General features: G+C 60.2%; 96 protein-coding genes and 3 pseudogenes (1 of these 99 cut by a window edge). 51 read left to right on the top strand and 48 right to left on the bottom strand.

The genetic code is table 11. From position 1 onward, the window contains the following. Positions 1-125 precede the first annotated feature (125 nt). The gene (locus ACWTU7_RS02090; protein WP_455837537.1) at positions 126-1277 is read left to right on the top strand and encodes a glycosyltransferase family 4 protein; all 1152 of its coding nucleotides are present in this window, start codon (positions 126-128) and stop codon (positions 1275-1277) included. 11 nt (positions 1278-1288) lie between these two features. Here the strand turns inward: ACWTU7_RS02090 and ACWTU7_RS02085 are convergent. The 4 genes and pseudogenes from ACWTU7_RS02085 to ACWTU7_RS02070 form a co-directional block, all read right to left on the bottom strand. Beyond that, a pseudogene (locus tag ACWTU7_RS02085) lies at positions 1289-1594 on the bottom strand (hypothetical protein); the annotation flags it as partial. Between the two features lie 238 nt (positions 1595-1832). After that, the gene (locus ACWTU7_RS02080) at positions 1833-2798 is read right to left on the bottom strand and encodes a glycosyltransferase family 2 protein (protein ID WP_455837536.1); all 966 of its coding nucleotides are present in this window, start codon (positions 2796-2798) and stop codon (positions 1833-1835) included. Beyond that, positions 2795-4075, bottom strand: coding sequence for an O-antigen ligase family protein (locus ACWTU7_RS02075; protein ID WP_455837535.1), 1281 nt, complete (start codon positions 4073-4075; stop codon positions 2795-2797). Before ACWTU7_RS02075 ends, ACWTU7_RS02080 begins: the two co-directional genes overlap by 4 nt. A 277-nt stretch (positions 4076-4352) precedes the next feature. After that, positions 4353-6407, bottom strand: coding sequence for a hypothetical protein (locus ACWTU7_RS02070; RefSeq protein WP_455837534.1), 2055 nt, complete (start codon positions 6405-6407; stop codon positions 4353-4355). Between the two features lie 169 nt (positions 6408-6576). Between ACWTU7_RS02070 and ACWTU7_RS02065 the strand changes: the two genes are divergently transcribed. Continuing rightward, positions 6577-7428 carry a sulfotransferase gene (locus tag ACWTU7_RS02065; RefSeq protein WP_455837533.1) on the top strand — a complete coding sequence of 284 codons (852 nt, stop codon included), beginning with the start codon at positions 6577-6579 and terminating at the stop codon, positions 7426-7428. A 301-nt stretch (positions 7429-7729) separates the two neighbouring features. Here the strand turns inward: ACWTU7_RS02065 and ACWTU7_RS02060 are convergent, their stop codons facing one another. Beyond that, positions 7730-9226, bottom strand: a complete 1497-nt coding sequence (locus ACWTU7_RS02060) for a lipopolysaccharide biosynthesis protein (RefSeq protein WP_455837532.1) — start codon at positions 9224-9226, stop codon at positions 7730-7732. A gap of 114 nt (positions 9227-9340) precedes the next feature. Beyond that, complete coding sequence (locus tag ACWTU7_RS02055; protein WP_455837531.1) at positions 9341-9679, bottom strand: oligosaccharide flippase family protein; 339 nt, start codon at positions 9677-9679, stop codon at positions 9341-9343. Between the two features lie 342 nt (positions 9680-10021). On the opposite strand from ACWTU7_RS02055, the pseudogene ACWTU7_RS02050 reads away from it, so the two are divergent. Both ACWTU7_RS02050 and ACWTU7_RS02045 read left to right on the top strand, forming a co-directional pair. Beyond that, positions 10022-10687 (top strand): annotated as a pseudogene (locus tag ACWTU7_RS02050) (IS6 family transposase). Positions 10688-10888: 201 nt separating this feature from the next. Then, complete coding sequence (locus tag ACWTU7_RS02045; RefSeq protein WP_455837530.1) at positions 10889-11125, top strand: hypothetical protein; 237 nt, start codon at positions 10889-10891, stop codon at positions 11123-11125. 61 nt (positions 11126-11186) lie between these two features. Here ACWTU7_RS02045 and ACWTU7_RS02040 read toward each other — a convergent pair whose 3' ends face one another. Beyond that, positions 11187-11942, bottom strand: coding sequence for an FkbM family methyltransferase (locus ACWTU7_RS02040; protein WP_455837529.1), 756 nt, complete (start codon positions 11940-11942; stop codon positions 11187-11189). Between the two features lie 416 nt (positions 11943-12358). Here ACWTU7_RS02040 and ACWTU7_RS02035 point away from each other — a divergent pair, with 416 nt between their 5' ends. Next, positions 12359-12727: a hypothetical protein gene (locus tag ACWTU7_RS02035; protein WP_455837528.1), complete on the top strand. Its 369-nt coding sequence runs from the start codon at positions 12359-12361 to the stop codon at positions 12725-12727. A gap of 197 nt (positions 12728-12924) precedes the next feature. On the opposite strand, the pseudogene ACWTU7_RS02030 reads toward ACWTU7_RS02035, so the two are convergent. Together ACWTU7_RS02030 and ACWTU7_RS02025 are read right to left on the bottom strand one after the other, a co-directional pair. Continuing rightward, positions 12925-13340, bottom strand: a pseudogene (locus ACWTU7_RS02030) (transposase); the annotation flags it as partial. Further along, entirely contained in the window at positions 13271-13684 is a 414-nt protein-coding gene (locus ACWTU7_RS02025; protein ID WP_455837527.1) for a cytidylyltransferase domain-containing protein, read from the bottom strand. The pseudogene ACWTU7_RS02030 and the gene ACWTU7_RS02025, both read right to left, overlap by 70 nt. Before the next feature lie 144 nt (positions 13685-13828). Between ACWTU7_RS02025 and ACWTU7_RS02020 the strand changes: the two genes are divergently transcribed. Both ACWTU7_RS02020 and ACWTU7_RS02015 read left to right on the top strand, forming a co-directional pair. Then, complete coding sequence (locus ACWTU7_RS02020) at positions 13829-14509, top strand: class I SAM-dependent methyltransferase (protein WP_455837526.1); 681 nt, start codon at positions 13829-13831, stop codon at positions 14507-14509. Then, entirely contained in the window at positions 14509-15378 is an 870-nt protein-coding gene (locus ACWTU7_RS02015; protein ID WP_455837525.1) for a hypothetical protein, read from the top strand. The genes ACWTU7_RS02020 and ACWTU7_RS02015 overlap by 1 nt, the downstream gene beginning before the upstream one ends. A gap of 281 nt (positions 15379-15659) precedes the next feature. Here the strand turns inward: ACWTU7_RS02015 and ACWTU7_RS02010 are convergent, their stop codons facing one another. Genes ACWTU7_RS02010 through ACWTU7_RS01990 form a run of 5 tightly spaced genes read right to left on the bottom strand, consistent with a single transcriptional unit; the run spans position 15660 to position 19694 of the window. Further along, a complete protein-coding gene (locus tag ACWTU7_RS02010) occupies positions 15660-16385 on the bottom strand; it encodes a hypothetical protein (protein WP_455837524.1) in 726 nt (241 codons plus the stop codon). A 36-nt stretch (positions 16386-16421) separates the two neighbouring features. Next, a complete protein-coding gene (locus ACWTU7_RS02005) occupies positions 16422-16979 on the bottom strand; it encodes a hypothetical protein (RefSeq protein ID WP_455837523.1) in 558 nt (185 codons plus the stop codon). Continuing rightward, positions 16976-18214, bottom strand: a complete 1239-nt coding sequence (locus ACWTU7_RS02000) for a glycosyltransferase (protein ID WP_455837522.1) — start codon at positions 18212-18214, stop codon at positions 16976-16978. The genes ACWTU7_RS02005 and ACWTU7_RS02000 overlap by 4 nt, the downstream gene beginning before the upstream one ends. After that, on the bottom strand, positions 18211-18447 hold the full coding sequence (locus tag ACWTU7_RS01995; RefSeq protein ID WP_455837521.1) for a hypothetical protein: 237 nt from the start codon (positions 18445-18447) through the stop codon (positions 18211-18213). The genes ACWTU7_RS02000 and ACWTU7_RS01995 overlap by 4 nt, the downstream gene beginning before the upstream one ends. Then, positions 18444-19694, bottom strand: coding sequence for a glycosyltransferase (locus tag ACWTU7_RS01990; protein ID WP_455837520.1), 1251 nt, complete (start codon positions 19692-19694; stop codon positions 18444-18446). The genes ACWTU7_RS01995 and ACWTU7_RS01990 overlap by 4 nt, the downstream gene beginning before the upstream one ends. Before the next feature lie 1114 nt (positions 19695-20808). Here ACWTU7_RS01990 and ACWTU7_RS01985 point away from each other — a divergent pair. After that, a complete protein-coding gene (locus ACWTU7_RS01985; RefSeq protein WP_455837519.1) occupies positions 20809-21546 on the top strand; it encodes a class I SAM-dependent methyltransferase in 738 nt (245 codons plus the stop codon). A 461-nt stretch (positions 21547-22007) separates the two neighbouring features. On the opposite strand, the gene ACWTU7_RS01980 is transcribed toward ACWTU7_RS01985, so the two are convergent. Next, on the bottom strand, positions 22008-22493 hold the full coding sequence (locus ACWTU7_RS01980) for a glycosyltransferase (RefSeq protein ID WP_455837518.1): 486 nt from the start codon (positions 22491-22493) through the stop codon (positions 22008-22010). Between the two features lie 130 nt (positions 22494-22623). Between ACWTU7_RS01980 and ACWTU7_RS01975 the strand changes: the two genes are divergently transcribed. The 5 genes from ACWTU7_RS01975 (at position 22624) to ACWTU7_RS01955 (ending at position 29589) form a co-directional block, all read left to right on the top strand. After that, a complete protein-coding gene (locus tag ACWTU7_RS01975) occupies positions 22624-25200 on the top strand; it encodes a hypothetical protein (protein ID WP_455837517.1) in 2577 nt (858 codons plus the stop codon). Further along, the gene (locus ACWTU7_RS01970; RefSeq protein ID WP_455837516.1) at positions 25197-25457 is read left to right on the top strand and encodes an acyl carrier protein; all 261 of its coding nucleotides are present in this window, start codon (positions 25197-25199) and stop codon (positions 25455-25457) included. Before ACWTU7_RS01975 ends, ACWTU7_RS01970 begins: the two co-directional genes overlap by 4 nt. 8 nt (positions 25458-25465) lie before the next feature. Further along, complete coding sequence (locus tag ACWTU7_RS01965; RefSeq protein WP_455837515.1) at positions 25466-27028, top strand: amino acid adenylation domain-containing protein; 1563 nt, start codon at positions 25466-25468, stop codon at positions 27026-27028. Continuing rightward, positions 27028-28176 (top strand): acyl-CoA dehydrogenase family protein, encoded by a 1149-nt coding sequence (locus ACWTU7_RS01960; protein WP_455837514.1) that lies wholly within the window; start codon positions 27028-27030, stop codon positions 28174-28176. The genes ACWTU7_RS01965 and ACWTU7_RS01960 overlap by 1 nt, the downstream gene beginning before the upstream one ends. A 261-nt stretch (positions 28177-28437) precedes the next feature. After that, the gene (locus ACWTU7_RS01955; protein WP_455837513.1) at positions 28438-29589 is read left to right on the top strand and encodes a glycosyltransferase; all 1152 of its coding nucleotides are present in this window, start codon (positions 28438-28440) and stop codon (positions 29587-29589) included. 351 nt (positions 29590-29940) lie between these two features. Here the strand turns inward: ACWTU7_RS01955 and ACWTU7_RS01950 are convergent, their stop codons facing one another. Next, positions 29941-31308 (bottom strand): exopolysaccharide biosynthesis polyprenyl glycosylphosphotransferase, encoded by a 1368-nt coding sequence (locus ACWTU7_RS01950; protein ID WP_455837512.1) that lies wholly within the window; start codon positions 31306-31308, stop codon positions 29941-29943. Positions 31309-31698: 390 nt separating this feature from the next. On the opposite strand from ACWTU7_RS01950, the gene ACWTU7_RS01945 reads away from it, so the two are divergent. Beyond that, positions 31699-32421, top strand: a complete 723-nt coding sequence (locus tag ACWTU7_RS01945; protein ID WP_455837511.1) for a Crp/Fnr family transcriptional regulator — start codon at positions 31699-31701, stop codon at positions 32419-32421. A gap of 326 nt (positions 32422-32747) precedes the next feature. On the opposite strand, the gene ACWTU7_RS01940 is transcribed toward ACWTU7_RS01945, so the two are convergent. Continuing rightward, positions 32748-32936 (bottom strand): hypothetical protein, encoded by a 189-nt coding sequence (locus ACWTU7_RS01940; protein ID WP_455837510.1) that lies wholly within the window; start codon positions 32934-32936, stop codon positions 32748-32750. Positions 32937-33140: 204 nt separating this feature from the next. Here ACWTU7_RS01940 and ACWTU7_RS01935 point away from each other — a divergent pair, with 204 nt between their 5' ends. Then, positions 33141-33434: a hypothetical protein gene (locus tag ACWTU7_RS01935; protein WP_127313671.1), complete on the top strand. Its 294-nt coding sequence runs from the start codon at positions 33141-33143 to the stop codon at positions 33432-33434. A gap of 266 nt (positions 33435-33700) precedes the next feature. Then, positions 33701-35044 carry an SGNH/GDSL hydrolase family protein gene (locus ACWTU7_RS01930; protein ID WP_455837509.1) on the top strand — a complete coding sequence of 448 codons (1344 nt, stop codon included), beginning with the start codon at positions 33701-33703 and terminating at the stop codon, positions 35042-35044. Between the two features lie 61 nt (positions 35045-35105). On the opposite strand, the gene ACWTU7_RS01925 is transcribed toward ACWTU7_RS01930, so the two are convergent. Then, the gene (locus tag ACWTU7_RS01925; protein WP_455837508.1) at positions 35106-36146 is read right to left on the bottom strand and encodes an EscU/YscU/HrcU family type III secretion system export apparatus switch protein; all 1041 of its coding nucleotides are present in this window, start codon (positions 36144-36146) and stop codon (positions 35106-35108) included. An 84-nt stretch (positions 36147-36230) separates the two neighbouring features. Here ACWTU7_RS01925 and ACWTU7_RS01920 point away from each other — a divergent pair, with 84 nt between their 5' ends. Beyond that, positions 36231-37034, top strand: coding sequence for a tetratricopeptide repeat protein (locus ACWTU7_RS01920; protein ID WP_455837507.1), 804 nt, complete (start codon positions 36231-36233; stop codon positions 37032-37034). Positions 37035-37128: 94 nt separating this feature from the next. Here ACWTU7_RS01920 and ACWTU7_RS01915 read toward each other — a convergent pair whose 3' ends face one another. The 7 genes from ACWTU7_RS01915 to ACWTU7_RS01885 form a co-directional block, all read right to left on the bottom strand. Then, positions 37129-37575, bottom strand: coding sequence for a hypothetical protein (locus ACWTU7_RS01915; RefSeq protein ID WP_455837506.1), 447 nt, complete (start codon positions 37573-37575; stop codon positions 37129-37131). A 13-nt stretch (positions 37576-37588) separates the two neighbouring features. Next, positions 37589-38947 carry a type II and III secretion system protein family protein gene (locus ACWTU7_RS01910; RefSeq protein WP_455837505.1) on the bottom strand — a complete coding sequence of 453 codons (1359 nt, stop codon included), beginning with the start codon at positions 38945-38947 and terminating at the stop codon, positions 37589-37591. A 57-nt stretch (positions 38948-39004) separates the two neighbouring features. Beyond that, positions 39005-41167: a type III secretion system export apparatus subunit SctV gene (sctV, locus tag ACWTU7_RS01905; protein ID WP_455837504.1), complete on the bottom strand. Its 2163-nt coding sequence runs from the start codon at positions 41165-41167 to the stop codon at positions 39005-39007. Beyond that, entirely contained in the window at positions 41164-41475 is a 312-nt protein-coding gene (locus tag ACWTU7_RS01900) for a tetratricopeptide repeat protein (RefSeq protein ID WP_023799520.1), read from the bottom strand. The genes sctV and ACWTU7_RS01900 overlap by 4 nt, the downstream gene beginning before the upstream one ends. 17 nt (positions 41476-41492) lie before the next feature. Further along, positions 41493-41933, bottom strand: coding sequence for a hypothetical protein (locus tag ACWTU7_RS01895; protein WP_455837503.1), 441 nt, complete (start codon positions 41931-41933; stop codon positions 41493-41495). Next, on the bottom strand, positions 41930-42931 hold the full coding sequence (locus ACWTU7_RS01890; protein WP_455837502.1) for a SctD/MshK family protein: 1002 nt from the start codon (positions 42929-42931) through the stop codon (positions 41930-41932). The genes ACWTU7_RS01895 and ACWTU7_RS01890 overlap by 4 nt, the downstream gene beginning before the upstream one ends. A gap of 120 nt (positions 42932-43051) precedes the next feature. Next, positions 43052-43237 carry a hypothetical protein gene (locus ACWTU7_RS01885; protein WP_065006916.1) on the bottom strand — a complete coding sequence of 62 codons (186 nt, stop codon included), beginning with the start codon at positions 43235-43237 and terminating at the stop codon, positions 43052-43054. Positions 43238-43448: 211 nt separating this feature from the next. Here ACWTU7_RS01885 and ACWTU7_RS01880 point away from each other — a divergent pair, with 211 nt between their 5' ends. Together ACWTU7_RS01880 and ACWTU7_RS01875 are read left to right on the top strand one after the other, a co-directional pair. Next, on the top strand, positions 43449-44309 hold the full coding sequence (locus tag ACWTU7_RS01880; protein WP_455846486.1) for a MurR/RpiR family transcriptional regulator: 861 nt from the start codon (positions 43449-43451) through the stop codon (positions 44307-44309). An 89-nt stretch (positions 44310-44398) separates the two neighbouring features. Beyond that, positions 44399-55771: a LysM peptidoglycan-binding domain-containing protein gene (locus ACWTU7_RS01875; protein WP_455837500.1), complete on the top strand. Its 11373-nt coding sequence runs from the start codon at positions 44399-44401 to the stop codon at positions 55769-55771. On the opposite strand, the gene ACWTU7_RS01870 is transcribed toward ACWTU7_RS01875, so the two are convergent. Beyond that, positions 55744-56697 carry a LysR family transcriptional regulator gene (locus tag ACWTU7_RS01870; RefSeq protein WP_455837499.1) on the bottom strand — a complete coding sequence of 318 codons (954 nt, stop codon included), beginning with the start codon at positions 56695-56697 and terminating at the stop codon, positions 55744-55746. The two genes, ACWTU7_RS01875 and ACWTU7_RS01870, sit on opposite strands and share 28 nt — an antisense overlap. 51 nt (positions 56698-56748) lie before the next feature. Beyond that, positions 56749-57459, bottom strand: coding sequence for a L,D-transpeptidase (locus tag ACWTU7_RS01865; RefSeq protein WP_455837498.1), 711 nt, complete (start codon positions 57457-57459; stop codon positions 56749-56751). A gap of 235 nt (positions 57460-57694) precedes the next feature. On the opposite strand from ACWTU7_RS01865, the gene ACWTU7_RS01860 reads away from it, so the two are divergent. The 18 genes from ACWTU7_RS01860 (at position 57695) to ACWTU7_RS01775 (ending at position 75549) form a co-directional block, all read left to right on the top strand. Next, positions 57695-58345: a type III secretion protein gene (locus ACWTU7_RS01860; RefSeq protein ID WP_455846485.1), complete on the top strand. Its 651-nt coding sequence runs from the start codon at positions 57695-57697 to the stop codon at positions 58343-58345. Between the two features lie 20 nt (positions 58346-58365). Beyond that, positions 58366-58998, top strand: a complete 633-nt coding sequence (locus ACWTU7_RS01855) for a hypothetical protein (protein WP_455837496.1) — start codon at positions 58366-58368, stop codon at positions 58996-58998. Between the two features lie 9 nt (positions 58999-59007). After that, positions 59008-59847, top strand: a complete 840-nt coding sequence (sctJ, locus tag ACWTU7_RS01850; RefSeq protein ID WP_455837495.1) for a type III secretion system inner membrane ring lipoprotein SctJ — start codon at positions 59008-59010, stop codon at positions 59845-59847. Further along, the gene (locus tag ACWTU7_RS01845; RefSeq protein WP_455837494.1) at positions 59844-60467 is read left to right on the top strand and encodes a SctK family type III secretion system sorting platform protein; all 624 of its coding nucleotides are present in this window, start codon (positions 59844-59846) and stop codon (positions 60465-60467) included. Before sctJ ends, ACWTU7_RS01845 begins: the two co-directional genes overlap by 4 nt. 5 nt (positions 60468-60472) lie before the next feature. Continuing rightward, entirely contained in the window at positions 60473-61093 is a 621-nt protein-coding gene (sctL, locus tag ACWTU7_RS01840) for a type III secretion system stator protein SctL (RefSeq protein WP_455837493.1), read from the top strand. Continuing rightward, complete coding sequence (locus tag ACWTU7_RS01835) at positions 61090-62448, top strand: FliI/YscN family ATPase (RefSeq protein ID WP_455837492.1); 1359 nt, start codon at positions 61090-61092, stop codon at positions 62446-62448. The genes sctL and ACWTU7_RS01835 overlap by 4 nt, the downstream gene beginning before the upstream one ends. A gap of 13 nt (positions 62449-62461) precedes the next feature. After that, complete coding sequence (locus ACWTU7_RS01830; RefSeq protein WP_455846484.1) at positions 62462-62923, top strand: hypothetical protein; 462 nt, start codon at positions 62462-62464, stop codon at positions 62921-62923. A gap of 151 nt (positions 62924-63074) precedes the next feature. Then, positions 63075-64049, top strand: a complete 975-nt coding sequence (gene sctQ / locus ACWTU7_RS01825) for a type III secretion system cytoplasmic ring protein SctQ (protein ID WP_455837490.1) — start codon at positions 63075-63077, stop codon at positions 64047-64049. Continuing rightward, on the top strand, positions 64042-64695 hold the full coding sequence (sctR, locus tag ACWTU7_RS01820; RefSeq protein WP_065006906.1) for a type III secretion system export apparatus subunit SctR: 654 nt from the start codon (positions 64042-64044) through the stop codon (positions 64693-64695). The genes sctQ and sctR overlap by 8 nt, the downstream gene beginning before the upstream one ends. A gap of 18 nt (positions 64696-64713) precedes the next feature. Beyond that, positions 64714-64983 (top strand): EscS/YscS/HrcS family type III secretion system export apparatus protein, encoded by a 270-nt coding sequence (locus ACWTU7_RS01815; RefSeq protein WP_455837489.1) that lies wholly within the window; start codon positions 64714-64716, stop codon positions 64981-64983. Between the two features lie 9 nt (positions 64984-64992). After that, positions 64993-65808: a type III secretion system export apparatus subunit SctT gene (gene sctT / locus ACWTU7_RS01810; RefSeq protein WP_455837488.1), complete on the top strand. Its 816-nt coding sequence runs from the start codon at positions 64993-64995 to the stop codon at positions 65806-65808. A gap of 172 nt (positions 65809-65980) precedes the next feature. Then, positions 65981-66808 carry a D-glutamate cyclase family protein gene (locus ACWTU7_RS01805; RefSeq protein WP_455837487.1) on the top strand — a complete coding sequence of 276 codons (828 nt, stop codon included), beginning with the start codon at positions 65981-65983 and terminating at the stop codon, positions 66806-66808. 151 nt (positions 66809-66959) lie between these two features. Beyond that, a complete protein-coding gene (gene eglC, locus ACWTU7_RS01800) occupies positions 66960-68351 on the top strand; it encodes an endo-1,3-1,4-beta-glycanase EglC (RefSeq protein ID WP_455837486.1) in 1392 nt (463 codons plus the stop codon). Between the two features lie 105 nt (positions 68352-68456). Beyond that, the gene (locus ACWTU7_RS01795) at positions 68457-70199 is read left to right on the top strand and encodes a type I secretion system permease/ATPase (protein ID WP_455837634.1); all 1743 of its coding nucleotides are present in this window, start codon (positions 68457-68459) and stop codon (positions 70197-70199) included. Beyond that, positions 70199-71509, top strand: a complete 1311-nt coding sequence (locus ACWTU7_RS01790) for an HlyD family type I secretion periplasmic adaptor subunit (RefSeq protein ID WP_455837485.1) — start codon at positions 70199-70201, stop codon at positions 71507-71509. Before ACWTU7_RS01795 ends, ACWTU7_RS01790 begins: the two co-directional genes overlap by 1 nt. Positions 71510-71561: 52 nt before the next feature. Beyond that, the gene (locus ACWTU7_RS01785; RefSeq protein WP_455837484.1) at positions 71562-71891 is read left to right on the top strand and encodes a hypothetical protein; all 330 of its coding nucleotides are present in this window, start codon (positions 71562-71564) and stop codon (positions 71889-71891) included. 320 nt (positions 71892-72211) lie between these two features. Further along, positions 72212-72877, top strand: coding sequence for a dienelactone hydrolase family protein (locus tag ACWTU7_RS01780; RefSeq protein WP_455837483.1), 666 nt, complete (start codon positions 72212-72214; stop codon positions 72875-72877). A 128-nt stretch (positions 72878-73005) separates the two neighbouring features. After that, positions 73006-75549: an NAD-dependent epimerase/dehydratase family protein gene (locus ACWTU7_RS01775; protein ID WP_455837482.1), complete on the top strand. Its 2544-nt coding sequence runs from the start codon at positions 73006-73008 to the stop codon at positions 75547-75549. Between the two features lie 92 nt (positions 75550-75641). Here the strand turns inward: ACWTU7_RS01775 and ACWTU7_RS01770 are convergent, their stop codons facing one another. After that, positions 75642-75896 carry a DUF982 domain-containing protein gene (locus ACWTU7_RS01770; protein ID WP_455837481.1) on the bottom strand — a complete coding sequence of 85 codons (255 nt, stop codon included), beginning with the start codon at positions 75894-75896 and terminating at the stop codon, positions 75642-75644. A gap of 30 nt (positions 75897-75926) precedes the next feature. On the opposite strand from ACWTU7_RS01770, the gene ACWTU7_RS01765 reads away from it, so the two are divergent. Beyond that, positions 75927-76082 carry a hypothetical protein gene (locus tag ACWTU7_RS01765; protein WP_455837480.1) on the top strand — a complete coding sequence of 52 codons (156 nt, stop codon included), beginning with the start codon at positions 75927-75929 and terminating at the stop codon, positions 76080-76082. Between the two features lie 19 nt (positions 76083-76101). Here the strand turns inward: ACWTU7_RS01765 and ACWTU7_RS01760 are convergent, their stop codons facing one another. Beyond that, on the bottom strand, positions 76102-77313 hold the full coding sequence (locus ACWTU7_RS01760) for a serine hydrolase domain-containing protein (protein ID WP_455837479.1): 1212 nt from the start codon (positions 77311-77313) through the stop codon (positions 76102-76104). A gap of 572 nt (positions 77314-77885) precedes the next feature. Between ACWTU7_RS01760 and ACWTU7_RS01755 the strand changes: the two genes are divergently transcribed. Continuing rightward, a complete protein-coding gene (locus ACWTU7_RS01755; RefSeq protein WP_455837478.1) occupies positions 77886-78410 on the top strand; it encodes a metallophosphoesterase family protein in 525 nt (174 codons plus the stop codon). Here ACWTU7_RS01755 and ACWTU7_RS01750 read toward each other — a convergent pair. Next, positions 78398-79468, bottom strand: coding sequence for a ribonuclease Z (locus ACWTU7_RS01750; RefSeq protein WP_455837477.1), 1071 nt, complete (start codon positions 79466-79468; stop codon positions 78398-78400). The genes ACWTU7_RS01755 and ACWTU7_RS01750 overlap by 13 nt on opposite strands. Before the next feature lie 266 nt (positions 79469-79734). Between ACWTU7_RS01750 and ACWTU7_RS01745 the strand changes: the two genes are divergently transcribed. The 5 genes from ACWTU7_RS01745 (at position 79735) to ACWTU7_RS01725 (ending at position 82899) form a co-directional block, all read left to right on the top strand. Then, positions 79735-80883 carry a DUF3182 family protein gene (locus tag ACWTU7_RS01745; RefSeq protein WP_455837476.1) on the top strand — a complete coding sequence of 383 codons (1149 nt, stop codon included), beginning with the start codon at positions 79735-79737 and terminating at the stop codon, positions 80881-80883. A 168-nt stretch (positions 80884-81051) separates the two neighbouring features. Continuing rightward, positions 81052-81423, top strand: a complete 372-nt coding sequence (locus tag ACWTU7_RS01740) for an STAS/SEC14 domain-containing protein (RefSeq protein WP_455837475.1) — start codon at positions 81052-81054, stop codon at positions 81421-81423. A gap of 19 nt (positions 81424-81442) precedes the next feature. Beyond that, a complete protein-coding gene (locus tag ACWTU7_RS01735; protein ID WP_029356137.1) occupies positions 81443-81664 on the top strand; it encodes a hypothetical protein in 222 nt (73 codons plus the stop codon). A gap of 270 nt (positions 81665-81934) precedes the next feature. Then, positions 81935-82153 (top strand): hypothetical protein, encoded by a 219-nt coding sequence (locus tag ACWTU7_RS01730; RefSeq protein WP_455837474.1) that lies wholly within the window; start codon positions 81935-81937, stop codon positions 82151-82153. A 218-nt stretch (positions 82154-82371) separates the two neighbouring features. Next, positions 82372-82899: a YciE/YciF ferroxidase family protein gene (locus tag ACWTU7_RS01725; protein WP_455837473.1), complete on the top strand. Its 528-nt coding sequence runs from the start codon at positions 82372-82374 to the stop codon at positions 82897-82899. A 635-nt stretch (positions 82900-83534) separates the two neighbouring features. Here ACWTU7_RS01725 and ACWTU7_RS01720 read toward each other — a convergent pair. After that, the gene (locus ACWTU7_RS01720) at positions 83535-83846 is read right to left on the bottom strand and encodes a hypothetical protein (protein WP_095519798.1); all 312 of its coding nucleotides are present in this window, start codon (positions 83844-83846) and stop codon (positions 83535-83537) included. Between the two features lie 267 nt (positions 83847-84113). On the opposite strand from ACWTU7_RS01720, the gene ACWTU7_RS01715 reads away from it, so the two are divergent. The 6 genes from ACWTU7_RS01715 (at position 84114) to ACWTU7_RS01690 (ending at position 97960) form a co-directional block, all read left to right on the top strand. After that, on the top strand, positions 84114-84911 hold the full coding sequence (locus ACWTU7_RS01715; RefSeq protein ID WP_455837472.1) for a 4'-phosphopantetheinyl transferase family protein: 798 nt from the start codon (positions 84114-84116) through the stop codon (positions 84909-84911). Between the two features lie 227 nt (positions 84912-85138). Beyond that, the gene (locus ACWTU7_RS01710) at positions 85139-94309 is read left to right on the top strand and encodes an SDR family NAD(P)-dependent oxidoreductase (RefSeq protein ID WP_455837471.1); all 9171 of its coding nucleotides are present in this window, start codon (positions 85139-85141) and stop codon (positions 94307-94309) included. Positions 94310-94364: 55 nt separating this feature from the next. Next, positions 94365-95501 (top strand): efflux RND transporter periplasmic adaptor subunit, encoded by a 1137-nt coding sequence (locus ACWTU7_RS01705; protein ID WP_455837470.1) that lies wholly within the window; start codon positions 94365-94367, stop codon positions 95499-95501. Then, positions 95498-96646 (top strand): ABC transporter permease, encoded by a 1149-nt coding sequence (locus ACWTU7_RS01700; protein ID WP_455837469.1) that lies wholly within the window; start codon positions 95498-95500, stop codon positions 96644-96646. The genes ACWTU7_RS01705 and ACWTU7_RS01700 overlap by 4 nt, the downstream gene beginning before the upstream one ends. Continuing rightward, a complete protein-coding gene (locus ACWTU7_RS01695; protein ID WP_455837468.1) occupies positions 96646-97338 on the top strand; it encodes an ABC transporter ATP-binding protein in 693 nt (230 codons plus the stop codon). Before ACWTU7_RS01700 ends, ACWTU7_RS01695 begins: the two co-directional genes overlap by 1 nt. 127 nt (positions 97339-97465) lie before the next feature. Continuing rightward, positions 97466-97960 carry a hypothetical protein gene (locus tag ACWTU7_RS01690; protein WP_455837467.1) on the top strand — a complete coding sequence of 165 codons (495 nt, stop codon included), beginning with the start codon at positions 97466-97468 and terminating at the stop codon, positions 97958-97960. Between the two features lie 92 nt (positions 97961-98052). Here the strand turns inward: ACWTU7_RS01690 and katE are convergent, their stop codons facing one another. Then, positions 98053-100164: a catalase gene (katE, locus tag ACWTU7_RS01685; protein ID WP_455837466.1), complete on the bottom strand. Its 2112-nt coding sequence runs from the start codon at positions 100162-100164 to the stop codon at positions 98053-98055. 350 nt (positions 100165-100514) lie between these two features. Here katE and ACWTU7_RS01680 point away from each other — a divergent pair, with 350 nt between their 5' ends. Then, positions 100515-101078, top strand: a complete 564-nt coding sequence (locus tag ACWTU7_RS01680) for a sigma-70 family RNA polymerase sigma factor (protein WP_029356161.1) — start codon at positions 100515-100517, stop codon at positions 101076-101078. On the opposite strand, the gene ACWTU7_RS01675 is transcribed toward ACWTU7_RS01680, so the two are convergent. The 16 genes from ACWTU7_RS01675 to ACWTU7_RS01600 form a co-directional block, all read right to left on the bottom strand. Continuing rightward, positions 101079-101261, bottom strand: coding sequence for a hypothetical protein (locus ACWTU7_RS01675; RefSeq protein ID WP_029356162.1), 183 nt, complete (start codon positions 101259-101261; stop codon positions 101079-101081). A 500-nt stretch (positions 101262-101761) separates the two neighbouring features. Continuing rightward, a complete protein-coding gene (locus tag ACWTU7_RS01670; RefSeq protein WP_455837465.1) occupies positions 101762-102718 on the bottom strand; it encodes a class I SAM-dependent methyltransferase in 957 nt (318 codons plus the stop codon). After that, on the bottom strand, positions 102715-103704 hold the full coding sequence (locus ACWTU7_RS01665; RefSeq protein WP_455837464.1) for a GNAT family N-acetyltransferase: 990 nt from the start codon (positions 103702-103704) through the stop codon (positions 102715-102717). The genes ACWTU7_RS01670 and ACWTU7_RS01665 overlap by 4 nt, the downstream gene beginning before the upstream one ends. 9 nt (positions 103705-103713) lie before the next feature. Next, entirely contained in the window at positions 103714-104778 is a 1065-nt protein-coding gene (locus tag ACWTU7_RS01660; protein WP_455837463.1) for a glycosyltransferase, read from the bottom strand. After that, on the bottom strand, positions 104775-105626 hold the full coding sequence (locus ACWTU7_RS01655) for a PIG-L deacetylase family protein (protein ID WP_455837462.1): 852 nt from the start codon (positions 105624-105626) through the stop codon (positions 104775-104777). Before ACWTU7_RS01655 ends, ACWTU7_RS01660 begins: the two co-directional genes overlap by 4 nt. A gap of 7 nt (positions 105627-105633) precedes the next feature. After that, entirely contained in the window at positions 105634-106566 is a 933-nt protein-coding gene (locus tag ACWTU7_RS01650; RefSeq protein ID WP_065006875.1) for a glycoside hydrolase 5 family protein, read from the bottom strand. After that, a complete protein-coding gene (locus tag ACWTU7_RS01645) occupies positions 106559-107320 on the bottom strand; it encodes a TIGR04290 family methyltransferase (protein ID WP_455837461.1) in 762 nt (253 codons plus the stop codon). The genes ACWTU7_RS01650 and ACWTU7_RS01645 overlap by 8 nt, the downstream gene beginning before the upstream one ends. A 2-nt stretch (positions 107321-107322) precedes the next feature. Then, entirely contained in the window at positions 107323-108129 is an 807-nt protein-coding gene (locus ACWTU7_RS01640) for a sugar phosphate nucleotidyltransferase (protein WP_455837460.1), read from the bottom strand. Beyond that, complete coding sequence (locus ACWTU7_RS01635) at positions 108129-109232, bottom strand: CgeB family protein (RefSeq protein ID WP_029356178.1); 1104 nt, start codon at positions 109230-109232, stop codon at positions 108129-108131. Before ACWTU7_RS01635 ends, ACWTU7_RS01640 begins: the two co-directional genes overlap by 1 nt. Before the next feature lie 13 nt (positions 109233-109245). Beyond that, positions 109246-109842: a histidine phosphatase family protein gene (locus ACWTU7_RS01630; RefSeq protein ID WP_455837459.1), complete on the bottom strand. Its 597-nt coding sequence runs from the start codon at positions 109840-109842 to the stop codon at positions 109246-109248. Further along, entirely contained in the window at positions 109839-110942 is a 1104-nt protein-coding gene (locus tag ACWTU7_RS01625) for an inositol-3-phosphate synthase (protein WP_455837633.1), read from the bottom strand. The genes ACWTU7_RS01630 and ACWTU7_RS01625 overlap by 4 nt, the downstream gene beginning before the upstream one ends. Before the next feature lie 151 nt (positions 110943-111093). Then, complete coding sequence (locus tag ACWTU7_RS01620) at positions 111094-111279, bottom strand: hypothetical protein (RefSeq protein ID WP_127210156.1); 186 nt, start codon at positions 111277-111279, stop codon at positions 111094-111096. Positions 111280-111413: 134 nt separating this feature from the next. Then, on the bottom strand, positions 111414-112460 hold the full coding sequence (locus ACWTU7_RS01615) for a UDP-glucuronic acid decarboxylase family protein (protein WP_029356186.1): 1047 nt from the start codon (positions 112458-112460) through the stop codon (positions 111414-111416). 30 nt (positions 112461-112490) lie between these two features. Further along, entirely contained in the window at positions 112491-113600 is a 1110-nt protein-coding gene (locus ACWTU7_RS01610) for a CgeB family protein (protein WP_287093889.1), read from the bottom strand. After that, the gene (locus ACWTU7_RS01605) at positions 113597-114691 is read right to left on the bottom strand and encodes a CgeB family protein (protein ID WP_455837458.1); all 1095 of its coding nucleotides are present in this window, start codon (positions 114689-114691) and stop codon (positions 113597-113599) included. Before ACWTU7_RS01605 ends, ACWTU7_RS01610 begins: the two co-directional genes overlap by 4 nt. Continuing rightward, a protein-coding gene (locus tag ACWTU7_RS01600; RefSeq protein ID WP_455837457.1) for a CgeB family protein crosses the window boundary here: on the bottom strand, positions 114688-115343 show its 3' portion. Its footprint extends 475 nt past the window's final position; 656 of the gene's 1131 nt are visible here — the last part of the coding sequence; its start codon lies beyond the right edge, outside the window; its stop codon occupies positions 114688-114690. The genes ACWTU7_RS01605 and ACWTU7_RS01600 overlap by 4 nt, the downstream gene beginning before the upstream one ends.

Raw genomic sequence — 115343 nt, 5'->3', positions numbered from 1 at the left:
GTTGAACGCGTGCAATTGCAGAGCATGGCATCGCTGATCATCGCGGGACTGTTCTCTCGGCCCGCCTACAGTATCCCTTCATATCGGCTAAAGGCGAGGCGGGCGGCATTGGGAGTTCTTGACCCATGATATCTCAGCCTCCGCGCGGCATCATCCTGATGACGTACGAATATCATCCATTTCCTGGTGGCATCGGAACATACGCCGCACGGTTGGTCGACATCGTTCGTGCTGGTGGCCACGCTGCGACCGTCATAGCGCCTGCCTATCCTGATCTTCCTGCCGTTCCCCAGGAGCCGGATACCCATCGCATTCTGCGGCATCATCAAATTTCTCCATTCGGGGTGCTGCGGGCGCTTTCTATTCTGCGCAACGTTCCTAAGGACAGGTTGTTGTTGGCCGCCGACATACGCAGTGTACTTGTGACATTTGTGCTACGACCGTTCCATCGCAGAGGGTATCGAGCGATGATTCATGGCAGCGAAGTCAGCAAATTCAGGACCGATTCCATCCTTTTTCGGTTTGTACGCCGCGCCTACGAAGGAGCAGAGGTCGTTTTCGCCAACTCACATGCGACGCTGCGGATCTTTTCCGAAAGTTTTGGAATGCCCCGGAAGGGTGTCGTCACGTATCTCGGCGTGGATCCCATGTGGTTTCAGCCAATCCATGGGAATTTTGAACACCCGCAACTTGCAGCTGTACCACAAGCTGCAAGCGTCATTTGCGCAGTCGGACGTATCGAGCCTCGGAAGGGCCAGTTGGAAACTGTCCGGGCTATCGCGAGCGCGCGCGATGAATACGGATTAGACAATCCGATCTTTGTGATGGCTGGACGGGCCGAAGATCAGGCCTATGCCTCAAAGATATTGGATGAAGCGGCACGAACTCGTGTTCCAGTGATCGCTACCGGTAGGCTGTCCGACGACGACTTAAAGCGTTTATACCGCCGTGCGGCGTGCCACACATTGTTCGCACGAGAGCTACAGGGAAAGATCGAGGGCTTCGGGCTAGTGTTGGTTGAGGCCGGTGCGCAAGGATGTCCTTCGATAGCGACGGCCGTCGGCGGCATACCCGAGGTCATGGGCTCCACTGGTGTGCTGGTGCCCCCGGAGGACGTGAACGCGATGGCCCGCGCGATAGCAACCTACGTGGCCAATGCAGAACTGCGTGAGCGCGACGGTGCTCTTGCCAAATCACGGGCACGCACCTTCGACTGGGCAACCTGTGCAGGCGCGACGTTTCCGGAGCTGAATGGGCTGAGCCCGAGGCCAAAGTAGCTGCTCAGCTTTTCCGGAGTCGGGAACCAATGAATATCGCCAAACGATGAAAGGATTGTTGAAGCAGCCACGGAAGTCCGCCCGGTATCGTCATCAACCGGAGAGCTCGTGATCCTTGAGCGATTGTTTGGCGAGAGTTTTATCAAGCTCGGCGAGCTGCACCGATACACGTTCGAGCTCGTTGACGCCTTTGTTAACAATGCCGCCGAGCGCGCTCCTTGCGGTATCGCTCTGGGGCGTACAGATCGAATATACTGGCCTGGATGGTGCGTTCTTGGCCCGCCTCCGGGGACGGGACGCAGCGACCGATGCTGCATCGACAACGTGGCTTCAACGCCGTTGGCTTGCAGAACGCGGTGGAATCAAACCCGGCGAGTGCTGCCGCCTTCATCGCGCGAACCGGGAAGCAAAACCGGATAGTGGTCGTTTGCGCATCGGAGAGCTCTGATTTCGCCTCCGTTATGATCCTGCCGTCGCGGTACAGAATAATCGCTACGGAAGGATTCCAGGGCTGCCGCCTGAGATGCTCGAACTCTCGCCATTCCGCCAGCATCTTTAAGAGCTGTCAGCAAAGTCTTTGCGCAAGGCGCGGTAGAACAATAGCTTGGCTGCACGGCGCACCTGCGGATCCATGCCCCTCGGCAGGGCGCAAAGAAAAAAGTAAACGTACACCCGCCATGACAATGGATCGTGCCACATCGCGCGAATGAGCAAGCGCGCTCCGCGTTTCGTTTCGCCTTGAGCCACGCAATCATTGCCCGCCTTTGCGTACAAACGCGCGTTGCGCCGACGCGCGAGGTGCGCAAGTTCCGGCCGTCGGATGGCCCATTCTCGCGTGAGGCCTTCGCCTATCGGCAGAAGCGCGTCGAGTCTGCGGGTTATGTTCGAGCCATGGCGCCGTTTATAGACGAGTGCTCCGGCCACATGTTGAAATGTCCAACGCTCGGCTGCGCGCAGACAAAACTCTGTATCCTCTCCAGCCCTGAATGCCTCGTTGAATACGCCGATATCTTCGACCATCTCCCGCCGCATAACCATACTGGAAGGAATAATCGGCCCATCAAGCAGAAAATATGTCGGCAGCGTATCGCACTGGTCCGCGCGATAGCGGCGCACGGCGACGTGTAGAGCATCGGACAGATCCGGAGCGGAAAAATCGACAAAATCGCCATAGACAAGACCTGCCTTGCAGCCATTGCCCAAGACGGCTAATTGACGTTCAAGCTTGTCCTCGGCCCAGAAGTCATCGCCGTCGAGAATTGCAATAAGATCGCCAGCAGCATGTCTGATGGCAAGATTCCTCGCCGATGGAAGCCCGATCCCCGCCGTCGTCAGGACATGTGCGCGCGGTTCCCTGCGACCCAGCGATGCAATCACTTCCGACGAGCCGTCCTTCGAGCCATCATTGACAATGATGATCTCTTTGATGTGGCTCGACGCCGTCTGATTAATCACGCTTTCCACTGCCTGCGCGATGAAGCGTTCTTCATTGTGACATGTCATGATAACCGAAACACTCATCTCGTGTTTCCTGGCAAGGGGCTCGCGAGAAATCGAGGATGTCTCATGCCCCTGGGATGGCTCCTCCGCATCCTGTGCAATGATAGGCAAAGCCCGTGCCGCGTCAATTCAGGCAGGAGCGAGACAAGACTCAGCGTAACGAAAGCTCGTGTGCCGGAGGCTTCTGTTCCAACGTAAAAGGCGCAGGGAACAAGGAGCACGAGGGGCAGAAGCCGTGCCTGGACCGCTCCGATCAATCCGAGAGAAAGCGCCCGGCTTAGAGTACGGCTTAAGCGAAACCATGCAGCAATCCATATGGGAACATAGAGGCTGAGCCCAATGATGCCGTTCTCGGTGAGGATACGTTGAAACTCGCCATGTATCCCAAGCTGCAACTCGTCAGGAAGTTCGCTGAAATCTCTCTCGATAATATTCTTGAATTGGTTCGTACCCACGCCCATCAGTGGATATTCGGAGATGAGTTGTCTGGACAGGGTAAAAGCAAACGCGCGCTGTACATTGCTCGGGGTGTCTCCGGGGGCATATTTCCCCTTCGCGGCCAGATATTCGTATTGCCCCATGCTCAGCGGATCGAGAATGGTCTGCATTTGCTTCTCGACATAGGCGTTATTGATCGTGGTCGACAGCACGAAAAGTGCCACGAAGCCAGCGGCGATCGCTGGCACCATCGCAGCGAGCCGGCCGCGCATCAGAAGCGCGGCGGTCAGAAAGAGGTAGATCAAAAACGCCTTGCGTTCCCCGGATAGCAGGAGCAGGGGAAGTATCCCTACCCATACCAACCAAAGGGTGCGCCGCTTGCCCCGGTTGACGAAGAGGAGGAGCCCTGCGAGCGCAATTGGAAGGAAGGTGAACGCGAGCCTCGGATCGACCAGATGCTTCCAACCGACCAAGTAGCCATGGGCGACATGCCAGGTGATCGTATAGGCGAGAATCAGCATCATGCCGAAAAGCAAGATGTTGACGGCCTTCTGCGTCTCGAGCCATCTAGCCTCCTGTGCGATGGCGAACGCAAAAGCGCCCACGGTGGACATCTGCAACAGCTCGCGCAGGCCGTTCTCTGGGTCCACGCTGAAGGCCGAGACCATGTGCCAGCCCAAGAAGGGCAGGAGCAGTAGAAAACCGGCTGAAAAAGCCAAATTTCGCCAACGCCCCGTCGCCAGGCCAAAAAAAAGCATCAGCAATGCGATCAGCTCGAACGGACGCAGCAATACAAGACCCGTCTCGAGCCTGATTGGCAGGAAGAGACTCAGTATCGCGAATGTGAGGAGATAACGCATCACAGCCCCCTCGCGGCGCGATATTCTTTTAGCACGTTCTCTTTCCCGGAAACAGAACTTGTTGGATGTATCAATGCCAGCCCGCGGAGAAACACTTCACGCTGCTCCAGCCGACGACCCCATCGTTCCGCCCGCTGTGGCAATCGCATATCGAAGAGGTTTCCGCCTGTTGGGAAAACTCACCCTCCTCGGCTGCGGGGAGGCTTACTGGTGGCAGAGCTCGTTAGCAGCCCGACGAGAGTGATGACGCATCCTGGTGTCGCGCAGTCGATACGTTCTAGCCGACGGTCTCGCTCTCCGGGGTCCAGGCTTCTGGCTGGTCGAGCACAGAAACCGCGCGAACATGGCAGCGAATCTTATGCCCGACATCCCGCGAGCTGAGCTCATAACTTGTGCCGGTTTCGCCCACGATCGGAACGCCGTCACGATACCATAGACATTCTATTTGCGACGCAATAACGTTCGGTACGACGGTCAGCGCCTGGCCCGGTGAAGCCCGGCCCGAGAAGGCCGGCAATGCGCTGAAGCCCGTCGGGACCCTAGCCAGTTCCGTTTCCGTCTGCCGGACCCTTATATAGTCAATCACCATGTCATACGTCTGCGACGGGTCCGGTTGAGCGCGCCCCTTTTTTTTATCGTAAGCGAAATCCACGACGATGTATTTTTTTACTGCGAGCTCCGGTGTCGTCGGAACGCGCGCCACTTCATAGCCGTCGATCACGAAATAAGTATAATCATCTTCGATCTGCGCATACCACGTATGAAATTCGCCATCGTATACGTCGATCGTGCTAGGAAAACCACTTGATGGATCGACTTGATAGCCGGCGATTTTCCGGCGCACGTCACGTGGCGTGATATGTGGATCTGCATAGCCGAGTCTGGGTTTGTGCACGTGCTGGCTGATGTTGATATAGGCCCCATTGAGACCGTCATATTCCCAAAAGTCCGTCTCAAGACGATTGCGCGTCCGCCAGAATAGATGCTCCTTCCCATACGCCCAGAAAGCAGGGAAAAATCCAGGGCGGGGCGCGAGTATCTTCGGCAGTCTGGCGCGGATCTCAAAGATCCCCTTTCCCCAACACCGCCCTTGGCCATTGTTGTTCACGGAAGAGAACGCACCTGTTCTCCAACGGCCCTTATGCAAGAGCCGGAGCGCCAGCGTGTGGCTGGTGGCGTCGTGCACATAGGAGGAGGGCGACGCCGAGATCGGCGGGGTAGCGGCGTCAACACCAACGGTCGTCAGATGGGTCGGCGCATACCAGATGCTGCTTTGCGCGCCTGTGAAATCATCGACAACCGAGTTGGATTCGAAGTCGTCAAAAAAAACCGTTGTGTAAGCGCGGATCGGGGGCGCCGCCTCACCACGATGAGCATATCGCTCATCGCCGATGGCTGCCCAGGACGCCCACGAGGCTGAATCGAACGCATAACGTTCCGGTTTGTCGTTCGCATCCACAGCTGAAGGAGGGCTCTGGCGATAGGGATGATCGCCGGGCAGGGCGGATTGCCGGCCGACGCGCCACATGCCCCATCCCATTAGCCTGTCGATCTGGGAGTCATTTAGTTCGCTTTGTCCGATGATGACGCAGTCGATCGCGACATCTGCCCTCATCGGATTGTTCACATCGCCCATGAAGCTCTGCGATTTCACCCGGTTGGGTGCCAATGCATAAATCGTCTGGCCGGCCGTCTTGATCCCATTCACCACAGCCTGCATCACGAATCCGCGGCGGTACCCGACCATGACATTCCAGTCGCCAAAATCCGTCGAGCATAGCCCTTCCTCGCTCTTGAGCTTGCCGTCATGGAGCCGCGAAACGAATGTGCCGGCCGAGGGCTTGAAACAGACCTGGGGCTGGCGATGCACCGGGCCACCCTCCGCGCCATTGACGCAAAGAACGGAAACGTTATTCGCGTCGGCGTTGACTGCCGAATTGCACCGGGCGATCACCAACCACCAGCGGTGAAGATAGGGGGCATCGTTATCGGCGGGCCAAGTCAATGCCTGTTTCGTGCCCTTCTTGAAGAGAACGCCGCCGTTATTCGGAAGCTTTGTCGGGCGCAGGGAGGGCTCGGCTTGCATCGCAGCCACCGGCTTCACGCCGCCCGATTGCCACGAGGAGACTTCGCCTTCGGCCAGATCCTCCTGAAACCAGGATTTCACAATCATTTCCGGGAACAGACCAGGATGCCAGGAGTGAGCGTTCGGCTGCGAGCCTTGCGCCGGACCGGCGGCGCAAGCATCGCGTCCTGGCCGACCGGCGGCCGCCAGCACAAGGGCGGCGCATGCGGCCCGCGCCAGGTCCCGGCGAGAAAGGCGGTTGGTCATTGTCGTGTGCCAATAAATGCTGGTTTCGGGATGAGACTCCGCATGGACACCCGTTACTTACTATCGCGCTTCTCCTCACAAGCTCCGCAGCATATCATAGGTTCCAGTTTAGCCTTTCAACGACAGCCAGGGAAGTGGGTCGCGCCTGATGCGATAACGGAGAAAGCAGATGCAGACCGCTGACAGGATCGGTGCTTCGCCTCCCACCAGGCCGGGCAAAGCTCTTCCGCCCAATGCGCTTCTATTGAACTGCTTTGGCCGAGGTGGGTCAAACATTGTCTGGAATATCATCGGCAGCTCGCCGGATGTGTTGAAGCCAAACTGCGAGTGGCATCAGGGCGTATTCGGACGCTTCTACAAGCTGCGCAAAGCAGCGTGCCATGTTGGCGGGGCCGTCAACTGGGCGTCTGTCCCCTTCCTTTGGCGGCATATGCTCGCAGCGACTGCCAAAACGATCCCCGCCGGGGAGCGCAACGAAAAGTCCCAAGCACGCTACGTCGTTTTGAAGGTAATGGATTACCACATTGCATTCGACGACGCGATCGCGCGCGGCTTTATGGAAGCGCGGAACCTTGTGCTTACGCGGCATCCATTGCCGATGTGCGAAGGGCTGATACGCAGCGGTCTCAGCGAGGCGCGCGCGATCAAATGGTACAATGATGTGACTAGCCTGATGTTCAGAGCCTCGAGGAAGCGTGATGCGCTATCGCTTCGATTCGAGGACTTGATCCAATCACCGGATACCTTTGCTAAGAGCCTTTACGACGCGCTCGGCATAGCGGCAGCGGAAGACGGAAAGATCTGGTTTAAGGTTAAATCATTTGGGACGGAGCGGATGACGAACACAAACGCCGCAACTGGCGAAAAGCTGCGGATAAAATTGGATGAAGCACCCGATCACATCGCACCAGACGTCAACACCCGAGCGGTTGCCCGCCTCGATCATTCAGCACGACAGCGGATTTGGACAGGCACCCGCGCAACTGCGGAATTGTTCGATTATGGAGGTGACAATTTCTGACTTTGTGCGGTTAACGGCGTTTGCCGCCTGGCCCCCGAACAGGCACGGGATAGGTATAGACAAGTTTCACGGTACCCAGTGCGTAGTGCCCGTTCGAGCACAGAGGAGCAGCCGTTCACTGAACCCGGTTTGCCGCGCGCAAGGTCGAATTCCGATGAGAGAAAACGGCAATCGCCTCCTCGTCAAGAAGGCCTACCGTCTCAAGGCCGGCGACTGTGTCTCCAATCCCCGTACTTATATGATGTGATTGCGGACCCCGGAGGGGCAGTCGGAGAGGCGCCGAGTGTGCAGGTACCGTGGGTTAGACAAATCTAATCCATTTCGTTTTCTTAGATGACAGAGTTTGCAAGACTTCCGCACCATGTTTTCCGAAGAGTAGCGACGCTCTCAGATAGACAGTGACAACGGACAATGTACCTATAACGAGAAGCCCGGTCGCTAACACAAGATAGTCGGGCGATCCGGCAAGCAACATTTTGACCGCAGAGCCGGTGGCGAACACCACAGCAGCGAATGCGACAGGCGGCATATGGACGAGCGCGAAATCCAGAGCTGATAATCCCGTCATCCGACAAGTCATCGCCGCATAAAGGAAGAAACTCGTCGCAATGGCGCCGGACACTGAAAAGGCAACTGCGTTCACGCCGTAGGGCGCCGAGAAGAACGCGAATGAACCGACAAGGGCCATGTAAATGATCTGCATGGAGGCCGTTCGGTAACTTTGGCCCGTCGCAAGCGTCACGGCTGCGCACACTCTGTAACCCACGCGGAAATAAATTACTGCAGAGAATATGATAATGGGAGCGACGGCATCCGTCCATTTCTGGCCGAGGATTGTCAGAACAATCTCTTTTGCGAAACAGCATAGAAATGCGCTAGTCGGTAGAGCAAGCGCCGCCGTCAAAGCATACCCCTTGAGCTGAGCGCTGCATAACCTAGCCTTGTCCTGATGAACCTTCGACAGGAGCGGGAAAATCACGCTCTTGTTCAGATTGCCGAACAGATTTGCTGGCATAGCAATCAGATAATACGCTCGCGAGTAAATGCCCAGCTCTGCAGTGCCGATCAACCGCGCGACAATAACATTATCGATATATTTGGCGGTGACGGCTGAAATACCAGCCAGCGAATAGCCCAAGCTCTGTCTGCGGATATCGCGATAGGACTGCATGTCGAAACTGGGCCTCACGAGATAGTCCCTCGCGATGAAGAAATAGATGCTGGCCAGGATCGATGCCTCAGCCATATACGCGATCACCAATGCCCAATAGCTGAGTCCAAAATAGGCAAGCGGAATGGCTAGGCCGACATGGGAAGCAATCCAAGCGACCAGACTCGCTGTGGAGGATATTCTGAATTTCAGGTGCCGCGACAAAATAGCCTCGGCTGTCAGATTGAACGCGTTCGCGACCATCATCACCGCAAGGAGGCGCGAAATGAGGACCAATTCAGGCACATGAAGGAAATCGGCAATCTGCGGTGCAAACACCCATTGAAGCAAGCCGAGAATGGCAGCGATTATCATGGACAAGAAAACTACGGTTCCGATATGGCGCTCGTCGACGTCCCGTCGCTGGACGAGGACTTGCGACATGCCGAGATTGGCAATGTTATTGCCGACGGCTGCGATGATCAGCGCAACGCCGGCAACGCCGTACTCCTGTGGGGAAAGCAGGCGCGCGAGAACGGCCGTGACCAGGACATTCAAAAAGGTTCGGGCCAGCAATGTGGCACCCGACCACGAGAGGCCGTTGGCTGCCCTTCGTGTCAGGTTTTTATGTCCAGTTACTTCGTCCAAGTTGACCTGCTCCAGCCTGTCCAATTGGTCTGCGGCGCTTCAGTGCATGCAACCGTGCTCCAATATCATGAGCTATTTTTCTCGCCTGTTCGTACACATTAGCCAAATCTTACATTATCGCGCCCAAAAAATGATCGGCGAATCGGCAGTTGACTTCGCAACGACAGCGCTGCCTCCAATGTCCCGTCGCTGGATCACCACTTGCGACATGCCAAGATTCGCGATCGAACTTCCTAGGGCACCGACGATCATGGCAGCGCCAACAACACCATATTCTTGAGGCGAAATCAGGCGTGCGAGCACGGCGGTACAGGCCACATTCAAAAGAGTCCGGACGAGCAACATGCCGCCGGACCAGGAAAGGCCGCGCATCGCCTTGTGAGTTAGATTTCTGCTTTCACTCATATCGCTTGGCTCGAGGGCCATTGGCTCCCCCAGGACGTTGTAACTCACTGGACAATCCTGCTGGATAACGAGACGTCCAGGGACGCTCACGCCCTACGAGGCGCGTTGCGAAGTCTGTGGCCGGCCTCAAGCTCGCTGCGAGCTCGTCAATGACGACTGGAAACATGTGCCGCTGCGGAGGTATCACCTTTTCCCGCATACTGTTCACGCCGATTTTGTGCCGCCTGCGGGGGCGGCGTGTAGAGCTCCCGATCCAGATCCAGAAACGACTGAAGCATGGCATAGGTCGAGGTTCTGTTGCAAACTTTTTGGTTACGCGTTGTCTGGCAGTGACCTCTGACGCTTTTCGGAGGATTGTGACGTTCAGGCCGGCACTTCGACCGATCGGTCATCCTGCTGTGCGTTCGCTGGTATCTGGCGTACGGACTGAGCCTGCGCGATTTGAAAGAAATGATGGTCGAGCGTGGCATCAGCGCCGATCAATCGACGATCAATCGCTGGGTTGTTCACTTCTCGCCCTTGCTGCTGGAGCGCTTCAACCGGCGCAAGCGAGAAGTGACGGGCAAATGGCATGTTGATGAGACTTACATCAAGGTCCGCGGGACATTGGATGTACCTCTACCGCGCCATCGACAGCGTCGGCGATGCGGTCGAGTTCTGGTTCAGTGAGCATCGGGATTTGCTGGCAGCCAAGCGCTTCTTCAGGAAAGCGCCCAAGCGTCATGGCCGACCCGATTGCATCGTCATTGACGGTAGCCAGACCAACCGGGAGGCCATCGTTTCCTGCGATACGACATCGAGTGCAGGACCGCTCCAGTGGCCGGTTGAAACCGGTTCCGGATCCGCCAAAGCCAATACCTGATCAACCGGATTGAGCAGGATCATCGGCGGAGCAAGCGTCGAATTGGACCGATGCTCGGATTCAAATCACCGATCACCGCCAGCATAACAGTGTCCGGCATCGAAATGTTTCACATGATGCGGAAACGACAGGCGAGGTTGGCCTTCAACGCAAATCCGTTATTGGGCGAGCAATTCAAAATCCTCGCCGCATAGACCAGGGCTCCCAACCGAATACGGCTAACTCTGCGAGAGTTTGCAACAGGACCCACGACACTGGTACACGCGCGCGGCCTTGTTCGGCATGCGGCGAATGACCGTCTCGTGATGGCCTCCCGAATCCAGTGAGGTATGCGGTCGCTCTCGAGCAGCTTGATGCCGAAGCCCTGCGCCAGCTGCGCGGGGCTGCGGGCCACTGTGACGAAGCCGCGCGAGCGCGACGAGCTCCTGGCTTTTACCAGCCTCAATAGAGCGACGTCGGGTGGCGGAACCTACTACGACACCATCCTCAGCTTCGACCCGCTCACCGAAGCGGCGCCAACGACACTGACCTCGGTGCTCGATAAGGCGCAGGACGACTTTGCTCTCGGCCTGAGAGACACGGACATAATCATCTTCCCCTGGCTCCCGGCCGGCGTGGCCGACAAACCGTGACCTCGCAGCGCCGTTACGGTGCGTTCGCACCACCGGACACTTACGAAATGAAAGAAGCGGCCTAGTGCGACAGGTAGACCTGAGACTGACCGTAGCCGTCGAATAGGGACATTGGCTTGAGCGCGCCATCCTTTGTCGGGGAGACGACCTGACGTTTCGGGAAACGGTTCATCTGGCCGCGTGCGTGGATCAGTCTGGATGCGAGGGTCGCCACAAGCATCGGGTTGCGCGCCAACGCCGCCTTACTGGGGAAGTCGACTGCCTTGTGTGGATGGGTGGAGAGCAGCACAGCCGCTCGGTGATCTAGCGCGATGTCAGCAATCGCCTCAATGATCCCGTACTCCGATCCCTCTATATCGATCTTGATCAAGGTGGCGCCTGGCTCACACAGCCGCGCGATAAAGTCCGGGGTGACGCATTCGACCTCCACCGCGGTTGCCGCTTTCGCTCGGCGCACCAGCGATGAACTGGGCGAGCCCTTCTTGGGAACCGCGAGGCTAGCCGAGCCGCTGACCGCCGAGACGGCGTAGGGGAACACGGTCACGTTGTCGCGAAAGTCGTTGAGGGCGACGGACTCCTCAAGGGCCTTGCGGCTGTCAGGATTGGGTTCGAAGGCGAAGACTTTGGCGCCGAGCGCGGCCGCTGTAAGTGTTGTCGGACCCTGCCAGCCTCCGAGATCGATAAAGGTCATCCCGAGCCGGACTTGGCTCTCTAGAAACGCAATAGTCTCAGGTTCCCATTTGCCGCGTTCGAAGCGGTCCCAAAAATCGGGACTGTGGTCCGCGACCTTGAACGAAAACCGTTGCTTCTCGATCAACCGCATCTGCTTGGAGCCCCTCGAAAAGAAAGGGGGAATGATTTGCAGTCGGTCACGTAAACCGCAAGAAGAATAGACGACAGCCACGCGCACCCACCCACACCGTCATCACATGTGTGCTCTGTTAGAGATGCGGACGCAGACATAGGCGTGGTCCCGGCCGTCTTGTGCTCTTCAAGTGTGGTCAGGATTTGCTCACCAGCTGACCGACACAGTTCCTCGGTCTGGAACCTCTTGATTGGCTCAGCCGAGAGTCCGACGATGAGGATGAGAGCCCACAACATCCGCAATTCCCTTTACGGCGGTGTACCCAAACGACCTTAGCAGATTAGGGCACAACATGCTGAAAGTCATCTCCCTCTGGGCTGGCCCCGGAGCGGGCAAGTCCTACGACCGCCGCCGCCCTCTTCAACCTGATGAAGCGCGAACGCTTCGAGGTGGAACTGGTGACGGAGGTGGCCAAGAACTGGACTTACGAGCGCAACCTCCGACTCGGCGACCAACTCTCTGTCCTCGCCGAGCAGCACTGGCGGCTGGAGCGCCTCAAGGGCCAAGTCGAGTGGGTGGTGACGGACAGCTCCATCCCCCTCTCGCTTATCTACGCCAAGCCCGAGGACGCGGAGTGGCTGGAGGAGGTGGTCCAGGTCCTCTGGGATCGTTTCGACAACTACCCGATGCGCCTTCGTGGGCAGCGCCGTCCACGGTCTGGCTGTTCCTCGGCCGTCGCGGCATCACGTTCAAAAACGTATGGCCCGCCCCGTCTGCAAGAGGGTTCGAAGGCGTGAGAGGTCTGCTCAAACGTATCCGGTCTCGCGAGGTCGTGCTCGCGGCCCGCGCATCCCGGTCTTCATAAAAGGGCCGGCATCGAAGTGCCATTTTTTTGAACCAAGTTCCGGGACGCCGGTCGACCGTCATGCCATCTCCTTTTCCTTCCAGCAGTTCGTGCATCCGCCGCTCCCGGCAGGAGTTGCGGAAGTGTCCGTTAGGCCATCGCAACACTGTGGTTCGGTTCGAAGGCCGTGTTCCGCCGCAGGCTCGCCCAGGCGATGCGCACCAGCCTGGCGGCGAGCGCCATGACCGCGACATTCCGGTGAGCGCGTGACAAGAGCCCGCGCAGCCACTGGCCGAGAGGCGTTGCGCTCATGGCCAGCGACGGCAGCGCGGCTCGCGCGCCGTGGATAAACAGCATGCGCAGATATTTGTTGCCGCGCTTGGTGATCCCAAGCAGCTTCGATCTACCGCCAGTGGTTACCTGTCTGGGCACCAGACCCAGCCATGCGGCAAGGTCGCGCCGCGTCCGAAGGCGCCGCGGTCTCCGATCGCTGCCGTTAGCGCTGTGGCGTTGAGCACGCCGATGCCGGGGATGGTGACCAGGCGCCGGACCGCCTCGTGCTCACGAACATGTCAGCGGTCGATGATCGGCCCGTCGATGTAGACCGTATTGCCGAGCAACAGCACGATGGTCTCCAGATTCGCGACGCACGGGTCAACGTACTCAACCACGACGCCGTGGTTGAGTACGGCGCCGAACTCGTCGGGACGCGGATGGTCTTCGCACCACCCGCGCGCGAGGCCGCGGCGATGCCATCGCCGTCCGTGGATACGCAGACCTCTGCGATCCGCTTCGTCGCCTGCGCGGCGTGGATCGGGTACTGGACCATCGGCTTGCCACGCAGCGGCAAGATGTGCTTGTCGATGATCGACTTGGAGCCGGCTCGGGCGGTAACGATGGCGACCTTCATGCGCGGGTCGGCGTTATATCCCATTAGTTGCCGACGAGAATCTGAGCGTTATCGTCGCATGAACGGATGCGGTGACGCACAACATCGTATAGGATGCGCTCTGTCCTAGACGTAACGTCGAGATTTCAACCAGCTGAGCTAGCCATGGATTTCGACAAACTCGCAGATCGCTACCTCGGCGCGACCGCGCGTCAGTACAACACCAATCGGGATCACACCGAGAAGTGGGACCGCGAGCAGGCAGCGATCGGCGGCATCCTCGCGACCTTGGCCCGGGGCTCGACGCTCGTCGACATCCCGGTCGGCACCGGACGGTTCTTCGAGCTCTATGCGCGGCACGGTCTGCGCGCGACGGGTCTCGACATCTCGCCCGACATGCTCGAGGAAGCGCGCGGAAGCGCGAAGTCCGCCGGCCTCGCGATCGAATTGCGCAAGAGCGACATCCGCAGGATCGACGCCGGCGACGGCGCCTTCGACACCGCGCTGTGCGTTCGGTTCATGAACTGGGTCGACATCGCGGGCCTCGACGTCGCGCTCAGCGAGCTGGCGCGCGTATCGCGCCGGGACCTCGTGTGCACGATCCGTCACTACGCGCCGGTGCGTGATCTCGAGCTGCCGACGCTGCGCGGTGCCCGTCGCCTCGCGGGCCAGCTCTACACGCGCGTCAAGAAGCGCGTCACCGCGAAGGACCTCGTCTATCACGAGAAGCGCGAGGTCCACGACCTATTCGCGAAGCACGCGCTCGACATCGTGACTGCGACCTGCATCGAGCAGCGTCACGACGGCACGAACTACTTCACCTATCACTTGCGTAAGCGCCGGTGATGAATCGCCTCGCCCATCGCATGCTGCGGCTGGTGCGCCGCTTCGTACCCGATCGTCCGCAGCCCTCGAGGATCGCGTGGCCGGATGGAATCGAGCTCGCGGACCTCGTGCCGGTCAAGTCCGCACTGGGCGGTGACGTCACGAACAAGACCGGCCGTGTCGTGCTGCGCGGCACGCATGCCGGCGTCGCAATCAAACTCTACGAGGCGTTCTCCGCCGAGCACGCCACGTTCCTCGCCGCTGTCGCGGCGCTGCCCGCACTCGCCGAGCTGTTCCCCGAGGTCCGCGCCCTCCACGGCCGCTTCGTGGTCGCGCGGTGGATCGACGGCGAGCCGCCTCCCGACGACGTCGATCCGGCGAACATCGCCGCGTTGCAGATCCGCTTTCACGCCATCGCGGCGGATCGACTGCCGGCGCCGGGCTTTGACTTCTGGCGCGACTTCTTGCGCCCGCGCTTCGTCCGCGCTGCGGACAGCATCGGTGCTTCAATCGAAGATGTCCTCGCGCGTGTGGACGGCGCGAGCGGCCCGCGCGTGCTCGTACATCCCGACCTGCGCCCGGCGAACTTGATCCGCGACGCGTCGGGACACTTGAAGTCGATCGACAACGAATGCCTGGCCACCAGCACGGTTCCGTTGCTCGACGTTTGCCAGACGGCGAGGGCGTGCGGCGACCGCGGGACCGACTACTGGCGTGCCTATCTCGCACGCACGCCGCAGCGGCCGTCGCAGGCCGACCTCGACGTGCTGCGCGCGCTCTGGCTCGCGCGCGTCGCCGGCGCCGCCTTCGTCGCCGGTCAGCTTGGCCGCGCCGCCACGGTGCTGCGCGACTACCGCAGCGGCGCGAACCTCCTGCCGTTCGATCCGTAGAACGCGAGCAGGATGGCGTGCATCGGCGAGGATCTGTGGAATCGCGCCTTCGAGGTTGCCCTTGTCAGAAATCCATGGGATTTGATGATCTCCAGCTATAGTTGTCGGTGGCTTCAGAAAGCGCTGAGCTACCCGCATTTCAGCGGCCTGGTCGCGCAGGACCAGGCGCTCTGGGAAGCTGCAAGAGCTTCGTCGCCTCCGATTTCGAATCGAGCATGATCAACGAGGGGACCGGCTCGTGGAAGATTGGTTTCAGGGCTCCGGGCGCGATATATCGTGCACTATGTGGGCAAGGTCGAGACGGAGGAATTCTGCTGGAGCAATCGGGTACAGGTTCTGAGGTTTAGCGCAGCGTCGATTTGAGCTTCTTGGAGTGCCATGCTTTGCAGGACTTCCGCGCCATATTTCCCGAAGAGGAGTGAGGCTCTCAAACAGAGAGTGACACCGGACAATGTACCGATAACGAGAAGCCCGGTCGCGAGCTCAAGATAGTCGGGCCATTCGGCAAGCAGCATTTTGACCCCAGAGCCGGTGAAGAAGACCACAGCGGCAAATGCGACAGGCGGCACATGGACGAGCGCAAAATCCAGAGCTGATAATCCAGTCATCCGACAACTGATTGCCGCATAAATCATGAGACTCGTCGCAATGGCGCCGGACACTGCGAAGGCCACCGCGTTCACGCCGTAGGGCGCCGAGAAGAATGCGAGTGAAGCGACAAGGGCCATGTAAGTGATTTGCATGAACGCCGTCCGGTAACTGCGGCCTGTCGCAAGCGTCACGGCTCCGCACACTCTGTAACCCACGCGGAAATAAATTACTGCAGAGAATACGATAATAGGAGCGAGGCCATCCATCCATTGTTGGCCGAGGACTGTCAGGACAAGCTCTTTCGCAAAACAGCATAGAAACGCGCTGGTCGGCAGGGCAAGCCCCGCCGTCAAAGCATAACCCTTAAACTTGGCGATGAAGAAATACATGCTGGCCAGGATCAACGCCTCGGCCATCTACGCTAGCAGCAAGGCCCATTCCTTAGCGCGCGTTCAAGCACAGAGGCAGCAGCCGTTCACTGAAATCGGCTTATTGCCTCCAGCAGCAATCTGCGTATTCCGCTGCCGCGCGCAAAATCGAGAAACCATGAGAGAAATGGCAGCCGCCTGCGTCAACGACGACGCCCGTATGACAAGGCGTTCCAGACGGAAGCCGACCTGGCGTTGTACGGCGTTGGAGTGGAATTCGATCTCTCGCCTCATTTCGAGCGAAAGTCCCGGATAAGGCTGCCACGACGCCCTGGCCGAGTCAAGGTTGAACCGCGGAAAGGGCGGCAGAGTGAATTCCGTTCGCAGCCGCTCCATGGAGGGTCGGAACTTGCGATGATCGTGTGCGCTCCTCCCGTTCGGCCCCCTCTCACAGGAAGAAAGCCCGGAATTATCCAGTCCGGTCAACAATTGCGTATTGGGAACGCTGTTGAAATTGAACTCGTGTGGAGGCGTGGCATAGTGAATGCCGTGCTCGCGGAGCTTCTTTGCATTCGCGCAGAGGAATTGCTGTAGCGCTGTGGTGCCCGTCTTACCAGTGCCGATATGAAGGATGAGCTTCATGTGCGATTCACACTCTGGACGCGGAGTGAAGAGGTCCCTTCCTTGAGAAGAGCCGCGTAGAGCTTCATTTGCTCTTGGGCAGCCCTCTCCATGCTGAAGCGCATTGCGATGGTGTTCACTGCTTGCTCTCCCATCTCATCGCGCTCGGCTTCCGATAGGCCGAGCGCGTGACGAAGGAGTCCGCAATACTCCACATGCGAGCGAGCCACAAAGCCGCTGCACTCATGCTCCACAATGTCGGACGCACCGCTGACATCGGTGACGATCGGCACCACGCCGCAGCTCATGGCCTCGAGCAGTGCGTTTGACATGCCTTCCGACACCGAGGTGGAAAGATAGAAATCTGCGTCCCACAGAAAGGGAAAGACATCTTCGACCGCGCCGGCGAATGTGACCCTGCCGGAAAGGCCCAACCGGGCCGCCTGTTCCTCGAGCGCGGCGCGGCACTGGCCATCGCCCAGGATGGTGAGTTGCGCCTTTGCGTCGGCGGGAAGTGCCGCGAACGCATCGATCATGTGCTCGAGGCATTTTTCCGGATCGAGGCGGCCAAGGCAGATAAAACGTCGGTTGCCATCGGCGTTCGGCTCGCGGCGCGGCTTGCGGGGCAGATCGATCCCATTCGGAATCATATGAATGTGATCCGCGCCGATGCCATGTCTCTTCAGATCACCAGCGATTTGGCGGCTATTGGCGATGAAGGCCGTGACGTGACGTTTAATCAAGGCGGACGCCCAGCGACCGATGATTTTCTTCTCGCGCACAACGTCGAGATCGAAACACCGTCCGCCCCGGCCCAATTTTGCGAGAACCGGTTTGCGCAGGAGGGCTCCTGCCAATGCCGCCGGAACAGCGTGCAGTCGGGCATGGATGATATGTACGACATCGAATTCGTCGCGGCGGCGCAGCATCCAGATCACAACCTGGACACACCACGACAGGAACGACAGCATATGGCGCCCGCCCAAATACGGAGCCGCGCGCAAACGAAGGCGATGGATAGGGACCCCGTCGATGGCGGACCGTTTCGGGGTCGAGTGCGACAGTCTGGGTGCCAAAATGGTTGCGGAAACGCCGCTCTCAACCAGCGCCCGAGCAAATCGCCGCGCCTGTTGTTCGCCGCCGCCATATGACTCAGGAAAATAGGTTGGGAGCACGAGCAGAACACGTATGCTGGGAAGAGCTTCGGCTCGCGGGGTCTTCGTCGGATAACCGGAGGCAACTTCTGCTTCAATCATATCAATCCGCCGGATAGCGTTCCTGGAGCCAAGGCGGCCACCAAGATTACAACCCCGTCCCATGTGCAAAAAAGAAGATGCCTCTTTGGCATCTCACTGCCTTTCAGCGCATCGATCCCCTTGTCGTCCAGATCGACGCACTCCACCTCATCTCCGAAATCGGCAAAGTTTGCACCGCTAACCAATCCGGCAAGCTGCCCGATCACCGTCAAACCATAGGCTGCACCGTTCACCGCGGAAGCGCCACATTTCGGACAGGAGGTGTTGTTGATACGCCCTTGCTTGCCCGATGCTGGCCAAGAGCCTCCCGGTAAATGGCATCGGTCCGCTTGCCCACCAGCTTGACGTCCCAATTCGAAAGATCCGTCGCCGCGGCGGCACCTTGGGCGAGGCAGGCCAGTCTTGCACGATCCTCCAGGAGGGCGGCAATGGCGTCGGCCATGGCTGCCAAATCATCCGCGGGTGTAATGACACCGTTGATACCAGGGCGGAGCACTTCGCGAAGACCTGGCAGATCGCAAGCGACGCAAGGCTTGCCACCGGCGAGATATTGCATGACCACGCGGGGCAATCCCTCCCGCATGGAACAGAGCAGGCAGAGATCCGCGAGCGCGATCAGCCGCTCGGGGTCGTCCCGATAACCGGTAAAGACCACTTGCCGCTCGAGCCCAAGCTGCTTGGCCCGCGATTCCACGGTCGAGCGAAGCGGCCCGTCGCCCGCGAGCACAAGCACCGCGTCGTGGAACCGGGCGGCGACTTTGTTGAAAGCGTCCAGAAATTCCGTGTGTCGCTTGCGTGGCTCGAAAGCCGCGATCATCAAGAGCACGGACGGGCGCGGCGCGTCCGGGGTCAAGCGCAACAAATTGCGCCAACCGTCGGGCGGACCGGCGTTGCGAAAACGATCGAGATCGAATCCGGATTGGACGACATAATGTTTGTCTGGATGTCCCACTCCTGCGCTCAAGCATAAGTCGCGGATGCCCTCGCTCACACTGATGAACGCGCTGGTGATCGGCGCTGCCAGCCTTTCCAAGGCGAGATAAGCAAACCGCTCGGCGACGCCGACATTGACAAAAGGCACGATATGCACGCCATGAACGATCGCTGGAACGCCCGCCGCCCATGCGGCGAGACGCCCGAGAATGCCTGCCTTGCTGGTATGCGTATGCACGATGTCGGCATTCAAGGCGCGGAATCTCCGGGTGAGCGCCAACAATGCCCGCAGGTCGGAGACAGGCGAAATGGAGCGAGTCAGGCCCGGGACGCCAATGAGTTCCACCCGCGGGTCCACTTTAGCTATGATTTCCGGCTGGACCGTCTCGCCATGCAGCAGGACAACATCATGCCCCCTTTGCGCGGCCCAATTGCAGGAATGGACAGTATTCTCATCAGCACCGCCATTGATGAGACGGGTGATGACATGAGCGATACGCAGTCGACGCCCCAACTCAATCTTGCCTTCCGCGTCCTGTACTTTCATATCGCCGCACCGATCGCGCTGAATTTATCCGTTGGGTGCGTTCCCACGCCCAGCCGCGCTTTTGGTCCATGTGTCCCGATATCGGTGCTACTGCATTGGAGTAACATGCCACGCCTCGGTGGGTGCATGCCGTATGGAGATGAACCCCGAATCCTAAGTGTGCCCGTCCTTCTTGGGCCATGGCACTTGCATTCCGTAAGGAGGGTTATTCCAACGGCTTCCAGTCGATCAGATCTAACTTGTTGGATCTAAACGTCTCAGAGAACTGCCGCTGTTACCCTAGGCACAGCAGAGTGATTATTTTGTGGTATACCTTGTACCAATACTTCGGCCCTATCGCGTGTGCGCGAAATTCGGATCGGAACCAGACTCGTTCAAAAAAGTAGTCGCTCCCCGTTCGCGCATAAGCCCGAGCGCCGAGCACTTCAGAGGAGCGCAGCATGACGCCGGTTCTCCGGGTCGGGATATTTGGCTCTTACAGCTATCAGAATCTCGGCGACAATGTCATGGCCTATCTTTTCTCCAAGTGTGTAAAAGATGATGGGCATGATCCAATAGTTTATGCGAAGCGGTGCTCCGACAAAAATGGATTTGGGCTTTAAGATATGCTCTGATGTCAAAGAATTTGTCGAGTCGGTAGATGTAGTTATATTTGGAGGAGGCGGCTTACTTATCCAGAGGCAGCAACCTTCCGAAGTTGTATAAAATGCGATGCAACACTACACACGACTGTCACGGTCGCTTGAAGGGGTACTCGGAGCTTCTTCCCGGTCGGTGCATCATCTGCAATAAGGCTCTTTGCCTCGATCGCATCGATCTGTTGCTCGGATCGAGGCGGCCAAGGCAGATAGAGCGTCGGCTGCCATCGGCGTTCGGTTCGCGGCGCGGCTTGTGGGGCAGATCGATCCCATTCGGAATCGGCTTCCAATCTTAGAGACGGGGTCGCTGTTACCCCGGGCACAGCGGAGCGATTTATTTCTGATACGCTTATGTACTGGTACTTCTGCGTTTGCGCGGAACCGGACTCGTTGCGCGGCGAAGGTCCAACCGATCGCCAGTTTAAACGATCGTAGCGGTGTGACTACACGATCAGCTTTGGTGAGGAAGGACAAAAATGGACGTCCTCTCATATCTTAGAGCAACCCAGGAGCGGACCCAATCGTGCGGTGAGGCGGCCATTGCAGCCCTGCAATTGGTTCGGCTGTACGACGCAGCGGCTGCGCGACCGAATGGCACATTTCTAGAACTTGGGACGGATCGGGGGCAGGCCACTAAAATGATTCTTGCTGCCTGCGAGAAGAACGGCGGGAACCTGGTCTCGGTCGATATCCGGGATTGCTCAAGTGCTGCAGTTAGCTGTCGCTGGACCTTTGTTCAGGCAGACTCCACAGATCGCAAGACCATCTTAAACAAAGCGCCCATTCTGCAGGATGGGATCGATTTAGTCTATGTCGATAGTCTGCACACGCCAGAACACGTGTTGAATGAAGTGTATACGTGGTTCAGCCTGGTTCGAAAAGGAGGCACAATCTGCTTCGATGACATTGATCCGAACCCATATATGCGAGGACGAAGAAAGGACAATCCCCAAATTGAGATTGCTAACCGAAGGATTTTTTATGTAGTTCAGAGCGTTTTCTACGACAACTTAGACCAGCTTCAGATGACGGTAGACTTCGGTAGTACCGGCCTTGCGATGCTCAGGAAAACATCTGAGATTGGATCGGAACTCAAGCCGTTCAACCATTTGCCTGCAGAACGCAATAGTACGTTTCTGGCGAAGCTCAGGGTGCGGTTTGGAGAAAGATACTACGCGCACAAAGGCGATGGATCGGACTTTTTGACAGCGTGAAGTGTACCCGGATGCCGTGAGGTATTTTGATCCTGAGCACTCCATTTCGCCTTGGCGTTCATGACGCAGCTCATCATTATTATCGGTATACGAAGTATGGCCTGAAAATGGCTGCTTAACGATCGACGAATGTGCCGAGCTTGCTGGCTTTGCGAATGAGGTCATGATCGCGATACAGCACGGAGCTCCCTGTCCAGAGGTCAAGCAGATCCAACAGAGCCCGCGCACGGGGTGGCGGACGCCCCCCGCTGATGCCCACGGCTAAAAACGCGCGCGGCGTTCCCTGTGGCGCGGTGAGCCTTTGGCTCAAAAGACAGACTCAAAAGACAGATTCCAGCGTTTCTCGGGACAGGCGGTTCAAGATCGACAGGGCTCGCTTGGTCTCGATTGGCTCGCATCGGCGAAACGGTTCCTGTGCGGATGCATCAGACTCGCATGCCCGTTCGCCAAAGCGAATCCATTCAACGATCCCCAAGGAAGAGAGGCTGGTTGCAGGGCGTTTGACATGCCTTCCGACACCGAGGTCGAAAGATAGAAATCAGCCTCCCGCAGAAGGGAAAGACATCTTCGACCGCGCCGGCGAATGTGACCCTGCTGGAAAGGCCCAACCGGGCTGCCTGTTCCTCGAAAGTGGCGCGGCATTGGCCATCGCCCAGGATGGTGAGTTGCGCCTTTGCCTCGGCGGGAAGTGCCGCGAACTCGTCGATTATGTGCTCGAGCGTTCCCGGATTAAGATGGCCAAGACAGATAGAGCGTCGGCTGCCATCGGCGTTCGGCTCGCGGCGCGGCTTGTGAGGCAGATCGATCCCATTCGGAATCGGCTTCCAATCTGGAGACGGGTCGCTGTTACCCCGGGCACAGCGGAGCGATTTATTTCTGATACACTTATGTACTTCTGCGTTTGCGCGGAACCGGACTCGTTCAAAGAAGTCAAGGCAACGCTCCAAGGACCGGGCGCTTTACCCGTCAGGGATGGGAGCCATGGGAGGGGGGACCAGCAGCTTGCGGATCTTTCGCGTGCCCCAAAGCGACTTCTTGTCGATGTCCTCCGCCGGCAGCTGGTTGAGGCGCGCGAGCGTGCATTCGATCAAGACATTGTCTCTTCCCTGGTCGGCGGATCCTACGGGGACTGAGTCGAGAAGCATCCTGGCTTGGTTCGCCATAGCCGGCGAGCTGGCCCTCTTCATCGCGCTGGTCTATCTCCTCAGGCTCGAGACTACTGCGCTTGTCCGCGTCCTGCTCGTTGCCCTCGCCGGCTGGTGCGTGCACTACTTCCTGCCACGGCGTTACCGGCTGCCGTTTTTCGTGCTGCTCTCGTTCGCGGCTATCGCCGCAGTTTTCGCGAACCTTGGGCCCAACTGGCACCACTGGAGATTTGAGGGCCTCATCGATGCCGCCTGGATCGTCGCCATTGGGCTCGTACTGATCGGAATTGTCCACCTACCGATCGCTTTTGGATGGAGAGTGCTGGCGCTGGTTGGCGCCGGCTGCGGGCTCGCCGCCGCACGAATGGACTGGATTGCGATCCCGTGGACGCGCGCCGTCTGGCCCGTGCTCGCTTCAATGTTCATGTTCCGTCTCATTGTCTATGTGTACGAAATGCGGCGTGACCAGAGGATGGCGACGGTTTCGGAACGTCTCGCGTATTTTTTCATGTTGCCGAACGTGTGCTTCCCGCTCTTTCCGGTCGTAGATTTTAGGACTTTCCGTAGCAGCTACTACAATGCTGACCGGCATTATATTTATCAAACAGGTGTTCAGTGGATGTTTCGCGGCGCTATCCATTTAATATGCTACCGTATCGTGTACCAGCGGTTTGTGATCGATGCTGCGGACGTACACAATCAGATTGAGCTTTTGCAATTTGTGATATGGCCGTTTTTACTTTATCTGAAGGTTTCAGGTACTTTTCACATAATCACCGGGATTTTGCATTTATTTGGATTCAACCTTCCAGAAACCCACAATCTGTACTTTCTCTCCTCAAGTTTCACAGATTTCTGGCGTCGAATAAACATATACTGGAAGGATTTCATAATGAAAATTGTATACTACCCGTTGTATTTTCGTTTTCGACGCTGGGGAGAGAGCGTAGCGCTGGTCAGCGCGACCCTCCTCGCGTTCCTCGCGACTTGGCTGCTGCACAACTATCAGTGGTTCTGGTTACGTGGCACCTGGGTGTTCACCTGGAACGACTTCCTCTTCTGGATGATCCTGGCGGTGCTTGTGACGATCAACGCCCACTATGAAATGCGGCACGGTCGCACGCGGCGGCTGCGTGGCGGGGCACTAAGCTGGAACGGTGCGCTGCAAACTGCGAGCCGGACCATTGGGGTATTCGTCGTCATCTGCCTCCTTTGGTCGTTTTGGAGCGCGAGCTCGGTCCCGCAATGGTTGTCGGTCTTCGATACTGTGGGCGTGGAAGCCCCTGGCAAAATGACGCCCGCCCTCGTACTGGTCGCGGTGGCAGCTATCATTGGCATTCCTGCGCTTGCGCTCGCGCGCGGCGGCGCCGACCGCCAGTACAGTTTCCGACGGTCGGTTGCGTCGGTCGGTGTATGCGGGTTGATCGCGGTTTGCATCTCGCTCCCGGTGGTTCACGATCGCCTCGGCGAGACTGTGAGTACCGCAATGGCCGACATTAGAGCGCCGAACCTCAATAGCCGCGACAACGAGAACCTGGAGCGCGGCTACTACGAGAACCTCGTCAATGTCAGCGCTTTTAACCCTGAACTGTGGATTGTCTACGGCCAACGACGAGACGAGGGATGGGTCAATTTAGACAAGACGCCGCTGAGTGAGATTACGGGTGCGCTTCCCACGATCTATCTGCGTCCACTCTCCCAAGCAGACTATAAGGGAAAGCGGGTCCATATCAACCGCTGGGGCATGCGAGATCAGGACTACGAGAAGATTCCTTATCCCGGCACCCTACGAATTGCAATCGTCGGCTCTTCGCACGTCTTCGGCGAGGGCGTCGCGGATGAAGAGATTTTCGAGGGCTTGTTGGAGCGGCGGCTGAATGCGCAGGCGGCCGACAGCGGGTATCGAGATTACGAGGTGCTGAACTTCGCCGTCGGGGGCTATGTTCCCCTGGACGTTCTGGCCATCACCGAGGATCGGGTGCTCGCATTCAAACCACAGTACATTTTTTACTTCGAGCACACCGCGCTTATTCCACGAATGCTAAAGCGTCTCGCGACAGCAATCCAGAATGGCTCCGCATATCGCTACGACTTCGTGCGCGACATTGTACGCGAGAGCGGGATCGATCCCAGCGCCGACCGCGAGGTGCTTCAAAGAAAGCTCACGCCCTACGGAGAGAGACTTCTGCGTGCAATCTATTCTCGAATCGTGGAAGCTGCGAAGCGAGAAGGTGTCGGGGTCTTTTGGATCTATCTACCCAGACCAGACGAGAGGACCAGTCCCGAGCTGGAGAGGCGCCTCGCTGCCGAGGCTGGATTCACCGTTCTCGATCTTTCCAACGTGTATGACGGGCACGACTGGCGGACCCTTCTTGTAGCGCCTTGGGACGATCACCCAAACGCCGCCGGCCATCGGCTCATCGCCGACAAGCTTTACGAGGTGCTGCAGCAACACCGGGATCTAATTCCCCTGAATCTTGCGGTTGCTCCGCACAAGGAGGAACAATGAACGCGATCCAGATCAGGACGATGGCCAGGGATTTCATACTGAAGGAATTCCTGCCTGGTGAAATGCCGGAGAATCTGACGGATTCAACGGAGCTGATAACTGACGGCATTCTCGACTCGTTGGCGACGCTTAAGCTCGTTGCCTACCTGGAAAAATCCTGCGGTATCGAAATCGCCCCTGACGAACTCGTGCCGGAGAACCTGAACTCCATCACCCAGATTGCCAATTTCGTCCAGTCGAAGCAGGCGTCCACATAGAGCTCGCCATGACGGTCGCTGCCTTACACGAGTATCTGGAACAGAGCGCGAGGCGGTATCCCCAGAGGTGCGCCGCTGTCGAGGCGAGCTCTGGGCGGCAGATCACCTACGGCGAGCTCGACGCGCTGTCGGACCAAGTCCGCGACCATCTGCGTCGGATCGGCGTCCGGCCGGCGGACCGCGTCGGCATTTGCCTTCCAAAATCGATCGCCTCGCTCGCTGTTCTGTTCGGCATCTTGAAGGTGGGCGCAGCCTATGTGCCCGTCGACTCTCTGGCACCGCCTGCGCGTAACGCGTTCATATTTAACGACTGCGGCGTGCGCGCGATTTTCGTGGAGGCGTCCCGAGCCGAAACTTTGCGCTGTGAGTTGGCGCGCTTGGCTGCGGAACCTTGTCTCTTACCGCTCGACTGGTCCGACGGTCCCTCGCCGCTCGCGACGTACCTGGCTCGCGTGGAGGCCGACGGCTTGGCGGTGGTGGACGAATCGGCGCGGCCGGGGCCGGACAACCTCGCTTACGTGCTTTACACTTCGGGCTCGACCGGCCAGCCGAAGGGCGTGATGCTGACGCATCGCAATGGCTCGAGCTACGTGGACTGGTGTTCCGATATCCTCGCCCCTGACGAGAACGACCGCTTCTCCTCCCATGCGCCTTTCCACTTCGACCTGTCTATTCTCGACATCTTCGTACCGCTGAAGCACGGCGCGACCGTATTTCTCATCGGTGAGGAGCTCGGCAAGAATCCGACTCGGATGGCGTCGGTGATCGCCGAGCGGCGGTTGACCGTCTGGTATTCCACGCCCTCCGTACTCACGCTTCTGGTCGAGCACGGCAGCCTTGATGCTCGCGACGACCAGGCTCTTCGGTTCATTCTATTTGCCGGCGAGGTTTTTCCGGTCAAGCATCTGCGCAGGCTAAAGGCTGTGGTCCCACGCGCACGCTACCTGAATCTCTATGGCCCAACCGAGACCAACGTCTGTACCTACTACGAAATCCCGCAGACGATCGCCGAAGACCGCTCGGCGCCGTTTCCGATCGGGCGCGCCTGCTCGCATGTTAAGGCACGCGTGATCGATGCGAATGGTCGCGACGTGCCGCGAGGCCAGGAAGGCGAGCTCGCAATCAGCGGTGCTCCCGTGATGCTGGGCTATTGGAACATGCCTGAGCGAACAAGCGCCGCTTTTCATGTCGATTCAAGCGGTCGCTGGTACCGTACCGGCGATGTAGTGATCGAAGGCGATGGCGGAGTCTACACCTTCCGCGGTCGACGCGACCGGATGGTGAAGAGACGGGGATATCGGATCGAACTCGGCGAGATCGAGACGGCGCTCTATCGCCATCCAGCGATCTCCGAGGTGGCGGCGATCGCTCGCTCGGAGGAGTCGGGCGTCTCCATTAAGGTGTTCTATGCCTCGCGCGACGGCCATGCGCTGTCGCTCATCGAGCTGAAGCGGTTCTGCGCCCACAACTTGCCGGCCTACATGGCCCCGGACTGGTTCTCGCATCAGCAGTTACTTCCCAAGACTTCGACAGATAAAATCGACTACCAGCATCTGATGAGGATGGAGTAGTGGATTTCGCGCTGAACGAGGAGCAGCGTATCCTGCGTGGCCAGATCCTTCGCTTCGCGCAAGATAAGCTCAATAAAGATGTCAGGCAGCGCGACCGAGACCAAGTATTCCAGCGCGAGTTGTGGGGGGCTTGCGCGCAGATGGGCCTGACCGGCCTGCCAGTCCCCCATGCCTACGGGGGACCCGGTCTCGATTCCCTGTCCACGGCCATTGCAATCGATGCGCTTGGCTACGGCTGCGAGGATTCCGGCTTGGTCTTCTCGATCTGCGCCCACCTTCTGGCCTGCGTGGTGCCGATTTGGAAGTTCGGCACTGAAGAGCAGAAGAATCGATATCTTCCGGGGCTCTGTGATGGCACTTTGATCGCAGCCAATGCGATGAGCGAACCGGAGTCGGGCTCCGATGCATTTGCGATGCAAACCCGGGCGGAGCCTCATGGCGATGGCTTTCTAATCAACGGCACGAAGACCTTCGTGAGCAACGGGCCGGTGGCAGATGTTGCCGTCGTCTTTGCTGTCACTGACCGCGCCAAGGGGTATTTCGGCGGCATCACGAGCTTCCTCGTGGACCGCTCGCTGCCCGGCTATCTGGTCGCGCAAAAGTTCGAAAAAATGGGACTGCGGACGTCTCCGATCGGGGAGCTTGTCTTCGAGGACGTATTTGTTTCGAAGAACGCTGTTCTCGGTGGAGTGGGCGGCGGCTCCAGGCTGTTTGCTCATAGCATGGACTGGGAGCGGGCGTGCCTATTCGCCAGTCATATAGGCACTATGGAGCGGCTTCTGGAAAAGGCAGTGGCCTATACGCGCACCCGACGTCAGTCCGGCCAGGCCATCTCCAAGCACCAGGCGGTCGCCCATAAGATTGCCGACATGAAGATGCAGGTGGAGGCGGCCCGATTGCTCGTCTACAAGGCGGCGTGGGGCCTTGAGCGCTCCCAGTCCGTATCCCTCGACGCCGCCGTTTCGAAGCTCTTTGTGAGCGAATCGCTAGTTCGCACCACGCTCGATGTCGTCCAGGTCTTCGGCGGCTATGGTTTCTTGAGCGAATTCGACGTCGAACGTGCCGTGCGTGATGCCATCGGCAGCAAACTCTATTCCGGAACTTCTGAGATACAGCGCAACATTATTGCTGGCTGGCTGGGGCTTTGATGACGGCTGTGGTCAGAACCTGTCCGTGAAGGGGCGGCGTGTGCTGTCGCTGGGCCTGCCCTCAGTTCGCGAAAAAAGGGCGACGCTCGATTTTGGTGAGGCAACCGGAGAGTGGTACTATCACAACCCATCGAGCTACCGGGGCGGAGGGCGCATTTGTCGTTCGACTTGGGTGCGTCTGCCCAGCCCGTGGTCTCCGAACTTGCGGCTCAGAGGCGAAGAACCAGACCAGCCGCGACGCGTGAAAGATAGGCTTTGTGGATGCGGCTTCTCTATATACATTCTGCGCACGTCCCGGCGCCGGCCGCCAATGCGGTACAAGTCGCAAAGATGTGCCATGCATTTCGAGTTGCCGGAGCGGAGGTCCTACTAGCGCTTCCACGCGCCTCCATGAATATACGGGATCATTATGAGAAGATCGCGCGCGAATACGGATTCGATACCGAGTTCCCATTCCGCGTTCTCCCTGTACCCTTTTGGCCTGTGCCCGGCCGGGAGCTTTTTTTTGCTGTGTTGGCGCTTCTTGCTGCGGTCTGGCTGCGGCCGCATGTCGTCTTTACACGGTCGGCTACTGTAGCGCTTGTTTCCGCCGGACTTTTCGGGTTCACGACCGTTTTTGAGCTTCACGACCCGATTGGCAGTTTGAGCAGACGTCAGCGTCAGCGCCTTGCCAAACTGATAGGCCTAGAGACATTCCGTATGCTGGTCGTCACGTCGCAACGTCTGCGGGACGACAGCATCCGCCTCTTTCCTCAACATGCGGGAAAATTTCTGATCGCGCCCAATGGCGCGGATCCTGTTCCGCCGAATGTCGAGCCATGCAGCCTCAGCGGCACGTTCAAGGTTGGTTATGTCGGACATCTGTATAAGGGAAAAGGCATGGAGATAATAAGCGCTATTGCGCCTCGATGCGGCTGGGCGACATTTCACATCGTCGGGGGAACACCAGGCGATATAGAGTATTGGACATCGAAGCTGGCCAAATGCCCGAACACAGTGTTTCACGGCTACGTTCCTCACGCCGCGACATGTGCCTACTTGGCCGAAATGGACGTTGTACTCGCGCCCTATCTTAGAGATGTAGAGGGCCAGGGCGGCGGTCGAAATATCGCTGAGGGAATGTCGCCGCTCAAGCTCTTCGAATATATGGCGCATGGCAAACCCATAGTGTCCTCCGACCTGTCAGTTATACGAGAAGTTTTGAGGGATAGCGTCAACAGCATTCTGGTGTCGCCAGACAACCCGTCCGACTGGGTCAAAGCTCTTCAGCGCCTGCGCGCAAACAAGGCGCTTCGGGATCAGATTGGTCAGCAGGCGAAGGCAGACTTTCTGGCCAGGTACAGCCGCATCGCACGCGCAACCAACATTCTAGACGAAATCAAGAGCCGGATGCCGTCGAGCGGAAGCTCGTAGGACTGCATAGCTTCTCTTGTTGAGGGCGGCTGCGCCGCCAGCAAGCCTGCTTTCCGTTCGCCGCAATGAGCCCGTGGTCCGTCCTGAACCGTTAAATGGCAAGATCCGACTGCCCCGGCTTTTTGCTGAGGTTCCGTCATGCGTTGCTCCGACCATCTCCCCGCGTCGCGTTGATTTTCGCATTGAGCTAAATTTAGCCGGCGACTGAACCGGCGCGAACCCGATTATGAGGCTCGATATACTCGCAGGCGGCGGGATCGCCCGAAGCATCAGAATCAAAATTATCCGTTCAATCGGTCGGAGGATGGACTACATACATCAGTTAGCTTCCCTGAGAAGCTGCTATATACATCAGTAGACATTACGATCCGAAAAGATCAGTAGTGCAGTTTTCCAAATTATCTTAATGTCGAGAAGCATGCTCCAGGATTTTATATACCAGAGGTCGTGCTCAACGCGTTTTTCCATCCTCCAGAGTTCCTTCGTTTCCCCTCGAAAGCCATTGATCTGAGCCCAGCCTGTCAAACCGGGCTTTACATGATGACGATAAGCATAGCTCGCAATGGCCAAAGTATAGGTGTCGTCGTGAGCGACGGCGTGAGGCCGTGGCCCCACCAGGGACATCTCCCCCCGAAGCACGTTGAATAACTGCGGCAGCTCGTCGATGCTTGACCGGCGCAATATTCGGCCGAGTCGGGTAACCCGCGCATCATTATGCTGAGCCTGGCGAATTTGTGTACCGTTCTCCTGCACCGTCATCGATCGGAATTTGTAAATATTGAACGGCTTACCACCAAAACCTCGTCGCGTCTGCCGGAACAGCACAGGGCGACCGTTCTCAAGCGCTATGGCACATGCGACCAACGCCATCAACGGACATAGGAACAGCAGTAGCAGGGATGCAACAGCAATGTCGAACAACCGCTTGAGCAGGCGTTCGGCAGGCCTCAACGGGATACGCTGGACTTCGAAGGCTCGCTGCCAGCCGGTGTGCAGCGGGCTTCCAGCCAGAATTCTATCTATGTAGGCGTCGGCGAAAAGATAGATCGGCAGCGGGAGGCGGGACATTTCCTCCAGGATGCGGTCGATCAACTTCCGCTGGTCCCAAGAGCAAAAGAGATAAACTGCCCCATACGAGCCATTACGGAACGCAGCCTGTGCAGCTGCGACGGCGGCATGCACCGATCGTGCTGCGATCGTGCCATCATCGTTCTCGATGTTCGAAACACCACAAACCGCGATGCCCTGTTGCCTAAGCTTGCTGATTATCCCCTGTTCCTTTCCAGGAACGCCAGAGTAAAACAGATAAACTGTGCGCAACACGAGTTTCTCAGCCGCCAGAAGCCGTTTCAGCCCACGCGCTAGAACCGCGTGGGCAGGCAGCAGGGTTGGGAATCCGACCGCAAACGCCAGCGTCAAGGAGCCGCGCGAGAACGTCGACGTCGTCTTCGTGAGAAAGGCGAGCCAGAGAATTGAAAAGAAAACAAACAGCCAGCCGCTGATGAGTGTTTTGATCCTGCAGTGATCGTCCAGGATGCCACTAACCGTGTAGGCGCCCCTGGCGGTCATGAATGCGACCAGCAACAGACCGGCGGTAACACTTAGGCAGATCGAATCCCAGATATCTGGCGGCCTCACGCCGAAGGCCCTATGGTAGAGCTCAATTGACGCAAGAAGTATTGTCTGTCCAAGGAGGAAATCAGCAGTTGCGAGAAACACGCAAACTGCTCCCACAGGAAGCCGTAGCGGCTCTACTTTTCGATTCCAGAGCGCACGCGACGCCTCGGTTGGTGCATGCCGCATAGAGACGACCCCCCCGAATCCTGTTGCATCCCTTCTCCTTCCTGGCTCATGGCACACGCCATCCCATAAGGAGGGGAGTTATCCCAACGGCTTCCAGTCGGTTAGATTTGATTTAAATGTCTCAGAGAAATGCCGCTGTTACCCCGGGCACAGATGAGTCGCTATTTTATCGTATCCTAATGTGTTAATATTTTCTACCTTAACGCGTCTGCGCGAGAACGGACCGGAAATCGGACTCGTTCAAAGAGGTGGTCAAGGCAACGCTTTAGGGGACCGGGGCGCTTACCCTATCAGGGAGAGAGAGCCATGGCAGAAAATGGCGCTGAGGTTCGGGTCAAACAGCTGAACAAAATACGCCTATTTCGGCAATTTGGGCAAGATACTCTTAGTGAAATGGCGAAAGCAGCCATCCTAAGGAGGGTTCCAAAGAATAAAGTCTTAACTCGGCTTGGGGACATACCCCGTTATATTTACTACGTAATTCACGGAAAAGTTCGTCTTAGTGTTCCCCTCTCAGACGGCCGAGAGTTCATCTTTTCCGATCTTGGTCCCGGTGACACTTTCGACTTGACTAGATTGTTCATCGCGCGACACAGTAACATGAACGCTGCGTCAGTCGTGGACAGCGACTTGCTCCAAATCGAAGCAGCTTTCATGGCTAGTGTCTTCGACAAGCACCCAGATCTCGCACTGAAGGTGATCCCGTACTTATGCCAAGCAACGCACGACGCGCAAGAGCGAGTGATCCACAGTGCGTCCAATGCACTATCCATTCGATTGGCGAGCACGCTCTTGCGATTGACTGAGACCCCGCACAGCACGGCTACCGTGAATGGAGCTCTGCGCATCCACATTTCGCAGACCGACCTCGCGGCAATGATCCCGGCGTCTCGCGCGAAAGTGAATCGTTGCCTGAGAGAATGGGAACGGCGGTATCTGACCCAATACGACCACGGCTCGCTGACAATTCTCAATCGCACCGCATTAGAGTCTGTTGCTCTTGGCTACTCGCGTTTGACCGTTCAATGATGCCTTCCTGTGTGCTCGGGCATCTCCACGCCATTCTCCGGGAAGTTAATGAACCGGAAGTGGTGCCGGTCGTGCTCGGATCGCTCGGTAAAGTCCTTACGTCGGCGTCGTCTCGCCGCACCGGACATGTGCGTCTTTGTAGGTAACGAGACACCGCTCACTGCCGTGGGACGGGCGGTTCGGGAGGTTCCTCACTCACCTACACAATCGGAGGTTCCTAAATATCCAGCGAAAGTCCGGAGGCCGCTACTTTATCGCTTCCAGGAGTGCTGAGTGGAACTCGCTGGGGGCCCCTATTTGTGGTGAATGGCCAAGCTCTGGGAATTCTACGAGCGTCGCGCTCGGAATGGCCGCGGCTGCGGCGCGTCCGAGTTTTGGACGTGGCCGAGCGTCTTCGCGACCTCGGCGCTGGCGCGATTGCCGTCCGGGGCTGTACGGTCCTTGCCCCCGATGATCAGCGTTGTCGGCACGGAGATATTGCCAAACTCGTGGATCACAGGTTGGGTGAAGATCATGTCCGAGGTTTGAGCCTGGTTCCACGCTACCTCTCCTCATCACCATGTCGGTACAGAGATAACGATCAGTTGATCGTTGGGAGTCTTGATTGTGAGCCAATGGCACGCAGAGAGCACCGCCATTTTTGCTGTGCGCGATGCGACTTTGCTGTTGGGGAATCCGGGATTATTATCGGCCGCCCATGTATATCACGTCGGTGGAAAATGGATCTGCAAGCCTTCAGAGATTCGATTGCGAAATCACAGCCGCCCGCTGGCTTGAACGCTGCCCTGCAAGCGCTGTGGTGGGATGCAAAGGGCGATTGGGATAAGGCGCACGAGCGCGCGCAGGCGCGCGACGATACGGCGGGAATGCGCGTGCATGCCTACCTCCATCGCAAGGAAGGCGATCAATCGAATGCGGAATATTGGTATCGTCGCTGCGACGCCGCGCCGTCGACCTTGACGCTTGATGAGGAATGGCAAGAGTTAGCGCGTGCACTTTTGGGGCATAGCTGACGCCTTCAGCACGCCAAGTCTGGTTCTGGGGGCCTTCACTCGAACGCAGCGATGACCTTTTATATAGTACCGCGGTCACGGTCGAACGGCCTGCTCCAGTCCGCCGCTCGCCGAAACAGGCGGGCGGCATCCCTCTGCCACAGTCGGACATCTTGACCCTGGCGCTGGTCCAAGATCGCAACGGAAGTTCAATTTCATTCCCTGTGCAGCCGGTCATAATAGGGGCGGCGGCGGCAGTACCAGCATGTCTCGAGGAGGAGATGAAAATGCGGATCACCAGGTGTTTCAATTTTGCGGGTAAGGTTTCATCGGCGCTTTCTCCCGCAGCAGGGAGGAAACGGCGTCTGCGTCAGATTATCCTGATATGTGCAGCTGTGGCGGCCGGCTCCGCGACCGCTGGTTTGGGGGCACAAGGCGCGGAAAAGGGGGCCTGGATCACCACTTGGGCTGCCACACCTGCTCCGCGCTGGTCGGATGATCTTCCTGCGCCTTTCGGAGTGCCGGAAGTGCTGGAGAATCAGACCGTCCGCCAAGTTGCCCGCATCAGCGTCGGCGGCAATACCGTCCGGGTCGTCCTATCCAATGCTTTCGGCGCCAAGCCACTGACCATCGGTGCAGGCAGCGTCGGAATAGCAGGCAAGGACGGCGACGTCGATCAGGCGACCCTGAAGCCCCTGACCTGGGGCGGCAAGAGTTCTGTGGTCGTTCCGCCGGGAGCCCCGATCCTCAGCGACCCCGTCGCCCTCCCGGCAGCAGCGCTTTCCGAAATCTCGGTCAGCATCTTCCTCCCGAAGAAGACGGCGCTGTCGTCGGTGCATTGGGATGGTGTGCAAACCGCCTACATCTCCGGCCCGGGAAATTTCACAAACGACGCGACGTTCAAGGCTGACAGCACACTCAAATCACGCCTTTTTCTGAGCGATATATGGGTTGACGCCGCGCCGGAATCCCAGGCGATCGTGTTTTTCGGGGATTCCATCACGGATGGGAATTGCTCGACCCCCGACGCCAACAATCGCTGGCCAGACCTTGTCGCCAAGCGATTGCAGGAGACCGCCCGCAAGGTCGCGGTGGTTAACGAAGCTTTTTCGGGCAATCGCGTGTTGACCGACGGTATGGGCGTCAATGCTCTGGCGCGTTTCGATTCTGATATCCTGAGCCATCCCAAAGTCTCGACCGTCGTCGTAATGATGGGCATCAACGATATCGGCTGGCCCGGCGAAAATGCAATCACGCCGGACGACAAGGAACCTACCGCCGAAGACATCATCACCGGATACAAACAGCTCATCGACCGCGCGCATGCCCATGGTATACGCATTGTAGGCGCGACGTTGACCCCTTTCGCCGACACCTTCAAAGGGCTTCCTACCGAAGGTTACTACACACCCGAGAAGGACAAGATACGCGTCGCTGTGAACGAATGGATACGCGCCGGTGGTGGCTTCGATGGCGTGATCGATTTCGACAAGGTGATGGAAGACCCGGCCAAACCGGGATATCTGCGCGACGACTACGACTGCGGCGATAACCTTCATCCCAACGACGCGGGATACAAGGCGATGGCAGACGCGGTCGATCTCGACGTCCTATTGGGTTCAGCTAAATAGGTCGCTGCTGACCTTGCCGCGCTGCTCAGGTATTGCGCGGCAAGGTCGGTTCGACCATGCCTCAAGTGAGCCCGAGCCGGACGAGATGGCGCACGACCGGTGAGAACATCTCCTGACCGATGTAAGCTCCGGTATTTGCATTTTCGAAGAGTGGGCTGGCGACGGCCGCATCCTCGACCACGGGAATACCTGCCTTGCGTGCTTGAGCCATCATCTCGTCGGCCGCTCGGCCCTGGCCCTTGCCGACGACCGTCGGCACCGGCGTTTCACCCTTGACGTAACGCAACGCCACTGCGCGGTCGCCAGACACGAAGACGATGACCGCGTTTTTTACGCCCAGCCTCGCAGGTTGCATCACGGCCTCACGCCGCTGTCGCTGCTGTTCATGCCGGATCAAGGGGTCTCCTTCGAGATCCTTGTGTTCGCGCTTGTATTCAGTTGTCGTCATGCGCATGTCGCGCAGGAACAGCCAGCGCTGAATAGGAACATCGATCACGCCGATGACGACAAAGGCCAGAGCGGCGGCTATTCCAAGTGGTGTCAGCACCGCTTTGACAATTGGCTCTAGGCATGACGGAGCGCATCCCGGAGCATCGAAGAGCGGCTGCAGCCACGCGATCAAAAGGAATGTGAAAAGGCTGGCCAGCAACACCACCTTGGCCAGGCCTTTGGTGAACTCGATGACGTTGCGTAGCGACAGGATCTTTTGAAGGCCCTTCGCCGGGTTTATGTGATCGAATTGCGGCTTGAGCGGCTCAAACGAGAAGACCGGCCCGAACGTTCCCAGCATGCCGAAGGCCACCGCGAGAACGACAACGATTCCGACGAGTGGTAATGTGGCAAGCATCAGCAATGACAACGAATGGCGGATGGCCCGCAGGCTGACTTCCCCGAACGAATCGCCGGGGGCCGTCACGGTCTGCACGAGTTCCGAAAAGTGCTCGATGAGCATCGGCCAGGCAAAATAGAGATAGCCAAGCGCTGCGAAAAGCGTGAAGCCGGAGACCAGGTCGCGGCTTTGCGAAACCTGGCCTTTCCGGCGGGCGTCACGAAGTTTCTTTTCGGACGCCGGTAGTGTTTTTTCCTCAGCTTCTTCGGCCATGTTGCAATCTTATCGCACTGTTGTGGTTCCAGTCGGCCAAGGCCGTGTGTAAGGTGCGGCGGGCTTGAATACGGAGAGGTGGATATGCGGCTGCATGTCGTGTTCTTGCCCGTCGTCGCCATGCTGGCGATGGCCGGTTGTCAGACGACCAAAACCGACGCCGAGCAGGCAAAGGCGCAAGGCCCGTCGTCGCAATCGGAGCGTCTGATCAAGCTTGCGGACGATATAGATGCGCAGGGAGATAGCGACACCGCAATCGCGCTCTACCAGCGCGCGGCAGCGATGCCGGACGCCAAGCCGAGCGCCTTCGTCAAGGCAGGCGAGGCCTATATGCGAGCGGGCTATCCCGCCGAGGCCGCCAGGGCCTATCAGGCCGCGCTCGCAAAAGCACCCAATGACGGGGGGGCTATGCTCGGGCTTGGCTCGGCGATGATAGAAACGGGCGATATCGATGCCGGCATGCGCGCGCTCGCGCAGGCAGCGCCGCTGGTCAATACTAGCAGCGCCTACAATCGGTTGGGCGTGGCGCAGACATTCGCGGGTCAGACGGCGGAGGCGCAGACTACTTTTGCTCAGGCGTTGAAACTCGCGCCGGGGGATCTCGACGTCGAGAGCAACATGGCGCTGGCCGCAGCGCTCGAAGGCAATTCCACCACAGCACTCCCGCTGGTCCAGAAGATCTCCGCCGCAACCAATGCGCAGTTGCATCACAAGCGCAACGTCGTGGTGGTCTACGGACTTCTTGGCCAGGCCGATCAGGTCAAGGCCTCGCCGCCGATTGGCCTGGCGACCAAGGAGGTGGATACCTTGCTTGCTCGTGCCAGAACGATCCGGTCGAAGGGTAGCACACAGGCCAGGGCGAAAGCGCTTGGCTCTATCCTCGGCTAGCGCATAGGACCGGAAAGCGCGAAGCCGATTTGGGTCGAGTTCGACGGGCGAACAACCGGACAAAGTAGTGCTACGCGGGCAAGGCCGCATCGGTTCACTCGACCGGGAGCGTTGTTTGCGGCGTCAGCGGCCCGCTATTGGCTCCACCCATGGGAGCCTCTTCGCCATTGAGGTAGCGCCGGGCGGCATTTGCAGTCGGCGCGGCCGCCGCCGCCCCCATGCGCCGACCCTCGACGAGGTCACGCTGGCTTTCGGCCATGCGTTGAAGATTGTAGGCGTTGGCGCAGCCGGACGGCAGGTGCGAGCCGACGCCGGAGACGATCGTCAGATCGGTCGCAGCGGCAGAACGGTCGTCATCGGCCGGTTCGTTCAGACATGCATTGGGAGCAAGGACGGAACCGCCGACGCCCTTCTCGGAGCCGCCGGTGTCGGTCGAAACATAGCTGTAGCCGGGAGAATATTCCCGCGGCTGTTGCGGGCTGGTCACGCAGCCGGCCAGAAGCAGCATCGGAACAGAGCACAAAGCGATGCGAAATGTCATGTTCGGTTCCCCGCTACTTGATGATCAGGCCCATCGCCGCCGCGTCATTGGCGCGCTTCCGGCTGTGGCGTTTGGCTGCCGGACGATCGAGCGGCGTGGCAAGGCTGTCGCGCACCGGCTCGACCAGATAAGGCGTGATCAGGATCACCAGTTCCGTCTCTTCGCGCTGGAAACGCTGTGACTGAAAAAGCGGGCCAAGGACCGGCACATCACCGAGAACCGGAAACTTTTCCAGATTACGCGAGGTCCGCTGCTGGAAAAGACCGGCGATCGCAAAGGTCTGGCCGCTCGCCACTTCGACCGTGGTGTCGGCCCTGCGCACGACGAAACTCGGCATGGCGAAGCCATTGGCGCTTACTGAGCCTGCTTCCGACAAGGAACTGACTTCCGGCTGGACATGGAGCGCAATACGATTGCGGCCGATCAGCGTTGGGGTGAACCCGAGGGAAACGCCGAAGGGCTTGTATTGAACGGTAACGACGTCAGTTCCTTGCGGAATCGGAACCGGAATTTCGCCGCCGGCGAGAAAGCTTGCGGTCTGACCGGTCATCGCCGTCAGGTTCGGTTCGGCCAGTATCTTGACGATGCCGTTGCGTTGCAGCGCTTCGATAAGAATGTCGAAGTTGATGCCATGCGTCTGGTCCATGTTCAAACCGAAATTCCCGGTGCCGGAGGGCACACCATTGTCCTGGAACATGTTGAATTCGAAGCCGCCGCTCCTGTATCCGACAGACCAATCGACGCCATATGATTGCAACTCAGTGCGTGAGACTTCGGCGAAACGGACCCGGATGTTGACCTGCTGCGACCCCTGCACGGTCATGTCGTTCAGCGGCGGCTGATCCGGCGGCGAGAACGTGCGGGCGATGTTGTCGACATCCGTTGCCTCCTCGACACCTCGTGCTTCGCCCGTCGAAACAATGCGGGTTCCGAAAATCGAGAGATTTGTCGCCGAGTTCGGTTGCATTGCGTATTTCGCTTCATTGGCAGGCGTGACATCGGGGGTGACGCGGAACTGGGCCGTTGCCTCGACCCGCTCATCGGCTGTGATTGCAATGAGGTTGGTCAGGCCGGGCTTCAGGCCGAAGACATAGACCATCCCCGGCGACACGACCTGAAGATCCGCGATCGTGGTGTCCGCGATCAGGACGGATTCGACGGGTTCATTGAACCGCAGCAGGCGTCCTTGCCCGACCGGCAGGTCGACCGTTGGCTTGCTCGGCAATGGCGATATGTTTTGTGCCATCGTGTCGGCAAGTGTGAACAACAACGCCAGCAAGACGCCAACCGTCGCGATAGCGAGCCAGCGCATAGCCGTCCGCCCGGCGAAAGTGGCGGATCGAACGCCTGCTGCGGTATCGTGGATTGTCATGCCGTTCCCCTCTTGAGCATGTAGAGACCCCAACTGTCCCAATCCGCCCGGCTGGCGTCATGAGGCTGCCTCTTGTCCGGCTTTGGCCTCAGCCGCTGGCAGCGACTGAGAGACATTGCGTGCTATGCCCGAGCGGCCGGTTATCGTCGCCAGTGGCTGGACGTTGAATTCTTGTGCGAGTTCCTGAAAGGACAGAACCGGAAGTTCAATGGCATTGTGCGTGAGCAGGCTTCGCATATGACGGCGTACATCCATCGCCGCGAGGACGACCGGCGAGACATCGGTGGTGTTCTGCGACAAGGCTCGTTCGATTTCGGCGATCAAAGCCTGTGCATCGTCATCCGAAAGGTTCAGGAACGTGCCGGTCGATGTGCTTTGCACCGCGTTTCGCAGGATATCCTCGGCCGAGCGCTGCAGAACATAGGCTGCGATGATGTTGTTACGACCAGCGAAGCGGAAGCTGATCTGGCGTTTTAAGGACGTGCGGATATATTCCGTAAGCAGAACCACGTCCTGTTCGCGTTGTCCCCATTCGATCAGCGCTTCGAGGATCAGGCGCAGGTTGCTGATCGGCACGTTTTCGCCGACAAGTCGCCGAAGCACCTCCGCGATTTTCTGCAGCGGCACGATCTCCTGCGCCTGTCTGACCAGATCCGCATAGTCCGGCTCCATGTCCGACAGGAGCCTGCGCGTCTCCTGGATCCCGACGAAATGGCCGGCATAGAGCCGAAGTGCATTTCCGGTCCACTTCGCCGCTGTTTGCGCCGGTGTGGAGAAGACAAAGCCGGCTTCCTTCAATGCAGAAATGTGGCGGTCATCGACCCACACGAATTTGCGCTGACCGGCAATCGGAGAACCTTTTTCGTAAGTCACATCGAGCAGATCGAGATTCATTGTGTCCGCTTCGACAAGAACGCGGTCGGCGGGGACTTCGGTATCCAGGATGGGTGCGCCCTCCAGTTCGACGCGCATGCTTCTCGCTGAAAGCTTCTCGTCGACCTGCAGGCCGATAGCCGGAACGTCGACACCGAGATCGCCGAAAAGCTCGCGGCGCACGCCATCAGCGAGCGTGGCGAATTCGGGTTCCGGGACCGACCGTCCGAGTTCGGTTCCGAAGCGTACGACGATACGGGATGAAGAAGGCAGTGTTCCGACGCGCGTTGATGAAAGCGACGCCGGTTTTCCCGGTTGTTCGGCCATGGCGATCTGGCCGATCTCTTTGAGCTCGGATTCCCGGGCGGTGCGCCGATTGATTGCATAGGCGCCCGCGCCGAAGCAGGCGCCAAGGATCAGGAACACAATGGACGGAAAGCCCGGCACTACGGCAAGGCCGACCATGATCACTGCGGCGAGTGCGAGCGCACGGGAGTCCCGTAGTAGCTGGCTGGTTATTTGCCGGCCAAGGTCGCTCGTGCCGTCCGAGCTGCCGACGCGCGTCACCATCGTACCGGCGGCCACAGCGACCAGCAGTGCCGGTATCTGCGCGACCAGCCCGTCACCCACCGTGAGCAGTGAGTAGGTCACGGCGGCGTCCCCTAGCGCCATATCGTGCTGCAGCGTTCCGATCGCGAAACCACCGATCAGGTTGACCAGAATGATGACAATGCCGGCGATGACGTCGCCTTTGACGAATTTCATGGCACCGTCCATCGCGCCGAACAGCTGGCTCTCACGCTCAAGCTGCTGGCGCAGCCGGCGTGCCTCCGCCTGATCGATGTCTCCGTTGCGCAACTCCGCATCGATGCTCATCTGCTTGCCTGGCAGCGCATCGAGCGTAAAGCGCGCGGCAACCTCGGCAACGCGTTCCGCACCCCGCGCAACCACGATGAACTGCGCAACGGTTATGATCAGGAAGATGACGAGGCCCACCGCAATACTGCCGCCGACGACGAAAGTACCGAAGGCGGAAACGATCTCGCCTGCGTCGGCCTGAAGCAGGATCAGTCGCGTGGTCGTGATCGTGATCGCCAGCCGGAATAAGGTAGCGATGAGGATGACCGATGGCAGCGACGAGAACTGGAGCGGATGAGAAACATAAAACGAAGCCAGCAGGATAAGCACGCTGACGGCGATATTGGCGGTGATGAGAATGTCGACCAGGAAGGTCGGCAATGGAATGAGCATCATCACCACAGCGACGAGCATCAGGACGGCAATGACCAGATCGCTGCGGCGTGACAGCTTGGCAAGGAAGTGCAGAAGTCGCTCCGACACCGTCATTCGGCGGCTCGATGCGATAGGAAGCTTCGCAAGGCATTGTGCGCCTCGGCCTTGCGGCCGGCCACAAGCAACGCGCGGCTCTTCAGTAACGCTAGCGTCGGGTGGTCCATTCCCTCCAACGTCTCCAGCCTGGCAATCGTGGCAAGCGCTTTGTCCGCTTCGCCATCGAGTATGAGCAGATGCGCCAAAGTCCGCAGGACGCCGGCATTTCCCGGCGACAGCTGTGCAGCGATAAGCAGGTATGCCGCGCCCCGCTTTGCCTGCCCGTGACACCCGTAGAGATAGCCCAAGACATGCAGCAGATGCACTGTGTCACGCGGATCGGTCAGGTTTCGATTCCTTCCTGTATCCGGCCAAGCAGATCGCGATGACGCTCGATTTCATCCTCCATCAGCGTTCTGGCAAGTGTCTTGAGTTGCTCGCCACCCTCAAGGCCGGGAACCAGATGGGTTACCAAATGCCGGAGAATAGGTACTGAGCGACGCAGGATGGCTGGCTCGGGAATACCCGGCATGACGAAGTTGATGAGTGCCTCATCAAGCGATTCGCTATTTGTGCCTCGAGACGGCTGGAATTCCGCGTTTTGCGGCTTTTCCGTACCAGCGGCCGATGTCGTCCCCTGAGCACGGCTGGCGGCTTTGTCGACGCCGTTCATCCGCCGCCGGTTGATTGCCTGACCGCGCACACCCTCCGCCTGCCGCACTTCGCGGCCGGTTGTATCGATCCTTGCCGTATCGAATCGCGGCCCTTCAAGCCGGCGGTTCACAGATATTTCAGCGCGACCGTGGCGCCGCCCTTCGTCAGAAGAAGTTCCGTCTCGCCAATGTGCTTGATGGTCCAGCCGTCATTCGTGAATGCACCTTCATGATAGCGTGCGCCATCGGCGGCGATGACGTAGGGCCGCTCGCCATACCAGATCGCCTGCAGCCTCAGGCGCGGAGCCTGCTCGGCGTTGCCGATCATGACATTGGAGACGAGGGGAATGTGCGCGCCGAACGTCTGGTCGAACCAGGATTGCGTTTCGGTCCAGGCACCATCCTTGTCATTGGGGATCATACCCGAGACCACGAGCCGTCCAGGTGATCGCTGAACAGCCAAAGTGCTGATGCCAGATTGATCGAGGCGCAGCCTGAGTTGGCTTTCCGCTTCGGCAGCACTGGGTATTTGCGTTGACGATGAATCGTTCAGGACACTTTGCCCGGCCTCGCCAGCAAAGGCCACTCTGATCGGGTCACGGTCTTGAGCGGATATCTTTTTGCCAATGTCGGGCTTGGCGAAAGAGAACCCATTCGCAGCGACGGAAACAGCGAACACGGCAAAGAGCACGCTGCCTGCAACCAGGAAGGGGCGATCAGAAACGGACCAGCGATTCGGCAGGCGTTCTGGGTTGACCAGCCGGATATGGGCATCGCCGATACTTATCGTGAGCGGCAGCTTGCAGCGGCTGCCTTGGCCTTCATGGATGATCTCGCCGGTGGCGAGTGTGACGTCGCCGCCGACGGCTTCGATTTCAATTTGGCTGCCCTTGCGCCGCAACCTTGCGTGGACCGGCGCGATGCCGGCATCCCTGAGGACAATGTCGGACTCCGTGCTGGAGCCAACAGTATACAGAGGCTCGACCAGACTGAGTTGGGCGCCCGCGTGAAATCCGTGCGTTACGCTCAGCGCAATGGAACGTCCGGATCTTGGGGCGTGGGTGATAATCGATCGGAGCCGGCGCCCGGGCTCCGCATCCCAATATTTGCCGATAGAATTAGCGGTCATGCCACTTCATCTCCCGCCGATGACAATTCAGACGCAGCCTGACAACGGCGTCGAAGCATTCTTGCCGTGCACTTGCGCCGCCGGTGCTTGCGGCGGCGCATGGGTTCGAAAATCCCCGCCTTAGGCCTTTTCAGCCGACTGGCCGAGCGTCCTTGCGGTGCTCATCAGCATGTCATGTTGGGATTTCGCGATCTCTTTTGTGATCTCGAGGCTAAACATGCGCTCCTGATGCTTGATCATCTTGTCCAGGTTCTGTTCCGGCGACCCGGCAGAGCCGGACGTAATGGGAGGGGTAGCAGCCATCATTGTCTCCTTGAGGGGCCGTTCAAGTTACAAACTCCGGAATCACGTCGAAGCGATCCGGCAGGTTGCAAAAGCAGCTTAAGGCAGGGTGATCGAAAATGAAAGTCCACTTGGAATATATGAACCACATCAGTTCCAACTGTTGCATTGCCGCCATTCGGGGAGTAACCTGCCATCGGGGTGAATGGGGTATTTTAGAATGGAACAAGGTCCTTTGGCGGAGCTGTTGGTCGAACGCTTCGAGAATATGCCGCCGCAGTTGCGGGTCGCCGCGCGTTTCGTGCTGGATCATCCTAAGGACGTCGCACTGATGTCGATGCGCGAGCAGGCGCACCAGGCCGGCGTTTCGCACAGCACGATGATGCGTTTGGCGCGATGGCTTGGCCTTGAAGGCTACGAGGATATGCGCAGCCTTTATGCGCGCGCGCTGCGTGAGACAGGCGCCGGTGAGCCGGCGCGACAGGGTATAGGGCAGGACGGCGATCCGGGATATTCGATTGCGGGGGTCGTCGCCGACACGCTCGCGGCCCAGATTTCAAGTCTAGGTGAATACGGCAATGCCTCACAATTCGTTGCCGCTGCCGAGCTCCTTGCACGATCGCGCAATCTGTTCGGTCTCGGCTCGCGCTCCGGTTATCCGGTCGCGAACCACTTCGTTCACATCATGTCGTTTCTAGCTGGCGGTGACCGCAAGGTGACGCTTGTCGGCGAGATGGGCGGACATGGTCTGGATGCCTTGCAGGGTGCGGGACGGGACGACGTCCTCCTTGCTGTGGGCATGTCTCCTTATGAACGCACGACGATCGACGTGGCGCGCCAGTCGGCTCGGCAGGGTGTCAGCGTGGTGGCAATCACCGATAGCAGCGTGTCGCCGCTGGCCCGGATCGCGCGGGAAACAATCATCGTTACGTCAAATTCGCAGTCGTTCTTTCGCAGCATGGCGCCGGCGTTCGCTGCCGTCGAAATTCTGGCGGCACTGACGGCTGTGCAGTCTGAAGTGAATGCTGCAGAACGAGTAAAACGGTCGGAAGAGCAACTCGCTGCTTTCGGCATTTATTGGAAGCCGCCCCGGTAAGCGGCCGGGGCATCCACTGTCGGGCGCGGGGGCGTTGACGGCAGGCAGACTGCCTGAACCAGGACTGGACCGGCTCCGGAGGTTGTTTGATGATCCGCCCGATTAACACCCTCAAGCCCCCGCCGCCGCCCAGGGTCGACCCAAAGGCCAGTGCCGAGCAGATTACGCGGCTGCAAACCGAAGTCACAAAGTTGCACAATGAAATCCGGCTCGCCAACAAGATGGGCGAGGCCGACGCGGCCGCGAGCGCTCGCCAGCGGCTGACGCAGGTCAATGCGGAACTGACGACGGCGCAGCCGACTGCCCCGGCGGCGGCGCAGCCAGGACCGGCGCCGCCTGCCGCAGTCACCGCAGCAAACGGCACCGGCGGCACCACAGCCGCGCCTGCGCTCTTCACGACGCAGAATTTCGGCGGTACGCCAAACCTTCTGCTGACCAGTGGTGAGCCCGACGCCGGCGGTGTTTCACCGGAAGTCGCCACGGCCAATGACATTTTCAAGGCGATCGAGGGCGGCAAAAGTATCGACAACATCGCCCACGAGCGGAACATGTCTCCCGAGCAGGTGGTGGCTGCTCTGAACGTCGACAAAATGACGGCGAGAGCGACTGAACATGCCAACGGCGACACCCGTACGGTGGTGATCGAAGACGGCAGCGGCCGCACGATCACCGAAAACCAAGATTATCACCACGGCGGCTATTACACCGAAGTGACGGGTCCCGACGGACATGCGACCTCCTCGCCGATCCGTGACGATCTCGGACGCAAGGAAACCACTAGCGTCGACCCGGGGACAGGCGCGATCACGACCAAGTTCGTCGACGATCTCGGCGACGGCTCAGTCACCGAACGCACGACGAATCCCCAAACCCGTATAACCACAACTACCGAAACGAACGGCGACGGTGCCGTCACCGTCACCAAGAACCTGCCGAATGGGTCGACGGTGGAGACGGTGACGCCCGCTGTCGGCCCCGCATTGCCGGTAACCACGGTCACGGGTCCGGGCGGCGAGGAAACCATCCTGGCGCATTCGCAGGCAGCAGACGGCTCGGGCGCGCCTTCGATCCAGGAACAGCTTGCCGAAGGCAAGAGCATCGAGGAGATCGCCGAGGAGCGCAATCTCACGCCGGAGCAGGTGATCGCCGAGCTGAACGCCGCCGGCCTCGAGGTGACGCAGGGCGGTGACGAAGGCGAGACCCTCCAGATCGTCGTCACTGATCCGGATACCGGCAAGACGGTCACCTACAACAACGACTACCAGCATGGTTCGCGTTCGGTGACCACCATCGAGGGAAATACCGAGACGACCGACATGGTCGACGGTAGCGGCAAGACCACCCACATCGAGCGCAACACCGAGACCGGCGAGCAGACCACCACCATCGTTGACCCCAAGAACAACACCGAAACGACGATCGTCTTCGACAAGGACGGCCGACGCACCGAAACCATCGTCGAGACGCTGAACGACGGCGAGCCGATCGATTACGAGGTCCAACCCGGTGACAATCTGAGCGACATCGCCGAGGCGCATGGTGTGACGCTGGAGGATCTCGCCGAGAGCAATCCGGAACTGTTCACCTCTCCGCGCGATCCCGACCTTATTCATCCGGGAGAGACCGTGGTGATCGAGGGTGCCACCAAGACCACCGTCAATGTGACGTTTAACGGCTACACGCTGACCACGTCGCCAGACGGCAACATAACGCTGACCAACGATACGACCGGCGCCGTTACGGATATCGCGGCCGGCACCGCACAACAGGCGCTGGCCGAGCTGCTGCTTTCCATCAATCCGAACAGCAGTGACCCGGAGCAGGCCAAGGAGGATTTAGTCGTCAAGACGACGCTGGACGGCATATTCGGCGGGGCGACGCCAGAGCTGACCACGGAGGCGCTTGAAAAGCAGCAGGCCGTGGTCGCTGCAATGGAATTATATGGTCCGGCACAAGACGCAACCGGCGCGACTCTCGACGGTGGTCCCACGTCGGTTGGTCCGTACGGGAACCCACCATCACCCACCGCTCCTTCAGGCGGAAAGTGGGTGCCGTTGCTGGTCGACGGGAGCTGGAAATGGTACGACCCGGAGGTGGCCAAGGCGATCGCAGCCGAGAATGTGGCGATTGCGAACTTCGGTGAGGCAGAAGCAAAGGCTGCGCAGAGCGCCGCACAGCTCGACGTCTATGCGCTGGACCCTGAATTCAAGAACGCCATGGAGGGTGCCGAGTCGACGCTCGACGAGGCGTTGGCGCCTTATGGACTGGATTGGAAGCCGCCCGAGCCGAAGGGCACGCTGGCAGATGCGCAAAACCGGTTGACCCTCGCCAACAACGCGCTTGAAAGCGCCAGCACTGCCCGGGCCGAATACGAGCAGGCGCAGCAGAGTCTTCTCGAAGCGATCGAAAAACAGGCAGACCTGCCGACGCTCAGCGATCCTAACCAGACGGCTGTCAGCAGCCCGGGTGGTCCCAGTGCCAAGGAAAGCAACCAACAAGGAAAGGCCGCGCACGCGGAGGTCGCCGAGCTCTTTACAAACGTTTCGCCACACACCGCCAACGGCAACAAGGCCACGGTCGACCAAATGATCAGCTCGACCGAGCTGGAGCTGAAGCTTACCGATGCCAAGCCTGGAAGCCCCGAATACACGGCCATCGAAGAGCGGCTTGAAGGTCTGCAAACGCTCCAGGGGGCCGCGGCCAATCAGGTGACCCTGGCCGAGGCATATCAGGAGTACGGGGTTGCACAGGCAGAGGCGGCGGATCTTGCCGTAACCATGGAGCCTCTCAAGCAGCAACTGCTTGCGCAGGCGCAGGAAAGAAACCCGCACCATTTCGATTGGGAAGGGTATACCAATGGACGTGGTGAGTTTACCGGCAAGATAAAATCGCAGGACATAGTCGAGGAGAACGGTCAGCTCTATGTCGTTACCACCTATGAGAACGACACTTTCACCGACGAGAACGGTGATGACACCAATGTGCATAAATCTGCCCTGACATACGCTCTCGACGACGAGAATATCAGGGAAGACTTCCGCAACGATCCACTCAACAAGCAGTGGCAGGAGATGCTGGCGTCGACGCGAGAGACATCGTCGGCCACGGTGTGCACAGCCAACGGTACGGGATCGCAATCGGCGCTGGACGCGGCCAAGTCGAAGATTGTCGGCGTGCAGGTCGACCAGCTTGATGCCGGGCTGAGAGATGCGAAGACTGTGCTCGTCGAGGCAACGACGGCACGCGACCAGGCGATCATCGACTACGGGCCGGGAACCGTAGAGGCGCCTGCCGGCACGCTTCAGCCAGGCGAAACGGCGGTGAAAATCAAGGTGAACGGCCGCGATCTCTGGGTCGCGCCAGAGGTTGCCGTTGCATTCGACAAGGAAGGGCCGGGCGCGATCGGCGACAGCGGCAAGTGGGTCCAGATCGAGATGGACGGCAAGATGCTGTGGGTGCACCCCGAAGTCGCGGCCGCGGAAATCGATCGAGGCCAGGCGGAGACCGAAAAGAACCAATTGGAGGACTGGGAAGAAAACGTGCGGCCGGCGATGGTGGCGGGGCGTGACTGGTACGCTTTTTCCGCAAGCCACCCCAAGCTCCTCGAATACGGTTCCGCCGAGCATGAGGCGAAACTCAAGTACGAGTATTTTGAAGAACACAAGGACCAGGCGCTGGCCAGCTATCAGGTGCAGTTCGAGAACCTCTACGAGGCCGGTTTCACTGGCGAATACGAGACATATTCGCCGGCCGAACTCAGCACTGCCGTTGGTCAGACCCTCGGCCTCGACCCATCGAACGAAGATGTCGAGAAGGTCACCGAAGAAATCACCGACCGCGCCGGCGACAACGCCGAGGTCAAGATCGTGCCGATTTTCTCCCTCGACGGCGGGACGGAATCGTCGACGGCATTGTTCGCCATCAAGAGCGGCGGCGACGAAATCGGCTATGTCGACAGCTCGGGCAAATATTACAGCAGCTTTGACGAATTCCAGCACGAGAATCGCATCTTCGGCGAGAAGGGCAATCTGGTCATGGCCAAGGGCGGCGACATGTCGCTCGGCAAGGGAGGTTTTTCGCTCGACGAACTGGAAGTGGCCGACGCACGCAAGGTGGATTTCTGGGACAAGGCTACCGACATTGGCCTTGGCATCGTGGCGGGCGTCTCAACCATTGTCTCGTTCGTGCCGGGCGGCCAATGGGCCATTCCCATCGCGATCGGCTCCGGTTCACTCCTTGGCGGCAAGGCTCTGATCAGAGAGGGTGATCACCTCCTGCAGGGCGGCGACTTCGACAGCCAGTCGGCCTGGAATGTCGCGACCGGCGTAACCGCATTCCTGCCCGTAGGCGCGGGTGCCTTGCGCACGTTCGGCTTGGCAAAGACAAGCCTGTCCAGGTCCCAGGCTTTCGCGGGCGGCTTTGGGATGACCCGCATGAAGGATGCCAGCTGGGGCATCGGCAGATTCCAGGTGAACGTAAAGGAGGCCTCTTATGCTGGTGAGGTCTCGGAGTTTATGCAAAGCGGCAACAAGCTGACGAACGCTGCGTGGACTCTCGATGCCGGCGCCGTGGTTACCGGCCTTCCGTTGCTCGGCAAATCGGTTGAGGATCTGGCGGCGCATGGCGGTGAGATGTCCCTGCTCGAGCTCGCGAACGCAGTCATGGGCATAGGCGTCGGCACTGTCGGCACGGGCTTGGGCGGCCGCTCGCTGTTGTCCAACATGCCTGGAGCGGGCGGCACTCGGAGCGGAACTCATACGTCGGCCAGTTTTCCTGGCGGACCGGATTCGGGGCCGCAACCGCGGGCCGTCTACGAGATGGGCCCTGACGGTGTCTACAGGCCCACCGGCGAACAGGTCGTGCCAGATCCAGATGAGATCATCATCGATGGCGACGTGGTCGGCGAAACGTCCGGCCAGCAGGGGCCTGGTTTCGGTGCCCCAGAAGGTTCGCGCAACGGGGCGGAGGCCGGAAATCCCGGTCAGCGCGCGCTGCCGGCCGGCGAGTCCGATGGTCCGAACCCGCCGCCACCCACGGGTGGCAAGGATGATCCATCAGGCGACGTCCAGCCGTCGCGGCCGATGGTCGTGCATGAGCAAGGCCCCGACGGCGTCTATCGCCCGACCGACAAACTGGTCTTCCACGATCCCAGCCACCCCGTCGTCGAGGGGACGGTTGTCAACGTCCACGATGAAGGGCCGAGCGCCCCGGGCGAGCGCGGCGATCCCGAGAATGCCAGCGACCGAGGCGCCCAGGGAGCGCGTGAGCAGAATGTGCGCGTCCCCGCCGACGGCGATCCGATCGTGGTTCCGCCGGTCCGCGGCGACGGAACGACGCGCCCGGCCGAGAGCGGCTTCCGGCTCGTCTGGGACCCGGCGACCAAGACGTTCACCGGCATGCCGAGGCCCAATCCCGCGGAATACGTCTACACCAGCGGCAAGGATCCGCAGCAGACGGGCTATCTCGACGGCGCACGCCCTTCCGACCCCGCCGTGCTGGCCACCCCGGACGAGCTCCTGCTCCAGTCCGAAACGGAAACACGCGGGGCGGAAGGCACCCGCCCGTTGATGCGCTACACTCTCGGCAACCGCCATACCGGCGAGATGCTCGTCGATTTCAACCTACCGGAAGCGCAGAGATTTGTCGCCATACCCGAACCCAAGGCGATCACGGCCGCGCCGGAGCCGGTGCCGCCTCCTGTCGAGCTCGACCCTTCCTTGCCGGTGCTTTATCTCGGCGCCGATGGCCGCTGGACAACCGATCCGAACGCCCGCACGCAGCCACCGGCCTTGACGGACACCGGGCACCCTAGCCCGGTTCGACCCGACGGCACGCCGGTCATCAACAATTTCTCGTCAAACCCATACAGCTTCGGCCAGACGTTCAATGCCGTCAAAGCCGGCCTGCGGCGCATCGGCACGCGTTACCTGAATACCGAACCGCGTTATGACTATCCGAAGCTCGGCGAACTGGTCGACAGCATCTATCATCGGCCGGTTCCGCAGGACGGAGTCACCGCCGGACAGGACATCTATGTTGAGGCCGGCGGCGAATACCTGCCGGCCAAGGTCATCGTGGCCGGCCCGCAGGCGAGCATGACCCGCGACATCGTCTTGCCGGGCGAGCATGCGACGGATGCCGGCTACCTCAGTTCCGGCCCGACCGTCGAACGCGCCAAGCGCGGCTCGATAACCACGCCGAACGGCCAGCTCAGGGTCAACACCCCGGCACGGGAAGTCCATACGTTCGATCCTGCCGACAATCCGGAAGTCAGCCATCGCTCGGCGCTCGGCGAGACCCTGGCCGCGACCTTGCCGGCGCTTCCCGACGATACGGCGACGCCCGCGCCGACGTGGGCGCCCGAGCAGGTGGAACTCGTCGGCGACTACCTCCATTCCCTCGAACGTTCCAGCGATCCGGTCGTGCGCGATGCGGTGACCATGACTAGAGTGCAACTCGGGGGCAGGGGCTTGCCTCAGTCTGGCACGGAGATGACGCAGGCTCAGCATGATGCGCTTGTCGAAATGCTCAGCGCCGACCGGAACAGCCCGTTCACCGGCTCCAAGCCGGTCGGCCAGCTTTCGATGAACGGCTTGACGACCCTCCAGGTGTTCAGCGCTCAGGGCAAGCTGCCGCATCTCTCGCCGGGAGAAGTGATCGACCAACTCGGCCTGTCGACCGACGCCAGGCTGCCTCGCGGCGAGCAGTTCTTTACCGCCGGGGCGCTGCCAGGAGAAGCCGGCTGGACCGATGCCGGCCGTGGCATCGTCGGCGATTACCTCAAGGCTGCGTCAGGCTCCACCGATCCGAACCTTGCCGCCGCGGCAGATGCCGCCTCGCCGTTTTTCAAGGGGCGCGCCACGAAGCCCGGCAAGGCCGTGACCGCCGCGCAGCAGGATGCGCTCATGCAAGTCCTGGAGGCCGACAGTGGCAGCACGTGGGTCTACGGTCCGAAGCTTCAGCCGGAGTCTTCGTTCAACCCCGCCGGCAAGCTTTCGCCGGAAGGCCGCTACAATGCGAAGGTTCTGTCCGGCCACGACACCTGGACCCCGTATCTTTGGCGAGAGATGCGCGGTTACGCCGCCAACCAGCAGAAATCCGCGGACCCCGCGGTCCAGTCGCTCGCGCACGCCTTGGAGAACGCGCTGCCCGCAAGCAAGCCCAAGGCCGGAACCGAAATCAACAGCGACGTGCCCATCCTGCTGGAGCGGTTGCTGGATGCCGACAAGGCGAGTTCGTGGCGCGCCCCGACATTCTTCACGGATGCACAAGGGGTCTGGCGGTCCGACCGCGCGACCGTTTCCTGGTTCTTGCAGGAACACGAAGCCAATGTCTTGGGTGGGCCGATGCTGAACGACCTAGCCGCCCGCACAGTCGGCCTCGGCGGATCGATGCTCGGCATTAAGGTGCCGCTGCCCAGCCGGCAGGTCTATGGGGAACTCAGTCTGAAGAACAACGGCCCGGACGGCACGGGCTTTCTGCTCCCGGTCCATCCCAACGACGCGAAGGGCCAGAAACTTTTCGTCAATGGATACCGGCCGAATTTCGCTTATGACGAGGCTGCGGCTCCATCCGCCCGGTGGGTCGCATCGGCCCCGATGATGTCGAAGAACACGTTCCAGAAAGAAAACGCCGTTGGCGCTTCGATATCCTTCGCTGGCTTCTCCCTGGGTGGGGCCTACGTCAAACGCACGCTGCTCTATCTCGGTGGCGAAGGCGGCCGGCCGGGGTATACGCGTAGAGAATCTGGCCCGCTCAGCCAAATGGCAGCCTCCTTTTGGGAAGAAGCTGCGAGAGGTGGTGCCAGCCACTATAGCTCCGAAGGCAAGGTGCCCGGTTTCGAGGATCGTGTCCTCTACCGGAACTACAACGTCATTCCGCCCTTCGGAGGCGGCAAGGAACCCTGGCGCGGTAGCCCTGCCTTCGAAGGCGTTCCGCGCGAGGCGGGCGCCGGGCCACTTAACCGCCTGGACCGCACGGACCACGGCGTCGGTTTGGCCGCAAACCTTGGGCAATGGCCGCTAACGACGGTAGAAGTCGGTTCGGTGAGGAAGGACCTGGTGCCGCATACCCGTACCGCCCGCGCACACCCCGGATCCTCCGAAGGCGCGCAAAAGGTTTTCTCCGCGCTGGAGACTTCGCATGGGCGACTGACGCCGGGCGTCCTGCAGCATCTCGACGCTTATCTCGCCGAGGTTGCGGCATCGCCGCACGGCGATTTAAGGTTCGCTGGTCAGCGCGTGTTGGATGTATTCCCGGAATTGGGCGTGGCACCATATCCGGACCAACTCGCCACCACCGGCGGACGGCCCGACGGGATGGGCAAGCCAGCGTGGAAAGCGTTGCGGCAACAGCTGGATCAGCAGGCCCGCAGCGAACTGACGCCCACGCAGGCCCATTACCTCAACCGGCTGCTTGAGCAGGATGTGCTGCACAATTCGCCGCCGGTAAATGGCTTGCCGCCGGCTGGCGAGGGCCCGATCGCTCCCCGCAGTCCGGCGCCCAGGCCAGCGCCGAACGGGCAGGGTTTTGCAGCAGAGGGGTCATTGGGCCCGTCATTCGCCAAGCCGCTGACGCAGGCCGAAATCGCGACCAACCGCCAGGAGGCGGCGAGCCTGCTCGACGACATGCTCCATCAGAACCTCGGCATGCCGGAAGTCAGCAAGGCCAATCTTATAGATCAGCTCAGCCGGTCGCCGACGCTGATCGAACTTCTGCGCGGCGCTCACGCGAAAGGCGTACGCATCGTCAACCCGGCGCGGCACGACCTCCGGATTTTCGACGCCAACTCCGGCGACGATCTGACGGCGACTGGATCACAATACGTCCGCGAGGTGGGAGTAGTCTTTGTCGATGCCGAGACATTCCGCGCAGCCGATGCGGACAGCGACACCGTACTTGCCGAATTCGTCGACACGCTCGGCCACGAGTTGTCCCATGTTGCGGACGCTCCGATCGAGCTTCATCCCGACAATTTTCCAGATCGGCAGGCATATAAGAATGCCGTGGTCTCTGCCTATTTGAACGTCGAGGGCGAAGCGACATTTGTTCAATATGCTGCTGCCGACGAGCTGGCGGTCAATAGCGGCAAGCCAGCTGCTATCCTTGGCGCCGAGTGGAATTCGGCCCAGGCCGATATATTCGCCCGATACAAGGCTGGCGAGATTGATCGATCGCAAGCCGTTGAGGAAATGGCGACGCTATTCACGGACAAGCAGTCGAGCACTGCGGACGGAACCTACGGGGAGTTTTATGGCCGGCTCGCGGATGAGCGATACGACTACCACGCGTCCACTGGTTCCCACTCTCCGGCTGAAACTCGCCATCCCGCACCAGCAAACAAGGGCCAATCCGCTCCGAACAATGGACCGCTCACCCGAGATGGCGTCAGAGCGACCCCGCTTGACCAGGTGCCAGATCTCGTCATGGGCGATTTCCAGCCGACCCAGATTCCATGGCTTAAGCGCGAGCAGGTGGCCGAGCTGACGGAACAGCAGTTCCGCGACATGGATCAGGCCCGCTTGCTGCCCTATCTGACCAAGAGCCAATTGCGCGGTATCCCGAAGGCAAAGATAGGCCAGGTCAACATCGCGGGCCTCGGCGGTAAACAGATTCCTTGGCTGACCGGGGGCCACATCCGGAATGCGACCGACCAGCAGTTCCGGGATCTCGGTAAAACCGGTTTGACGCCTCACCTGACGAAACCACAGTTGCGGGCGATAAAAGGAGACATGGTCGAGTTCGTTGACATGTCGAAGCTGGAAGCGCGCCAGGTTCCATGGTTCAAGCCCAGCCAGGTCGCGAAGTTCACATCACAGCAATTCAAGGATCTGGGCGAGGCCGGATTGCTGAAGAACCTCACCGAGCCCCAGGTTCCGGCGATCCCCGAGACCATGATCGATTCCGTGGACGTGGCGAAGCTCGATCCCAAGCAGGTGCCGTGGCTGAGCGAGAAGCAGATTCCGGTGCTGAACCGTGATCAGTGGGGTGCCTTCACGATCCACCACACCGAAGCTCTGACCCAGCCGCAGATCGAAGCGGTGACACCAAAACAGTACGGGGAAATGAGCCCCGGCCAGTTCCGCAAGTTCACGCTTGAGCAGTTCGAGTGGATGAGTGGGGATCAGACGAACGCCCTCTCCGTGCTGCAACTGACCACCTATCGGGCGACCCATAAAAAGGCGATGACGCCGGATCAGGCCACCAGCGTCGATCTGGCCCTCAGCCATGCCAGGACGCGGGAAAACACTCAGGCACTCGCCACCTTTGGCGGCATGTCGACCACCTCCGTCATGTTGTGGAGCTCGTTGCCGCCAACCTGGACCGCCACCGCCGGAGCGGTGGCATTTGGCGTGCGAGGCGTCGTTTTCGGTGCGCAGGCGCTCTTCCCCAATGCAACCGCAAATCACAAGCCGTTCGGGCGGTTCCTCAACGCGCTCGGCGGAGCCACATTCATTGCCGCAGCGCCAGGTGCCGCGACCGGGATGATCCAGGGTAAGGATCTTGTCGTCAACAGCACGTTCACGCTCGGCAACATCGTCTATGGCACGAAGTCGATGCTGCAGTCGTTCACCGGCAGACCGGTGATCCGAAACCTGGCCGAATATCTGGCTGGACCCGGCTATGTGCTTGGCTGCGCCTTCTATACGGTGCACTCCTGGCCGGCGCCGATCGCCACAGTCGCCGGCACCATGTTCACCTTCGGCTGCGCGGAATTCTGGGCGTCGGCCATAAGGACGGACCGGATGAATCGCCGTTCAGTACCGCGAACCGATGCTGATATCGCGGCGGCGGAAAAGTCCGACAAAAGATGGGCTGCATGGGACCGGTGGACTCTGGGCATCACCTTCGGCGTTGGGATGCTTCTTTTCTCACTGGACGCCCTGCTCGCGGAGCCTTGGGAGGGCGCGAAGCCGACCCCTCCACCCGATCCGAAAAAACCGGATGGCGATGCCTCGTCCCAGCAACCCGATGATCCTTCGGATGTGCCAGATGCGCCGCAGATCCCGGAGGAGGATTTCCCGCAACTTGTCGTGGTCGCCGATGACGGCCTGAATTTGCGGACCCAGCCTGATGAGGATTCGACTGTGGTGACGGTTCTGCAACCCGGGACATTCGTCGAGCAGACCGCGAAGCCCTCGACCGATCAGTCAGGGGAGGCCTGGATACCCGTCGAAGGTTTCGGGCCGGACGGCAATTTGCATAGCGGCTGGGTTTCTGGCGACCAAGTCAAGGTTCATCCCGACGGCAGCAGCAATCCTGAGGGCCGCACGAATCCAACGCTAGAGAAAGACGGCTACCAGTGGGTCGAGGTCCAGAACGGCGACAGCATTCGCCTGATCGCCAAGACCCATTCTGCGGATGTGGCGGAGACGGTGGTGCTCAATATGGATCATATCCTGAGTCCGGATATGATCTTCTCAGGCGACCGCATCTACCTGCCGGCCACCTTGGTCGGCTGAGAAACCGCGGGCCTAGTTCTCGCAGCATATGCATGCGCAACGCAGGCGGCCAGCTTTGCCGCCCGCTCCGCTATCGGATTGGATGGTTCGGAAGAGTAGGAGGCGGTAAATTGCAAGTCGGACGGGTGCCATTCGCATTCGACGACGCGCAGTTTACCGCTTGCGATATAGTCTTGGACGACTCCCTCAGGCAGGGAGGCTATTCCGATTCCGTTGAGTGTCATCTTGATGGAAGCGGCCAGCGAATTGGCCGGAAAGATGCGCGGCGTCTCTTCGAATTCGTCGGTGAGCTTGCGGTAGAGTTCGCTATAGGGTCGCGTGGTGCGCGCGTAGCTGATGATTGGAAACTGCATCAGGTCGTTCAGCGTCACCTCGCGCCGGTTGGGCAAATCCAATTGCGGCGAGCAGACCCAGACAAAAGGAAAGGACGGCATCTCGATATTCTCGATGCTGTACTCCAGGATAGGGCCCATCAACACCGCAAGATCGAGCCGGTGTGACATGAGTTCGTTGCGAAGGGTCGTCGTCGAATCGACGACGATATCCGTGTCGACAAGCGGATAGTTTGCTTTCAGTGCCTTGAGGAAATCCGGAAGCCAAGTGTGCACGATCGTTTCGGCAACGCCAAGCCTCAGCACCCTCGTCGTCTCTGATGTCTCTGAAAGAGAGCTGGCCATCAGTTGCAGCCGCTCCGCTACGCGCAGAACCCGTTGAGCAGGTATTAGCAACCGTTGCCCCTCGGCGGTCAGCCTGACTGTGCTGCTCTGCCGCTCGAACAGCCTGGTACCAAGCGCTTCCTCCAACCCGGCAATTCGGGTGGACACCGCCGGCTGCGTGGTGTTCAGGCGTTCCGCCGCCTTTCGAAAGCTTCCGAAGGTCGCCACCAGGAGAAAGGTTTCGAGCTGCTTGATGTTGAAAGGTATCACGACGGTAAGTCCCTCATATTGCAGCTTTCGGAGGAAGGGGGCGTCGGACCATCAATGCCGTACAATGATCTGGGTACCGATCCTCACGCGGTCATAAAGATCGATGACATCTTCGTTGGTCATGCGAATGCAACCGGAGGAATTGGCCTGTCCGACGGTCCATGGCTGGTTAGTGCCGTGGACGCGATAAAGCGTGTTGCCGATATACAATGCGCGCGCGCCCAATGGATTGTTCGGCCCTCCCTTGACATGTGCGGGCAGGAAGCGGCCTTTCGAGGCTTCCCTGGATCGCATTTCGGCCGGCGGCCGCCAGTCTGGCCAGTTCTTTTTGTCCGAAATCGTATCGCGGCCGGACCATTCCAATCCCTCCTTTCCAACGCCCACCGCGTAACGCAGTGCTCTGCCGTTCCCCAAGATGTAGTAAAGGCGCCGCTCCGTAGTGTTGATCACGATCGATCCCTTCGGTTGAGCCTCGCTGAAATGTACGATCTCCCTAAGGATTGCTGACCACTCGGGCCGGATTTCTCCATCCGAAGTCTGGTCGGGAGCGGAAGGGGAGACCAGCACATTTCTTGCCGGATCGTAAGTCCAGCTTCGTGGGTCATAACCGCTATTCGATTGGGCCTGCGCCGGCGCCATGGTGGCAACCGACGTGGCAGCAACCAGAACTGATGCACACAATCTCTGGATGAAGCGCGGGCTGATCAGGATTTTGCTTCCCGCAACGCTGACGCCAACAGGCAAGTTCGCAAGCAGGATCATGATTGCCGCCACCAAGACCGATCCCTTCTGCATCCAGGCGTTCGGTCGGCGATCACCTGATTCCAGCGCGCACCATATCGCTTTGCTGGCGGTTCGCAACATTTGGCACCAAATGCTCAGGCGCAATCCAATTGGACTTCCAATTCTGCGATGTGCACGATAGAGTGAATCGGCGGGTAAACCATGAGACAAGCGACGCGGGCCATCGCTCGTGCGTCCCTTTGCGGTAGGACCAATGTTGACGGGACGCGATACCTGCCATGCCGATCGGTTCTCGGAAGCCAGGGCTGCTTTCGTCGCCTGCGCTCTTGCGACGATCCTCGTGTTCGGCCTTGCCTCGTCGCCGGCCAATGCCGCCGAACCGCGCTGGCCTGCCGGCCCGTACAAATACATCACCGTCGATCAATCGGTGGCCGACGCGCTGGTCGAGCTAGGCCGCAACATGCGGGCGCCCATGCGTGTCAGCAAGCTGGTAAAGGGGCGTTTAAGCGCCGGCATGCCGGTTGGAACGGCCCGCGAGTTTCTGCAAGAAATTTGCAATCGATACGGGTTGGTCTGGCATTTCGACGGCATCGTCATGAACGTCGCGACCGAAGCTGAAGTCCGGACGGAAATGATCCCGCTTGATGCCAATACGGCTGCCAGTGCGGAAGATCGGCTTTCGCGGCTCGGGGTTATCGACCCGAAGTTTCCTATAAAGGTGTCCAAGCAAGACGATGTTGTCTCGGTATCGGGGCCGCCGTCCTACGTTGAACTTGTCAGGAAAACACTGGGAGTTCCTGCGGCGCCGAGCACGAAGCAGGATGATGGCAAAGTTGTTCCGGTCCGCGTTTTCCGCGGAAGGCAGGCGGAGGCGCAGAATGTTCCCTCCGGCAAACCGAACTAAGAAAGCAGGAGGGCAGGTTCATGCAAATCGCGCCGATTGGAGCCCTGGAAGCTACACTGGCAAACTTGACCACCAGCATAGCTTCCCAGCAGCAGATCACCGCCGGCACGGCAGCGCAGCCGGGTAACCGAATGGTGGGTGCCAATCAGGAAAAGCACGATGCCGCAAAGGTTACGATGCCTGAGCGCGGTGATGTCGCCACACGGGCAGGCCAGCAGGTGGCGCAGGCATCTTCGGGAGCCAATCCGGCAATGGCCGGACAATCCTCCAAACTGGAAAGGACCGAGCCGGTCGTCGAACACAAACTCTTCGACTATCTGGCCGAGGTGGAAAAGGCAGGGGGCGGGGCGTTTACGGATCCGTCGGCATTGTTCGGTTCTGCGGTTCAGTCGCTGGAAGGAACCATGCAGCAGGTCCAGAAGGCCCTTGGCCAGGCAAATGCCCCCGTGAATGCTGAAACGGCCGCCATGCAGGATGGCGCCGGCAAGACCGCCCCGTCAGCCAAGGAAGGCGAAAACGCCACTGCAAGGAATGCCGAGCAACTCCTCGAACGATCCATTTCGGTGATGTGGGCAGCCGCCAATCTCGAGGTCGTCACGAGCAGCGTGACAGCCGTTACGTCGTCCACCAGCACGCTAATCAAGCAACAGTAAGCCTACGGAGTGTTCGTGCACACGCTATCCTTGCCGCGGCGGTCAACACTATTGAATCGATGCGGCGTCCGGTGCCGCGTCGCGCTCGTTGTGGTGAGCATGCTTGTGCTCCAGGCGTGCTCGGTTGAGCTGTATTCCAATCTCAACCAGCGGCAGGCCAACGAGATCGTGGCCACGCTGATGCGTCACGGGATTCCGGCCCAACGCGAGGCCGGCAAGGACGGCAAAATGACGGTTTCGGTGCAGAAGGACCGTTTCGCCGAAGCCATGGCGATTCTCGACGAAAGCGGCTTGCCCAAACAGGAATTCCAGACGCTCGGCGACGTGTTCAAGCGAGACGGGCTTGTATCCTCGCCGGTCGAAGAGCGGGCGACGATGATCTATGGCCTGAGCCAGGAGCTGTCGCAGACGATTTCGGACATCGACGGCGTGCTTTCCGCGCGCGTTCATCTCGTCCTGCCCGAAAATGATCCGCTGAGACAGCGGCTGGTGCCATCGTCCGCCTCCGTCTTCATCCGGCACCGCGCATCCGTTCCGATGAATGAGCTGATCCCGCAGGTCAAGATGCTGGTGGCCAAAGGCATCGCCGGGCTGACCTACGACAATGTATCCGTCACGCTCATTCCGGTGACCGCGGCAGTGCCCGAGCTCGCAACCGGCGAGGCAGGTTTCACAACATTCCTCGGCCTCTGGCTGCATCCCGACAGCGTCGCCGCCGCGATGTGGCTGTTTTACGGCATGACGGCGGCCATACTCGCGCTGGCTGCCCGGCTAGCCTACGTCCAATGGTATAGACGGCCCGGTGTCTATGCGCTCGATGCTTCGGCAATGCCTGTGAAGAAGACATGATCCAGACCGGCTCGAAGCAGACTGCCAGCCCGGAATGGCGGACATTCATGTCCAATCCCGCAGGCTATGCTGATGCGGCCCGGCTAGCGGAATGCTTTGACGGCACGATCGGCGAGGCTGCCTGCGAGCGCATGTTGCGGTCGCAACGCCTGCATGAGCGATTATCGCAGCTTCTGCTCGACCATTATGGACTCACTTGCGCAATTTCCGACGAGCCCCCCGACGCGGTGGATCGGGCGATCGCTTTGTCGTCGGGTGAGGAGTTGGAGGAAGTTGCGCTTCGTGCCGGCGCGATCTACTGGGCCGGCAGTCTGGCCGCCGCCATCAATAAACGCCAAGCCGCCGCATTGCAGGCAGCACTCGGCCCGGAAATCTGTGCTTTCGCAGTCGCCAACCGCGATCTGACCGGTCCAATGCAGCCGTTGGAGCCGATGGAAGATATTCATCGTCGTGTCTATGCCGACGGCTTGCGTTGCCTTGGCGCCTGGTGTCAGGCGATGCCCGGCGACACGAGCATGCGAGTTCGCCTCAAGTTGATGCCGCATGAGCTTGTTGACCAGACGACGGCCAAACCATTTTCGGAAGCTGGCCCGGCGATTGTTCGACGGGCGATGAGTTAGACGAGATGGGCGAACCGGGCAAAGCGACCACTGGTGTGCCGAGGCGCCCTAAAGGCCGGATCCTGCGCGCTGCCGAGGCACGCGCCTGGCGAGATGGGCACGCCTTTCTCGACGAAGCCAGGCGTGATGCGCAGCAGTTGCGTGACGCCGCGCGGCGAGCCTATGCGGCCGAATATGCGCAGGGCTACGAAGACGGTAAGGCGCAAGGCGGCGCGGATGCCGCGCGTTTGGTGAGCGAGACCGCGGTCAAGGTAGATCGCTATCTTGGTGGGCTGGAAGCCGAAATCATCAATCTAGCCCTCGATGTCGTCAGGCGAGTGCTGGGAGAATTCGACGTCAGCATGCTTGTCGCCAAGGCGGCCAGGCAGGCGGTCGCTGAAATTCGCCGCGCCAAATATCTGAAGGTCCGACTTCATCCCGCTTCCGTTAACAAAGTTCGCGACGAACTGTACGTGGTCCTGCGCGAGAGTGACTTGGGTCTGACGGTCGAGATCGATGCGGATGATACGCTCCCGAGGGGCGCCTGCATCCTCTTGACCGATATTGCCGTCATTGACGCCAGCATCGACGCACAGCTCAATGCCTTTGCCGCTGCGATTTCATCAAAGGCCGAGGCGCCGGCATGACAAGTCCCGCCACCGAGATCGAGAGCCGCCTCGCATCGATCGTTCCGAACCTGCGTTCCGGTCTGCGTGACGATGCCAGCCGACCCAGGAAAGGGCGTGTACGGCGAGTGACCGGCACGGTCATTCATGCGACGGTGGAGGAGGTTCGGATCGGCGAGATATGCGAACTCGTCGATCCCAGGACCGGCAGGGCGACCAAGGCGGAAGTCGTCGGGCTCATGGACGAGATGGCGATCCTTGTTCCGCTTGGCGATCTCACCGGCCTTTCAAGCCTCACGGAGGTCATTGCGACCGGAAAGACCCAAACGGTTTCCGTCGGGCCCGGCCTGTTTGGTCGGGTGATCAACGCGTTCGGCGAGCCATTGGATGGCAAGCCGCTTTCGCCGGATGGGATTACCGGCAGCTATCCGGTCAATGCCTATCCGCCATCTCCGCTGGAGCGCAGTTTGATTTCCGAGCCTATCCAGCTCGGGATCCGCGCCCTCGATGGGCTTCTCACCTGCGCGCGGGGGCAGCGCGTCGGCATCTTCGGCGAGCCTGGTGTCGGCAAGTCGATCCTGCTTTCGGATATCGTCAGCGGCACCGACGCGGATGTTGCCGTGGTTGCTCTTGTCGGCGAACGCGGACGTGAAGTGCGCGAATTCGTCGAGCATCAGCTTGGCCCGGACGGGCTGGCGCGGGCAATCATCGTCGTTGCGACGTCCGACCGGCCGGCGATCGAGCGCGTCAAGGCCGCTTATGTGGCGACCAGCATTGCCGAATATTTTCGCGACCAGGGCAAGCATGTATTGCTGGCAATGGACAACATCACGCGGTTTGCCCGTGCGCAGCGCGAGATTGGCCTCGCTTCAGGCGAGCCGCCGACGCGTCGCGGTTTTCCGTCTTCGCTTTTTGCAGTTCTGCCCCAATTGCTCGAGCGCTCAGGGCCTGGCCGCGTCGGCTCCATTACAAGCCTTTACAGCGTTCTTCTGGAGGGCGATGGCACGCTGGATCCGGTTGCCGAAGAAATCCGGGCGCTTCTCGACGGGCACGTTTTTCTGTCAAACGAACTTGCGCAGCGCAATCATTTCCCGGCCATCGACGTGCTTCGCAGCCGCAGCCGCCTCATGGACACGGTGGTGCCGGCTGAGCATCGGTCGGACGCCGGCCGCTTACGGGAGCTGCTCGCCCGCTACGCCGACGTCGAATTGCTGCTGCGCGTCGGTGAATACGAAAAGGGCAGCGATGCGGTGGCGGACGAGGCGGTGGCGAAGATCGACACCATCAACGCCTTCCTGCGACAGCCGTCGGCCACACACGAGACCATCGAGAGGACACGCGAACGCATGCGGGGGATTGTCAATGAAAGATCGTGACATGATCGCACAATTGCGCGACCTCAGGCGCCGCGGTGAAAGGCGCGCAAACGAAGCGGTCATAAGGAAATATGCGGCTGCGCAGCGGGCCGCCGGGGAGGTTCAGGAGGCAGCCGCCGCGGTCAGGGAGCACCTCCAGCGCACAGCCGACGCCGAGGATGCAGCGTTCGATTCGCTTGTTGGACAACCGGTGAAGGCGGCCAGCCTTTACAGGCTTCAGGGACAGTTCGAGATCGCCGCCAGGCAAACCGAACGGCTCCGGGAAGACGAGAAGATGGCCGGCGTCACCGAGCAACGACGCAAAGCCGAGTTATCGGCAGCCCGCAATGATCATCGCGCGAGCATGAAGGCCGTGACGAAGCTGGACGGGCTATTGGAGCATCTGACCAAACGCACTGCGCGTCGTCGCCTCGCGCTTGCCGAGCTTTCCGAGGAAGACGAGCGCAGTCCACTGCGCTTGCCCACAGAACGATAGTCCAATCCGTCATCGTGTATATGGAAGTGTGATGCCTCAGGCCTTGGCGTCGGCAAAAAAGAAAGCGCGCGCAGAACCGGTGAGACGCACACGCTCGAGCGTTGGCGAGCCGCTGACATTGGAGTCTGTTGCGGCTGTGGAGGTTGAGGCTTTGAACGCCTTCTACCGCCGCCGTGCTCCCGCACAGATTACGATTGTCGGGAAAACCATGGTGATCGCGGCCGTCTGGCCGGCAACGAAACCTCAGGACCAGCCGCTGTGCACGATTTCGTTCACTGCCGGAGGCACGGCGGGCAAATTGCGCTTGCCGCTTTCTGTTGTCGAAAGGGGGCTTGCCAAGGCTGACGAGCTAGTCGACTTGAAACGACTGGCACCCGCTCACGCCGCACTGCTGCTGGAGTCCGTATTCGAAGAAGATCTCGAATGGATCGAGAGCAAGCTGGGCGAGACGGTCGCTATTACGTCGGTCGAACAAAAAGACAGTGTTTTGGACGAAACCGCGTTCGCTTTCGTCCTGACCGGCAAGGACGAAACCATAGATTGCGCCGTGCACACCGACAGCGTCGGCCTGGCTGTGCGGGCCGGGGCCTTTCTCGACGCGATCGGGAAAGCGAGGTCCCCGGTCCCTGCCCAATTCCCGCTGCCGGTCTGCCTTTGGCGCAACGCGCTTACAATCAGCCTTGGCGAGCTTCAAAGTCTGCAGCCTGACGATGTGGTGCTTTTCGATGACGAAGAGGAAGAGGCGGCATTCGTCATTGCCGAGCGGCTTTATGCCCCGGCCATCCTGACTGCCAGTGGGCCACAACTGCTTGCCGCCCCGACTGCAATCTCTGGATCGAAATGGGAGTGGACCATGAATCAGAACACACCGCCGCACGCCGACCAGACATTGGAAGAGTCAACTCTGGACGAGTTGCCGGTTGCGCTTGCCTTCGAGCTCGGCCGCATGGCAATGCCTCTCGGCGAGGTAAGGCAGCTTGCGCCCGGCGCCATCGTTCCGCTCGCCAATGTGACGAAGGAGACGGTCGACATCATCGCCAACGGCAAACGCGTAGGCCGTGGCGAGATCGTGCGGATCGGGGAGAGCCTGGGCGTGCGGGTCGCCCGCATGTTCGACAATGCTTGACAATTCGCCCAACCTGCTTGGGATTCTGATTGCCGTCGGCTTCGTCGGTTTGCTGCCGCTGGCAGTCGTCACCATGACCGGATTCCTGAAAATCTCGGTCGTGCTGTTCCTCATCCGCAATGCGCTCGGCGTCCAGCAGATGCCGCCCAATTTGGTCCTCTACGGCATAGCGCTCGTGCTCACGGTCTATGTCACGACGCCATTGCTGAGCGAGATGACGGGCCGGCTTCAGGAAGGGCAGGTTCAGTTCCAGACTACAGACGACCTCGCCAGGGCGGCGCAACTGGTCAGGGAACCATTACAGCAGCACCTCATCAAATTCACGCAGCCGGAAGAGCGGCAGTTCTTTCTTGACGGAACGAACCGCCTGTGGCCGGAACAGGCACGTCAAAATCTGAAAGACGACGATCTTTCGATACTAGTCCCTGCCTTTGTCGCGTCCGAGCTTACGCGCGCGTTTGAAATCGGCTTTCTGCTTTATCTTCCCTTCCTTATCATCGATATCGTTGTTGCAAACATCCTGATGACGCTCGGCATGATCATGGTCTCGCCGGTCCTCATTTCGATCCCGCTGAAACTGTTCCTTTTCGTCGCCATAGATGGCTGGTCGCGGCTGATGCACGGCCTCATCCTGAGTTACGTCTGACGCCGCTAGGAGGTTTGCATGAGCAATGACTTCATCCTGGCGAAGGTCCAAGGCGCGCTTCTGACAGTGCTGTTCGCGTCGAGCCCGGCGATTATCGCGGCGATGGCCGTCGGCATCCTTGTCGGGCTTGCCCAGGCGCTGACGCAAATTCAGGACCAGTCCCTGCCGCAGACGATTAAGCTCGTCGTGATCCTGCTGGTCATCATCGTCTTCGGCCCGCTGCTTGGCCACCAGATCGCGGAGCAGGCCTCAACGGCGCTGGACGAATTCCCCGTCGTCACGCGTTGAGGCACGCAGATGCCGGTCGAACCATTCTTCGCGTCGGTCAAAGAGCTTCAGTTCTTTCTTTTGGCCGGAGCTTTCGCGCTCGCACGCATGACCGGGTTCATGCTCCTGATGCCGCTCTTTTCGCGCGTGCCGCTATCGGGCCTTTTGCGCAACGGCGTTGCTCTGGCGCTGGCGGTTCCGGTCTTTCCGATGATCGTGAACAAACTGACGAACACTGACATCGCGACGACGATGATCGTCGTGTACATGCTCAAGGAGGTCGTGGTCGGGGTAACGCTCGGGCTGGCGATGGGCATACCGTTCTGGGCGGCCGAGGCTGCCGGCGATATCCTGGACCTACAGCGCGGCTCCACGATGGGCACGCTGATCGATCCGATGATGACCCATGAGACGAGTGCCACCGGCACCTTGCTCGCCGTTGTCATGGTCACGATCTACCTGGCTGCCGGCGGCCTCGAACTTTCTTTGACCAGCCTCTACGACAGCTATGGCCTGTGGCCGATCGACCAACTTCTGCCCGTGTTCAGCAAGGATGCAGCCGGAATCTTCCTCGATCTGCTGAACCGCATTCTGATGTTGGCATTGACCCTCGTGTTCCCGCTCATCATCAGCATGCTCTTGTCCGACATTGTGCTGGCCTTCTTGGCGCGCGCCTCACCGCACCTCAATGTTTTTGCGCTTTCGCTGATCGTGAAGACGCTGGTGTTTAGCCTCGTCTTTGTACTCTATTCTGCTTTCCTGCTCTTCTACATGAACCGGGACCTTGGCTTCCTGCATGAGGCAGCCCGACAGATAGAAGCGATCGGCTGCCGCAGCTGTCAATGAGAACGGGAAGGTTTGCGCAAGCGTCGGTCGTAAGATGAAGCAATCGTTGGCCGGCCAATAAATACAATTTATCGTTGAGGAAAGATTCTGACAATTGGACAAGCAGCCGAGCCGCCAACGATCTTACGCCCTCCCGACTTGTCTCTGAAACGCGCATACCCCCTCGGAAGCCATGGCTCGCCTGACCACTTCACCGATCTTCGAGGACCTGCGACTGGTCGATGCGGATAGGCTGCGCAGGCTTGTCAGAATGGGCGCCTATGAGGGGCATACAGGGGGGCTGGCGCGCGGCAAGCTCCAGGCCAATGTTGTGATTGTCCCCCGCAGCTTTGCCGGCGATTTCCACCAGTTTTGCATCCGCAACCCGAAACCTTGTCCATTGGTCGGCGTGAATCGCGCCGGCAGTCCATTGATCCCGGCGCTGGGCGATATCGACATCCGCACCGATGCCCCCCAGTACAACATCTATCACTTCGGGGAACTGACCCGTCAGAGAACGGACATCATCGATCTTTGGCGAGATGATTTTGCCGCTTTTGCGCTCGGCAGTTCGCTGACCGTCGAAGCCGCACTTGCCGAAAAGGGCGTGAAACTCCGCCGCATCGGCTGCGGCAAAGCCTCACCAAAGTTCCGAACCAGGATCAAGACTTGTCGCGTCGGACCGTTTGGTGGCGAAATGGTCGTCTCGATGCGTCCGATGAGCCATTGCGATGTCGACAGGGTTCGCGCCGTCACCGCACGCTTCCCGCATGCCCACGGCTCTCCCATCCATGTCGGAGAGCCCACGGTCATCGGAATAGCCGACTTGATGGCCCCCGACTGGGGCGAAGCGGTCAAGATCATGGACGGGGAGGTCCCTGTATTCTGGGCTAGCAGCATAACCGCACAGGATGCACTTACTCGTGCCGAACTCGCGACCTCGATCACGGTATCGCCGGGGCACATGCTGATCACCGATGTGGATGCGCGAGCCGATGCGGGCGCTTTCAAGGTCTACTAGCGGTCCATCTGGCTTCGCCCCGGCAAATGGTCCACGACGTGTTAAGCTTTTGGTAACTCTCCTGAGTCGAAAGCCAAGAAATACTGGCTCCTTTTGCCCTCGATAAATGTTAGGGCTGCCATCGAGGCGAGACAAAGGAGAAAAGACCGGGATGGCCACGGTACTGAACGCCAAGGGCGTTCCAATTCCCTACAGCGGATCCTCCGTAAAGTGGTATTCGGCGACGAATTCCGGCCCAACACTTTATGGCAGCACGTCCAACGACTCGATGTATGGGGACGGCAGCGTCACCGTCACAATGTATGGCGGCAAGGGCGATGACATCTATTATCTGTATGACTCTAAAAACAAAGCGGTCGAGCGGCCCGGCGAGGGTGTCGACACCATCTCGACCTGGATGAACTATAAGCTCCCAGCCAATTTCGAGAACCTGACGGTCACGGGCGACAAACGATATGCTTTCGGAAACGAGCTGAACAACATCATTACCGGCGGCTCCGGCCAACAGACGCTCGACGGCTTACGGGGCGATGACGTTTTGAAGGGCGGATCGGGGGCGGATATTTTCGTTGTAAACCCCGGCAACGGCAGTGATCTGATCCTGGACTTTGGTGCGACGGATACCGTTCGCGTCGGGAGCTACGGCTTCACCTCCTTCGAGGAGGTGCGCGCCAACATGGTGCAGTCGGGAGCGAACGTCCGACTCAATCTGTCCGACAGCGAGTTTCTCGTCTTCGCCAACAAGACCATCGGCGAGTTCACCGCAAGCCAGTTCAAGCTGGCCGTGGACAGGTCGGCTCTGGAACTCACCTTTTCGGACGAGTTCGACACGCTGGACCTGTGGAATGGTTCGAGCGGCACCTGGGACTCGAATTTCTGGTGGGGGGCCGCAAACGGCAGCTCGCTCACGAGCAACAAAGAGCTTCAATGGTATATCGATACCAACTACGCCCCGACAAGTTCCGTCAATCCGTTCAGTGTTGAGGACGGTGTTCTCACGATTACCGCCGCCCGGGCTCCTGAGGCGATCCGGCCCTACATAAACAATTACCAATACACGTCAGGTTTGCTGACGACCTACGAATCGTTCGCGCAGACCTACGGCTATTTCGAAATTCGGGCCGACATGCCCGAAAAACAAGGGGTATGGCCTGCCTTCTGGCTTCTCCCGGCGGACGGTTCCTGGCCGCCGGAACTGGACGTCGTCGAGATGGTCGGGCAGGATCCGAACAAGCTCATTTTGACAGGCCACTCGAACGCGACGGGGACTCATACAAAAGTGTCCTCTACCGCCTATGTCGCGGATACCGCAGGGTTCCACACATACGGGGTGCTGTGGACAGAAGACGAACTCGTCTGGTATTTCGACGACGTCGAAGTTGCCCGTGCCGCAACGCCTGCCGACATGCACGAGCCAATGTATATGCTGGTCAATCTGGCGGTTGGCGGCATGGCGGGAACGCCTGCCGACGGGCTTGCCACGCCTGCAGAAATGCAGATCGACTACATCCATGCCTATGCGTTGAACGATTGGGTTATCTAGGCGTAACACCTGACGGGGGGCTCGGCACGGACACGATCGTCATCAGGCCTGATTTCGGGCGCGGTCATTGCCGCCTGAGACTGAACCGTGACTGATGTGAAGGCGATGTCGCATCCCCATCCATCCGAGCCGCGAACGACCCTCGCAGCGGTTCTGGCTTCCTTCCGGCGAGCCTTGGCCGGAATTGCGTTGATGAGCGGCGTCGTCAATGTTCTAGCGCTGACCGGCTCGTTCTTCATGCTGCAGGTCTATGATCGCGTCATACCCGGCCGCAGCGTGCCGACGCTCGTCGGGCTCGCCGTGTTTGCCGGCACGCTTTTCGTCTTTCAGGGTGCTCTTGAGCTCATCCGGTCGCGTTTGCTGGTGCGCATCGGGATGGCGTTGGACGCGCGCTTGAGCGGACAGGTCTATGCCGCCCTCATGCGTTTGCCGTTGCGCACCAAGCTCGCAGGCGACGGCCTTCAATCGTTGCGCGATCTTGATCAGGTGCGTTCGTTTATGTCGAGCGCCGGTCCGACCGCGCTTTTCGACCTGCCCTGGATGCCGCTTTACCTCGCAATCTGCTTCCTGTTCCATTTCTGGATCGGCATGACGGCGCTGGCCGGCGTGGTCATTCTCTTCAGCCTGACATTGCTCGCCGAAATTCGCACGAGAGAGCCCGCCAGAAAGGCAAACAGTCAAGCGGCGGCGCGCAATACACTTGCCGAAGCGACACGTCGCAATGTCGAGGTTCTGCAGGCCATGGGCTTTGGATCACGCATCGCCGAGCGCTGGTCAGGGATCAATGCTGACTATCTCGATACCAATGCAACAGCGAGCGACCTTGCTGGGACACTCGGAACGATCTCGAAGATCCTGCGCATGATGCTGCAATCGGGTATCCTGGCGATCGGCGCATATCTCGTCATCCATCAGCAAGCGACCGGCGGCATCATGATCGCCAGTTCGATCATGATGAGCAGGGCACTCGCACCAATCGAACTGGCTATCGCGCACTGGAGGGGTTTCGTGAGCGCCCGCCAGGCCTGGGCCCGCTTGACCCAGCTTTTGGTCCTGCTTCCCGAAACTGCGACAAGTGTCTCGCTGCCTGCGCCGAAATCTGCTCTTTCGGTCGAAAGTATCAGTGTCACGCCGCCGGGGGAGCGTCGTATGGTCGTGCAAGACGCCACTTTTGCATTGGAAAAGGGCGTCGGCCTCGGCATTGTCGGGCCGAGCGCTTCCGGCAAGTCATCGCTCGTGCGCGCGGTTGCCGGCATATGGCTCCCAGTTCGCGGCACCGTCAGGCTGGATGGCGCAACGCTCGACCAGTGGTCGCCGGAAGAGCTGGGCAAGCATGTCGGCTACCTGCCGCAGGATGTCCAATTGTTCGACGGCACCATTGCCGAGAATATCGCGCGCTTCGAACCGCAGGCGCCCTCCGACAAGATACTGGCGGCTGCGCGCGCGGCCGGCGTTCATGAACTCGTCATCCATCTGCCGGAAGGCTACGAGACGCGGGTCGGCGAGGCCGGGTCGGCACTTTCGGCCGGCCAGAGGCAGCGGGTTGCACTGGCGCGGGCGCTCTATGGCGATCCGTTCCTCGTCATCCTCGACGAGCCCAATTCCAATCTCGATTCGGAGGGTGAGGCTGCACTGACGGTGGCGATCCAAAGCGTGCGCGCGCGAGGCGGTATTGCCGTCGTGGTGGCACATCGGCCGAGCGCGCTTGCAAGCCTGGATCAGGTTCTCGTGATGGCGAACGGCCGGATCCAGGCCTTTGGCCCGAAGAATGAGATCTTGAACAAGATAACCCGCCCGGCAGGCGTTCCCTTGAAGGTCGTTTCCGGGCTTGAAGAGACGGCATCCTGATGGCAGAACGCACGATATTCGCGGCCGATCGTACTATTCGACGCTATCTGCTTGGTGGGGTCGCAGCTTGCATACTTCTGATTGGGGGGGCCGGAAGCTTGGCCGCCGTCACCGAGATTTCCGGGGCCGTGATTGCTTCGGGAAAGCTAGTCGTCGATTCCAGCGTTAAGAAGGTGCAGCATCCGACGGGTGGCGTTGTCGGTAAAATCTTTGTCCGGGAAGGCGATGCCGTGAAGGCGGGCCAGGTTTTGATCCGCCTCGATGAGACGATCACCCGGGCCAATTTGGCGATCGTCACGAAGAGCCTGGACGAATTCGAGGCGCGCCTGGCTCGCCTTGAGGCCGAGCGCGACGGCAAAGGAAGCATCATCTTTCCAGCTTCGCTTGTGTCACGGCAGGATGCCCCTGAGATTGGTCGGGCGATGGCCGGCGAGCAATCTCTGTTCGAATTTCGCCGACAGGCACGCGCTGGCCAGAAGGCTCAGTTGGAAGAGCGTATTGCGCAGCTTGCCGAAGAAGTTTCCGGCTTGACCGAGCAAAGAGATGCCAAGAGCCAGGAAATCAAGTTGATCGGCTTTGAGCTCGAAGGCATGCGCAGCCTTTGGCAACGCAAGCTGGTTTCAATCGATCGCATAACTGCGCTTGAACGCGATGCCGTGCGGCTCAAAGGTGAGCACGGGCAACTGACCGCGGCCATAGCGCAATCGAAGGGTCGTACGTCGGAAATCCGTTTGCAGATCATTCAGATCGACCAGGATTTGCGCAGCGAGGTGGCGACCGAACTGCGTGACGTCCAGGCAAAGATCTCTGAATCCGTCGAGCGCAAGGTCTCGGCCGAAGATCAGCTCAAGCGGATCGATATACGCAGTCCGCAGACCGGCGTCGTTCATCAGCTTGGTGTGCACACGGTCGGTGGCGTTATTTCTCCGGGCGAGCTCATCATGCTGATTGTCCCGGTGACAGACGACCTGACCGTCGAGGCGCGCGTGGCCCCCCAAGACATCGATCAATTGACGTCAGGGCAAAGCGCGACGCTGCGGCTGTCGGCATTCAATCAGCAAACAACGCCGGAACTGAATGGTGCCGTCAGCAAGATTTCCGCCGACCTCAATGTCGATGAGAAAACAGGCGCTGGCTTTTACACCGTGCATGTTGTTTTACCGCGCACAGAGCTTACCAGGCTCAAGGGCCTGGCCCTGGCGCCTGGAATGCCTGTCGAGGTGTTCTTTTCGACCGGCAGCCGCACCATGCTGTCCTATCTCGTGAAACCTTTGGCGAACCAAATCCAACGGGCATTCAGGGAAGAATAGGCCGCGTCTCCGGGCGAGCCGACGAGCTGAACTCCGGAACAACGACGCGATTTTGCCGTTTCGCCTGAAACTGGAAGCGATCCACATGTCCGGGTTGACGAATGAAGAGATCGAGGGGCGGCTGAATGCCCAGCGAGAGACTCTGGCGCTGGTCGTCGCGCTGCTTGCCGGCCTCGACGCGACTTCCGAGCGAATATGGGCCGAACTGGAGGCCCGTTTTCAATTCCAGAATAATCAGGAAGACCCCGGCGCCCTGCCAAGCAGTGCGTTCGCCATTGAGAGTGCGATGATGCGGGAGTTCAAGCTGATCTTCGAGGAAGCGTGGGCACGCAATGCGGAATGGAACGACACAGACAACCCACCCATAAGAGGCGCTAGCTGAAAATCGCGAGCCCGGCTATGCGACCCTGCACCAAGTTCGCTTCGCTGCGGAGTGGCCAATCGAACGCTGCATCGTGCTTGGCGACAATAGCTCTAGACCAATTGATGCCAAACAAATCTTGAGCCTCGGCCACGGAGAGCGTTGCGCCGAGGGAGCCCACAATTCTGAATAGGCGGGCGGAACAGATCCGTCGCTCCGGATGGAGGCCATATTTTTCTGGCCTGACTCGGAAACATTTCCGGCATGCCAGTGTTAACGCACTGAGTGGGCGCGAGGCGCAGTTCCTCTGCCTGTGAGTGATCCTCCCTTTGGAGTGTACGATGCCGGCAACCGCCATGACAGAGGTCGAGGAGGTCAGGATCGAGCCCGACGGGCTCATTGGGCTGCTGGGCGTGCCGCACGGTGCGCAAGGCATCGTCATCTTCGCTCATGGCAGCGGAAGTGGACGGCTCAGTCCGCGCAACAATCACGTGGCCGCAGCACTTCGGCAGGCCGGACTGGCGACCCTTCTCGTCGACCTTTTGACGTCGATCGAGGAACGCGACAGGCGAAATGTCTTCGACATTGACCTGCTTGCATCGCGGCTCGCGCTGGCGACGCATTGGGCGGCTGCGGAAGCACGGACCAGAAGGCCTGTCCCACTTTATTTCGGGGCAAGCACTGGCGCGGCAGCCGCGTTGGTGGCCGCCTCACGCCCGGATGCAGGTATCGCGGCTGTCGTCTCGCGCGGCGGCCGGCCCGATCTGGCGATGGATGCGTTGCCGGCCGTGCGTGCCCCGACACTGCTTCTGGTCGGCCGCCTGGACGGGCCGGTGATTGGGATGAACGAGCGTGCCCTTGCCGCGCTGAAAGGCGAGAAACAGTTGATCATTATCGACGGTGCCGGCCACCTCTTCGAGGAGCCGGGCACAATGGACGAAGTGGTCAGACACGCCACGCGATGGTTCCTCGAGCATCTCGCGCCTCCGCAAAGGCCGAGGCAATGATCCTAGGCACCCCAAAACTCGATGCAGAAAAGGAAGGCCAATCCAGTTCCAAGGTGCTGAGAGGGTCGAGGAAGGCCGAAGCGCATCGCGCCATCGGGCCTCTCTTCCAACGCGAACGGGCCTGACTTATGGCAAATCACGGCGCGCCACTTCCGACGGTTCTTATCACCGGCAGCAGCGGCTTCCTGGGGCAGGCGATTGCGCGAGGTTTGATTGACCGCTACCGGGTTATCGGCCTCGACGTTGCAAAACCGAAGCATCCCCCCGCCGGCATGGAGACGATCGAGATCGATCTCACCTCCGATGAGAGCGTGAGTAGGGCTGTGAAAACAGCGCGGGAGCGCGGCGGTCGCATCGCCTCGGTCATCCACCTCGCGGCCTATTACGACACGACCGGCAAGGACAATCCGAAATATGACGCCGTCACCGTGCAGGGCACGCGCCGGCTCCTGCATGCGCTGACGGCCATCAAGACCGAGCAGTTCGTGTTCTCCAGCACGCTTCTCGCCCATGCCCCAAGCCCGGGGAGGGGCACGAAAATCAATGAGGACTCGCCGCTCGACCCGGCCTGGGCCTACCCAAGATCGAAAGCCGAAACCGAGGCGCTGATTTCGAGGGAGCGGGGCGAAATCAAGACGGTGATCCTGCGGCTCGCCGGCGTCTATGACGAAGACTGCCGGGCGGCCTTTATTGCCCAGCAGATCGCTCGCATCTTCGAGCGCTTGCCGACGGCCTATTTGTTCGCCGGCGATATCACCGCCGGCCAGCCCTATCTGCACAAGGACGATCTCGTCGATGCGGTGGTGCGTTGCGTCGACCGGCGCGCCGAACTTCCGGCCGAGACCGTGCTTCTGATCGGCGAAGAAGACACACCGTCATACGAGGAGATGCAGAAGCGCATCGGCCGCCTCATCCATGGCGAGGACTGGCGCACCTTAGCGCTGCCGAAGCAGCTGACGAAGCTCGGCGCGTGGGTGCAGACGGAGGTACTCGATCAGGACACCGACATCAAACCGTGGATGATCGAGAATTCGGACGATCATTACGAGATCGACATCGCGCGAGCCAAAGCTCTGCTGGGCTGGGCGCCTAGACACAGCCTGCTGGACACATTGCCGGAGATGATCCGCCGGCTGAAACGGGACCCCACAGACTGGTACGCGGCCAACAAGCTTGATCCGCCCGTTGTCGCGGCTTCGGACCCTGAGATCGAGCAGGCCGAAAGGCGACTTAAGGGACCGCTCGAACGAAGCAAGGAAGACGTCGAAGCGGCGATAAAGCGGCATCGGTCGAGGACGCTCTGGGCGCCGATGACCAACGCTGCGCTCGGACTGTGGCTGGCCACATCGCCGATGACAGTTGGCCTGTTCGACCCCGTCGCAGCCGCAATACCCCCCGCTCTGGGGCACGATATTGCGGAGCCACAATTCCGCAACGCCGGTCTCGGTGTCAGCGAGATCGTTTCCGGCCTGCTCGTGACGGTCTTTGCGTTGATGGGGATGTTCCGGCGCTGGCGCTGGGTGCAGTGGGTCGCGGCGTCGCTCGGTCTTTGGGTGATGCTTGCGCCGTTGCTGTTCTGGACGACCAGTGCCGCGGCCTATGCCATCGACACGCTCGTCGGCATGCTGATCGTCGCCTTTGCTGTAATGATCCCGCCGACCCCCGGCGTCAGCCGCCGTGCGCTGGCGGCCGACGACGACCGCCCGCTGGGCTGGACCTATTCGCCATCCACCTTCACGCAGCGGATCCCCATCGTGGCGTTGGCCTTTGTCGGCCTATTCGTTTCACGCTATCTCGCCGCCTACCAGATGGGCCACATAGATGGGCTGTGGGATCCGTTCTTCGGCCCCGGCGGCGCGCCGGTACGCAACGGCAGCGAGGCGGTGGTGACGTCATGGGTCTCGAAGGGTTTTCCAATCGCCGATGCCGGGCTCGGCGCTTTTGCCTATAGCCTCGACATCCTCGCCGGCGCGATCGGCGATCGCCGGCGCTGGCGCACCATGCCGTGGATGGTGCTCCTCTTCGGTTTGCTGATCGTTCCGCTCGGCGTGGTCAGTGTGTCCTTTATCATCATCCAGCCACCGCTGATTGGCGCGCTGTGCACACTCTGCATCCTCCAGGCCGCCGTCACGGTGGTGCTGATCCCTTACTCGGTCGATGAGGTGCTGGCGACCATCCAATATCTCTGGGGCGCCACGAGGGCGGGCGAGCCGTTTTGGCGTACCTTCTGGATGGGCGGACCGGCGCTGTCGGAGAACCAGACACCTGACACCGACCTCGACCGCCCTGCGTCCGAGTTGCTGAAGGAATTCGTCACCGGCGGCGTTAATTTCCCATGGACGCTGGTAGCCAGCACGCTACTTGGCGCCTTGTTGATGACGACGCCATTGATCTTTGGCACACAACCACCGCTCTACTTCAGCGATCACGTAGTCGGCTGTCTCATTGTCATGGTCGCAGTCACAGCCATGGCCGAAGTTGTCCGGCCGGTGCGCTTCTTAAATGTAGTGCTTGGTGCATGGATCGCGGTGTCACCCTTCGTGCTTTCCGGCGGTGGGACCACCGCGATCGTGGCGAACGTTGCGATCGGTCTGGCGCTGATCGTGCTCAGCCTGCCGCGCGGCACGCGCAGCAACCAACATTATGGCGGTTGGGATCGGGCGATTGTCTGAGTAACTCATAGCGAGCGCGCGCGTGACGATCTGCAAGAGCAGGTCGAGGAAGAGATCGAGTTCCCTGAACGAGGCTCGGCCTGACCGGCCGGCTAGATTTGTTCGCCGAGCAGGATCCTCGCATCCTTGGCCGCGACGATGAACGCTTGGCGCGCGACCCTTGGCGGCTTTTCGCCGCGGATAACAGCAAGGCAGGCTTCGATTGCAGCGAGCCGCGTCTTGGACGCTGGCGTCGACCAGTCCCTCAGCAGCACTTGAGCCGCGTCGGAGACAGACAAAACAACCCTGTCGCGATCGATCCGGCCGGGTTGAACGACTATCGGCTTTCTGAAACGTCTCGTACGCACGGCACTCTCCAAATCGAGGATATGCTAGCGGTGTCTATCGTTTTCGCCACCTCAAATGCACTGGTGCGCGGCTCGAAACACGTGGTCAACACCGACAGCGGTCACGAGATCCACAAGGATCAATCGCGACTCGATCCGCGAGCGGTCGACGCCGTGCGCGCCGGCAAGACAAGCCTGGAGCCCTGACAAACTTCCGCCAGGTTCGTTATTTCGCCTTTTGAAGCGGTGACACCGTGTAGATCTGATCCAGTATCTTCACCATCAGGGTATTCGCGGTTGCCTTGCCATCGGGCGACAGCGTCAGGTTTGTCCATATGATCAGCGTGACATCGTTGACCGGGTCATGGCCCATGAAGGAGTTGTAGCCGGCCATCTCGCCGCCATGGAAATAGACCTTGTTCGGCCCGAAGGTGATCGCGGAGATGCCGTATCCGTACTTCTGGCCTTCAGGCTTGCTTGGGTCCTCTGGCTCGGGACTGTCCAGCCACTGGCGCTGATAGTCGGCATTGAGAACCTTGCCGCCGACGAGCGCGCGTATCCAGGTCGCGAGGTCGTCCGCGGTCGAGACGACGCCGCCTGCGGCAAAATACGGCGAAGGGTTTTGCCACGTGTCATCGTTCGGCTTGAGCGTTCCTGCCTTGGCCGCCGCCTGGAGATCGTCCGGATAGGGCGCATCAACCAGAGCGTATGAGGTGCCGCCGTAGAGGTAGCCGTGCGCATAAGGCTCGGGGATGGCGTTCGACGTGCTCACCGGCAGCGCCGTATTCTTCATGCCGAGCGGTCCGAACAAGCGATCCTGGAAGATGCTGGCCAAAGGCTGCCCTTCGATCTTTTCGGCGACGAGGCCGAGCAAGTAATAGTTCGTATTGTTATATTCGAATTGGGCGCCCGGTTCGAACTGTGTCGGCCGATCGAAGGCCAGGGCGAGTACCTCCTTCGCCGTCCACACCTTGTCCGGATCATGGTCAAGGCTTTGGGCAAGTTCCGGCGCGTTGGTGAAGTTATTGAGGCCACTCCGCATCTTGATGAGCTGGCGAATGGTGATCTTGTCACCGTTCGGGACGCCCGGAACGTATTTCGAGATCAGATCGTCGAAGCCCAGCTTCCCTTCCTGGACCAGTTGCACGATCACGGCGGCCGTCATCGTCTTGGTGTTCGATGCGGGCCGGAAATGGGTATCGGCGCGCGGCGGGTTCGTGACCCCTAGCTCGGTTGTTCCGTAGCCGAAGCCAAAATTGCCCTGCGGAGTCTGCAGAAGAACCATGGCGCCGGGCAGCAGGAGTTCCTTAGCCGCACCTTCCACCATTCCCTGAAGCGCGACCGGGTCGATCGGCTTGAGAGCCGGTGTAGACGCGCCCATGGCGCTGCCCGTTGCGCACACCGCAATAACCACGGCGCCCACTGTTCTCGCTATCATTGTCTCACTCGCTGGCCAGGTCGACGAGATGAACCCCTTCGGAAACCCTAGCCTCTGTCTGTGACCGGAAATAGCAGCAACGGATGGATGTCGCCGATGACTGGCTCTTATGAGCTGAGATCGGCGAGGGGATGACGAACCGATTGCCGGCCGGCGTGGTTGCGTGTCAGTTGCCTCTGGACTGCTGATCATCTCGTAGCGAGACCCTATCCCATCGACGGCGAGATAGCCATGGCGAGGGGCGTTACTCGGCGCACTCGTCACCGACGTTTGGGCGGCGCCTCTCCGGAGTTTCTGCTTCTGGCGCGTTCCGGAGATGGCTCAGACCCGGCTTCCGGAGTTCAACCAAAGCGGACTCCCGTTAGCCACAGCTCCCACGTGTCGATGAGCTCACGGCCTAGGTTCTTGCGATCTCAAGGTAATGCCACGAAGGTCCTTGATGGAAGCCCCCGACCTCTGCCAACACAAGCAGAGGTGGCCAGAGCGCGGTGGCGCACTATCTCATCGCGCTCGACAGGCTCGACGAATGTATGGCGAGGTTCGGACATTGTCCGCAAAGGCTGTGAACGACCATGATCTATTTCACGGCCGACACACATTTCAGCGATCCGCGCATTCTGCGCATCGATCGTCGCCCGTTCGGCTCGCTGGCAGAACACGATCGAGCGCTGATTTCGCTCTGGAACCAAACCGTCAGCCCGGACGACGAGATCTGGCATCTCGGCGATTTTGCGAGGGGATCGGCCGAATTCGTTTCATCGCTACTGTCTTCTCTTCATGGCCAGAAGCATTTGATCATCGGCAACAACGATGGCGCAGCGACCATCGGCGCCGCAGGTTGGGCCAGCACTCAACATTATAAGGAGCTGACGATAGACGGCCGGTTGCTGATCCTTTGCCACTATCCTTTTCGCACCTGGAATCAGATCGGCAAGAAATCGATCGATCTGCATGGCCATTCCCACGGCAGACTGAGCCCGGTTACACGCCAGTACGACGCGGGCGTTGACAGCTGGGATTTTCGCCCGGTCACCCTTTCCGCCATCCTTGCAAGCCGACGGCGGCGAACCGTCGGCCGGTATATTCAACGCAAGTGATCAAAACGCAGATCATACCGGCTGTTGCCTAATGGCTGGTATTCTGCGTCGCGCGGTTGAGAAGCGCTTACGGCGACCAGATTTGCCATGAACTCTGCACGCAGTTCATCCTCGTGTCCGAGATAACGGGGCGAAAAGTGCATCGGCACGGCATGTTCAACACCTGCAAGCCTGGCGATAGTGCCGGCTTCGGCTGCCGTGAGATGCCGCTTCGCTGCGGCCAGCTCGCGATCTTCCTGCAGGAAGCCCGCCTCGATAAACAACTGGTTCGCGCCGTGCGCAAGCGCAACGACACGAGCAAGATTTGCCTCATTGAAGGCGAGATCGGTCGCATAGACAATCCTCTGCCCGGGACCGGTTCTCAGGGCTCCGGCACCGAGCAGTTCGCCGACCGAGATATGCCGATCCGCGGTTGGCGCCAGCGTCGTTTTCGGATCAGCCCCGCGCCGGACCGCACGCTTGGCTTCGCTCAACCAAGGTCCGACGCGCAAACCCAATGCTTTCAGTTGCGGTTTTTGCACATTGACCCGGATCTTTTCCTGAAACGCGAATGCAAGGCATGGAACGCCATGGTCAAGCATTGCTGCTTCGACACGGAAATCGGGATCATCGAGCAGGACATTTCCTTCGGCTGAGGTCGAGGCAGTATCCTCTCGAGCGAAGCCCGATCGCGCCCGAAACAGGCGGCAATGATGAAATCCGCCCGGCGTCCAGTCGCAGGCAGCTATCATGAAATCGTGGGACCGTTCGTCGAGGAGATTCCACGTGTATGCGTTGAGCTTGGCTTGCACGGCCGCGGTCAACCCAGGCGGGCCGAAGAAATGCACTGTTCTATTCCTGTATAGAAATAACCGCAGGAGCCGATCGAAGCCGGCGAAATGGTCCATATGCATATGTGATACGAATACATGGCTGACGCGCAGGATTTCGCGCGGCGAAAGTGGCGACAGATCACCAATGTCGAAGAGCATCGCCCGGTTGCCGAATCGGAAATCCAGAAGGAGCCCCGCATCCGAGAAGGGGTCGTTGACCAGGCGCGGCTGAGCCAGCAACGTCACCGAATTCACCCGATACTGTTTTCGAATTTCGCCACCAGGCGCTCACCTTCAGACACGATCTGGACCTCACGTCTGCCCCTCTAATCGCGCGCTCCGGGTAGCGGTTCCCAACGTATTTCGTTCGAGAGGACGCAGAAGTACGGCGAGCCCGGCCAAGCCAGGCTGAACGTTTCTGCCATCTTGCGCGTTCTCTTGGGTCGGACCGAATCGCGGGCCGAAACATCGGCAATCCGCGGCCACAATGAGGTAGCACCGGAACGAACGAGATGACCGAGCACAGAGGCACTCAGCCGAGCGAGGCAAAAGGCACCGTAATCGCATTCTCCGCGCCGGGCTGCGAGCCCCTCTACGCTCACGAACGGGAAGCTATGGCTGCCGTTGCCCGCACGATTGCGAGTCTCAAGGGATTTGCCTTCCAGCAGGGTCTGGGCAACAGCGGCGGCAACGGCTTGTATTTCGTGCCGGACGACAGTTTGCTTGCTCCCGATGCGGCACGGCTAGGTATCAACGGGCCGCAGGATCTCTTCGGCGGCGTGGTGCCTTGGCGCTTCGCAATGACCAAGGCGATAACCCATGAAGTGGTCGACGGCTTGGCCAAGCGACCGAAAGAATGGTCAACCGACTTCGGCAGAACTGTCAGCGCAGCAGTATTGCCTGGCTACACGGTATTTTCGCGGCACGATGCGCTGCGAGCAGCGCAACGCCTGTTGAGGCTCGGGCCGGCGCGACTTAAGCCACCGCTTTCCTCGCGAGGCCAGGACCAGCACATTGTTCGCACGGTCGCTGACGTCGAGAGACTGCTCGAGCGATACCGCTCCCACGACTTGGACGAGTGCGGTCTGGTACTCGAAGCGGACCTTCGTGAAATCGTAACGTTGAGTGTTGGTAGAACGGAGATCGATGAAATCATGGTCGCCTACTACGGCACTCAAAGGACGGTGACCGATAATGCGGGACAATCCGTTTACGGCGGATCGGATCTCATTGTAGTGCGCGGCGGATGGGAAGCTCTCCAAGATCTTCAGCTTCCTCGCGCACTAGCTTTGGCAATTGTGCAGGCGAAGGCCTATGACGCGGCGATGGCGGAGTATCCTGGATTTTTCGCCTCGCGGCGCAATTACGATATCGGCCAGGGGGTCGACTCGTCGGGTACCTGGCGATCCGGCGTGCTCGAAGCCAGCTGGCGCATTGGCGGCAGCAGTACCGCCGAACTTGCGGCAATAAAAATCATGAAGCAGGACCCGGACATTCAACTCGTGCATGCGTCCGCAGTTAAGGAGTTCGGCAATACCAGCCGGTTACCGGTGGACGCGGACGTTCACTTTCAAGGGAAAGACCCCGATGAGGGTCCGATTACGCGCTATACCGTGGTCACCCATGCGACCCGGGAGCCGCCAAGGAAAGCGGCCGATTAGCATCGTAGACTTGCCCTGCGCCGTCGATGGTCGCTGCACAACTCTGTGCCATTTGCGCGGGCCAATGAGTGTCAAATTTAGGATCGCAAAACGCTTAAGGACCAGGGAACATCCGTGGGCGGCTTGAGTTGTTCGGCATAACCTAAACCCAATTCGAAGGAGGGAAAAGTGATCGAGGTTATTTCTGCTCCTGAGAACGTCGCCGCTTTTCGCGTTGCGGGAACCCTGACCGCGGAGGACTACGATAAAGTCATCCCGGTCATCGAAGAGAAACTGAGCGCACATCAAGAGATCGGCATCCTGGCCGACCTTACGGATTTGGAGGACATGACGGGCGACGCCTTGCGCCGCGATCTGCAGTACGGTTTGAGCAAACTTGGCGAATTCCACCCCTTCCAGCGTGCCGCGGTGGTGTCCGAAAAACAGTGGATCAAGGCGGCTAAGGAGATGACGGGCGCGCTTTTCCCGCAGATCGAGGCGCGGGTGTTCCCGGCGGACGAAAAGACCCAGGCGTTGGAATGGGTAGCCGGCGTCCAATAGCGGTATCTAAGGAGCGGCCATGCCAACCATCTACAACAAACGACAGGATTCGGAGGGCTTGTGGGAAGTCTATGACGACGAGAGCGAGGAAGCCGTCGTAGTTGACGGTTTGCCGCTCTCCGGCCTGGATGAAATCGAAGCCGACGAAGCCATTAGAAAACTCAAGCGGGGCGAGGTGACCTCCGACAACATTCCGCCGACGGCTCAGTCTGGGTGGCCTCCGACCAAAGACGGGCTATGATGGGCTCAAGCTGTCTTGACTCGAACCGAGAGCGGACTGTTCCAGAGTTTCAAGATCCGGTGTTCAGAACACACTTGCAGCAGCGGTAACTGCGCTAAACCCTGCTGTTCATCGGCTTTGAACATTCGGCCCCAGCCAAGACGCGCTCGTATTCCTGGAGGATCGCGACAATCCGTGATCCCGATCGCTGTACATTTCGGACCAAGCCCGTCGGATCAGCGCGAGCCAGGTTGCACGGGCCACATTTCCGGTGCATTCTCGCGGTCGTCAATGACCAAACAGTATCTTAACCACCAGTTGGAGTGCCCTTACTGCCTGACAATAAGGCTGAGGATTCCGGCCGACGCCGGTCCCGAGGACATGATCGTTTGCGACGACTGTGGCGAATTCCTGGGTACATGGGATGATCTGCTTACCGACTTTGAGAAGCAGGGCGGACAGGATGGAGTGTTCCGTCTCGACAAGGGCCGTATCAGACGGATCGATTGAGCCGATTGCCCGGCGCGGGCCGATCGGGGGCGGGCCCGAAAGGCCGGCGCTGCGCCTTCGCTCGCCAGCGTAACCCTTTGCAGCACCTGATTATGCGAACCCGGGGCCTCGGAAAATTTCCGGCGGCTCGAATCATCAGGGAACTTGTTGCCGGCCGGCGGGGTTATCGGACGCCTTCCTAGTTAGGGAGGCTAACTCCAACCCAGCGGGAGAAGACCATGCCAACTGCGAAGAAAGCCGCGAAAGCGACAACCAAGGGTCTTGAGGACCTGTTCCTCGACGGGCTCAAAGATCTTTACTACGCCGAAAAGAAAATCCTGAGGGCCCTGCCGAAAATGGCGAAAGGTGCGGAGTCGGAAAAAGTGACTGCGGCCTTCGAAAAGCATCGTATGGAAACGGAAGCTCACGTCGATCGCCTCGAGGAGGTGTTCGAGAAATTTGGCAAGGCAGCACGCGGCCAGACCTGTCCGGCGATCGACGGCATCATTGAAGAAGGCTCGGAAATCCTCGAAGAATATGAAGGTGCTCCTGCGCTCGATGCCGGACTGGTCGCAGCTGCGCAAGCCGTCGAGCATTACGAGATTGCCCGTTACGGTACTCTTGTCGCCTGGGCAGAACAGATGGGAAAGGCCGATGTCGTCGCTCTTCTCAAAGCGACGCTCAAGGAAGAGGTCGCGACAGACGAAGCGCTGACGGGTCTGGGCGAGGGTGGTGTCAACGAACGTGCCCTTCAAGCGGCTGCGTAATTTCTAGGGCACCGGCTTGCGGTGCCCCGGCAAGGGATCGCCAGCGGCTCCGCTCCGAAGGTACCGTGCTTACCATCCGAGATTCTTGACCCGCCTGATTGACCGGCAGTTGCAGGCAATTCGCCTGCAACTGCCAGGTTAGTTGACAATTCAGGCGCAACGCTGGGACTTGATTGGCTGGAATTGAAATCCATACAGGGCGCCAATGCCTTCAAGCTCACTGCCCAGATATATGGGAAAGAGCAGGACGATGGATCCCCTGTTGTGGATAGATTTCCTAGGGACAGTTAGCTTGGTGCAGACTCCGCCCGGCCCTGACGTTCCTTCCACAATTTATTGACCCGGCTTGAGGATCGGTAACCCTGCAATTGCTGTTACTGGGTGGCACGCAAAAATCACCGGCGCATTGGTGCTAGCGCACAACGCGCTCGCGTCCAGTGCGGTTGGCGGGTGGATCCTGAAGCAACCAAAGATACGGCTCTGGCAGCAGCGCATCGCGCGGCTGTTTTATCATTGGTCTGGTCATTCGCATGGCCGTGAGTGGCGGAGCGACCGGTTAATACAGCCCGGCTATCCATTCGCTCCGGCCTCACAGTCGGTAATCAAACGGCGGGCCGTTGCCCGCCTTCCATGGTTCAGTTACTCTCGCCGCCGAGCTTTTTGACATTGCTGCAGAATTCAGGGTGGGTGTTGGCGGCGTTGGCGTTTGCCGCCTCGTCATCGCAGACTTTTGTCATTGCCGTACGATCCTCGTCCGTCAGCGCTTTCCAAGCTGCCGTGAACTCGTCGTCGGACCGCATGGTCGTCATGCTAGAGTCTGTGTAGAACGGCTCCATCTTTGCGGGGTCATCCAAGGCAGACGTGCCTGAGTCGGGGCCTGCCGCGAGAGAAACGCCGCTTACCATAGAAAGCGCCATCGCGCCTAGACAGATCATCTTGTAGCTCATGACAAGATCCTTCCGTTGTTACTGGTCGCTAATGCAACGACCTGCTGGCAAACGGCCTGTTTCAGAAAAGGTTCCTTTCTCACTTGCTTGTACGGCGCTTGACCGGTGCTTCTACAACCCGGATGGCCATCGCCAAGAGCGCGCTTACCTCTATCCTAAACTGGGACGAAATCTGCTAGCGTTCCTTAATCGCTAATCACCAGCTACCATTGGCGTCGATCGAGCCGACGCCATGCCGCGCTCTTCTGTCGGCGAAGAAAGTGTAAGATGAAGCAGAGCGGTGTTGTCTTGCAAGAAGATGGCGCGCGGGCGACGCCAGTTCTCGGCTTCGATGTCCATATATGGCGGATCGCCCTCGATGCTCCAATTTCACAAATGGACCTGACCGCGCTTAGCCCAGCTGAATTGACCAGGGGCAGGCGGTTTGTGTTTGAGCGCGATCAACGACGCTACTTGGCAGCTCATGCCGCCTTGCGCACTGTGCTGTCAGTTTACATCGGCCAAGCGCCGGAAGAGCTTGATCTGCGCCAGACCTCTGAAGGAAAGCCTGTCCTTGCGGACCGGAGCCTCGCCTTCAACCTCTCGCATTCGGGGGAACTTGCCCTTGTGGCCGTGGCCGCCGCCGGACAGGTCGGCGTGGATATCGAACTCATCGCCCCGCTGAGCGACGAGATGTCCATCGCCCGCTCTCTGTTCGCGCCCGGGGAGGTCATGCAGCTTGAGTCCCTGACGTCAGACGCCCGTCGCCTGATGTTCTACCGGTTTTGGACTTGTCGCGAAGCCTTGCTAAAGGCCGCAGGCGTCGGCCTCTCCGGAGTGGGACTTGAAATAGGCATGGAGGCGAACGGCGAGGCCTCTATCCTATCACCGCCCCTTGGGCTGATTGAGCCGACCAGGCTTAGTGAGTTCCGTCCAAGCGAACACCATGTGGCCGCCGTTGCCTGGAGTGCACGCGGTCCGCAGGCGGCCGCGCGTGTCTTCGACTTCGACAATACGGCTTTCCTTGACGCTTCAGCAATTGGACGTCGGCTAGCGCCTGCTATTAAGCCTAGCCCGGAAGATTGAGCGCACGGTGCTCCTCTTAAAAATAGTAAATCGGCTTAAAAAAGCAGTCGGATCGGCTTAAAAAGCAGACATATTGGCTTAAAAGCAGTCAGATCGGCTTAAAAGACACATCTTGCGACAAAGATGCTTGCCTGGTGAATTTGCGCTTGGAGCTTCCGCGAGGACATGCATTTAAATACACCGTGGGTTGTGCAACCTACGGTGCATAACTAGGCGGGGGTGTGGGCATGAACATTCATCGTGGGGGCGATGCGCCCCAGCACGTCATTGACTCTACGCAGCCAGTCGCGGTTATCGGGATCGGTTGCCGGTTCCCTGGAGGGATTCAGGACGCGGAATCGTACTGGAACTTTCTCCTGGAGAAGAACTGCGGCATCGTTGATATCCCGGCGGACCGCTGGAACGCCGACGCCTTCTACGATCCGGAGCCCGATGCGCGGGGAAAGATGCGGACGCGCTGGGGCGGATTTCTTGCCAGCGATGTTTTCGGCTTCGACCCGAGTTTCTTCGACATGTCGCCCCGCGAGGTGACAACGATGGACCCGCAGCAGCGCCTGGCGCTGCAAGTGGCGTTCGAAGCCGTCCAGGATGCCCATCGCACATTGGCCGATCTGCGTAGCGCACGCACCGGTGTATTCCTTGGCATCTCGACCAACGATTTCGCGCAGAACCTTCGCCGCGGACGTGTCGGTGGCGGGGATATCTTTGCCGGCACGGGTTCGGCGTTCTCGATCGCAGCTAATCGAATCTCCCACCGCTTCGATCTGAAAGGGCCGAGCATTGCCGTCGACACGGCATGCTCGTCGGCGCTAGTTGCCATCGACCAGGCAGTGCGTCACCTGAGCACGGGCACCTGCGACATGGCGCTGGCAGGCGGCGTCAACTGCATGCTCGATCCGGGTCCCTTCATCGCATTCTCCAGCGCCAATATGCTTTCGCCGACCGGCGGCATCTACACGTTCGACGAAAGGGCGGACGGCTTCGTTCGCGGCGAAGGCTGCGGCTTCGTATTGCTGAAGCCTCTCGACCGCGCAATTGCGGACGGCGACCGGATCTATGGGGTGATCCGTCATTCGATGGTTAATCAGGACGGATATACGCCAACCCTGACGTCTCCGAGTGGGGAAGCGCAGCAAGCGATGCTGGAGGCGCTCGTAGAAGGCGCTTCCATCGATCCGGCGGATGTCGACTATGTCGAGGCTCATGGAACCGGCACACCGGTCGGCGACCCGATCGAGGCGGCTGCCATCGGCCGCGTGTTCGGTGTGAATTCACGACCAAAGCCGGCCTATGTCGGATCGTTCAAGCCCAATCTCGGCCACCTCGAATCCGCTTCCGGTATCGCTGGTTTCATCAAGACCGTGCTGACGGCGACCCATGCCATCGTGCTGCCGAACCGGAATTTCGAGCGCCCGAACCCGAGCATTCCCTTCGACGCGCTAAACATCGCCGTAGCAACGAAGCCGACGCCAATCGACCATCACGGCCGACCGGCCCTGGCGGTGGTCAACTCCTTCGGCTTTGGCGGAACCAATGCCTCGATCGCCGTGGAAGGATGGCGGGGACTGTCGCCGAGCGTCAATCGCGCGCCAAGGCCGGTAATAGCCGGCCATCCGATAGCCGTCCCGATCTCGGCCGGCAGCACAGCGGGACTGGAGCTGTGGGCAGGCCGTCTGGCGGATGCTCTGGAGGAGGGGGGCTCCCTGGCGGAGACGCCGGTCGAAGATATCAACGCCCATTTGAGCAGCGCGCGCGATAACTTCGCCCAACGGGCCGCGCTTATCGTCGAGCCCGAGCGCACCGCGCTCCAGACCCAGCTGCGCGCATTGGCGAAAGGAGCCGTTGAGCAGAACGCGGAAGGGCCGACCATCATCACCGGCAGGGCCTCCTCCAACCGTCGGCTCGCCATCGCCTTCTCGGGCCAGGGCGGCCAGTGGTGGGCCATGGCGCGCCGCCTGTTGAAGGAAGACCGCGCGTTTCGCCGAACGGCCGAGATGTTCGACGAGGTGCTGCGTCCGATGGTCGGCTGGTCGACCGTCGAGGAGATGCTACGGGACGAGACAAAGACCCGTATCAACGATGCCGATGTCACGCAGGCCTCCATCTTCGCCACACAGATTTCGCTCTACGAGCGCTGGATGAAGATCGGCGTGCGGCCTGAGCTTCTGATCGGTCACAGTTTCGGCGAGGTCGCGGCCACGTATGTTTCAGGCGTCATCGATCTCGGGACGGCGGCCCGCATCATCGCCAAACGCGGCCTCATACCGCTGAAAAGCGAGCGGCGCGGTGCAATGGCCACGATAGGGCTGACGGTCCAGCAGCTCGAGCCTTTCCTGCCCGACGACGAAAGCGTCGTCATTGCTGCCTATAACGGCCCGATCGCTCAGACGATCTCCGGCATGGAGGACGCGGTGCTTGGCCTGCTGGCCAAGGTCGCGGAAGCCTATCCCGACGCGACGGCCCGCCGCATGACCATGGATTTCGGGTGGCACAGCGCGCATCTGGAAGATTGCAAGGAATGGTTCCTCGGCGAACTTGGTCCGGTTGCCTGGAAGGAAGGCGGCCTGCCGATCATCTCGACTGTCACCGGCATATTCGAAACGAAGTTTGACGCTGACTACTGGTGGGCCAATTTGCGCCAACCTGTCAGCTTTACCAAGGCATTGGACTTCACCCTCGATTTCGGCATCAATACTTTCCTGGAAGTTGGTCCGCACCGCACGCTGACGCCGCTCATCCGAGGCATTTCGCAGGAACGTGGGGCAGACGTCGCCGCGGTGAACTCGCTCGATCGCAAAACTGATGATTTCTGGACGCTGGCGCGGGCCGAGGGCAGCCTGCACGTTGCCGGTGTCGAATTCCACCGGCCGAAACCATCGAGCGGTCGGTTGGCCATTCCCAAACTGCCCTGGAACAACCAGCGCCTGCTGAACACATCCGAGGAGACCAAGAGCTTCCTGTTCGAGGCGCCCCGGCACGCTCTGCTTGGATGGCGCGACTTCACGGCGGGACCGTCCTGGACGAACGAAATTACGCTCAGAGGCTTCAAATTCCTGGCTGACCACCGCGTCAGCGGCGACTGCCTGTTCCCGGCCGTCGGTTACATCGAAATCATGGGTGCCGCGCTGCGCGACCATTTCGGATCCGAGTCCGTGGAGCTGCGCGATTTCAAACTGTACGAAGCGCTTTCCATCGCCGAGGACGACGTCATACTGGTCACGACGACGTTCGATCCGATCGGTAGCAGGCTGCGCATCTCGACGCTCCATCGGGATTCGGAAGACGGCTGGAGGACGCGTGCCGAGGCCTATGGCTTCAGCCACAAATACGAACTTGCACCAGCTCCCGCTGACCTCCTGCGGGATCGCCCAAGCCTTGTCGAAAAGACGGAATTCTACCGTCTCGCCGAACGGCACGGCCTCGAATACGGCCCGTATTTCCAGTCAGTGAGCGCGCTCGATATTATCGGCGACCGCCTGGTTGCCAGGCTGTCGAGCAAGGATCCCAACCTGTCGAAGCAGTATTTCGCCTTTCCCGGACTGCTGGACGCCGTGCTCCAGGCCGGCATCGGCCTGGCTTCGCATAAAGACGGCGTGTGGGTTCCTGGTGAACCGCTGCCGCCGGCGAATGAAGACAAGGCCCAGTACCAGCTGCGCCTGCCGACCGGGGCGCGCAAGATCCTGCTGAGCGCCCCGATGACGCCCGACGTGATCGTCGACATCCGGCCGGGCCTCGATCCGTACTCGATGCGGTTCAGCGTATTCTCGCCGGAAGGGCAGTCGTTGATCGTTCTCGACAACCTGCAGACAAAGGCGCTGGGCAAGGTCAGGGGCGGCAGGACCAAACAGGGCGCCGGGTCCGTCTCCAGCGTTTTCGAGGAGCATTTCGAGAAGCAGGAAGCCAAACCCGCAGCACCCTCATTGCGTTGTGCTCACTGGCTGGTGGTGGGTGACGGAACGCAGCGCCTGGAAGCCACATTGGCCGAGTTGGTCAGCCGCGGAGTGACGGTCGAAGTCGCAAATCCCGCGCCGTTTTTGAATCTCGATGCGGATCAAGCGCTCGCCACGATCCGGGCATTCATGACCAAATCGGAGGGGAAGGGTGGCATCCTGTTCAGCGCCGACGTCGCCGAGACGCTCGACGAAAAAGCAGGCGGGGACGCGCTTCTCGCCACGATTACGCCTGTCGTCCACCAGTTGATCACACTTGGAAAGGTCGTCGACCGGCTGCACAGCTCGTCCGAACCGCGGCCCGAACTGGTTGTCTTCACGTCCGGCAGCCGGCTCATGCAAGGTGACCAGCCGATGAGCCTTTCCGGCCTGAGCGAGAGCGCCTTGATCGGTATTTCTCGCACAATGGCAAACGAATTCAAGGGTTTGAGCATCCGTCTTATCGATGCGGATGCCAGGTCGCTGCAGTCAGGGGTAACGACTTCGGACGCCGTGCTGGAGGAAACCGCAGAAACGGAATTCGTCCTGCGCGGCGCCGAACGGTATGTCCCGCGTCTGGAACAATTGGCTTTGAACGAAGTCGCGCCGTCGCGGCGGACGCTGGAGACCGCGCGGGATTCTTCCAACTTCGCCGTCACCATGACGGGACCCGGCACCATAGACAATATCGTACTGCGCGAAATCGCCGATCCCGAATTGGCGCCGAACGAGGTCATGGTCGAAGTCGCCGCGGTCGGCCTGAATTTCCGCGACATTATGGCGGCTACCAGCATCCTGCCGGACGAGCTGGAGAATGACGAGGCGTATTGGCGCAATCTCGGGCTGGAGTTCGCCGGGACCGTTCGCAAAGTCGGTGATCGGGTGACCAATCTCAAGCCTGGCGATCGCATCATGGGCATGGGCAAGGGCTATCTCAGACGCTTCGCCAAGATCCGGGCGGATCTCGCCATGCGCGTGCCCGACGGCATCGATCTGATCGAGGCCGCGACCCTCCCGACAGCCTTCCTTACCGCTCACTACGCTCTCACGCATATCGGCAGATTGGCGGAGGACGAAACCGCGCTCATCCATCTGGCTTCGGGTGGCGTCGGCCTCGCCGCCATCCAGGTCGCGCATGACGTGGGCGCTCGAGTCTTTGGCACTGCCGGCAGCGACACGAAACGCGCCTTCCTGAAGAAACGGGGCGTGGATGAGGTCATGAACTCGCGCGCCCTCGATTTCGCCGACGAGGTGCGTTCCCTGACGCGCGGCCGCGGCGTCGACGTGGTGTTGAACGCGCTGTCTGGCAATGGCATCGACAAGAGCCTGGAATGCCTGGCGCCGTTCGGCCGCATGGTCGAGATCGGCAAGCGCGATCTCGCCGACGACAAGCCGATCGGACTTCGCTCGCTCTATCGCAATAACGCCTATTCGGTCATTGATCTCTCGACGCTTCCCGTGGAGAGGGAGAAACTCTTCAGGCAATTGCTGGCGGAGGTGGAGGCAAAGGTTGCCGCCGGGGCTTACAAGCCGCTGGAGGCGAGCCGTTTCCCGGCATCACGTGCTGCGGAAGCCATGCGCATGCTTTCGCGAGCGCTGCACATCGGCAAAGTGATCGTCACTTTCGACGAACCTTCCGTGGACATCGAACTTGACCTCGCCGCACAGTTCGCCGTCTCCGCTCAGGCCTCCTATCTCGTCACCGGTGGACTCAAGGGCTTCGGCGTCGCGATCGCCGATTGGCTGAGTCAAAAGGGCGCGGGAACCATCATCCTTGCCAATCGAAGCGGTGTTCCCGATGCCGAAGCGGCTGCAGCCATCGATATCATGGAGCAGCGCGGCACGCGGATCGTTCGCGCGGCTTTGGACGTGACCGATGCAGCAGCCGTCGACAGGCTGATCGGGGAACATGCTGCGGGAGACGCCCCACTGCGCGGCATCGTGCAGGGCGCTGCGGTGATCGAGGATGCCTTCGTCTCGCAGCTCGATGCAGGCAAGATCGACCGCGTGCTGCGGCCGAAGATAGCCGGCGGATGGAACCTGCACGTCGCCGTCGTCGAACATGATATTCCCCTCGACTTCTTCGTGAATTTCTCCTCGATCGCGCAGGTTATCGGTTCGTCGGGGCAGGCCAACTATACGGCGGCCAACTCTGTTCTGAACGCAATCGCCACGTATCGCAGAGGTCGCAACTTGGCTGGCTCCTCCACGGCCTGGGGCATGATCGCCGGCAGTGGATTCGTCGCCAGGTCGGAAGCAATGACCAACTATCTCGACAGCGTCGGCATCAAGCCGGTGCAGGATTCCGAAGCGGCGGCAGCCTTGTCCTATCTGTTGCGCGCCAGATCGGAGAACCTCGGCTTCGCCCATATCGACTGGGCCGCGATCGCACGTACGAACCCGGGCGCAGCGACGAACCCGAGGATTTCGCCGCTGCTTGGAGACAGAACCGGAGGGCGGTCTCGCATTCAGGCCGAGCTGGCGGCCGCGCCACGCGAGGCGTGGGACGACTTGCTTGCGGACATGATCCGGCGCGAGGTGGCGAAAGTCCTGAAGGTCGAGGCAAGCGCCCTGGCTGATGACCGCAAGCTCAGCGAACTCGGTCTTGACTCTCTGTCGTCGTTCGAGCTGAAGAACCGCGTCGAGGCCCAGGTCGAAGTCGACATCCCTGTCGCCAAGTTCCTGCAGGCGCCGACGATCGCGGGGCTCGCCCGTCTCGTCGCGTCCGCCTTTGAGGCGAAGCTCAAGGCATCCGCGTTGCTGGTCTCGGCCGCACAAGTGAGTCCCGACGGCGCTGCAGTGCAGGAAGCCTTCCGGCCTCTTGGCCGCCAGGTCCATGCGATGATGCTGGATGGACGGCCGATGTCGTCGGCCGTCGCAAAGGCCGACAATCAGATCCTGGTCGAGACGAGCATCGCGCCTGGCGTGTCGCTGGCCACGCTTGCGTCAAGACTGGCTCGACTGGTCGAGAGCCACGATGCGCTCCGGATGACGGGTGCGACATCGGCGTCCGGCGCGGTGGAGATCGGTTTCGAGGCCCAACTTGTTGTTGAAGTGCTTTCGCCGGGCGGTCGTTTGGGCGATGTCGCGCTCCCTGGTCCGCTGTGGCGCATCGGTGCGTGGCAGCGGCAGGATGGCGGTCACGAGCTGCAAGTCCGGGCTCATCGCGCGGCTGCCGACGCTTTGTCGGTTCGTCTTCTGCTCGCGCAGCTCGCGCAAGACGAGGAGGAAGCGGTGGAAGCCAGGCCCAGTTTTGCCGACCATGCACGCGCGGTCCATCCGATGCCTGGATCGAGCGAGTATCGTCGCGATCTCGCCTACTGGAAGGAGATCCTTCACTACGCGCCTGCGATCGTACCGATACCCGGCCGCAGTCGCGCCGCGTCTCCCGCCGGTATGGGATCGAACCGGGGCCGTGTCGGGCTGCTGGAGATCACGCTTCCCGCCGCAGCGTTCGCGCGGAAATCGGAACTGCCGGCCGCGCGCTTCCTGACCGCCTATGCCAAGACCTTGGCAAACCGCTTCTCCCGCCGGTCGTTGGTCGTCGACCGCTGGTATAGCGAGCGCGGGGAGGGGACACCAAACGGATTGATAGGCCCCCTGGATGGGTCCTATCCGGTTGTCCTGCGAGCCATGGATGAACCCGGTTACGATCTGCTCAGGAAGGTCGAGCGTGCCGACGCAAACGGTCACGCGCACCGGTCAATGGATACGTCGTCCCTGGAACTGGCGCTCGAAGAGGACCTGCGCGTTCGCCATATTTCGCTGCGCCAATTCGGCTTCGCTTTCCTCGACGGGAGCCAAGTTACGGCGCTCGCCGCTCTCGACCATCCTCTCGACGCGGTCGCCGCATCCGCGCACGAGATCCAATTGTCCGCAGCGGTCTGCGAAGCCGCTGTTGTCTGCCGGCTGACGGTGGATCTCGACGTCGTCGAGGAAGCAACGGCGCGGTTGCTGTTCGATGAGTTTCTCGGCGAGCTTTCCTCCCAGTTTGAAACGTCAGGCCCCCTGGTACCCGACGCAATGCTCTGGAGGGTGCGCGAGTGGTCTGGCCAGCCGAGTGCGAGCGCGGATGTCGAGCGCTCGCCGCTCGAGGGCGTGCCCAACGTAGAAAGAGAGATTGCGGTGACCAGCACGCAACTGGGGTTGCTGCGTTTCCAGGAACATCCGGACGCGACTTCGCATGCCCGTGCCGCGTTCCTGGTGAGCAAAGAGTTCAAAATCCGGCCGCAGATGGACGCCGACCGTCTCAGGCGAGCGATCGAAACGATCATGGCGCGCCACGAGGTGATGCGTACCCGGTTCTTCCGCAAGGGGGCTGGATACGGCGCTTATCTGGAAAGGACGCCGACGGAGTTCTTCAGGGTCGAGCAAGTTGCCGATGAGGCCGAAGCAATGGAGCGCGCAACGGAACTTGCGCAGGAGCGCATAGACATTGAGGCACCGATGTTCCGTGTCACCGTCATCCGGTTCGGCTCCGAGAGCGACCTAATCGTCGCCAAGGCACATCATCTCGTCGTTGACGGCTATTCTCTCGGCCTCATCGTCGAGGAGACAGTCAAGGCTTATCTCGGCCTGCCGCTTGATCCCGTGGAAATGAGCATCGACCGGTTCATCCGGGATTTTGACCATGTCGGAAAACCCGGCTCGTTCGAACGGCGCGACGCATTCCTGCGCAAGGTATTCGCCGAGCCCTTGCCGGATATTCCCAATCTCGGGCGCAAGGCGAAGGGCCGGCGGACGAATGTCAATCTGGTCGATTGCAGCCTCGGCGAGGGCGTGACGCTCTCGATACCCGGCGACCAGCAGGATGTGCTGCGCAAGCGTGCCAGGGCAGCCGGCACGACGGAAACGGCCATGATCATCGCGGCTTTTGCACACACCATTGGTGCGCGGGGTGGCGTGGATGATATGGTCCTGCAGATCCCAGCTGCCTTGCGCCACGACCGGAGGCTGGAGAACTACGTTAACTTCGTCGCCTCGGACGTGCCCGTACGCGTGCGTCTGTCCCGGTACGAGACGCTCGAAGCACTCGCCGTTTCCCTCGGAGAAGGGATCGACGAGGCCATCCAATTCGCGCCCTTCATGGATTCGAATTATTTCGGGGACGTTCATGACGATGTCGTGGCCAAGGGGTCCTACACCTCCCTCTTCGTCGTCGGCACCCAGACGGTCGAAAGATGGACGCAGGCCACGCAGTCGGCCCCGCTTCAAAGGGCCAATGCAACCGGCGAGCTCGACCTCGGCATGTTCAAAGTAACGCCCCTGCCTGACATGCGGCGAGAAAAGCCACGCACCAGCGAGCTAGACCTGCGTACCTATCCGAGCGGGACCGGTCTTGGTCTGTTCATGACATACGATCTGCTTGGCTATGACGATGCGGAGGCGCATGACATTCTGCGGGAGGTCATCGAACGGCTGGTGGCCGGCCAATCGACAGTCGATGCCGTTGAGCAGGCGGCGGTGTAGTATTGCGCAATTCTTGGTTGACGGGGCCGGCCGAAGCCGGTGCGGGTAAAGTCACGTGGTTCGCTTCATCTTAATCTTGTTTGCCGTTCTGGCGGCAGTCGGGCTCTTTTCCGGATGGTACATCTGGCCCGCTCAGGTCGAGTCCTATGTCGCCCAGCAAAGGCTGATCGCGCGTGAGATCGCCGGGCCTGGCCTGCTTGGCGCGACCAATCAGGTTGTCGTGACGGCACGGATCCAGGCGTTCCTGGCCGAGGTCCGCGTCGACCGGAATGACGAAGTGAAGGCAGGCGACGTACTCGCCACCCTCAACGCGACCGAACTCGAATACCAGCTCGCCGCCGCGGTCGCCAACGACCGGGCCGCTGCGGAGAGTGTGCGCGAGGCCGAGCTCGAGCGCGACCGGCTGGCCATCGCCGCCGGCACCGCTCAGGCCGATTTGGGGCGCAGGAAGCTGCTGCTGGCCAGCAAGTCGATTTCCAAATCTGAGTTTGACCTCGTCGAGGGCACCCAGAAGCAGGCTGAGGCCGCGTTGGCGCGAGCGACTGTTACCATCGAGCGTGCAAAGGCCCAGGCCGCGGCCGCGACCGCCGAGGTCGAGCAACTGCGGAGCCGCGTCGGCGAAACCTCCATACGCTCCCCGGTTGACGGTGTCGTGGTTTCCCGCAGTCGTACAGTCGGCGACCTGCTTTCACCGGGCGTCGAACTGATGCAGATCGTCGATCCGAAATCATTGCTGGTCTTTGCACGCTTCGATGAATCCGCAATGGGGTCGCTTCGGCCTGGGCAGGTCGCGAAGGTCACGTTCTCATCGAATCCGCAGCGGCCCTATGCCGCTTCGATCCTGCGGATCGGCCGGCAGGTCGACCAGGAGACGCGTGAGTTCACAGTCGATCTGAAACTGGACGAGGTGCCTGCGAACTGGGCGGTTGGGCAGCGTGCGAGCATCATCATCGAAGCGGAATCGCCATCGCCGGGCATCGCCGTGCCACAGCGTTTCCTGGCCAGGAACCAGGGGCGGGTGGGTCTATGGGTTGCCCGCGAAAGCCGGGCCTTTTGGGCGCCCGTTTCACTGGGCTATTCCAGCGGCACCGATATCGAGATCACGCGCGGCCTGAAAGTCGGGGATGTGGTGCTCAGTCCGACAGGCCGCTTCCAGTATCAGGCGGTCAACATACAGGTATCAGGCGGGTGAACCTCGCGATCAAAGATATCAGGCTCAACCTGTTGAGGTTCATCCTGACTGTCTTCGGCGTTGGCCTGCTGATGGCGGCGACGATCGGCATGCTGGGCATGTATCGCGGCATCGTCTACGAAGCACTCATCGTGATCGATGGCATTGGTGCCGACCTCTGGGTCGTCGAAGGGGGAAAGTCCGGGCCGTTCGCCGAATCCTCCGCCGTTCCGGCCAATCTCGATCGCCGCGTGGCCGGCGTGGCCGGCGTTGCGGCAACGCGGCGGTTCATCCAATACAATCAGCAGTTCGATATCGACGGGGCTCCCCTGCGCATGTCGGTCACCGGAGTCGACTATCCAAGCGACAGTGGTAGCTGGATACCGTTGATCGCAGGCCGTCACGTCCAGTCGAATCGTTATGAGGCCATAGCGGACAAAACTCTCGGCCTGGCTGTTGGCGACGAGATCCGGCTTGGACGGGATAGCTATACGATTGTCGGCGTGTCTACCGGGCAGGTCGACATGGGTGGCGACGGTCTACTGTTCGTCACCATCCCGGACGCGCAGGTCATCAATCAGCTCCTTCCAAGCGAAGCGATCCTCCTCAACCGCGCTGCCAAGGGCAAGACACGCATGGGTCTCGGCGACGATACCGGAAGTGTCGCCGCGGTGATCGTCGAAACTCTCCCGGGCGCCGACAAGGAGGTCGTGCGTGACGCGATCAAGCGCTGGGGTGATGTCGAGGTCCTGACTCAACAGGACCAAGAAACGCTTCTGCTGGACGGCCGCCTCGGCAAGCTCCGGGTACAGATCCTGGCTTTCACGACAATGACGCTGCTCATCTGCTGCGCCGTCATAGCGCTGACCATCTATACGATGACGATCGAGAAGGTCGCGCAAATAGCGCTTTTGAAGCTGATTGGCGCTCGTGACAGGGTGATCATCGGCATGATCGCGCAGCAGGCGGGGATGATCGGGTTTTGCGGCCTCGTTCTGGCCATTGCCATCTCGTTCACGATCTATCCGAGGTTCCCGAGAACCGTGCTGATCACCGAATCCGACCTTGGCGTGTTGTCGCTGGTGCTCATGGCGCTCAGCCTTGCGGCCAGCTGGTTTGCGATCCGTCGCGCGCTCGCCGTCCGTGCCCAGGAAGTGCTGGCCTGATGTCGCAGCGCCGCCTCGCCACGCTGGAGGTCCGCAGCGCCAGCAAGGTCTATGAGAGCGGCGGTTCTCCGGTCACCGCTCTGGCTGAAGGTTCACTGACCTTGAGCCCCGGCGTCGTCAGCGGCATCGTCGGGCCCAGCGGCTCGGGCAAGACGACGCTGCTTATGATCGCCGGTCTGCTGGAGACTCCGACCACAGGAGAGGTTCTGTTCGACGGCAAGGTGATTTCGCGTCCCGGTGCTAAGCTCAACGAGCTGCGGACCTTCAGGCGGACCCACCTTGGCTTCGTGTTCCAGAAGGCGAATTTGATCCCTTTTCTCACTGCCGCCGAGAACGTCGCTATCGCCATGCAGGTCAACGATGTCGGCCGACAGCAAGCGCAGTTGCGAGCCGCGAGGCTGCTCGATGCGTTGGGCATGGGACATCGCCGCTCCAACTATCCGTCCCAGCTTTCCGGCGGCGAGCAGCAGCGTGTTTCGATCGCGAGGGCCCTTGCTAACGATCCCACAGTCATTCTGGCCGACGAACCCACCGCCGCGCTGGATGGCACGCGGGCGGAGATGGTGATGAAGGTATTCAGGCATCTGGCGGACAGTCGCAATGTCGCAATCTGCGTTGTGACCCACGATACGCGCTGGATGACCTACTTCGATTCGACGCTCGAACTCGAAGACGGCCGAGCACGGAGGTAGGCACCCGCCGCTGCGAATGACCGATAGCCGGACACCGGTATGCTGCATTGTCGGCCAAGCGCTGCCGGTGAATGGAACATCTGCCGACGATTGCCGTTGATATGCTCGTCAGGCGAAAGGGCTGCATATGTCAAAACTTCAGGCGGCAACTCCAGAGCATTTGCAGCGGCTCAAGCTCGAGGCGTCTGCTTTTTTTGGTCCGAAAGTGCTTCACGAGGCCCTATTGCGGCTTTGCCACGCTTGCGGAAGCGATAGTCTGGAACGGTTCGAGAAGACGATGGTCGATCAGATCGAGGCAATGCGTGATGACAGAGCTGATTTCGAGGCAATGAAGGAATTTGCCATCGAACAGCTTTACGCCTGCGTCCGCGAGGTCAGTTCTTCACCGAAAATGAAACAGCCGCTGGAGGAAGCAGAAACCCGAAGGACACTTGGTCGGTCGGAAGAGCCGAAAACCCTGGAAGACCAGTTGCAGGCCGGGCTTGAGGACTCTTTTCCCGCGAGCGACCCGCCTGCCGTGGTGTCCACAGCGATCTCCGGCGGGGCGAAAAAGCTGGTCGGGACTGACGAAGTCCTGAAAAAACAGCGAGAGGAAACGGCTAAGAACAACGGCCGGTCATAGACGGCCCGGTAAGAGCGGGGCGGATGCTTCCGCCCGCATGGTCGCCGGGGTTCCCGTCTACCATGCAAACAGATGGCCAGCATGCACCCGCGTCAGAGCTTGACGGCCGCCTCCCGCGCCCACAGCCGCAACTTCCCGCAAGCCTGGACAAATTTCTCAGCCGCCTCTTCTGATTCCAGCCTTATCAGTCCTTCATCCGCATCCGCCTCGACACCTGCCCTGGCCAGGAGTGGCTCGGCTTGCGGCGTGAACCCGATGAATTTGCAATGCGCGAAGGCATCGGAAACGAAATCCTTCGCCGCGGCTTCCTTGGCCAGCAGTTCGGCGCCCGGTTCTGACAACATAAGCACGACCGCGTCGAACAGGACCGATGGTCCGCCGTCGATCATGTGCCTCGCTTCGATTTGCGTACCGTCGGCCGCACTTACGCCGCCGACCTTTGCGGCGACAACCTCCATGACCGCGCCTTCCGTTTCGACCGCGGATCGAAGTTGCTCGAACATCGCGGCATCCACGCCGTCGCTGACCAGCACGCCAACCTTGCGGCCTCTGAAGCTCTCCGGTCCGTTTTTGATGATGCTGAGCGCCGGCGATGGCTCCAGGTCGTCTCGCGGCGGCACGGCAGCGTTTGCCGGATTGGGCATCTTTCGAATGCCAAGCTTGTCGGCGACAGTGGCCGCCAGAGCCTCGTCGACGTTCAGCAAATGGGAGACCATTCGTTCGCGGATTGCCGGTGTTTGGACCTTGCTCAACTCGAATGTCAAAGCCATCGCGATGTGGCGTTGTTCCGGAGGCGTCTGGCTGTTGAAGAACTGCCTCGCCTGGCTGTAGTGGTCGGCGAAGCTTTCCGCCCGCAGCCGCACTTTCTGGCCCTCCTCGGCATCGGCAAAGGAACGGAAACCGCGCTGGGGTTCTTCGCGCGGACCCATGCCCCACGAATTTGGCTCATAATTGGCACGGCCTACCGGATTGCGCATGGCCATGTGTCCATCCTGTTGAAAATGAGCGAACGGGCATTTCGGTGCATTGATCGGAAGGTGGGTGAAATTCGGGCTGCCCAGCCGTTTCAGCTGGGTATCGAGATAGGAAAAGTTGCGTCCCTGCAGCAGCGGGTCATTGGAAAAATCAATGCCGGGGGGCACGTTCTGCGTCATGAACGCAACCTGTTCGGTCTCGGCGAAGAAATTATCCGGCATGCGATCCAGGACCAGTCGCCCCACGGGGATCGGCTGGAGGATCTCTTCGGGAATAATCTTGGTGGCGTCGAGGACGTCGAAATCGAAGCTGTCCGCAAAGTCCTGATCGAAGAGCTGTACGGTAAGTTCCCATTCAGGGAAGTTGCCGGACTGGATCGCCTCCCACAGGTCGCGGCGATGGAAATCCGGATCGGCGCCATTGATTTTGACCGCTTCGTTCCAGACTACCGACTGCATGCCAAGCTTTGGTTTCCAGATGAATTTGACAAAGGTGGATTCGTTGTCCGCGTTGACGAAGCGGAAGGTGTGGACGCCGAAGCCCTGCATGAAGCGGAAGGAGCGCGGGATCGCACGATCTGACATGATCCACATGATCATGTGCATCGATTCCGGCATCAGGCTGATGAAGTCCCAGAAATTGTCATGCGCAGTTTGGGCCTGCGGGAAATCGCGGTCCGGTTCCTGCTTGGCGGCATGGATCAGATCGGGAAACTTGATCGCGTCCTGGATGAAGAAAACCGGGATGTTGTTGCCGACCAGATCCCAATTGCCTTCCTTGGTGTAAAGCTTGACCGCGAAACCGCGCACGTCGCGGGCCAGGTCGAACGAGCCCTTGTTGCCGGCGACTGTCGAGAAGCGCACGAAAACCGGCGTCTTTTCGCCAGCACGCTGAAAAATGTCGGCGCGCGTGTATTTAGCGAGCGATTCATAGGTTTCGAAATAGCCGTGTGCCCCGTAGCCGCGAGCATGCACGACCCGCTCGGGTATCCGCTCGTGATCGAAATGGAAGATCTTGTCACGGAAGTGGAAATCCTCGATCAGCGATGGCCCACGCTCGCCGATCTTCAGAGTGTTCTGATCGTCCGAGACAGGCGTTCCGAGCGCAGTGGTGAGGACAGGGGTCTCGCCTCCCGCCGTTTGGTGAAACTCACCGCCGTTTCCACGCCCGACATTTTGGTCGCGACTGCTTGCAGGCTGAGTTTCTGAACGCTGCCGGGACTGGGCCATGGTTTATCGCTCCTCGATGGATGAAGGCCGGAACCACCGGCTCAGGGCGTCGAACTGCCGATGCGCAGCTTTGTTCCAGCAAAAGACCGGCGCCTTTGCTTGCGGAACAATGGCGAATCGACGTCGCTGGCTGCCCACTGCGGGCGGACCCTGGCAGTGTTCTAATCGGGCGGCCTCACTGCAACAGAACTCGGCCGCACAGAGACGGGTGTGCGTTCGCCCAATCCAAGATTTTCTAGCGACTTATTTCGACGTCCGGAACGAACCCAACCTTCATGCATTTAGCTAGGTCTGCGTGCATCAACTTATTCTTGCTGGGAGCTGGACCATTGTCCTCGAGGGGCTACGCCTTGGCCAACCAGGAAACGGATGACGTTTCCATCGTTGACCTGATACCTGCCTTGCGAGCCTTCGCCCGCACGTTCTGCCGTGTTCCTGACGATGCTGATGACCTGGTCCAGGAGACGTTGACCAAAGGGCTCGCCAACATCGATAAGTTCGAGCCCGGAACGCGTATGAAGTCATGGCTCTTCACCATCATGCGCAACACCTATTATACGCGCATTAAGGCCGCCGACAGGGAAAAACCCGGCCTGCTTGACTGCGCCTCTTCGATCCCGATTTCGGAAGCGACGCAGGAATGGACCGTTCAGAGCAAGGAAGTCTCTAGCGCGGTCCAGAAGCTGCCGGAACATCAGCGCGAGGTCCTGATGCTGATCGGGGTGCTTGGCGTCAGCTATGAAGAAACTGCCGAAATATGCGGTTGCGCGGTGGGAACAGTAAAAAGCCGCCTTAACCGAGCGCGCGCCAGCGTGCTGGAACACCTCGGCGAAAGTTCGTTGCAGACATTGGTAGAAAGACGCAATCACCTGTCCGAAGCACAGGGAAACTTGGCAGTCGACAGGCGTCGATAGCTATTCCACTTTCTTTGCTTTGCATCGACGCTTCTCGACAAGCGCGTTCTGCAGTTGGACCGCAAGGTTGGTCAGACGGTCGGGGACCTTTTCCTGCTCGATGGCAGTCAGCAGAGATGCAATCTTCCGGTCTATTGCCAGCCGGAGTTGCGGGCTGATGGTATCGTCGCTTGAGCGAGACATAGTGTTCTCTTAACGAATTGGTCCCTTCACCAGTGTGGTGACAGCAATCAGCGTTTGCAAGGATTCACGCGCCGTCCTCGCCGTCAGCGCCGTCCCTTGCACAGCATTGTTTCGAAGCCGCTAATCTCGTCGGGGAAGCCTATGCTTTCCCCTCCCTCTCCCCCGGCAATGTTGCCGGGTGCGCTCGATAATTCGACTCTCGCGACCTCTGCTGCCACTGGTCATGATTCGCGTTAGCGGTTGCAACAGTCAGTCTTGCGAGAGCCGATCCGCGGCGTGATACTGATCGGAATTGATCCGATTGCCGTTGAGCCGGCGTCGCTCGGTGTGCTGCTTCCTAGGCTCTGTTCTGACAAAGCCGCGTTTCCTCGACCTTGTCCTTGGCCAAAAATGGGTCATCGCGCCGGCGCCGGAGCTTTTACCCTGACGGCAGAGGTGATGTCTACCGCCGGATGCCATCTAGTCCTCCTTCGGATTGTGGGCACTCACAGGTGCCTTTTCTATTTGACGCCCGAACAATCATTGGGCCGTAATGTTCCGTCGGATGCAGAAAGAAGAAAGGCATTGCCATCCCACAGCCGGAACGGCTTCTCGCCGTCAACCACGACCTGCATGCCGTGGGCTTCGGCGAGGCGGTGAACATCGGCACGATCCAGCGCCGGCGATCCGCGATAGGAGTAATTCAGAAGTGCTGCCATGCCTGACGTTTTCAGAACACGCGCAATTTCCTTGAAATGCCGCTCCGCCAGGCCAGCCAGTACCAGATAGGGGAAACTGTCGACAGCCAGCACGCAATCGAAGCTTGCGTTGCCGAAACCGGCAAGATCGAGACCAGAGGTCGGCCGCAGTTCCACATTGCGCAGCTTGGCACATCGCTCTCGAGCGATCGAAATCATCTTCGAAGATATGTCGATGCCGACGACCCGGTGCGCCGCGCTGGAGAGCGCGCTTTCGAATCGGCCGATGCCACAACCAATGTCCAGTATGTCCCGATCGGCGCCGGTGAAGCCATGCCTTTCCAGCCATTCGACGATCTCATCGGTTGCGGCTGAAAGCCTCTCCTCGTCGCCCAGGGAGGACAGTTGCACGCTTGCAGGCAGGGAAATCATCGCCGCCACATCGAACCCGGCGGCCAGCCGCTTGACGACAGCGGCATCCGTTTCCTCCTGATTACGCTCGTGGCGAACGGCCGCACCTGTTTCACGCAGCATGGCAAAGGTGTCAGGCCGGTGACGAAGCAGGTCGGCGATCCGCTCCAGTCTGTCTCGTTTTCGAAGGTCGGCCGAATGCATATCCAGCGCCAAATCAGCCAATTCTGCGGCATCGATCCCCGTCGCGAAGCGAAGCGCCAGTCTGGCGATGATGGCTTCGACGCAGGCGCCGTCGGCCATGCACTCATCGAGCACCATTCTTGCAGTCGACGCCTGTGGCGATGGCTTTCGTTCAGTCGTGCTCATTGAGCGATGCTCCGCGTCCAGACCTTTCGCATTGTCCATTGGTCGACGGCGCCCCAGCCGTATTTGTAGGTTTCCTGGCCGCGCAGAAAGTCGAACTCCCGTGCCCCTTCACGAGCCGCCTCGGCAATCGCGTGGCCGATGAGGATTGCGCCGGGACTTTCCTCGGCATAGGCCGGATCAAAACCGCCAAGGTAGGCGTAGGCGCGGTGGCGATGATGAAATCCGTAGTAGGCGCCGACGACCGCATCATCGATAGCAACAAGCCAGCATCGGATAAGGCCCTGTGCGGCAAGCAGGGGAAGTGCCTGCCGATGGAATTCTTCTGCAGCCGGATCGGCCAGCACGCCGTCGCCATGCCCGGCCCAGCGCGCGCCGTGAAGGCGGATCAGGTGATCGAAGAATGTTTTGGGATCGGCTTGCGCCGACATGATGGAAACGCAGCCGCGCCTGCATGCGGCTTTATGTGCGCGGCGCAACTGGCGTCTTCGCCGCGCCGGAACGCAGACCGCCAGCGCCTCGTCCCCGGCAATAGAGAGCACGGGACAAGCAGCGTGATCGACGAGTTGACCCGCCTCCAGTGCAGGGTGCGTTATGGCGAGACCCGCGGCACCCGCCGGTAGGTCCGGCAAAATCCATTGCGACCAATTGATCGCAAGAGCCCGGTCGGCGATGACGGCGGCGACAGCCGCTTCGATGCCGGGGAAACACAGGACATCCAGATAGTCGCTCAACGAAATCCCGACCGGAAGCAGTTTCGAACCGGAAGTTGTGTGTTCTAGATAAAGCGGCGCCAATCCCACCAGATCGTCGCCACGCCAGACGGCGATCGTCGCCAGTTCTCCGGGCGCGAATGTGCGCCACCACGGCACCAGCCAGGCGGGGCATTGAAACGGCGTCGCCGTCCGGCTGTGCGCCCAGAGCTCCCGCCAGCGCGGCGCCAGGGCCTCAAGGGCGGCCGGATCGTCGATGATCTCGGAGCGGAGCATGAAAACCGCTCACTGCACCGCCGCGAGGCGCCTGCGGCCGGCACCAAGCTCTGCCAGCGCATGGTACGCGTCCATGTAAGACGAAATCATTTGGTCGAGCGAAAAGCGCCGCCGCGCCTCGGCCCGACATATCTCGGCATCCAGGCGGGATGCTGCGACTATGGCTCCCGCCATCTCATGGACGTCATTGACCAGAAAGCCCGTCCTGCCGTGTTCGACCACGCCCGGCAGCGCGCCGTTTGGAAAGGCGACAACCGGCGTGCCGCAGGCCATCGCCTCCATCGCGACAAGCGAACTGGTTTCTGCGGCAAGGCTGGGAATGACCAGGCACCGGGCGGCATTGAGAAAGCGCCGTTTGGCGGTGAAGCCGAGCGGACCGAGGAAGCGGCGCTGCTTGTCGAGGCGCGGCTGGACTTCGTCACGAAAGTACAGAGTGTGCGTTTCATAGGGGTAGACCTTGCCGCCGATGACCAGCGGCACACCAGCCTGTTTGGCCGCATCCAGTGCAATATGGATGCCCTTTTCCGGGCAGATGCGGCTGAGCACCAGCGCGAAGTTGCGCTTGGACCGCCGACCGCTCAGCGCGTCGATATCGACGCCGTTTGGAATGGGCGCAACCAGTTTGGCACCCGGCGGCGCGGTCCTCTGTTGGGCCGCCGAGACGGCGTGCAGCCATAGATCGTCACGGATTGGGCGCAAAGCATCGGACGGATACCAATCGAGCGGCAGGTGCAGGCTTACAAGCGTCGGGCCATGGCCAGGCAGATAGGCATCGAAATCGATGCCGTGCAGATGAACCACGTCGATCGGCCAACGGGCGCGTGCGACGTCTATCGCTGCGCGGTGGGAGCGCTGTGCCCGTTTTTTCGCCGCATCGTCGAGCACGCCTGGTTCAGCAGGTGTCTCGATGAGGACGCCCGCTGCTTTGGAGCCCTGGCAACCGATCACGATGGAGCCGTGTCCCGCGCGCACGAGTGCCTGGTCGAGCATCGACAGCACCTGCTCGGCACCGCCAACCGCATCGGGGCCGACTGGCGCGAGAGGGTAGGCGACGTTCAGGACGGTGAGGGTCATGGCCGGCCGAGCCCAAGCTCCTCATGTGCAGCGGCGGCGGCGTGGAGCCAAGCCGCCGGCTCGAAGCCGAGCGGCAGCGCCTCGTAATAAAGCTTGCCGTTGTTCGGCAGCGCCAGGAAATCATAGGTGGGCGCCACCCGGAAACGTTCGACGCGCGCCGTAAACGGCGCCAGCGTCCGTTGCTGTGTCCGGTGGCAGGCCAGCATGCACTGCTTCCGTTCGAAGGCCGCTTCCGTAAGGTGGAGTTCGATGCACTCACCGCCGGGATCGCTGTTGAAGTCCTGGAGGACTGCGCCCTCAGGTCCGGCGCAATAGAACGCCATTTCGACGATGGCCGGCGCCGGGCGTCCATCGCGGCGCAGCAAACGGCAGGCCGCGTGTACGGCAAAGGCGGTCGCGTCATGATCGGGGTGACCGCCTTCATAAGGATGTGTACAGACGAAACTGACATCGCGATCGGCCAAAAGGCCGGTCAGCTCCCGTGCGAGCGAGCCAAGATTCCCGGCGGCTTGTTTGTCGGGATAACCGAGGCTGATCATGGCCGTCGACGGCAATTCCGCTGCCGCCAGCGCCGTCTCCAACTCCCTATGGCGGGCCTCGGCGTAGTCCTGCCAAGTCTCGAAGCCGTACGCTCGCGCGTCATCAAGGTCTCGCGGCGCGCCGTCAGTGACATGCACGATGCGAGATCCGCGCAATCCGGCAAGATGTCCGCCGATGCCGATAGTCTCGTCATCCGGATGCGCGACAACGATCATGATATCAGCACCGTCAGAGCCGTGCGGGGCAGCGCCTGTCAACAGGGCCGCGAATTCGGCAAGCGTTCCGGATCTGTCAGGTGCGTGTTGCATTGCTCACTCATGCTGCCGAAGCCCGCACCGCTCTGACTGGCGAGGCAGCCATGGCGGGAGCGTAGCGGCGGGTCATCGTCGCGCAAAACTCGGCAAATTCCTCCGGCACTAGCGGCGGACTGGTGTGATGCGGCATCACTCCGCGGTGCTCGGGAGTGAAGCAGAAGGTGATGGTCACGTCGAAGTCGGCAAGCGCTTCCATCTGCCGGTCGTACCAGTCCAGCGCATTCGGCCTGAAACTATCGGCCCAGGAAAGTCCGGTGCGCACATTGGTGACGCCCAGCCGCTTCATCCAGGCGACGGCGTCATCCAGCCGGGGATCTTCAAAGTGGAACCATTGCACCAGTCCCATTTCGGGCGTGTAACGCAGGAATTCCTCGAGCGCGGGTTTGGGCGTACCGTCTTCGCGTAGCAGGCCCATGTAGAAGTGGCGATAGTAGGAGGAGCCTTCCGCCTCGCGATGGCGTGTCGTTGCCCCCCATTCGCGCGGAAGATCGTAGAGGCTGTACCATTGTATGCGCGAGGCGTTGCCGAGCAGCAGTTCGGCGGTCCGGCGCAAGCCCCATAGCTGCACCTCCTCGGCACCGAAGCTCGACACACCAACTTCGCTGACCCATACAGGAAGATCGGTGACGGTGGAAATCTCGCCGATCTTCTGGGGCCACTCCTGAATCTGCCAGAGGTTCCAGTCGAGCGGGAAGCCGTGCACGGCGACGGCATCGACATGATCCAGCGCGCCGTACTGCTTCATGAGCGCCATGAAATCGGCATCGATCGGCGAAATGCCGCCCAGGATCTTGGTAACGGTGGGGTTTTCCGATGCGATCGCATCGGCGGCCAGCATTGCCATATTGGCGAAGCGGCTCCAGTCGGGGTCGAGTTCGGGATCCCAATGGGACTTGTTGTTCGGCTCGTTCCAGATCATCGCAGCTTCAATCACGCAGTTGTCCTTTCGACGGGTAGACGGCGCCTCCACCGGCCGGTTCGTTGGCGGCGCGGCAGAAATAAACCTCTTGCTCCGGGTGCAGCACGGTCTCGAAGCCGGCGCTGCGCAGCATCGCTTCGGTGCAGGCGCGATTGGGAATCCACCAGTTGGTCGGGTCGTCGGCATAGCGATGCTCGACGAAATGCAGCTTGGGAAACTCGGGCCGGTCGAACAGATCGTGTGTCCAGAAAGGATAATTCTCATCGAGTGCAGGCAGTTCGGTGCTGCCGCGCTGCATGGACTGGAAGATCATCAGGTCGCCGGCGACGTGCTCCCGGATCAGATCGAGAGCGAGCAGGGGGTGGCGCAGGTGATACAGCACACCCATGAACAGGACAACGTCGAATTTCTCCCGCAGCGCGCCGACGTCGTAGACCGACAGTTGCTGGAATTCGATGTCGCAGTCCGCGATCTCGGCGGCGAAGCGCGCCTGCGCCAGATAGGCTTCATCGAAATCGATGCCGAGGACGCGGCCGGCGCCGCGTCGTTTCATCTCGATCGAGTAGAAGCCGGCGTTGCAGCCTATGTCGAGCACGGCCTTGCCGGACAGATCGGCAGGAATGGCGTCGGCGAACTTGCGCCATTTGATCAGCGGGTAGTTGCCGAGGAAATGGTCGGGGGCGGTTTCGACGCCTGCCAGCTCCATGTTGTGAAACCACGGGCCAAGGGCATCGATGCGGCGACGGATTTCCGCGTTCGAATGCAACATGGCTAGCCTCCTTCGCCTGGATGGCTTGGTATCTGCGACTGCCCTCGCAGCGCGAACATGAGGTTTTTCGGGTCCTCCAACTTAGTGTCGTTGTTCTCAAGCAGCCGAAGTGCCGTGCGGTAGCCGTTGAAAGTGCCGACGTCGACATAGGCGGTGCCTGCCTTGACGCCGTAAGCCTCACCGCCGGCCGCCAGATAGGCATTGATGAGTGTACCGACGTATTCGTCGCTTTGATTCCGCTCGCGCCAAAGCGCGGCAAGCTGGTGAAGTATGCGGCCCGGCATCTTGAACGCGCCCCAAATCCAGTTCGATGCGGCGTCTTGTTGCTTGACCTGGATCTCCCTCACTCGGTCGCCCTGGTCGAGAACGACGGCATCGAAGAGTTCGGGGTGATCCACCGGGAAGAGTAGAAACGACAGCCGGTCGTCCGGCAGGCGGCAGAAGCCATCTTCCGGAAACCAGATCGTATCGGGCAGGCCGATCAGAACCGTCTCGTCCGGTGCGACGAGCGGGGCGGCGCGGAAGATCGCATCGCAAAGACCGACGGGAGTGGGCTGTACGACGAACAGTGCGGCGGCGTCGCCGTAGCCGGCGGCATAGTATTCAAGGATGTCCGATTTGCCCGATCCGATGACGAAGCAGATTTTGTCGACACCGTTGCGCACCATGCGACGCACCAGATATTCGCTCACCGCGCACGGGCGCTCGGTCTGGCCGTCGATGCGGCTGCCGACCGGCAGGAGCTCCTTCGAGAAGCCGAGCGGTTGAATGCGGCTGCCGCGGCCGGCAGCGGGCACGATGCCCAACATCAGATTGCTTCCTTCAACGGCTCGCCCGCCGTCAAGCCCTGCAATGCATCGGACAGGAGGCGGTCCAGTTCCCTGGCGCGCTGCGCAGAGGTGTGCTCGTCCAACACCCGCTCGCGCGCACGGCGCCGGATTGCGTCGACGTCGCTGTCGGACAAGCAGACTGCCGCGACCACGTCGTCGGTGGTGTCCGCCAGGATGATCTCGCTGCCGGGTTGGAAAAAACTGCTCAGGCCTGGCCAGGTGTCGCTCACGATCGCCGCGCCGCAGGCTGCCGCCTCGAACAGCCTGCCCGAAGGACACCAGCCCCTCTTGGCCATCGCCTCGCGGGTCACGTTCAGCGTCAGACGCGATGAGCAAAAGAAGGCCGGATGATCCGCAGGCGGAAGATGCCTGACAAAGAAGATGTTTTCGCCCCACGGAAATTCGTGCGGATATTGGGCGCCGCCGATGACGAAACGGTGGTCCGGCAGGCGCGCTGCCGTGCGGACCAGCAGCTTTTCGACGCCGGCCTGGCGATCAGCCGCATAAGTTCCGAGATAGGATAGATCTCCGGCAAATTCAGCCCGGGGCTCTGCTGGCCGGTGTCGCTCGGGATCGACATGACCATAGAGAGGCAAGACACGGCGCGCACCCAGCAGAGTTTTCAGCGCATCGATTGCGGTTCCCCCCGTATAACTCAGGACGAGGTCGAAATCGCGAAGGCCTTCGGGCCCGTAATACGCCGGTCGTAGACCTTGTTCGATCCGGGCGAGTGTAACCGGGGTGTCCAGATCGTAGAAAACTTTCAGCCCGCGACAGGTCTGCTGCGCCAGGCGCGATGCCTCCACGGCGTCGGGGCAATAGGACGTGACGATGACGACGTCCGATTGCCCGATAGCCTGTTCCGCGACATGGCGAATGTCTTCCCAGTCCGGATAGAGAACGACGTTGCCGCCATCGAGATGATCAAGGTCGCGCGCCCCGGCATAATAGGGAGTGTTGCGTTCGAAGAAGGTGACGGACCAGCCCAGCCCGCCCAGCGCCCGGATCAGGCCGCGCCACAGCGTCGCGTGTCCGTTTCCCCACGAGGAGGTGACGGTGAGACCGAAAATGACCATTCGCATCCGGCTGTCCTCGTCAGGCGGCTTCGTTCAATCGGATCAGCTTGGAGCCCCAGTCACCGGATACGACCGTGGTGATCGAAGCAGGATCGATATCGAAGCGAAAACAGTCTCCCAGCGGCAAGCCGAGCACCTTGCAGACGGCGGCCTTGATCACGTCGGCATGGCTGACCAGTGCCACGGACTGGTTCTGGTAGCGTTTGCGAAGCTGCTGCATCAGCGAGGTGACACGTTGCTGCACGTCCAGCATGGTCTCGCCGCCCGGCGTCCTCGCCTGCTGACGCCGACTGTTCCACACCCGCCAGTCGGCGTCCTGGTTCAACTCTTCGAAAGTCTTTCCCGACCACGCGCCGAAGTCGATCTCATCGAGCTCTTGGCAGATTGTAATCTTATCGGGACTGCAGGCGATTGCGATCGGTTTTGCGGTTTCCAATGTTCGTTCGCGCGGGCTGCAACAGATGGCTGCTAGCGGCTTCGGTGCCATGTGGCTGGCCAGGCGCAACGCCTGTGCCCTGCCGATGTCGCCAAGGCAGACTCCGGCCATGCGTCCGGCAAGATAGGCGCCGACATTGTCGTGCGCCGCATGGCGGATCAAAAAGAATGTCGTCGTCATTCCGCGGCATCGAGCATCGGCTCGTCCCTACCGGCGATGAAAGACAGCGTGCGCAGGCGTGCCTCGGCATCGGTGAACTGCTCGGGCGGCGACTTCATGAAATAGCTGCAAGGGCCGGTCAGCGCTCCCGCGATGCCGCGGTCGAGCGCCAGCTTGGCGCAGCGGACAGCATCGATAACGACCCCGGCGGAGTTGGGCGAATCCCACACTTCCAGTTTGAGCTCTGCATTCAGCGGCACGCCGCCGAACGTCGTGCCTTCGACTCGGATGTAGGCCCATTTTCGATCGGTAAGCCAAGGCACATGGTCGCTGGGGCCGACATGGATGTTACCGGCCTCCAGGGGAACGTCGAGCTGGCTGGTTACGGATTGTGTCTTGGAAATCTTCTTCGATTCCAGCCGCTCGCGTTCCAGCATGTTGAGGAAATCGGTGTTGCCGCCGAAATTCAGCTGATAGGTGCGGTCGATGCGGACGCCGCGCTCGCGGAACAGATTAGCGAGCAGCCGGTGCACGATCGTCGCGCCGACCTGGCTTTTGATATCGTCGCCGATCAACGGCAGGCCACGCTGTTCGAAGAGCTGGCGCCATTCCAGTCGCGACGCGATAAAAACCGGTATGCAGTTGACGAAGGCGCAGCCGGCCTCGAGCGCGCATTCGGCATAAAAACGCGTAGCCTCTTCCGAGCCGACCGGCAGATATGAGACCAATACGTCAGCGCCGCTTTCCCGCAGCAGGGCGCTGACATTCGCGACCGGCTCTTCTGCCTCCTCGATTTCATCGCGTAGATATTTGCCGATTCCATCGAGCGTTGGTCCGCGCTCGACGCGAACGCCGGTTGCTTCGACATCGGCAAAGCGGAAGGTATTGTTGGGCGCATTGTATATGGCTTCCGCCACATCCCGCCCAACTTTGCCCTTGGCGACGTCGAAAGCACAGACGACCTCGATGTCATCCACATGATAACCGCCAAGATCGGCATGCATCAGGCCCGGTATCGGCTCATTACCTCTGGCGTCCCGATAATATGAGAGGCCCTGGACAAGGGAAGACGCGCAATTGCCGACGCCGGCTATTCCAATCCGTACCTTTTTCGATCCCACGAAACTGCCGCCATCGCTGTTGAAGATAAGTTCCTCGCGCCGAACTGCCAGTTGCCGGGAATGTTCCTTGCGACCTGGAAAAATCACGAACTTCATGGCCGATTAAAGCTGCGCGCTGTTTGAGGCTGCCTGGGCCTAAGTGCTGCAAGCCTCAGTCGAGCCGTCGCAGCATATCCGCTTCCTTTTCGAGGATGGTGGCCACTTCCTCGCGCTCGAGGTGCGTCATCATCAGGCTCACACAGCATTCAAGGTAGGTGATCGAGGCACGTCTCAGAAAGGCAGCCGTTTCCCTTTCGGCCATTTGCTCGATGTCCTTGGCGGATCGTTTTCGATGCACGTCGGTTCTCCATGCCGGTATCTTCGCCCAACGGCGAGCTCGGCTGGATGTTCCCTTAATGACAAAAAGTGAGAGCGCGCGTTCGCGCCACCGTCTCACATGGCCCATGTCCGTGCGCACAGCTCTCCCTGACTTCAGGCCGGCAAGTTTTGCAGTCGGCCTGAAGCGGACCTCACGCTTGGCGCAATTGGGGGAATTCGATCCTCGTTACGGCTCGCTTCGAGCTCCATAAAATAGCTGATCGTCTGCATCAGGCCTTGCCTGAGCGGCACCTTTGGCGACCAATCCAGAAGGGTTTTTGCTCGGGAAATGTCCGGTTGCCGCCGGCGAGGGTCGTCTTGCGGCAGTGCCAGGAATTTGAAGACCGAGTTGCTATGGGTCATATCTCTCACCAATCCAGCCAGTTGAAGAACGGTGAATTCCCCGGGATTGCCTAAATTGACCGGTTGGCGCGGATTGGGATCGACATCCATAAGACGGACCAAACCGTCGACCAGATCGGAGACATAGCAGAACGACCTGGTCTGCAGCCCGTCGCCGAATATCGTCAGTGGTCTCTTCTCGAGAGCCTGCATCACCAGGTTCGAGACAATCCGGCCGTCGGCAGGATCCATCCTCGGACCATAGGTGTTGAAGATGCGCGCGACCCGGATGTCGGCCATCTCGGTTCTCAAATAATCGAAGCACAAGGTTTCGGCGGTTCGCTTGCCCTCGTCATAGCAGGCACGAGGACCGGTGCAGTTCACATGACCGACATAGTCTTCCCTTTGCGGGTGCTGTTCGGGATCGCCATACACTTCGCTTGTCGATGCCTGAAGGAAGCGCGCATTATTTCGGGCGGCAAGCTCAAGCAGATTGAGCGTTCCGATCACGCAGGTTCGCGTGGTATGAACCGGATCGGCTTGGTAACGCGGCGGCGATGCGGCGCACGCCAGGTTGAAAATGCGGTCCACCGGCTCAGCAAGGTCCAATGGTCGGCAAATATCCTGCTCGATCAACCGGAAACGAGGGCGGTCCATCATCGAGACGATGTTTTCCATCCGGCCGGTAAGAAAATTGTCGACACAGATCACCCGGTACCCGGTCTGAAGCAGTGTTTCGCAAAGATGCGAACCGAGGAAACCCGCGCCGCCGGCGACAAGCGCCGTTTTGGTCCGTTGCGTCCTTCTTGATTGCCGCATCTCTATTTTCTCCTGTCTGCTGTCTGCCAGTCATGCTGCACTTTCGATGTCCAGATCGAGGGCTGGACGTGCCGATCGTGGCCGCGCCAGCAGCGAAACGAATTCGCGAGCTCTCGCGGCGCCAGTATGTGATGCCAGGATCGTCGCGCGCGCTCGCTTGGCCATAGCCAGCCTGACGCGGTCGGATTGCCTGGACAGGATATCGATCACCTCCTCCGCTTGGCCCGCCGTATTGATCGTGGCTGTCGGAAAGAAGCTATCCAGACCGGTCCAGCGATCGCTGATGATCGCCGTGCCACAGGCAGCCGCCTCGAAGAGGCGTACGCTGGGAGACCACCCAGCCGCTATCATGGAGCTGCGTGTGACGTTCAACGTGTAGCGCTGACGGCTGTAGAAAGCGGCGTGGTCTGCCGGCGGCAAGTGCTCGATGCGATCGACGTTGCTTGGCCAGACGGTCTCGGACGGGAATTGCGAGCCGGCCACAACGAAGCGACGGTCCGGCATGCGTCTTGCCGGTTCAAGCAGGAGAGCATCCAGTGTCGCCTGCCGGTCCGAGCTGTAGGTGCCGAGGTAGCCAAGGTCCCAGCAGATCGGATCGGACGTTCGGCGATGCCGCTCCGGGTCGACGGAGCAGTAGAGCGGCTCGGCGCGCCGTGCACCAAAATCCGCCGCCAAACGGGCGAGCGTTGGCCCGCCGGTGAATGAGAAATAGACGTCGAAATACGGAATCTGCCGTCGGCATATGTAGTCGCAATCATTCGCGGCGAGCTTTGCCAGCGTGACCGGCGTGTCGATGTCGTAGAAGCAGAACTGGCCCGTGCACAAGGACGCGACGATGTCGATGACGGCTCGCCCCTCCGGAACGAAGGACCCAACCACCACGACATCGGCCTGCTGCAGGCAGCGAGCATACGTCCGACGAAGATCGTTCGTCGTTTCGTAGTAGCGCAACGTGCAGAAATCCGGGTCGCGCAAATCGCGATGGCTTGCATACCATGGCACGTCGCGTTCGAGGAAGGTGATGCGATGGCCGAGCTCGTGCAGGCCCTTCAGCAACCCTCGAAAGGTCGTGGCGTGGCCGTTTCCCCATGAAGAGGACAAAGACAGGCCAAGAAAGACGATATCGAGCCGCTTGGTCATTCCGCTGCCTCCACGGCGGGGCGCTCGAAATGACGCCTGAAAACGGCGTCGGCCACGGCGGCCCTTAGCGCATAGGTATGCTCGGCGAGAACACGCCGAAGCGCAGATGCACCGATCGCTTTTGCCTGCTGGGGTGTGAGGGTGCGCATGATTTCGGCGACATCGTTGCCGTCGCGCGCCACCAGGATCTCTTCCCCAGGGACCAGGAACAATTCGACGCCGAGCCAGGCGTCGGTGATGAGGCATGCGCCGGCACCCGCAGCCTCGAAGACGCGCGTGGCAGGTGAAAAGCCGTTGGCGGCCATGCTGTCGCGGCTGATGTTCAGCACCGCCTTGGATGTGACATTGAACGCATTGTGGTCGCGCGTCCCGACGTGGCCGAGCCATGCGACATTTGCCGGAAGCTGCTTGTCACCCCAACCGGATCCGCCGAGCAGGAAATGCTGATCGCCCGAACGGCTGGCCGGATCGAGGAAGAAGGCTTCGACGCGTGCTTCACGATCCGGCAGGCGGTTGCCGAGAAAGGCGAGGTCGCAAGCGAAACGCTTATCCTTCGCGACCGGATGATGCGTTTCGGGATCGAGCGCATTGTAGATCGGCACGCACTCAGCCGCCCCCAGCGCACGATAGGCCCAGACGACCGGATCGCCGCCGCCGTACGTGAGGACAAGGTCGATCTCCCGCAACGCGCGGTGAAGGGGGTGGTCCGGCTCGTCGCGCAATTGGCCCAGAGTGGCCGGTGCGTCGACATCCCAGAACACTGTCAGCGCATCCGCACGGGCGTGGTCGAGTACGGCGCGCAGCAGCGCCTCGTCCTCGAAGCCTACTCCGCTCGCCTTGACGACGATATCGGCTTCGCGTGCGCTTGCTGCCACCTGCATCAGCGCATGCGGGGTCGCCTCGTAGACGACGACGTTGCACCAGTCTGGTGGCTCGATATCGCGGTTCTTCTGCCTGTCGTAGACGTCCGGTTCATAGAAAGTGATCTCGTAGCCGAGCTGAGAAAGAGCCTTGAGCAATCCACGGTAATAGGTCGCCGCGCCGTTCCAATAGGACGACAGCAGGCTCGACCCATAAAATGCAATCTTCATGCGACTGTCTCCTCTATGGCGATGGGACCGATGGCTTGGCGGTTGCCGCATTCGGCGAGCACGCCGAACAACTCGTCCGCCCGGTGCCGGCAAGTGTGTCGCCTCCCGATGGTTTCGAGGCCGGATTTCACCAGTGAGGCGGCCAGGTCAGCATCGTCCAGCACGTCGCGAAGATGACGGCACATCTCGGATCCGTCGCGCGCGAAAAGGAAGTCGATGCCTGGCCTGAAGAGTTGCTCGACATCGGTCCAAGGCGCCGAAACGAGCGGGATGCCACAGGCGAGCGCCTCGAACATGCGGATCGTCGGAATTCCGGGCAGGCTCTCCCGATAGGGGCGCCGCGGGATGTGGACGGTTACGCGGTGGGCCGCGAATGCCTTGGGCACGTCGGCATTGGCAATCCAGCCTTCGTAACCCAGGCCGGCGGCGGCAAGATCGGCGAGCGCTTCGCGTGGATAGCGCACGCCATGAACAGTGCCACCCAGGCCAAGTTCTTCCACTGGATTGATCAGGAATTCCTTGATTTCGGCACTGCGCTCGTCGTCGCCCCAGTTGCCGATCCAGATCACGTCGGATGTAGGGTCGATCTCCGGGTGCGGCTTGAACAGGCGCTCATCCGCCGCCTCGTGCCAAGTGAAAGCACGTTTGCCCC

It is taken from the genome of Mesorhizobium sp. BHscii (genome assembly GCF_053848065.1).
The sequence above is the reverse complement of the archived record's forward strand: the minus strand, read 5'-3'. Positions and strand labels throughout refer to the sequence as shown.

Bases quoted from the DNA above. Each gene is read 5' to 3' on its own strand.
- ACWTU7_RS01755 (WP_455837478.1), top strand. From the start codon at position 77,886: ATGATCTATTTCACGGCCGACACACATTTCAGCGATCCGCGCATTCTG.
- ACWTU7_RS01660 (WP_455837463.1), bottom strand. From the start codon at position 104,778: ATGACCCTCACCGTCCTGAACGTCGCCTACCCTCTCGCGCCAGTCGGC.
- ACWTU7_RS01795 (WP_455837634.1), top strand. From the start codon at position 68,457: ATGTCGCATCCCCATCCATCCGAGCCGCGAACGACCCTCGCAGCGGTT.
- ACWTU7_RS02000 (WP_455837522.1), bottom strand. From the start codon at position 18,214: ATGATTGAAGCAGAAGTTGCCTCCGGTTATCCGACGAAGACCCCGCGA.
- ACWTU7_RS01635 (WP_029356178.1), bottom strand. From the start codon at position 109,232: ATGCGAATGGTCATTTTCGGTCTCACCGTCACCTCCTCGTGGGGAAAC.
- ACWTU7_RS02070 (WP_455837534.1), bottom strand. From the start codon at position 6,407: ATGACCAACCGCCTTTCTCGCCGGGACCTGGCGCGGGCCGCATGCGCC.
- eglC (WP_455837486.1), top strand. From the start codon at position 66,960: ATGGCCACGGTACTGAACGCCAAGGGCGTTCCAATTCCCTACAGCGGA.
- ACWTU7_RS01725 (WP_455837473.1), top strand. From the start codon at position 82,372: ATGCCAACTGCGAAGAAAGCCGCGAAAGCGACAACCAAGGGTCTTGAG.
- ACWTU7_RS01665 (WP_455837464.1), bottom strand. From the start codon at position 103,704: ATGCTCCGCTCCGAGATCATCGACGATCCGGCCGCCCTTGAGGCCCTG.
- ACWTU7_RS01925 (WP_455837508.1), bottom strand. From the start codon at position 36,146: ATGGCCGAAGAAGCTGAGGAAAAAACACTACCGGCGTCCGAAAAGAAA.
- ACWTU7_RS01865 (WP_455837498.1), bottom strand. From the start codon at position 57,459: ATGATCCTGCTTGCGAACTTGCCTGTTGGCGTCAGCGTTGCGGGAAGC.
- ACWTU7_RS01970 (WP_455837516.1), top strand. From the start codon at position 25,197: ATGAACGCGATCCAGATCAGGACGATGGCCAGGGATTTCATACTGAAG.
- ACWTU7_RS01675 (WP_029356162.1), bottom strand. From the start codon at position 101,261: ATGTCTCGCTCAAGCGACGATACCATCAGCCCGCAACTCCGGCTGGCA.
- ACWTU7_RS01845 (WP_455837494.1), top strand. From the start codon at position 59,844: ATGATCCAGACCGGCTCGAAGCAGACTGCCAGCCCGGAATGGCGGACA.
- ACWTU7_RS01710 (WP_455837471.1), top strand. From the start codon at position 85,139: ATGAACATTCATCGTGGGGGCGATGCGCCCCAGCACGTCATTGACTCT.
- ACWTU7_RS01935 (WP_127313671.1), top strand. From the start codon at position 33,141: ATGGATCTGCAAGCCTTCAGAGATTCGATTGCGAAATCACAGCCGCCC.
- ACWTU7_RS02010 (WP_455837524.1), bottom strand. From the start codon at position 16,385: ATGGCCGAGGCGTTGATCCTGGCCAGCATGTATTTCTTCATCGCCAAG.
- ACWTU7_RS02020 (WP_455837526.1), top strand. From the start codon at position 13,829: ATGGATTTCGACAAACTCGCAGATCGCTACCTCGGCGCGACCGCGCGT.
- ACWTU7_RS02075 (WP_455837535.1), bottom strand. From the start codon at position 4,075: ATGCGTTATCTCCTCACATTCGCGATACTGAGTCTCTTCCTGCCAATC.
- ACWTU7_RS01930 (WP_455837509.1), top strand. From the start codon at position 33,701: ATGCGGATCACCAGGTGTTTCAATTTTGCGGGTAAGGTTTCATCGGCG.
- ACWTU7_RS02080 (WP_455837536.1), bottom strand. From the start codon at position 2,798: ATGAGTGTTTCGGTTATCATGACATGTCACAATGAAGAACGCTTCATC.
- sctT (WP_455837488.1), top strand. From the start codon at position 64,993: ATGCCGGTCGAACCATTCTTCGCGTCGGTCAAAGAGCTTCAGTTCTTT.
- ACWTU7_RS01640 (WP_455837460.1), bottom strand. From the start codon at position 108,129: ATGTTGGGCATCGTGCCCGCTGCCGGCCGCGGCAGCCGCATTCAACCG.
- sctR (WP_065006906.1), top strand. From the start codon at position 64,042: ATGCTTGACAATTCGCCCAACCTGCTTGGGATTCTGATTGCCGTCGGC.
- ACWTU7_RS01875 (WP_455837500.1), top strand. From the start codon at position 44,399: ATGATCCGCCCGATTAACACCCTCAAGCCCCCGCCGCCGCCCAGGGTC.
- ACWTU7_RS01945 (WP_455837511.1), top strand. From the start codon at position 31,699: ATGGCAGAAAATGGCGCTGAGGTTCGGGTCAAACAGCTGAACAAAATA.
- ACWTU7_RS01915 (WP_455837506.1), bottom strand. From the start codon at position 37,575: ATGACATTTCGCATCGCTTTGTGCTCTGTTCCGATGCTGCTTCTGGCC.
- ACWTU7_RS01940 (WP_455837510.1), bottom strand. From the start codon at position 32,936: ATGATCTTCACCCAACCTGTGATCCACGAGTTTGGCAATATCTCCGTG.
- ACWTU7_RS01645 (WP_455837461.1), bottom strand. From the start codon at position 107,320: ATGTTGCATTCGAACGCGGAAATCCGTCGCCGCATCGATGCCCTTGGC.
- ACWTU7_RS01805 (WP_455837487.1), top strand. From the start codon at position 65,981: ATGGCTCGCCTGACCACTTCACCGATCTTCGAGGACCTGCGACTGGTC.
- ACWTU7_RS01815 (WP_455837489.1), top strand. From the start codon at position 64,714: ATGAGCAATGACTTCATCCTGGCGAAGGTCCAAGGCGCGCTTCTGACA.
- ACWTU7_RS01605 (WP_455837458.1), bottom strand. From the start codon at position 114,691: ATGAAGATTGCATTTTATGGGTCGAGCCTGCTGTCGTCCTATTGGAAC.
- ACWTU7_RS01780 (WP_455837483.1), top strand. From the start codon at position 72,212: ATGCCGGCAACCGCCATGACAGAGGTCGAGGAGGTCAGGATCGAGCCC.
- ACWTU7_RS02065 (WP_455837533.1), top strand. From the start codon at position 6,577: ATGCAGACCGCTGACAGGATCGGTGCTTCGCCTCCCACCAGGCCGGGC.
- ACWTU7_RS01735 (WP_029356137.1), top strand. From the start codon at position 81,443: ATGCCAACCATCTACAACAAACGACAGGATTCGGAGGGCTTGTGGGAA.
- ACWTU7_RS01955 (WP_455837513.1), top strand. From the start codon at position 28,438: ATGCGGCTTCTCTATATACATTCTGCGCACGTCCCGGCGCCGGCCGCC.
- ACWTU7_RS01615 (WP_029356186.1), bottom strand. From the start codon at position 112,460: ATGCGGCAATCAAGAAGGACGCAACGGACCAAAACGGCGCTTGTCGCC.
- ACWTU7_RS01695 (WP_455837468.1), top strand. From the start codon at position 96,646: ATGTCGCAGCGCCGCCTCGCCACGCTGGAGGTCCGCAGCGCCAGCAAG.
- sctL (WP_455837493.1), top strand. From the start codon at position 60,473: ATGGGCGAACCGGGCAAAGCGACCACTGGTGTGCCGAGGCGCCCTAAA.
- sctV (WP_455837504.1), bottom strand. From the start codon at position 41,167: ATGACGGTGTCGGAGCGACTTCTGCACTTCCTTGCCAAGCTGTCACGC.
- ACWTU7_RS01610 (WP_287093889.1), bottom strand. From the start codon at position 113,600: ATGACCAAGCGGCTCGATATCGTCTTTCTTGGCCTGTCTTTGTCCTCT.
- ACWTU7_RS02035 (WP_455837528.1), top strand. From the start codon at position 12,359: ATGAAGCGCGAACGCTTCGAGGTGGAACTGGTGACGGAGGTGGCCAAG.
- ACWTU7_RS02005 (WP_455837523.1), bottom strand. From the start codon at position 16,979: ATGAAGCTCATCCTTCATATCGGCACTGGTAAGACGGGCACCACAGCG.
- ACWTU7_RS01860 (WP_455846485.1), top strand. From the start codon at position 57,695: ATGTTGACGGGACGCGATACCTGCCATGCCGATCGGTTCTCGGAAGCC.
- ACWTU7_RS01990 (WP_455837520.1), bottom strand. From the start codon at position 19,694: ATGAAAGTACAGGACGCGGAAGGCAAGATTGAGTTGGGGCGTCGACTG.
- ACWTU7_RS02090 (WP_455837537.1), top strand. From the start codon at position 126: ATGATATCTCAGCCTCCGCGCGGCATCATCCTGATGACGTACGAATAT.
- ACWTU7_RS01985 (WP_455837519.1), top strand. From the start codon at position 20,809: ATGGACGTCCTCTCATATCTTAGAGCAACCCAGGAGCGGACCCAATCG.
- ACWTU7_RS01655 (WP_455837462.1), bottom strand. From the start codon at position 105,626: ATGCAACACGCACCTGACAGATCCGGAACGCTTGCCGAATTCGCGGCC.
- ACWTU7_RS01730 (WP_455837474.1), top strand. From the start codon at position 81,935: ATGACCAAACAGTATCTTAACCACCAGTTGGAGTGCCCTTACTGCCTG.
- ACWTU7_RS02015 (WP_455837525.1), top strand. From the start codon at position 14,509: ATGAATCGCCTCGCCCATCGCATGCTGCGGCTGGTGCGCCGCTTCGTA.
- ACWTU7_RS01920 (WP_455837507.1), top strand. From the start codon at position 36,231: ATGCGGCTGCATGTCGTGTTCTTGCCCGTCGTCGCCATGCTGGCGATG.
- ACWTU7_RS01885 (WP_065006916.1), bottom strand. From the start codon at position 43,237: ATGATGGCTGCTACCCCTCCCATTACGTCCGGCTCTGCCGGGTCGCCG.
- ACWTU7_RS01690 (WP_455837467.1), top strand. From the start codon at position 97,466: ATGTCAAAACTTCAGGCGGCAACTCCAGAGCATTTGCAGCGGCTCAAG.
- ACWTU7_RS01965 (WP_455837515.1), top strand. From the start codon at position 25,466: ATGACGGTCGCTGCCTTACACGAGTATCTGGAACAGAGCGCGAGGCGG.
- ACWTU7_RS02025 (WP_455837527.1), bottom strand. From the start codon at position 13,684: ATGAAGGTCGCCATCGTTACCGCCCGAGCCGGCTCCAAGTCGATCATC.
- ACWTU7_RS01835 (WP_455837492.1), top strand. From the start codon at position 61,090: ATGACAAGTCCCGCCACCGAGATCGAGAGCCGCCTCGCATCGATCGTT.
- ACWTU7_RS01630 (WP_455837459.1), bottom strand. From the start codon at position 109,842: ATGACGACGACATTCTTTTTGATCCGCCATGCGGCGCACGACAATGTC.
- ACWTU7_RS01720 (WP_095519798.1), bottom strand. From the start codon at position 83,846: ATGAGCTACAAGATGATCTGTCTAGGCGCGATGGCGCTTTCTATGGTA.
- ACWTU7_RS01855 (WP_455837496.1), top strand. From the start codon at position 58,366: ATGCAAATCGCGCCGATTGGAGCCCTGGAAGCTACACTGGCAAACTTG.
- ACWTU7_RS01790 (WP_455837485.1), top strand. From the start codon at position 70,199: ATGGCAGAACGCACGATATTCGCGGCCGATCGTACTATTCGACGCTAT.
- ACWTU7_RS01745 (WP_455837476.1), top strand. From the start codon at position 79,735: ATGACCGAGCACAGAGGCACTCAGCCGAGCGAGGCAAAAGGCACCGTA.
- ACWTU7_RS01890 (WP_455837502.1), bottom strand. From the start codon at position 42,931: ATGACCGCTAATTCTATCGGCAAATATTGGGATGCGGAGCCCGGGCGC.
- ACWTU7_RS01775 (WP_455837482.1), top strand. From the start codon at position 73,006: ATGGCAAATCACGGCGCGCCACTTCCGACGGTTCTTATCACCGGCAGC.
- ACWTU7_RS01910 (WP_455837505.1), bottom strand. From the start codon at position 38,947: ATGACAATCCACGATACCGCAGCAGGCGTTCGATCCGCCACTTTCGCC.
- ACWTU7_RS01670 (WP_455837465.1), bottom strand. From the start codon at position 102,718: ATGAGCACGACTGAACGAAAGCCATCGCCACAGGCGTCGACTGCAAGA.
- ACWTU7_RS01715 (WP_455837472.1), top strand. From the start codon at position 84,114: ATGAAGCAGAGCGGTGTTGTCTTGCAAGAAGATGGCGCGCGGGCGACG.
- ACWTU7_RS01760 (WP_455837479.1), bottom strand. From the start codon at position 77,313: ATGATAGCGAGAACAGTGGGCGCCGTGGTTATTGCGGTGTGCGCAACG.
- katE (WP_455837466.1), bottom strand. From the start codon at position 100,164: ATGGCCCAGTCCCGGCAGCGTTCAGAAACTCAGCCTGCAAGCAGTCGC.